This is a genomic window from Pelomonas caseinilytica (assembly GCF_021353235.1).
In the GTDB taxonomy this organism is placed as follows: domain Bacteria; phylum Pseudomonadota; class Gammaproteobacteria; order Burkholderiales; family Burkholderiaceae_C; genus Pelomonas; species Pelomonas caseinilytica.
In genome coordinates this window covers 1-110,834 of sequence record NZ_JAJTWT010000005.1, presented here as the reverse complement: position 1 = coordinate 110,834, position 110,834 = coordinate 1, and the positions used below count along the sequence as shown (strand labels likewise).

Sequence of the window (110,834 nt, the reverse complement as noted above, 5' to 3'; positions counted from 1 at the left end):
GGCCAGCTCGCGCTCGTGCCGCGTGAAGCCGCTCATGTGGGGCTGGTTCACCGGCCGCCATTCCACGCGCTCGCCGTCCGCGCGCTCCAGCGTCACCACCCCGGCGCGGCCGTCCACCACGGTGGCCAGCTCGCCGCGCTGCAGACCCAGGGCCTTGTAGTCGCGATCCGCCCGCACCACGTCGCCTGCCTCGTAACTCACCGTGCGCAGCGCCTGCGCCTCGGTGAGGTTCTTGCCGCTGAGGGTGGCCAGCACCTGGCCCTGGCCGGTCCGGCCCAGCGCCTCGCGCACCTCGCGGTTGATGGCCTCGCGGTTCTGGTTGGTCCCGGCCACGATCAGCGTGGCGGCACGCTCGTCTCGGGTCAGCGCGGCATAGTCCTGCGCGATGCTCTGGTGCCGTTCGCGGTGGTCCACGATCTCGACCACGCTGGCGCGCAGCCGAGCCAGCGAGCCGGCCGCATCGCCGGTCGCCGCCAGCTCGACGGCGCGCTTGAGCTCGGGCTCCTGCTGGCGCTGGATCTCCTGCAACTGCGCGCAGGCCATGCCCGCCTGCTGCAACTGCGCGAAGGGCCGGCCCGCCTGCACGGCCTTGAGCTGTTGGGTGTCGCCGACCAGCAGCACGCGTGCGCCGGCCTGGTCCGCCGCCTTGAGCAAGGCATGCATGTCGCGGGCGCTGACCATGCCGGCTTCGTCGAGCACGATGAGGGTTTTGTCATTGAGGCCGGGGTATTGGCGTGTGGCCAGCGCTGCCAGGGTCTGGCTGTCCATGCCGCTGCGGCCCAGCTCGCGGGCGGCACTGGCGGATGGTGCGACGCCGACGAGCTGCAGGCCACGGTCCTCGGCCAGTTCGCGCACCGCCCGCAGCGCCGTGGTCTTGCCGGTGCCAGCGCCGCCCTGCACGCCGCTCACGCGGTCCTGCCCGGTCAGCACATGCGCGACCACGCCGCGCTGGTCCTCGTTGAGCTTGTGGAACTCGCCCTGGGCCAGCGCCTGCTGCACGGCCTCCCGGCTCATCAGCGGCGCCACCTGGCCCCGGCCGGCGGCCTCCATGCCCAGGATCTCGCGCTCGCGCTGCTGGGCCTGCGGGGTCGTGTAGCGCTCACCATCCCGGATGAACTCGCCACGCTGCACCGCCTGCCCGATGGCCGTACGGATCGCCGCCAGGTCGGTCTGGCCGGTGCCGCGCTCCAGCGCCGCGCGCTCGATGTCCACGCGCTGCACCACGGCCTCGCGCTCCATCAGGTGCGCGGCGGCATAGCCCACGGCCTGGTCGGCCGTCTGCGCACGAGTCTGGGCCAGGGCCATTTCGTCCCGCGCCACCGGGGCCGTGGAGCGGTCCAGGTGCAGGCCGGCCGCCGCCGCGCGCTCGCGCCATTCGGCCAGCAGCGCGCCACGGTCGTGGCCTTCCTTGCCCTGGCGGGTCTGCAGCGCCGCCACCTGCAGTTGGCGAGCGCTGGCGTCTTCGCGGCTCAGGCCCTGGCTCTGCAAGGCCTGCTCGATCATCTGCGAGCGGTTGCTGAAGGCCTTGACCTGCTCGGTGCCAACGTGGGCCAGCTCGAAGCGGCCATCGGCATGGGTCACGCGCAGCTCGTAGCCCAGGGCTTGCACCTCCTTGGCCAGCTCGCTGCGGTAGTAGGCGCCGAGCCACATCTTGTTGCGGTACAGCGGCTCGTTGTCGAGCGCGCGCCACTGGCCATCGGCGCGCTGGGTGACGTTCAAGACCACGGCGTGGGTGTGCAGTTGCGGATCGGCCGCGCGGCTCAAGTCGTGGCGGAACTGGGCCACGGCGAGCACACCGGTGGTCTGCCGGCTGGTCACCCCGTCGACCGTCACGCGGCAAGCCGCCAGCGCCTCGGCCTGTTCGAGCGCACGGCCCACAGCGGTTTCGTGCGCCTGCAGCAGCCGGGTGTCGCCGTCGATCAAGGCCTGCAGCGACACGCTCTTGGGGGCGCTGAAGGTCATGTCGGTGCCGCCCCGGCGGCCGCTGCCTTCGCCGGCATGGTGCAGTTGCACGCCGTTGGGCAGGCGGCCGTCGAGCATGGCGCGGAAGTCTTCGCCCTTGACCTCGCCGGCAAGCCCCAGCTCGGCGGCAGCCTGGCCGCTCCACTGGCTGGGGCTGCGGTCGCGGGAGTAATAGTCGTCGGCCTGTTCGTAGTACTGGCCGGCATGGGCGCTGTTGGCCACGTTGGACATGGAGAGCATGGGGAGTCCTTTCCTTGTTCGGTGTCACTCGACGATGGCGGCCAGGCGTGCCGGCCGCGCCCTCGGGGTCAGTGCGATGCGCCGCGCGGGCTGCGCGCCGGCCAGACACAGGAAGGCCGTGAGGTCGGGCAGCTCGGCCAGCTCCGCCGGCAGCACGAGGCGCTCGCGCACGCGCTGGATGGCCACGCTCTGGCTCGATCCGCTGGCGCCCCGGCTGCGGCTTTGCTGGGCACGGTCCACCTCGCGCTCGCCCAGCGCCCGGCTGAAGGTTTCGCAGGTGTCGGGGTCGGCCTTGGCCAGGCCGAAGACGGCCAGGTTGCGGAAGCAGCTGCGCAGCACGATGGCGCTTTCTCGACCGTACAGGCGCTCCAGTTGGGCGGTGCTCTGCACGCCGGCAACGCAACAGAGCCCGTGCTTGCGGCCCTTGGTGAGGGCGGCCTCAAGGCTGCCGATCTTGCCGATGCTCGGCAGCTCGTCGAGCAGCAGCCACAACCGCCGCTGCGGGTCCGGCGCCAGGCTCAGCGTGGCCGTGCAGACGATGTCCACCCAGGCCGCGATCAGCGGGGCCAGCGAGGCGGTCATGTCCTCGCGCCAGGTGATGAAGAGGCGCTTGGCCGCGTTGCCGTCGGACTCGACCCACTGGCGCACGCTGAACGCGCCCGGCTGCAAGCTGTCGTAGGGCTTCAGGTGGCTGGAGAGCACGAAGCGTGTGGACGCCAACGCACGTGCCGCCTCCTTGTCGAAGAGGCCCGCCGCGGCGGTGCCGGCCACGAGCTGGTGCAGCTTCTCCGCCGGCCAGATGGTCAGGGCCTCCAGCAGCGCAGCGGTGTCGCCGCGGCCGTCGCGAAGCAGCGCGCGCATGACCTCGGCGATCAGCACCTGGCTGTAGAAGTGCCAGGCCGCGTCAGGCCCGTGGCCATCGGGGACGATGCTGCGCGCGATCTTGTCGAAGTCGTAGGGCTTGCGAACTTCGTTGAACGGGCTCCAGCCGGGGCTGCGCTTGTCGAAGATGTTCAGCACCACGTCGCCGGGCTCGCCGAACTGCGCCAGGTACGCGCCGTTGGGATCCACGATCACGGCACGGTCGTCGCGCGCGGTGATGCCGTCCAGCAGCTCGGCCACGGCCGTGGTCTTGCCCGTGCCCGTGCTGCCCGCCAGCAGCAGGTGCAGGGGCTCTTGCTCCCAGGCCAGGGGCACGCCCCCGACCACGAGTGGCGCGCGCGTGGTCGCCGGCGCGGCGCCGGCGAGGTGTTTGATGAGGTTCATCATCGCCGGCTCCTGTCAGTCCTGGGCGTCGATGACGCGCGCGCCACGATGGTGGCGCTCACCCCGGCGCAGCCGCGAGCGGCCCAGCAGCCAGGTGAAGAGCCAGCCGCTCAGCAGCACGCCAATGGCCAGCGACTGGCCCAGGATCACGCGCCAGCGCGGGTCGGTGATGCTCGTCATGGCCCAGGTGGACGTGGCCACCGCGCGCCAGTCGGCCTCGAAGACCCAGTGCAGCAGGCCGCACCAGACGGCCAGGCCGAGCAGCAGGGACAGCAGCAGGAACTGAACAAGGCGGCTGAAGAAGAGGTGAATGGCGTGCGCCCAGGGGTCGTAGTAGTTGCTCATGGGCTTCTCCTTAGCTGCGGTTTTGCGGGACCTGCGCGGCGAGCTGGTGGGCCACGCGGCTGACGATCTGGGCATTGCTCTGCATGCACAGCTCGCGCAGCAGCAGGCGAACTTCAGCGAGCTGGCGCGCGCTGTCGTGGTCCAGCGCGCCGGGCTGCGGCGCGGCCTGGCGGGCGCTGATCGAGGCTTCGATGCGGGCCAGGGCCTCGGCGGTGCTGACGGCTTGTGCGTGCTGTTGGAGCAGCTCGCGCACGTGCGTGTTGAGGCGCTTGCCGGCGGTGCCGGCCTCGGCCAGGAGGGTGGAGTACAGCGCCTCGGGGACGCGGGTCTTGAGGAATTTGTCGGTCATAGCTTTGTCCTTGTCGGTCAATGGGTTGCAGCGCTTGTGGTCGTGCGGTGGTCCGCCGCGATCAGGGCCGTGGTCAGCGCGAAGCCGCGCCAGTGCTGGGTTTGCGGCCGGCAGGCCGCGCAATCGGCGATTGCGTCAGGTGTGGGTACCTGTTTTGGGCCGCCGATGAGCGGGCCAGCTTTTCGAAGACGCGCAGGGCGAAGCCGCTGGCGGATGCGCAGCGGGTGGTGGATCGGATCGGTGTGGGTCATGGGTCAGTCGGTGCAATGGGTCTGTCGGCCGGTGTCGATCCGCAGGCGGATCGATGCCGGAACGCTTGAGCGGCATGGCGCTCCCGGTCGCTTGAGCGACCGGTGGTGGTCTTGGGTGGGAGTCGCGCGGCGAGGCCTGGCGCGGCGCGAGCTGACGCTCGGCCGACCACGGCGCAAGGGCGATGGGGCGCGCATGCGCGTGCTGGGGCAGCACGCGCAGGGGCACGCGTTTTGAGAGTGCGCAGGCCAGCGGCCCGGGCAATCGAAGGCCGAGGGGATCGGCCGTTGGGAGCGAACTCGTGCCGCGGCTGCCGAAGCGCCGGGCGGTGGTTCGCTGTGGAGGTCCGGCGCCGTGGGCGACCTGTGGCCGGCAGGGTCAGCGGTCCTAAGCGGACGCACCTCTCCTGTCGGTCACCGAGTGCGGCTATGCACACCCAGTCGCCCCCGGCGGGGGACTTGTTGAACGCCAGGGCTGGGCCTGGCGGCAGCCCCGAAGGGCGTTTTGAGAGGCCGCGACTAGCGCGGCGAGCTTTGCCTCGAAGGGCTCAGCGTTGGGGCTGAGTCACCACGGCCCGAGGGCCACGGTGGTCAGGTTGCTGCTTGACGGCAGCTCGTTGTCTTTGCCGAGCCAGTGTGCCACAGCGGTGAACGGTTCGAAGGCCGGTCACGCTGTGGAAGCAGGCATTGGGGGAAGTATTTGCAGAGGTGGCTGACCACGAGCGTGGTCCTTGGAAGGGCTAGATTCCTCTAACCGTTACTTTGAGATCACACCGCGAGCACTCGATGGAGTGCGCCGAGACCCGGTCAATAAATTTCAACTCTCCACCGCACCAAGGGCATGACTTTTCAGTCTTGCCATGATCGCGGAACTCGACGTAGGCATCCTCAACCAAGAAGAACTCGTCCTCTGTGATTTGCCTTGGCGCGTCAGTAGCCATATAGCGTCTCCCGCATGAATTTGTTCATTTTGATCGGCACCCCAGCCTCGCGAGCGCGCAGAACTGCATCATTCAGCAAATCAACGCGCTCCATTTCCGACAGCCCCGGAGCATTCCGGGCCGCCCAGTAGCTCGCTCGGAACTCATCATTCCACGCGCCCACTTCAACGCCAGTTCCTCGATGGGCAGCGTGCCCTAGCTCATGAGCCAATACGGCCCTCGAACTCATTGATGAGCGGGGGTGCAGCGCATCCTCAATGGGCAACACATCACCGCGGACGTTCACGATGTTCAATTCGTCCACAAACGATGTCTGACTGCCTCGATTAAATCGAAGCATGGCGGGGTCTCCTCCAACTTCAACGAACTCCTGGGAGAGCCGCTGCATCTGCCGCTCATCCAGACGGAGGTTTGCCGGGTTGCGTAGACCGCCCGTCATGCGTTCTGCGCTCGGTCCAACCGGCGGCATGCCAATTTCCAAGCTAGGCCGCAGGGCTGTGACCGCACCACCCAGCCCAGTAAACGCAAACGCGCCATCCCGAACAGCCGCAAGCCCTGCCTCAACTCGATCAGACGTTGACAACCGGCTGTCCATCGCTCTGGCGGCATTCGTCCCCGCCTGAGCAGCCAGGGGAATGGCCTCAGCCGCGGCACTGGGGATGTTGAGCGCCCCGCGCACCAGCTCTTCGGCTGCGGCCAGCGGCAGCGTCGCCGTAGCAAGCACGGTATGCACCGCGCGCTCGCTCCAACTGTTCTGCCGGTTCATCATGCCCGCCACGGCTTGGTCGTAGCTGTTCTTGACGAAACCTTGACCCACATGCAGGAAGCTGTTGCCGTCGGCGTCGGTGGCGCTGAGCAGCCGCCCTGTGCTGTTGGCGTAGACCTCCACGGTGCGGCTCGTGCCGTCGACGAATGTCCAGTTGCCGCTGCCGGCATCAAAGCTGAGGCTGTCGTAGGCGCCGGCACCGTTGGTGCTGACGTAGCGGCCGCTGGCTCCGTCCCAATTGAAGACGGCTTCGCTGCCGTCTTCATCGCGTCGCATGGCGACGGAGCCAGCCGCGTTGGCGGTGCCGCTGCTCAACCAGACCTTACGCACGAGCCCGGGCAACCAGTTGTCGCCGTTGTCGTCGATGAAGCTTCCGAGGCTGTTGTAGGTGCGCAACCCCGCCGCGTCGCCTCCGCGTCCGACCAGCAGTTCGTCGCGCACCTGCACGACAAGGTTGCCGCTGGCCGCGTTGACGTAGATGCGGTCGCTCTGGCGGCCGAAGCTGGCAGCTCCTGCGATCCCCGCTCCCCCCAAAACCGACGCTGAACCCAGATTCAGACCCAGCCCACCGCCCGTCACGACTGCAACCATCGACTCTCTCCCTGATCTTGATGGCGAAACCCGATCGCCAGAGGCCCTGGCAGCGAGTCACGCCCGCCCCATGCGCCTTGTCAGTGGGAGTTATCCGGGCAATCCGGCTGCGGTTTAGGGAGGGCGGAGCTTGTTACACATTTGGAGAGGATTGGGCTCCCTTCGTCGAACATCCGGATCAACGGATGGGCGCCATCTCCTTGAGCGCCCTCACCGCGCCGGCGCCGATGGAGGCGCCGAAGCGCTTGGCCAGGCGCTCGGCCACATTGTCCTTGGGCGTGTAGTCGATGATGTCCTCGGCCTTGACGACCTCGCGGGCGACGAAATCGAGATTGCCGTAGCGGTCCGCCAGGCCGAGCTGCACGGCCTGCTCGCCGTTCCAGAAGAGGCCGGAGAAGGTGTCGGGCGTTTCTTTCAGGCGCTTGCCGCGGCCCTCGCGCACGACGGCGATGAACTGCTGGTGGATCTGGTCGAGCATGGCCTGAGCGTAGGCGCGCTGCTTGGGCGGTAGCGGGCTGAAGGGGTCGAGCATGCCCTTGTTCTCGCCGGCCGTCAGCAGCCGACGCTCGATGCCGAGTTTGTCCATCAGCCCGGTGAAGCCGAAGCCGTCCATCAGCACGCCGATGGAGCCGACGACCGAGGCCTTGTCGACGAAGATCTCGTCGGCCGCCGCAGCGATGTAGTAGGCGCCCGAGGCGCAGACTTCCTCGACGACGGCGTAGACCGGCTTGTCATGCAGCTTCTTGAGCCGCTTGATCTCGTCGTAGACGATGCCGGCCTGCACCGGGCTGCCGCCGGGCGAATTGATGCGCAGCACGATGGCCTGTGCGGCATCGTCGTTGAAGGCGTCCTTGAGCGCCGCCAGCAGCAGCTCGGCGCTGGCCTCGGTGTCGGCGGCGATCTCGCCGCGCACTTCGATGAGGGCGGTGTGCGGCGTGGCCGACGGGGTGACGTGGCGCCCCTGCATCCAGAGGCTGTAGACGAGCAGGGCCGCGAGCGTCAGCCAGAACAGCCGGAAGAGGTTGCGCCAGCGCCGCTCGGCCCGGCGCTCGCGCAGGAAGTCGCGGGCCAGTTCGGCGAGCACGGGCTCGTGCTCTGGCGACACGCGGGGTGGCGGCACGCCAACAGGCTCGGCCATGGGTGGGGGCAGGTCGTCGTTGGGGGTGCTCATATCAGTCCGGAAACGCCGGTTGGGTATCGCGTGTGGGATGCCAGTAGACCTCGCCGTCACGCTCGGTCAGTTCGATCTTGGTCAGCCGCCCGCGGTTGCAGGGGCCCATGACGCAGCGGCCCGTCAGCGGCTCGTAGACGGCGCCGTGGATGCTGCACATGATGAAGCGCTTGTCGCCGTCCAGGAACTCGCCTTCCTGCCAGTCCATCTCGGCGGGCACGTGCGCGCAACGGTTGAGGTAGGCGACGGCCTGGCCGTCGAAGCGCAGCGCGAAGGCGCGGGCCGGCTGGCGCCACTGCAGCACGTCGAAGGCGACGGCCTTGCCGCGCTCCGCCAGCTCGGCCGATGCGCATAGGCGCTGAGGCGGGGCAACATCGGTCTCAGGCATGCCGGATCAGCCAGTCGTGCAGCTCGCGCGTGGAGTGGGCGACGAAGAGGGGCTCGTGCTCGGCGAAGGTCTCATGGTCGTGCGCGCCGAAGCTGACGCCGACGCTGGCCACGCCGGCGTTTCTCGCCAGCAGCAGATCGTGCGTGGTGTCGCCGATCATCAGCGTGCGCTCCGGCTCGACGCCGAACTCGCGCATCAGCTCCAGCAGCATCTGCGGGTGGGGCTTGGAACGCGTCTCGTCGGCGGTGCGGGTGGCGTCGAACATCTTCGTCAGCTCGGCATGGGCGAGTACGCGGTCCAGGCCCGCGCGGTTCTTGCCCGTGGCGACGGCCAGCCAGTGGTGCCGGCCCTTCAAGGCGTGCAGCATCTCCAGGCTGCCCTCGAACAGCGCCACCTCGTGTTCCGAGGCCAGGTAGTGGTGGCGGTAGCGCAGCCCGAGTTCGCCGTAGCGCTCGGGGGCCAGGCCGGGAACCACGTGCTCCAGCGCGTCCCGCAGGCCCAGGCCGATCACGTACTTGGCCCGCTCGAACTCGGGCTCGGGCAGCCCGATGTCGACGGCGGCGCGCTGGATGCAGCGGGCGATCAGGGCGGTGGAATCGAACAGGGTGCCGTCCCAGTCGAAGGCGATCAGGTCAAAACGTTGCGGTCTCATGGAGTCATCAGCTTCGCACACTCGGGCGGCAGCGGTGCCTCCAGGGTGAGCTCGGCCCCGGTGGCCGGGTGGGTGAAGCGCAGCCGTCGGGCGTGAAGGAACATGCGGTCGAACTTCAGCGGCCCGCGGGCGAGTTCGCGGTTGCGCTCGAAGTCGCCGTACTTGGGGTCGCCGACGATGGCATGGCCGGCCTGCTGCAGGTGCACGCGGATCTGGTGGGTTCGGCCGGTCTTGATCGTGACGTCGAGCAGCGAAAACCGCGGCGTGCGCTGCACGACCTTGACGAGGCTGATCGAGCGCTTGGCCTCCGGCTCTTCGGCCTTGCCGGGACGCACCCAGCGCTCGCCGTCGCTTCCGGTGAACTTCACCAGGGGCACGTCGATGACCTTGAGTTTCTCCGGCCACTCGCCCCAGACGAGGGCGGCATAGGTCTTGCCGGTCTCGCGGTCGCGGAGCTGGTCCTGCAGGTCCGTCAGCGCGCTGCGCTTCTTGGCAATCATCAGCAGGCCCGAGGTTTCCTTGTCGAGCCGGTGCACCAGCTCCAGAAACTTGGCGTCGGGCCGCGAGCGGCGCAGGGCCTCGATCACGCCGTAGCTCACGCCGGAGCCGCCATGCACCGCCACGCCCGCCGGCTTGTCGATGACGAGCAGGTGCTCGTCCTCGAAGACGACGGGGAATTCACGCGCCGGGGCGGCCGGCGCCTCGGCTTTCTCGGGCACGCGCACCGGCGGGATGCGCACTTCGTCGCCCAGCTCGACGCGGCTGTCGGCCTGGGCGCGGCCCTTGTTGAGCCGTACCTCGCCCGAGCGGATGAGCCGGTAGACGTGGGTCTTGGGTACACCCTTGAGTTCGCGGAGCAGGAAGTTGTCCAGGCGCTGGCCCGCCGATCCCTCGTCGACAAGGACGCGCCGAACCGCGGGTTTATCCGTACTCACGGCGGTGGCTGACCCCGTGGCAGGGGCCGCCATGCCTGCCCCTATAATCCTTTTCACCACGTTGCTGCCGTAAGTGTTTGATTCTCTTGATTTTAGCGGCGGCGGCGCGGCGCCCGGGGCTGACATCCCACGGGCACAACAGGCGATGCAACGCATCCCAGCGGCCGGCAGGCGGTTTCCCCAAGTGAAACAGCGGTTGGCGGTTCGGTGCGGCAGAGCGATGACACCCGGAACCCACCGGCCCTCTTCAAGTGCCCAGCAGCCCGAAGAGATCCGGTTGCAGAACAAGGTTTTCACGGCGCGAGGGCGCGCGGTCTGGTTTCAGTCCCGGCCCGCAAGCACTCGAGCCAGCGTCCAGCAGTCCTTCGCGGATGAGCCCTTCCCTCCCCCACCCGATGCGCCCGCCGCAGCGACCCCAGCCAGAAGCTGAGGTGGTCGTGCGGCCCGGCGCGCTCGCGTCGTTTACGCGCGGCTGGGTCGAGACGGGGCTTCCCCGCGCCATGACGGCACGGTCGCATGCGCCAACGCCGCTCGGCGTCTGACCTCCGTCAGAAACTCGAGCGGTCCAGGGCACTCCTTCCACGGTTCCTCCTTCGTCGCTCGTGCGTCTTGAACGCCGCCTTCGGGCGGCATGACGTGGCGCGTTCCCGCACGGGACGCGCGAAGGAGTGATGACATGAAACGCATGCTGATCAATGCGACGCAGCCGGAAGAGCGGCGCCTCGCGATCGTCGATGGACAGAAGCTGCTCGACTTCGAGACCGAGATCGAAGGCCGCGAGCAGCGCAAGGGCAACATCTACAAGGCCGTCGTGACGCGGGTCGAGCCCTCGCTCGAAGCCTGCTTCGTGGACTACGGCGAGGACCGCCACGGCTTCCTGCCCTTCAAGGAAATCTCGCGCCAGTTCTTCCGCGAAGGGGTGGACGTCAAGAACGCCACCATCAAGGACGCCATCAAGGAAGGCCAGGAACTGCTGGTCCAGGTCGAGAAGGAAGAGCGCGGCAACAAGGGCGCGGCCCTGACCACCTTCGTCTCGCTGGCCGGCCGCTACCTCGTGCTGATGCCCAACAACCCGCGCGGCGGTGGCGTGAGCCGCCGCATCGAGGGCGAGGACCGCGAGGAGCTGAAGGAAAACCTCGACCAGCTCGAATACCCCAAGGGCATGAGCCTGATCGCCCGCACCGCCGGCATCGGCCGTTCCGCCGCCGAGCTGCAGTGGGACCTGAACTACATGCTCAAGCTGTGGAGCGCCATCGACGACGCCTCCAAGGGCGGCAAGGGCGCCTTCCTGATCTACCAGGAAAGCAGCCTCGTCATCCGCGCCATCCGCGACTACTTCACGTCCGACATCGGCGAAATCCTGATCGACACGGACGACCTGTTCGATCAGGCCCACCAGTTCATGAACCACGTGATGCCCGACCAGGCGCATCGCGTGAAGCGCTACCGTGACGACGCGCCGCTGTTCAGCCGCTTCCAGATCGAGCACCAGATCGAGACGGCCTTCAGCCGCACGGTCAACCTGCCCTCGGGCGGCGCCATCGTCATCGACCACACCGAGGCCCTGGTGTCGGTGGACGTCAACTCCGCCCGCGCCACCCGCGGCGGCGACATCGAGGAGACGGCCACCCGCACCAACCTCGAGGCGGCCGACGAGATCGCCCGCCAGATGCGGCTGCGCGACCTGGGCGGCCTGATCGTCGTCGACTTCATCGACATGGAGGAGAGCAAGAACCGCCGCGACGTCGAGCAGCGCCTGCGCGACGCCCTGCGCCAGGACCGCGCCCGCGTGCAGTTCGCCTCCATCAGCAAGTTCGGCCTGCTGGAGATGAGCCGCCAGCGCCTGCGCCCGGCCCTCTCCGAAGGCAACCACATCACCTGCCCGCGCTGCAACGGCACCGGCCACATCCGCGACACCGAGAGCAGCGCCCTGCAGATCCTGCGCATGGTCCAGGAAGAGGCCATGAAGGACAACACCGCCGCCGTGCACGTGCAGGTGCCGGTGGAGGTCACCTCGTTCCTGCTCAACGAGAAGCGCACCGAGATCACCAAGATCGAGCTCAAGCAGCGCGTCACCGTGCTGCTCGTGCCCAACAAGCACCTCGAGACGCCCAACTACAAGCTCGAGCGCCTGCGCCACGACGACCCGCGCCTGGAGAACCTGCAGGCCAGCTACACGATGATCGAGGAGCCGGACGACGAAGTCGGCATCACCCGTCGTCGCGATGCCGACGAGAAGAAGAACAAGCAGGAGCCGGTCATCAAGGGCATCCTGCCCGAGCAGCCCGCCCCGCTGCCAGCGCCCGCTCCGGTCGTGGCGCCGCCCCCGCCGGCGCCCATCGTCGCGCCGCCCCCGCCCGCACCCGAGGCGAAGAAGGGCTTCTTCAGCCGCCTGATGAGCTTCTTCGGCGGCGAGCCGGCCCCGGCTCCCGTGCCGGCCGTCGAAGCCCCCGCACCTGCGCCGGCCGCGACCGACAAGCCCAAGCGCGAAGGCGGCCGTGACGGCCGTCGCGACGGCGGCCGACGCGGCGAGCGCGGTGACCGTGGCGAGCGCAACGAACAGCGCGGCCAGGGTGGCCGCCGTGACGGCAAGCCGCAGGAAGGCCGTGGCGAACGTGGCGAGCGCAACAAGGCCCGCGGCGAAGGCGCCGACAAGCCGGAACAGCAGCAGCGCCCGGAACGCGCCGAGCGCCCCGAACGCGGTGACCGCGCGGAGCGTGGTGAGCGCGCCGAACGAGGTGAGCGTGGTGAACGCGGTGAGCGAGGCGAACGCGGCGAACGCCGTCCGCGTGGCGAGCGCCAGGAACGCGCGCCGCAGGCCGAGGCCGTCGAGGCCCAGGCCCTGGCCGCCCCGTTGACCGAGGCCCAGGCCGCCGTCCATGATGCGCCGCCGGCCTTCGTCGACAGCGAGGCCGATGCCGCCCTGCCGGCCGGCACCGCCGGCGACACTGCCGCTTCGGAAGAGCGCCAGGGCGGTCGCCGCCGTCGCCGCCGCGGCGGCCGTGACCGCGACGCCCAGGGCGCCGAGGCCACCGGCAGCGAAGCCACCGAGACGACCGAACTCGCCGCCGAGGCTGCGACGACCGAAGGTGCGGACGCCGCACCGGTGGAAAGCGACGACGTCGGCGAAGGCCATGACCGCGAACCGCGCCGCCGCCGCCGTGGCGGCCGAGGCCGCCGCGAGGAGGCCGCCGTCGACGGCCAGGACCTGGGCGCCGAAGCCCCGGCCGAAGCCGCTGCCAGCCAGCCCGTGCAGGGCTCGCTGATCGAAGAGGCCATGAGCCTGTCCCCGACGGCCGCCCCGGCAGCCGTCGCCGCGCCGGTGGCCGCGCCCGCGGCCAAGCCGGTCGTGCCGCCCTTCACGCTGCCGATGGACGAGCTCAATGCCATCGCCGCCGCGGCGGGCCTGGCCTGGGTCAATTCCGACGCCGACAAGATCGCCGCCGCCCAGGCTGCCATCGCGGCCGAGCCGGCACCCGCCCCGCTGGGCCGCGAGCCGGCGCCTGTCGTCGTCATCGACGAGGGCCCGCTGGTGCTCGTGGAAACCCGCAAGGACTTGAGCCAGGTGAAGCTGCCTTTCGAGGCATGATCCCGCACGGCTGAACCGCCCTCCCCCGAACGCCGCCGGCCACAAGCCGAGCGGCGTTTTCCTTTGAGCTTCACCGAGGCTGACGAATGACCACGACCACCGCGACCGCGCAGTCCGCTGCGCCGGCGGCCAGGATGCCGCCGCAGATCCCCTACATCATCGGCAACGAAGGATGCGAGCGCTTCAGCTTTTACGGCATGCGCAACATCCTGACGGTCTTCCTGATGACCAGCCTGCTGCTGGCCGTGCCGGAGGACCTACGCAAGGCCGAGGCCAAGGAGGTCTTCCACACCTTCGTGATCGGCGTCTACTTCTTCCCGCTGCTGGGCGGCTGGCTGGCCGACCGCTTCTTCGGCAAGTACCCGACCATCTTCTGGTTCAGCATCGTCTACTGTGCCGGCCACGCCTGCCTGGCCCTCTTCGACGACAGCATCCCCGGCTTCTACACGGGCCTGTTCCTGATCTCGCTGGGCTCGGGCGGCATCAAGCCGCTGGTGAGCGCCTTCGTCGGCGACCAGTTCGACAAGAGCAACCGCTCGCTCGCGCAGAAGGTCTACGACGCCTTCTACTGGATCATCAATTTCGGGTCCTTCTTCGCCTCCCTCTTCATGCCCATCCTGCTGAAGGCCTTCGGCCCACGCGTGGCCTTCGGCGTGCCGGGGCTGCTGATGCTGGTGGCCACGCTGGTGCTGTGGGCGGGGCGCCAGAAGTACGTGCACCAACCGGCGCGCGGTGCCAACCCGCACAGCTTCCTGAAGGTGGTGTGGACGGCGCTGAAGGCCGGCGGCGCCGGGGCCGCCGTGGCGGCGCTGGGCGCCGTCGGCGCGCTCTACAGCCTGAGCCGCATCGACGGGCTCGGCCTCGTCCCGGCCGTCTGCCTGGCGCTGGTGCTGGTCATGGGCTTCGGCGGCGCTGGCGCGGCCCTGCAGCTCGACCGCGCCCGCGGCACCCACCCCGACGAGGCCGTCGATGGCGTGCGCGCCGTGCTGCGCCTGCTGGTGCTGTTCGCCCTGGTCACGCCCTTCTGGTCTCTCTTCGACCAGAAGGCCTCGACCTGGGTCCTGCAGGCCGACCAGATGGCCAAGCCCGCCTGGTTCCAGTCCTCCATGATGCAGGCGCTGAACCCGGCGCTGGTGATGATCCTCATCCCCTTCAACAACGTCGTGCTCTACCCCCTGCTCGGCCGCGCAGGCGTGAAGGTGACGGCCCTGCGCCGCATGGGCTGCGGCATCGCCCTGGCCGGGGTGGCCTGGATCTTCGCCGGCATGCTGCAGCTCTGGCTGGACGCCGGCCAGGCGGTCAGCATCGTCTGGCAGATGCTGCCCTACGCGGCCCTCACCCTCGGCGAGGTGCTGGTGTCGGCCACCGGGCTGGAGTTCGCCTACAGCCAGGCGCCACTGGCGATGAAGGGCACCATCACCAGCTTCTGGAACCTCTCGGTGACCATCGGCAACCTCTGGGTGCTGCTGTCCAACGTCAGCATCAAGAGCCCGTCGGCCCTGCAGGCCATCCACGCCACCGGCTACAGCGAGACGGCCTGCCTGATGTTCTTCTTCGCCGGCTTCGCCCTGGTGGCCGCGGCGGCCTTCGGCCTGGTCGCACGGCGCTACCCGATGCAGGACAACTACCGAGGTTGACGCCCGGCGGTGAATACCAACCTTCGTTCGGGCCGGTTCCTCGGTAAGCTGGCGCGGCCATGACCGACGACCGTCCCGCCCCCGCCCCTCGTCCTTACGTCGACCCCACGCTGGTCGACCATGACGCGCCGCGCCCGCCGCCGCCCGAGCCGGAGCCGGCCGCCTGGCAGCAAGCCTCGACACGCGTCCGCCCCGCGGCCCGTGCCAAGCCTCGCCCGCGCGCCTCCCCGGACACCGGGCGTGGTTATTTCGCGCGGCACTGGCATGGCGAAATGAGCCTGGTGCGCAGCTACTGGGTCAACAACATCGTCGTCGCGACGCCTTTGGCCTTCGGCCTGACCGGGCTGATGAGCTGGATCAGCGTCAAGGGCGACTCCCTGCAAGTCAGCGCCATCGTGCTGCTGCTGGGCCTGCCGCTGCTGATGTCGCTGGACGTCTGGTGCCTGGTCGGCGCCTGGCGGTCGGCAGCGCACTATTTGCGCGAGGGCGGCTCGGCCCTGTGGGGCTGGCTGGCCCGCATCACCCTGGCGCTCGGCGCCCTGCAGCTGGTGGCCTCGGTGCTGTTCGGCTTCCTGCCGAACCTCGGCGAATACTGGCAGATGGCCCGCGGCATCGACCCGCTGGGCCACGCCACGCTGAGCCTCTCGCCGGACGGCCGCAGCCTGCGCCTGGACGGCGTCATCGGCATGGGCGACGCCGCCCGGCTGCAGGCCGTGCTGGCCGGCGAGGCGGCCCGCGGCCTCAAGCGGGTGGAGCTGACCTCGCCCGGCGGACGCGTGCACGAGGCCGAGAAGATGGCCGCCGCGCTCAAGCAGCGCGGCTACGAGAGCCGCGCCGTCGGCACCTGCGCCAGCGCCTGCACCCTTGTCTTCCTGGGCGGCCATCCGCGCCAGCTGACGCCCGGCGCTCGCCTGGGCTTCCACCGCGCCTCGACCGGCACCTACAACCCCGTCTTCGAGGAGTTGGCCAACCAACAGCTCGCCGTCACTTACCGCGACCTCGGGCTGCCCGACAGCATGATCGACACGACGCTGCGCACGCCGTCGCGCAGCATGTGGTTTGCGCCACGCGAGGAGCTGCTGTCGCACGCCCTCATCGCGCCGCTGCCCCAGACCCTGGCCATCCCGCTGCCGGCCCCGGGCGCCGCCGTCGCCGACTTCGACGACGCCTTGCGCATCCATCCTGTCTGGAGCGCGCTGGAGCAGCGCAAAGGCGGCACCATCGCCGCAGTGGCCCAGCGCATGTGGGAGGCGCACAAGGCCGGCGCCGCCGAGGAGGAGGTGCAGACCGCCGCCCTGGCGCCGCTGGCCCGGCAGATGCCCGAGCTCATCAACGGCACCGACGCCGTGCTGCGCCGGCGTTATGTCCAGCTCGTCGCCGAGCAGCTCAAGGCGCTGCGCTCGCCCGCGCACGCCAGCGCGCGGCCCACCTGCCGCGACCTGCTGGACGGCCGGCTGAACGCCCGCCAGCAATTGCCCGTGGCCTTGCAGGCGCGCGAGAGCGAGTGGTTGATTGACGCCGCCACCGGCGCGCCACCACGCTGGCTGCCGCGACCTCCCACCGCCATCGAAGTGGAGGTGCTGGACCGCTCCGTCGGGCCTTCGGCGCTGGGCATGCTGGCGCGGCTGTGGGCCGATGCGCCGGATGCGGCGCCGGGCGCCGCCGGTGCAGGCTGCGATCCCGTCATCGCCCTGCTGGACCGGCTGCCCGCCCAACCGCCGGCGCGCCGGGAGCTGGCCGAGCGGCTGCTGTTCCAAGCCCGGGCCAACTAGGCCTGCTATTGGGCAGGCATCGAACGTCGCCTGGTCGCTGTGGTTCGAGCCCGGCCTTCAGTCGACCGACGAAGCGCTTGACGGAGTTGTACCGCCTCGCGAACCCGTGCTCATCGACCAGCTCTTGGTAGATGGCCATCGCATTGCGACCCAGACGCAGCTGGGCCTCATGAACGAACGATGGGGACTGCACAGCGAGGCCCCCGAGGCGGATGGCTTGCGCGGTACTCCCGCCAATAGTCAGGGTGCCGCTGCAACCAAGCCGTTTGAGCGCGGGACTGGTTGTCCTTGTAGTCCGGGTCGGCAACACGGCGCTCCTGCTGCCAAAGGCGCTTGCGCTCCCGCTGGCAGGCGGGTTCTGCGCAATAGCTCTGATCCGGGATCTGTGGTCGAACATTGAACAACTTGCCGCAAGCAACACATCTTCGGCGTGAGGACATGACAAACCATCTGGTCGAGTGGCAAATTCCGCCTCCTCAAGCACTTGGCCAGCTAGCAGGCCGCGCCTAGCGATCTGCGCCAGCTCACGCTGAACCGCCGGAAGGTGTGCAATCAAGAGTAGTCAATGGACTTGCTAGAATGCGTCCTTAGGACGCATTCTAGCAAGATGACCAACATTTTGGAAGACTTTTCGCCATGACGGCAGCAGTTGTGCGGGCAACGTTTGACTCGTTGTCTTTTATGGGATACCCTACGTCCTTAGGACGTAGGGTATCCCAACGCGCGCGATTTTTTGCTTCGCGGATTAGGCATGTCGTTTGCCTCATCTAGGCTATGGTCAATCAAAGCTTGACAGATGGTTATACGGCGGCCTACGCTTCGTCCTAAGGACGAAGCGTAGGCCGCCTTCCAACTTCTCAGGCTCCACAGCAGGTCCCGCCATGAGCACAGAAGAACACAAGCGCATCACCATCCCCGCTGCTTTGGCGCAAGTTCTGGGTGAGCGTGGCCTACCTACCGTTTCATACTACGAACTTGCAGTAGCGACTTGGCGGCTTTGCAAACGCACCGAGCTAAACGGCGTACCGCTTCGTGCGCATAAGGCGCACCTCGACTGGGCTGCCTTCAACCGCTACCACCAGTTGATGCTGCGGAATGGCATCCTCCGCCCCATTTCGGGCATCACAGGCCCACCGGTCTACCTGCTGATTGGGGCTGCCGTAACTGATGCGAAGGTACTTGCATGTGCGGCAGATCCCTTCTGCTACATCTCCCATCTCAGCGCTATGGAATTCCACGGTCTTACGGATCGAATGCCTGAGCAGTTATATATCTCATCGCCTGCTCACGGCCCGTGGAAAGAGTTCGCCGATGAGCAAATGCAAAAAGATTTGGGCGCAGAATTTGACGACTATATAAATGCGCGGCTACCGCAGCTGCAGCGATCAAGACCGGAGAAGCTACTTGGGAAGCCTGTACATCAAGTCACCAGTATTCACCTAGGCGCCTTTCGCCATCTGAAAGATCAGCACATACGCGTCGCGACTCGCGGACGCACCTTCCTTGACATGCTACGCGAGCCCCAGTTGTGCGGTGGCATTAACCATGTCCTAGATGTGTTTAGGGAACACGCGCAGTCTTCACTGCGCTTAATATTGGATGAGTTGGACCAACACGGTAAACCTATCGAGAAGGTTCGGGCTGGTTGGATTCTTGAAGCCCTATGCCACATTCGTGATGTCAGAATCGACGCTTGGACAGCTTTCGCCCAGCGTGGCGGTTCGCGTAAGCTGGATGCGTCGGCAGACTACAGCGCAGACTTCTCTGAACGTTGGGCGCTTTCCCTCAACGTACCCATCCTCATAAATGAGCAAACTTAACTTGGTCGCTTGGGTCGAAGCGGAAGCCGATGCCGGTCGTCGCGAATTTCGACAAGCTGTCCATCTGATTCTTCGAGCCATTGCTCAGTCTGAGAAGCTGGCACCCATCATGGTCATGAAGGGTGGGATTTTGTTAGCGATCCGGTATCAAAGTACTCGGTTCACTAAGGACGTGGACTTCTCGACACAGCGGAAGCTCCAAGAGGTCGATGTGCCAGGCTTCATCGATCAAATGCAGAAGGCCTTGGAGCAGGTTAGTCTTGAGAACGACTACGGCTTGGCAATTGCGCTGCAATCTCAAGTCCTGAATCCGAAGCGAGCAGATAGCCTTTTTGCCACGCTGCAGATGAAGATTGGTTACGCAAATCGCGCCGTACCCAACGAGCTCAAAAAACTGGCCGCAGGCCAATCCGCCAAAGCAGTTCAAATTGACTACAGCTTCAACGAATGGGCCTCAGACGTTGAGACTGGCGAGATTGATGGCGGCCTGCTCGCGATGTATGCCTATCACGACCTAATTGCCGAGAAAATCCGCTCAGTATTGCAGCAGCCAATTCGCAATCGCTCTCGATTTCAGGATATCTACGACCTCTGTCTCTTGTTGGATTGCATTGAATTCAACGATGAAGACCGGGCTTCCGTATTGGCTAAATTGATGTCAGCCTCTGAAGATCGCAAAGTGCCGATGGATCCCATGGCACTGCGTAGCGAGCAGCTGCGGGAACTGTCGCAGCGAGACTATCCGCAAGTAGTCACGCTGATCGCGACTAAGCCCCCCCAGTTCGACGATGCATACGCTCGCGTCCAGGCCTTCTACGAAAGTCTTCCTTGGCCAGAACAGTCGACAACGCACTGAAGCGCAATTCCTAGACTCAGTCACTGCCTGTATTTGAACGAGTGCAGCAGACCATCGCGGCACTGGCCAGCATGAAGCGCCTTCTGGTATTACAACTGCCCACGATAGTTGCTTGTGCTGCTTTCAGCACCGCGGCGCATGCATGGGGCGCTAACGTTCACCGCCTCGTCGCCCAACTTGCTCAGGGCATATTCCACGCGACCGCGGATACCGTTCCGCTCCGATGGCGGACAGCATTCCCCCGACATGGCGGACATCGAGGCCGCCCCCAAGGCCGGCGTGATCAGCCACACAGCAGCCTGCAGACGGCGGTGCTGGACACCACCGTGCAACCCAAGGCGTTCGCGCACCCGACCGACAGCCGCTTGCTCAACCGCACCAGCGAGCAACTGGTGGCCGCTGCCCAGAAGGCGGGCGTCGCGCTGCGCCAGAGCTACGCGCGAGTGGGCAAGTCGAGTTGAGGGCCAGTAAGCATGCGCCTTGGCCGCCCGAATCGACAGGGGTTGCGCACCGGCAGCTTGGATGCGGATTGTCGACGTAGCACGTTTGCTATACATTTGAGCGATGCGCTCCGCCACCTTTCCGCCCATCCGCGTCAAGCCCGAGGTTCGGGCCGAAGTCGAAGCCGTCTTGCGGGACGGCGAGTCGCTGACCCAGTTCATCGAGGAAGCAGTCGTTGCGGCCGCAGCTTGGCGTCGCGTGCAGGCCGAGTTCGTCAACCGCGGCGAGGCGGCGATTGAGCGTTGGAAGCAAGAAGGCGGCGGCCGTACGGTCGACGAGGTCATGGCCGGCTTACAGGGGCGCCTTGACGACGCGAAACGTCGAGCAGCTGAACGCACTGGCCGGTGAAGCCCGTCTACAGCGTCACGCTGCTCGAAGAGGCAGTTGCCGACCTTCAGCGCCTGGAGGACTTCGCCATCGAACGTGAACTGGCGAGTGAAACGCCGGATTGGACGACGCCGCAGTGCGCGCTCGACGCGATCATCGAGGGGATGCGTCTACTGTCCTGGTCGCCTTTCACGTGCCGGAAGGCGGAACTGGGGAATGGCCGCTCGCGTGAATTGATCGTGCCATTTGGCGGCGCGGGCTATGTTGTGCTGTTCGAAGTTGTCGGCAACGACGTGGTCGTGGGTGCTGTTCGACACCAGCGCGAAGAAGACTACCGCCACTGAAATCGGGCGCCAGGCCAGGCGGTGACGCTGCGACGCGACGACTCCTGTCGGCCACGCTTATCGCCTTCTGAGTCACCGGGCAGCTTCGTGCCCAAAGCAGAGCTCGCCAAATCAGCAGCAGGCTGGAAGCTGTCAGCAGCCCAACTTGCCGGCATCGGCCCCGTGACCGCCTCGGCGCTCGTCGCCACGATCGGCGACTTCACACAGTCCAAGAACGGCGCGCAGTTCGGCTCGTGGCTGGGGCTGGTGCCCAGGCAGAACTCCAGCGGCGGCAAGACGGTGCTGGGCCGTATCACCAAACGCGGTGACGACTACCTGCGCACGCAGCTGATCCAGGGCGCCAAGCCGGCCCTCATGACAGCCCACAAACGCAACGACAAGATCTCGCAATGGCCCCTCGCAAATACCTTCGCCCGCGGTCCAATCCGGACCTGCCGCCACTGGGCGCGACGCGGGTGCTGAATTCAGTTGCGAGGACGCCTGCGGCTGATGCACTTACAGGGAGCGTAGCGCGATGCGCGTAAAGGAGTCTGAAGACGCCGCATCAGCGCCCGCTGGTGAAATTACCGGGCGATCCTGACGGGCGCGCTGATGCGCCGCCCCTAGGATGCCGACCTGCTGCCAGCCTGGCGGCCTTCCTCTGGAGTTTGACGTGACCCTCGCCTCCCCGCTTCGCCCGCTGTTCGCCGCCGGCCTGATGGCCCTTCACCTTGGCGCCGGTGCGGCGCCGGCCGCCCCGGCCGCCACCGCCACTTTCGACACCACGCCGCGGCCGGGCCAGCACCAGCGCCTGCAGATCGACATGCAGGCCACCGTGAAGATGCGTGCCGAGGCCGGCCCGGATGCAACCGAAGCCCAGCGGGCCCAGGCCGCCCAGGCGGCCGAGAAGATGGCCCAGATGGGGCCGATGAAGATGACGATGCACATGCAGCAGACGCTGAAGGTCGGCAATCCCGATGCCGACGGCTGGCTGCCGCTGACGGTGGACGTCGGCGCCAAGAGCGGGCAGATGGAAGTGGGCGGCAAGGTCATGCCCATGCCCAACCAGAAGGTCTCGGACCTGAGCGTCACCGCCCGCTTCAACCCGCGCGACTTCAGCGTCGAGGTGCAGAATGTGGAAGGCGCGCCCCAGCTCGGCGAGATGATGCGCACCCAGGGCAATGCCATGGTGAACGAGGCGCTGCAGCTGTCCAAGGCCCTGAGCCAGAAGCCGATGAAGGTCGGCGAGAGCGTTGACCTGCCCTTGAACCTGGCTCTGCCGATGCCCCTGCCCGGCGGCGCGGGCAACATGGGTGGCCAGGTGCGCTACACCCTCGTCCGCCTGGAACGCGGCATCGCCTACTTCGACCTCGGCATGGACCTCAAGGTGGACGCCGACGTGCCGGTTCCGACGCCGAGGGCTCCCCAGGCCGCCTCGGCACCCGAGGGTGGCGCCGCGGCCTCCGCGCCCGAGGGTGGTGCCGCCTCCGCGCCGACGGCGGCGCCCAAGGCCATGCACATGCGCATCAGCGGCCATGGCCAGGGCACGAGCCAGTTGCGCCTGGCCGACCGCCTGCCGCTGGCCAACAAGCTGTCCATGGACATGCAGATGACCATGGAGATGCCCGACAACGGCATCATGCACATGGACATGGACATGCTGATGACTGCCAAGGGCGAGTCGCTGGCCCGGCCGGCCTCGCCCAAGGCCGGCGCCAAGGCGGACAAGAAGAAGTCCTAACCCGCTTGCTCGACGACGACGAAGCTGACCGCGTAGTCGCTCTCGTCGCTGAGCGTGACCTGCCCGCTCAAGGCCCGCTCGGAGAACCATTCCGCCAGCGGGCCGCCCAGCTTGAGCACGGGCTTGCCGCTGGGCTGGTTGAGGATCTGGCAATCGGGCATGCGCATGGGCAGGTGCAGGCCCAGGCCGATGGCCTTGCTGAAGGCCTCCTTGGCCGAGAAGCGGGTGGCCAGGTAACGCAGGCCGCGCGCTTCGGATCGCGCCCGGCGGGCGCGGAAGACCTGCAGTTCATCCGGGCCCAGCACCTTCTCGGCGAAGCGCTCGCCACGCCGGGCCAGCGTCGCCTCGATGCGGCGGATGTCGCAGATGTCGGTGCCGATGCCGAAGACCGCCACGGCGTCAGACGTAGGCGGTGGCGATGACGCGCAGATAGCTGCGCACCGTCTCGGCATAGCCCAGTTCCAGCGCGTCGGCGATGAGGGCATGGCCGATGGAGGCCTCCTGGACGCCCGGCACATGGCGCAGGAAGACGCTGAGGTTGTCGCGGTTCAGGTCGTGGCCGGCGTTCAGGCCGAGGCCGGCCTTCAGCGCCGCGACGGCGGCGGCCGTGAAACCGGCGAGCACCGCGTCCTGGCGCTCGGTGCCGAAGGCGCTGGCGAAGGTCTCGGTGTAGAGCTCGACACGGTCGGCGCCCGCCTCGGCCGCAGCGGCCATCGCCTCCGGATGGGGGTCCATGAAGAGGCTGACGCGCACGCCCAAGTCACGAGCTTCGCGGATCAGCGGCCTCAGCCGTTCGGCGTCGGCCGGGAAGGTCCAGCCGTGGTCCGAGGTGAACTGGTCCTCGGCGTCGGGCACGAAAGTGACCTGGTGCGGCCGGTGCCGCCGCACGAAATCCATCAGGTTCTGCGTCGGGTTGCCCTCGATGTTGAACTCGGCCTGGGGCCAATCCTTGAGGAAGGCGGCGAGATCGTCGACATCGCCAGACCGGATGTGGCGGGCATCGGGCCGGGGGTGCACGGTGATGCCATGGGCCCCCGCGAGCAGGCATTGCTCGGCCGCGCGCAGCACGCTGGGGATGCCGAGGTGGCGGGTGTTGCGCAGCAGGGCCACCTTGTTGACGTTGACCGACAGGGCGCAATGCGCGGCGGCAGGGGCGAGCGGATTCATGTGTCGAGCAGTTGTTGCACGTCCACCATCAGCGCGCGGGTGCGCAGCGGCTGGTGGCCGAGATGGTAGTGGAGCAGGCCGCGCAGCGTCGTCTTGAGGGCCTGCGGCGCCGTGGCGCAGGCCTGGCGCAGGGCCGCCGGGCTGCCGTGCAGCAGGGCGGCCTGCAGCTGGATCAGCAGGGTGCCGGGCAGGCTGGCGTCGCCGGTGGGCGGGATGAGGCCGGACTCGGGCGAGAGCTGGTAGCGGCGGTCGGGGTCGACGTGGGCCTGGGTCGTCGTGACGACGCTGAGGTCGGGCAGCAGGCCGAGTTCGGCGAGCAGCTTGAGTTCGAAGGCGCGCAGGGCCGCATCGCCCTCGCCCAGGTGGGCCAGGGCGTCGGCGTAGGCGTCGAAGAGCTGGGGATGCGGGTCGTGGCGGGCCAGCAGCTTGAGCAGCAGCTCGTTGAGGTAGTAACCGGAAAACAGCGCGGCACCGCTGGGCAGCGTCGCGCCGCCGCCCCACTCCGCGCTGCGCAGGGTCTGCACCTCGCCGCCGTCGGCCTTGGCGGGCTTGCTCAGGGAGACGGTGATGCGCTGCAAGGGCAGCAGCACGGCACGCAGCTGCGAATAAGGCCGCTTGGCGCCCTTGGCCGCCACGGCGATACGGCCCGACTCGCGCGTGAACAGGTCGAGGATGAGGCTGGACTCGCTCCAGTCGTGCTGGTGCAGCACGTAGGCGGGCTGCTGCGACGGGCTGCGGGCGCTCATTGACGGCCCTTGGGATCGAGCCGGGTCACTCGTAGCCGTAGCTGCGCAGATGCTCTTCGCTGTCCGCCCAGCCCGAGCGCACCTTGACCCACAGCTCCAGGAAGACGCGGCCGTCCATCAGGTGCTCGAGCTCCTGGCGCGACTCCGAGCCAATGCGCTTCAGGCGCTCGCCCCCCTGGCCGATGATCATCCCCTTGTGGGCATCGCGCTCGACGATGATGCTGGCGCTGATGCGGCGCAGTTCTCCCTCGTCCTCCCACTTGTCGATGACGACGGTGGAGGTGTAGGGCAGCTCGTCGCCAGTCAGCCGGAAGAGCTTCTCGCGGATGATTTCGCTGGCGAGGAACTTCTCGCTGCGGTCGGTCAGCGCGTCTTCCTCGTAAAACCAGCCCTGCTCGGGCAGGTAGGGCTTGAGGATCTTGAACAGCCGGGTGACGTCGGCTTCCTTCTTGGCCGACAGCGGCACGAACTCCGCGAAGTTGCGGCGTTCGGCCATGCCCTTGAGCCAGGGCGCCAGCTCGGCGCGGCGGTGCACGGCGTCCAGCTTGTTGGCCACCAGAACGACCGGCTTGTCCTCGGGCAGCAGGGCCAGCACCTTGGCGTCGTCCAGGCCGAAACGACCCGCCTCGACGACGAAGAGGACGAGGTCCACGTCGGCCAGCACACCGTGCACGGTGCGGTTGAGGTTGCGGTTGAGCGCGGCGTTGTGCTTGGTCTGGAACCCGGGCGTGTCGACGAAGACGAACTGGGCCTCGTCGACCGTGCGCACGCCGGTGATGCGGTGGCGGGTCGTCTGCGCCTTGTCGGAGGTGATGCTGACCTTCTGGCCGACGAGGGCGTTGAGCAGCGTGGACTTGCCCACGTTGGGGCGGCCGACGATGGCGATCAGGCCACAGCGTTGAGGCGCCGGCGGCGCGGCTTCGGTGGCGGGCGGGGGCACGGTCATGATCGGCTGCCTCGTTCGGCGGTGAGTCGGTCCAGCAGGCGGCGGGCCGCCTCCTGCTCGGCGGCGCGGCGGGAGCGGCCCTCGCCGAGCGCGGCCACATCCAGGGCCGGCACAGCGCATTCGACCTCGAAGGTCTGGGCGTGAGCCTGGCCGCGGGTGGCGACGATGCGGTAGCTCGGCACGGCGATGCGGCGCGCCTGCAGCCATTCCTGCAGGGCGGTCTTGGCGTCCTTGGCGAAATCCCCGGCGTCGCTCGCGGTCGCGATGGTCTCGCCGAGCAGCCGGCGCACGATGCCCAGGGCCGCCTCGTAGCCGGCGTCGATGTAGGCGGCACCGAGCAGGGCTTCGACCGCGTCCGCCAGGATAGACGGGCGCTGGGCGCCGCCGCCGCGGGCCTCGCCCTCGGACATGCGCAGCACCTCGGGCAGGCCCAGGGCCAGGGCCAGGCGATGCAGGCTGTCCTCGCGCACGAGGTGGGCCCGCACGCGGGTCAGGTCGCCTTCGTCGGAACCGGCATAGCGCTCGTAGAGCAGGCTGGAAACCGCCAGGCTGAGCACCGCATCGCCGAGGAACTCGAGGCGTTCGTTGTGGTCGGCGCCGTAGCTGCGGTGGGTCAGGGCCCTGGCCAGCAACTCGGGCCGCTGGAAGCGGTGGCCGAGGCGGCGCTGGAGGGCATCGAGCGCGGCGCTCATCGTCGAAGGGTCATGGTCAGTGGGACCGGCCGCGGTACTTGATCAGCAGGTAGACGGGACCGAAGAGGTCGACTTCCTTGTCCCAGGCGAACTCGATGACGACCTTGTCGTTGCCGTCCTTGGTGACGACGAGGTCGCTGCTCTTGAGGCTCTGGATGGAGTATTCGACCTGGGTGGCCTTGTCGAACTCCTGGCGCACCTGGGGCACGGTGGCGGGGTTGCTCGCGGCGATGCGGTCGACGACGCGCTGGACGGTGTAGTACTCCAGCACGGTCGGGAAGACCTTCATCGCCACCACGGCGAGCACCGCGATGACGCCGCCCCAGAACAGCAGGCCGATCAGCGTGAGGCCACGTTGGCGGTGGCAGGTGGACGGCGAGGTTAGGCGGCGGTGGCTCATCTGATGCGTCAATCGAAGAAAGTGCCGATGCGCTTGAGGTTACCGAAATTCATCCAGACCATGAAGGCTTTGCCGACGATGTTCTCGTCGGGCACGAAACCCCAGAAGCGCGAATCGCGCGAGTTGTCACGGTTGTCGCCCAGCATGAAGTAGTGCCCGGCCGGCACCTTGCAGGTCACGCCCTCGAGGCTGTAACGACAGTTCTCGCTGAAGGGGAAGGGGCCGTCGGCCCGGTCGGCGCGGAAATAGCGCTGGGCGTTGGGCTCGACGAGGATCTGGTGTTCCTTGGCGCCCAGCTTCTCGAGGAAGCGCTGCCGGTAGACGCGCGCATCTTCGTCGTAGAAGTTGCCCTGGGGCTGGGTGGGCGCCAGCTGACCGTTGATGTAGAGCTTCTGGTTGACGTAGGACACCTCGTCGCCGGGGATGCCGGCCACGCGCTTGATGAAGTCGGTCGACGGGTCCTCGGGGTAGCGGAAGACCATCACGTCGCCGCGCTGCACGTCGTGGTTGGAGACGATCTTCTTGTTGATCACCGGCAGCCGGATGCCGTAGTGGAACTTGTTGACCAGGATGAGGTCGCCCACGAGCAGCGTCGGCACCATGGAGCCCGACGGGATCTTGAAGGGCTCGAACAGGAAGCTGCGCAGCAGGAAGACGACGAGGATCACCGGGAAGAGGCCGGCGGTCCAGTCCAGCCACCACGGCTGCTGCAGGATCTGCTGGCGGGCCGGCTCGATGTCGCCGTCGACGCGGGAAATGCCCTGGGCGGCCAGGTTCTCGCGCCGCTTGGCGTCGTTGTCGACCAGGTTCTGGGCGGCGGCGCGGCGGGCCGGCGCGAAGTGGAAGCGCTCGGCCAGCCAATACAGCATGGTCACGGCGGTGAGGATGAAGAGCAGCAACGCGAAGTTGCCGCTCCAGCGACCGACGTACCAGCCGCCCAGGTAGGCCACCAGGGCTGCGTACAAAACACCGGTCAGTGCGCTCATCAGGGAGGTTTTCAAGGCAGGGGAATCCGGGCGGGTGTGGGGTTAGTCGTCGACCTGCAGGATGGCGAGGAAGGCTTCCTGCGGCACCTCGACCGAGCCGATCTGCTTCATGCGCTTCTTGCCGGCCTTCTGCTTTTCCAGCAGCTTGCGCTTGCGGGTGATGTCGCCGCCGTAGCATTTTGCCAGCACGTTCTTGCGCAGCGCCTTGATGTTCTCGCGGGCGATGATGTTGGCGCCGATCGCGGCCTGGATGGCCACGTCGTACATCTGCCGCGGGATCTGCTCGCGCATCTTGGCCGCCACCGCCCGGCCGCGGTACTGGCTCTGGCTGCGGTGGACGATCATGGCCAGCGGGTCGACCTTGTCACCGTTGATCAGGATGTCGACCTTGACGACGTCGGCGGCGCGGTACTCCTTGAACTCGTAGTCCATGGAGGCGTAGCCGCGCGAGGCCGACTTCAGCTTGTCGAAGAAGTCCAGCACGATCTCGGCCAGCGGGATCTCGTAGGTCAGCATGACCTGCTTGCCGTGGTAGGCCATGTTGAGCTGGATGCCGCGCTTCTGGTTGGCCAGGGTCATGACGACGCCGACGTAGTCCTGCGGCATGTAGAGGTGAACCGTCACGATGGGCTCGCGGATCTCGCGGATGCGGCCGGGGTCGGGCATCTTGGACGGGTTCTCGACCTGCAGCACGGTGCCGTCGTTCAGCTCCACCTCGTAGATGACGCTGGGCGCCGTCGTGACGAGGTCCTGGTCGAACTCGCGCTCCAGGCGCTCCTGGACGATCTCCATGTGCAGCAGGCCCAGGAAGCCGCAGCGGAAGCCGAAGCCCAGGGCCTGGCTGACTTCGGGCTCGAAGCGCAGCGAGGAGTCGTTGAGGCTGAGCTTTTCCAGTGCGTCGCGCAGCTGGTCGTACTCGCTGGCCTCGGTCGGGTACAGGCCCGCGAACACCTGGGGCTGGATCTCCTTGAAGCCCGGCAGCGGCTCCGTCGCGGGGCCGGCGTTGTTCGGGAGCTTCTTTTCCAGGGTGATGGTGTCGCCCACCTTGGCGGCGGCCAGTTCCTTGATGCCGCAGATGACGAAGCCCACCTCGCCGGCCTTGAGCGAGTCGCGGTTCTCGCTCTTGGGGGTGAAGACGCCCAGGTGCTCGATGCCGTAGATGGCGTTGGTGGCCATCAGCCGGATGCGCTCGTTCTTGCGCAGTTCGCCGTCCACGACACGCACCAGCATGACGACGCCAACGTAGTTGTCGAACCAGGCATCGATGATCATGGCCCGCGGCGGGCCGTCGGCGTTGCCTTGGGGCGGCGGCATGCGGGCGATGACGGCCTCGAGGATTTCGTCGATGCCCATGCCCGTCTTGGCCGAGCAGGGGATGGCGTCCGTCGCGTCGATGCCGATGACGTCCTCGATCTCCGCCTTGGCGTTGTCGGGGTCGGCCGACGGCAGGTCCATCTTGTTGAGCACCGGCACGACCTCGACGCCGAGATCCAGCGCGGTGTAGCAGTTGGCCACCGTCTGCGCTTCCACGCCCTGGGAGGCGTCCACCACCAGCAGCGCACCCTCGCAGGCCGACAGCGAGCGACTGACCTCATACGAGAAGTCGACGTGGCCGGGCGTGTCGATGAGGTTGAGGTTGTAGACCTGGCCGTCCTTGGCCGTGTACTGCAGCGCCGCCGTCTGCGCCTTGATGGTGATGCCGCGCTCGCGCTCCAGGTCCATGGAGTCCAGCACCTGCGCTTCCATCTCGCGATCGCTCAAGCCTCCGCAGCGCTGGATGATGCGGTCGGCCAGCGTGCTCTTGCCGTGGTCGATGTGGGCAATGATGGAGAAGTTGCGGATGTGGTTCATGCTCGTCGGCTGCACGGATCGCTGGGGCTACAACGGCGAACGCCGTTGCGTTGGAGGCTCATATCGCGCAGCGATGTGAAGGCCCGCCAGGGCCGTGCCGTAAACAAAAAAAAGGCACGTCGAAGAGGTGACGCGCCTTCCAACAAAAGGTATGGCAACTGCTTGTTGGGCTTCCATTGTAGCCAAAAGGGTCGGCCGGGAAACCGCACCAGCATTGGTTTCCCGCCCGTTGCAGGCTGCCAACAAGGATTTTAACCACAGCTTATCCACAAGTTCTTGTGGATCGCCTGTGGATCAAATCGGGGTCCCGCCAGCGGCCGGCTATTCCGTCGCGGGACACCGCCTTCCAGGTCTCTTCGGGCAGTGATTTTAGCTGCCGGAGCGAACAATCCCGGCGTCTTCAAAAAAGTTAGCCGGCGCCAACTTCCAGAAACGGTGGACAACCTCGCCGGCTTGCTTGCCGCATGGCGGAAAGACCGAGCCGGCGAATGAGGTTTGAGCGTCAACGCCCGGGTTTGAGCAGCACGAAGCTGGTGACGTCGTCCCGCCGCACCACCAGGTTGATGACCTTGCTCTTCTCCGCCTTGGCGATCTGCGCCTGGAAGGCCTTGACCGACGCCACCTCGACGTTGTCCACCGACAGGATGAGGTCGCCCTCGCGCAGGCCCGCCCGGGCGGCGGCGCCGGTGGCGCTGTCGACCTTCACGCCGGCCTTGAGCTTGAGTTCCTTGCGCTGGGCCTCGGCGATCTCGGACACCTTCAGGCCGAGTGCGGCGCTCGGGCCGGTCGGGGCTGCCGGCTCGGCGCTACTGCCGTCGTTGCCGCTGCCGGGCTTCTTGCTGCGCTCGTCTTCGCCAATGGTCACGACGATGTCCTTGGTGGCGCCGCGGCGGAAGACGGTCAGCGTGGTCTTGGCGCCAGGTTTGACGGCGGCGACCAGGCGACGCAGGTCGGCGGCGCGGTCCACGGTCTTGCCGTCGACCTTGGTGACGACGTCGCCCCCCTCGATGCCGGCCTTCTCGGCCGGGCTGCCGGCGACGACGGAGCGGATCACGGCGCCCTGCGGCTTGCCCAGACCGATGGCTTCGGCGATCTCCTTGGTGATGTCGTCCGGCAGCACGCCGAGGTAGCCGCGCACGACACGGCCGCCCGCACGCAGCTCGTCGGCCACGCGCACGGCCTCGGCGATGGGAATCGCGAAGGAGATGCCCATGTAGCCGCCGTTCTGGCTGTAGATCTGGGAGTTGATGCCGATGACCTCGCCGCGCATGTTGACCAGCGGGCCGCCGGAGTTGCCCGGGTTGATGGCCACGTCGGTCTGGATCAGCGGCAGCAGGTCGCCGGTGTCGCGCTGCTTGGCGCTGATGATGCCGGCGGTGACGGTGTTCTCCAGGCCGAAGGGCGAGCCGATGGCCATGACCCATTCCCCGACCTTGGCCTTGTTGCTGTCGCCGACCTTGACCACGGGCAGGCCGCTCGCTTCCACCTTGACGACGGCCACGTCGGAGCGCTGGTCGGCACCGATGAGCTTGGCCTTGAGCTCGCGCTTGTCGGTCAGCGTGACGATGACCTCGTCGGCCCCCTGGACGACGTGGGCATTGGTCATCACGTAGCCGTCGGCGCTCAGGATGAAACCCGAGCCGACGCCGCGGCGCATGGGGCCGTCGTCGTCGGGCGTGCCGCCGCCGCGCGGGGCACCGCGGCGTTGGTTGGGCACGGGGATGCCGAAGCGGCGGAAGAACTCCTGCATCTGCTCGTTCATCTCCGCCTGGCCTTCGCTCATCTTGACCTTCTCGGCCGTGCGGATGTTGACGACGGCAGGGCCGACGCGCTCGACCAGTTCACTGAAGTCGGGCAGTTCGCGGGACTGGGCGGTGGCGGGCGTCTGGCCGAAGACGATGGCCAGGGCCAGCGCCGTGCCGGACAGCAAGCGGCGCGCGCGGACGGACTCGGGACGGTTCTCAGCGTGCATGGGAAGGTTCCAGTTTTGGACGAGGCAACGGCGGATGAAACGGTGGAAATGGGGCAGCGGGCCGGCGCTTCAAGGTTGAGGCTGCGAAGCCGCCGGCTCGGGCAGGGCCAGGCCCCAGTCGATGATCTCCGGCACGGCCTGCGCCGGCAAGCCGGACTCCTGCGGCGCGCCCAGGCCCGGCAGGGTACGGCCGGCGGCCGTTTGCGCAAAGCTCATGCCGCTAAGCACCTGGGCATGCGGCGTGACAAACGGCGCCTCGGCCAGGCTCGGTTCCGGCGCCGTCGGCGGGCGCAAGGCGCCGAACCCCACGGCCACCGCCACGAAGCTGGCCGCGACGGCCAGAGGGGCGAACCAGTCGCGCCGCGGCGTGCGTTCGGCCGGCGATGCCGGCATCCGCGCATGCAGGGCATCGAGCAGCGACTGCGGGTCCCGATGCAAGGCCGGCAGTTCGGCTGAGCGCAGGCCGTCGCCCGCGGCATGCCAGAGCGCCCAGCGTTCGCGCAGCGACGGGTCCTGATCCCAGGCCGCATTCACGCGGGCCCAGTCGGCGGCCGTGGCCCGGCCGTCCATCACGGCGGACAGCGCCGCGTGCAGCTCGAGCTGCGAGCCGGTGTTCACCATGGCCGCCCTCCCCCGCCCAGCAGCGCACGCAGCCGCGAGGCGACCGCCTCGCGGGCGCGGAAGATGCGCGAACGCACCGTGCCCGGCGGGCAGTCCATCAGATCGGCGATCTCGTCGTAGCTCAAACCATCCACCTCTCGCAGCAACAGCGCACGGCGCTGGTCCTCGGCCAGGGCTGCGACCGCTTCGTCCAGGCCGCGAGCCAGCTGGCGGCTGGCGAGCAGGGCCTCGGGGGTCGCATGGTCGCTTGGAGCCGGGTCGGTGCCGAAAGTTCCCTCGCCTTCGTCCAGGGATTCGACCGGCCGCTGGCGGGCGCGATGCCCGTGATGGCGCTTGGCGGCGTTGATGGCGATGCGGTAGACCCAGGTGTAGAACGCGCTCTCGCCGCGGAAGGCGGGCAAGGCGCGATAGGCCGCCAGGAAGGTTTCCTGGCAAAGGTCGGCCACGTCGGCGGGATCGCGCACGCTGCGCGAGAGCAGGCGCTCGACGCGGCGCTGGTACTTGAGCACCAGCATGTCGAAGGCGGCGCGGCTGCCGGCCTGGGCTTCGCGGACCAGGAAGGCGTCGGCCTCGGCGTCATTGCCGGCGCTCATGGGGCGGCCTGCCCCGCTGGCGCAGCGAAAAGGGCGACGATGGCCTGGACCGCCGGCAGGGGCTCGATCTGGACGACGACCGGCGGCGTGCGGCGCATCGCCGGCCGGCTCTAGACGCGCTTGAAGATCAGCGTGCCGTTGGTGCCGCCGAAGCCGAAATTGTTCTTCGCGGCGATCTCGATCTTCATCGGCCGCGCCTCGTTGGCGCAGTAGTCCAGGTCGCACTCGGGATCCTGGTTGAAGATGTTGATCGTCGGCGGCGCGACCTGGTCGCGCACGGCCAGGGCCGTGAACACCGATTCGATGCCGCCCGCGCCGCCGAGCAGGTGGCCGGTCATGGACTTGGTCGAGCTGACGACCATCTTCCTGGCATGGTCGCCGAAGGCCAGCTTGATGGCGTTGGTCTCGTTCACGTCGCCCAGCGGCGTGGACGTGCCGTGGGCGTTCATGTACTGGACCTGATCAGCATTGAGGCCGGCATTGCGCAGCGCCGCGCGCATGGAGCGCTTGGGGCCGTCCACGTTCGGTGCCGTCATGTGATAGGCATCCGCGCCCATGCCGAAGCCCGCCAGCTCGCAATAGATCTTGGCGCCGCGCTTGCGGGCGTGCTCGTACTCCTCGAGCACCAGCACGCCGGCGCCCTCGCCCAGCACGAAACCGTCGCGGTCCTTGTCCCAGGGGCGGGAGGCGGTGGCGGGGTCGTCGTTGCGGGTGGACAGGGCCCGCGCGGCCGCGAAGCCGCCGATGCCCAGCGGCGAGACCGCGCCCTCGGCGCCGCCCGCCACCATCACGTCGGCGTCACCGTACTCGATGAGCCGGCCGGCCTCGCCGATGGCGTGCAGGCCGGTGGTGCAGGCCGTCACGATCGCCAGGTTGGGGCCCTGGAAGCCGAACTGGATGGACACGTGGCCCGAGATCATGTTGATGATCGAGGCCGGGATGAAGAAGGGGGAGATCCGCCGCGGACCGCGGTTGATCAGCTCCGTCTTGGTTTCTTCGATCAGCGGCAGGCCGCCGATCCCCGAGCCGACGAGCACGCCGATGCGCTCGGCCTGCTCCTCGGTGAGTTGGTCGCCGGTCGGGAGACCGGCATCACGTACCGCCTGGATGGACGCCGCCAGCCCGTAATGGATGAAGTTATCCATGTGCCGGGCTTCCTTGGCGGGGATGTAGTCCTCGATCTTGAAGCCCTTGACCTCACCCGCGAACTGGCACGCCAGGTTGCTGGCGTCGAATCGGGTGACGGTGGCGATGCCGGAACGGCCGGCGAGGATGTTGGCCCAGCCTTCGGCAACGGTATTGCCGACGGGGCTGATCAGGCCAAGACCGGTGACGACGACGCGGCGACGAGTCATGCGGTACGGATCACGGAAGTTGCGAGAGAGGAGAAGGCGCTCAGGCCTTCTGGTGCTTGACGGCGTAGTCGATCGCCAGCTGCACGGTGGTGATCTTCTCGGCCTCTTCGTCGGGGATCTCGATGCCGAACTCGTCCTCGAGGGCCATCACCAGTTCCACGGTGTCCAGAGAATCGGCGCCCAGATCGGCGACGAAAGCCTTTTCGTTGGTGACGTCGGCTTCCGCCACGCCGAGTTGCTCGGCAATGATCTTCTTGACTCGTGCTTCGATATCGCTCATGAACTCCTCCAGGAGAGGTTTGCAGAAAACAGCCCGGCATTCTACGGGCTCTAGAGTTGTGCCCCTAAGACGGGGCTCAAGCAGGGATGAAAGGGGTCGCCGGCCGGCCCTCAGGCCATGTACATGCCGCCGTTGACATGCAGCTCGGTGCCGGTGATGTAGGCCGCGCCGGGCGAGGCCAGGAAGACCACCGCGGCGGCGATCTCGTCGGCCGAGCCCAGGCGCCCGAGCGGAATCTGGGCCAGCAGCGCGGCCTTCTGGGCTTCGGGCAGGACCTCGGTCATGTCGGTGGCGATGAAGCCGGGCGCGATGCAGTTGACCGTGATGCCGCGGCTGCCGAGTTCGCGGGCCAGCGAGCGGGTCAGGCCCGCGACGCCGGCCTTGGCGGCGGCGTAGTTGGCCTGGCCGGCATTGCCGGAGGCGCCGACGACCGAGGTGATGTTGACGATGCGGCCGGCGCGCTGCTTCATCATCGGCTTGGTGGCGGCCCGGGCCAGCCGGAAGACCGCCTTAAGGTTGGTGTCCAGCACCGCGTCCCAGTCGTCGTCCTTCATGCGCATGGACAGGCCGTCACGGGTGATGCCGGCGTTGTTGACGAGCAGGTGCAGGCCGCCCTCCTTGGCGACGATGTCGTCGACGGCGGCCTGGCTGGCGGCGGCGTCGGTCACGTTCAACACGATGCCGCGGCCGCCATGGGGCGCCAGGGCCTCGGTGATGCCGGCGGCGCCGGACTCGGACGTGGCGGTGCCGATGACACGCCAGCCGGCTTCGGCCAGGCGCTGGGCGATGGCACGGCCGATGCCGCGGCTGGCGCCGGTGACGAGGGCGACGCCCAGGGATGCGGATTCGGTCATGGCTTCAGGCTCCCAGGAGGGCACGGGCCTCGGCCAGCGAGGCGGGATCGAAGATGCAGGCGGCCTGCAGCTCAGCGTCGATGCGCTTGGCCATGCCGGTCAGCACCTTGCCGGGACCAGCCTCGATGAGATGGTGGACGCCACGCGCCTTGAGGGCCTGCACGACCTCGACCCAGCGCACGGGGCCGAAGGCCTGGCGGTAGAGGGCGTCGCGCAGCGCGTCGGCGCCGTCGGTCACGGCCACGTCGATGTTGTTGACGACCGGGAAGGCGGCCGGCTGGAACTGCACGCCGGCGAGCTTGTCCTTCAGCCGCTCTGCGGCGGGCTTCATCAGGCTGGAATGGAAAGGTGCGGACACCGGCAGCGGCAGGGCACGCTTGGCGCCCATGGCCTTGAGGATCTCGGCCGCCTTCTCGGCGCCGGCCTTGCTGCCGGCGATCACGGTCTGCTTGGGATCGTTGAAGTTGACGGCCTCGATGGCCTCGCCGGTCTCGGCCGCGGCCTTGGCGCAGCCTTCGCGGACGGCCTCGCCGTCGAGCCCGAGGATGGCGTACATGGCGCCGGCGCCGACGGGCACCGCCTCCTGCATGGCCTGGGCGCGGAAGCGCACCAGCGGCAGCGCGTCGGCCAGGCTCAGGGCGCCCGCGGCGACGAGGGCGGTGTACTCGCCCAGGGAGTGGCCGGCCGCGGCCACCGGCTTGGCGCCGGTCTCGGCCACGAAGGCGCGCCAGCAGGCGATGCCGGCGGTCAGCATCACGGGCTGGGTGTTGGTCGTCAGGTCGAGTTGTTCCTTGGGACCGGCGTGGATCAGGGCGCCGATGTCCTCGCCGAGGGCGGCCGAGGCCTCTTCCAGGGTGCGGCGGACTTCAGGATGGTCGGCAAAGGCGTCGAGCATGCCGACGGCCTGCGAGCCCTGGCCGGGGAAAACTACGGCGAACGGTGCAGTCATGGGATCGGAGAGAGACAGGGATCAGTAGTTGAGCAGCGCGGCGCCCCAGGTGAAGCCGCCGCCGACGCCTTCGAGCATCACGGTGTCGCCACGCTGGACGCGGCCGCTGCGCACGGCGGCATCCAGCGCCAGCGGCACGGAGGCCGCCGAGGTGTTGCCGTGCTCGTCGACGGTGACGATGAGCTTGTCCAGCGGCATGCGCAGCTTCTTGGCCGTGCCCTGCATGATGCGGATGTTGGCCTGGTGGGGGATGAGCCAGTCGATGTCGGCGTCGGTCATGCCGGCCTTGTCGAGCACCGAGCGGGCCACCTTGTCGAGCACGCCGACAGCGAGCTTGAAGACGGCCTGGCCGTCCATGCGCAGCAGCGGCGAGCCGATCACCTGGCCGCCGGAGACGGTGCCGGGGGTGCAGAGGATGTCGACGTGGCGCGCGTCGGCATGCAGCTCGGTGGCCAGGATGCCGGGCGTCTCGCTGGCGCCGAGGACGACGGCACCGGCGCCGTCGCCGAAGAGCACGCAGGTCGTGCGGTCCTTGAAGTCCAGGATGCGCGAGAAGACTTCCGCGCCGATGACCAGGGCCTTGGTCGCCGTGCCGCCCCGGATCATGGAATCGGCCACGCTGAGGGCGTAGACGAAGCCCGCGCAGACGGCCTGCACGTCGAAGGCCGCGCAGCCGAAGGCACCGAGCTTGCGCTGCAGCAGGCAGGCCGTCGAGGGGAAGACCATGTCGGGCGTGGAGGTCGCGACGATGATGAGGTCGAGTTCCTCGGCCTTCACGCCGGCCGCCTCCAGCGCGGCCTGGGCCGCCGGGAAGGCCAGGTCGCTGGAGGCCTGGTCGGGCGCCGCGAAATGGCGGGCGCGGATGCCGGTCCGCTCGACGATCCAGTCGTCGGAGGTCTCGATGCCGTCGGCGGCGAGGCGGTCGGCCAGGGCCTGGTTGGTCACGCGGTCCGGCGGCAGGAAGCTGCCGGTGCCGAGGATGCGGGAGTAGCGGGGAGAGGTGTGTGCGGAAGGGCTCATGCAGCCTGCGCGACGGAATCCGCCGCGTTGTCTCCGGCATCGGTCGCCCTGGCTTGCAGCGTGGCGACGATGCGGTCGTGGACCCGGTCAAGCAGCCGGTTGCGGGCGGCATCATAAGCGCGGGCCAGCGCCATCTCGAAAGCGAAGGCGTCGGCCGAGCCGTGGCTCTTGAACACGAGGCCCCGCAGTCCCAGCAGGGCCGCGCCGTTGAAGCGCCGGTGGTCGACGCGGTTCTTGAAGGCGTTGAGCACCGGCATCGCGACCAGGGCCGCCGCCTTGGTCAGCAGGTTGCGGCTGAACTCCTCCTTGATGAAGGCGCCCATCATGGTGGCCAGGCCCTCGGAGGTCTTGAGCATGACGTTGCCGACGAAGCCGTCGCAGACGACGATGTCCGTCGTGCCCTTGTAGATGTCGTTGCCTTCGACGTTGCCGAAGAAGTTGATCCGGCCCGACGACCCTTCCGCGCGCAGCAGCTCGCCCGCCTGCTTGATGGTCTCGCTGCCCTTGATGGCTTCCTCGCCGATGTTGAGCAGGCCGACGCTGGGCTCCTCGTTGCCCTCGACGGCCGCCACCAGGGCACTGCCCATGACGGCGAACTGCAGCAGGTGCTCGGCCGTGCAATCGACGTTGGCGCCCAGGTCCAGCACCGTCGTGAAGCGCCCCCGCTGGTTGGGCATGACGGTGGCGATGGCCGGGCGATCGATGCCGTCCAGGGTCTTGAGCAGCACCTTGGCCACGGCCATCAGGGCGCCGGTGTTGCCGGCCGAGACGCAGGCGTGGGCCGAGGCCGGATTGCCGTCGCGGTCGGCCCTGAGCTGCTGGATGGCGACGCGCATCGAGGAGTCGCGCTTGCGGCGCAAGGCCACCTCGATGGGGTCGTCCATGGTGACGACCTCGCTGGCGGCGACGACGCGGCAGCGCGGCCAGGCCGCCGCGGCCGTCAGCGCCTCGGGCTTGCCGACGAGCAGGAGCTCGGCGCCGGGGTGCTTGTCGAGGAAGGCGCGGCAGGCCGGCAGCGTGACCGAGGGGCCGTGGTCGCCACCCATGCAGTCGACGGCCAGGCGGATCGGTTCGGACGAGGGACTACTGGTCATTGCAGTGGTTTGGGTGAGCCACAAAGACCAAACCCGGCGCTGCGCGGTGCGCAGGCCGGGTCGGCAGATTCTTCAGCGGTGCGGCGGCGCGCCTGGCGACGCCGGGCGTCATCAGGCCGCGTCGGCCTTGCTCTTCAGCACCTTGCGGCCACGGTAGAAGCCGTTGGGGCTGATGTGGTGACGCAGGTGCACTTCGCCCGTCGTCGGCTCGATGGCCGTGCCCGGGTTGACCAGGGCGTTGTGGGAACGGTGCATGCCGCGCTTGGAAGGCGACTTCTTGTTTTGCTGGACGGCCATGAAATTCTCCGAATGCGGGTGCGGTGCTGGGGGTTGCGACCCCAGGAAGCGAGAACGAGGCTCGAGCTCCAGGCCGCAGAAAAGCCCGCGAGTGTAGCACCGAATGCCCGCTCCGCCAAACCACGCCGTTCGACCGGCCCGCCTCGGCGTGCGACGACATGGCCTCAGGCGCTGCCGCCACGCTTGAGCGCCGCGAGCTTGGCGAAGGGGTTGGGGCGCTCTTCCTCCACCTCGGCGGCGCCGGCCTCGTCCTGGTGAACCAGGGGCTCGGGGCAGGCCTCGTGGCGCGGCACCAGCGGCAGGGCCAGCAGCAGCTCGTCCTCGATGAGCTCGCGGGCATCGAGGTGGCGCGGCAGGGCGAGCACGTCGTCATCGCTATCGGCGTCGAGCGCCGCGGCCTCGGCCTCGGTGTCGACGAAGCGGATCCAGCGGTCCACCTCGAGCGCCTCCTCGACGGGCTGCAGGCAACGCTGGCAGGTCAGGGCGACATGGGCCTGCGCTGCCAGGTGCAGCCAGACCTGGGCCGCGCCGCCCTTGGGTTGGCGGATTTCGCCATGCAGGCTCCAGCGGACCGCCGGCCAAGCCTCCGCCGGGGACTCCGGCGCGCCGAAGTCGGCCAGCCGCTCCAGGGTGGCCGCGGGCCATTCGCCGTCCAGGCTGGCGCCGTCGCGGGCGAAGGCGGCGAGGTCAAGCTTCTCGGGGACGAAGGCGCGCGGTTTCATGGAACGGAGTTTAGGCGGGGGACAATGCCCTGATGCCTGCTCTGATCCTCGCCTCCACGTCTCCCTACCGGCGCGAGCTGCTGGCCCGCCTGCGCCTGCCCTTCGAGGCGGCGGCATCCCAGGTCGACGAAACCGCCCTGCCCGGCGAGGCGCCGGCGGCACTGGCCGAGCGGCTCGCCCTGGCCAAGGCGCGGGCCGTCGCCGCCCAGCGGCCCGGCGCCGTCGTCATCGGCTCCGACCAGGTGGCGGACCTGGACGGCGAGACCATCGGCAAGCCCGGCACGCATGAGGTGGCCACCGCCCAGTTGCGCCGCATGAGCGGGCGGGAAGTGATCTTCCAGACGGCGGTGGCCGTCGTCGCGCCGGGCTTGGCGGCCATCGAGCGCGCCGAGGTGCGGGTGCGCTTCCGCGAACTGAGCGACGCCGCGATCGAGGCCTATCTGAAAGCCGACCGGCCCTACGACTGCGCCGGCAGCGCCAAGGTCGAGAGCCTAGGGATCGCGCTGCTGGACGCCGTCGTATCCGACGACCCCACGGCCCTGATCGGCCTGCCGCTGATCCGCACCTGCGCCCTGCTCCGGCGCGCCGGCCTGGAGCCGCTGGCGTGAAGAAGGGTCGCCTCATCCTCATGCCCAACACGCTGGACTTCGGCGTGGACGACAGCCTCGACCTGCGCACGGTGCTGCCGCAGCGGGTGATCGAGACCGCCGCACGGCTCACGCACTGGGCGGCCGAGAACGCGAAAACGACGCGAGCCCTGCTCAAGCGCGTGGACGCGCTCACGCCGCTGGCCCAGCCGCTGCAGGCCCTGCACATTGCCGAACTGCCGCGGCCAGCCAAAGGTGGCAAGCCGGCGGGCGATGACGCAGTAGCCTGGCGCGCCCTGCTACAGCCGGCACTGGACGGGCATGACCTCGGCCTGATCTCGGAGGCCGGCCTGCCGGCGGTGGCCGACCCGGGCGCGCGCCTGGTGGCATTGGCGCACCAGGCGGGTGTCGAGGTGCTGCCGCTGTCGGGTCCGAGCTCGCTGCTGCTGGCCCTGGCCGCCAGCGGGCTGAATGGGCAGAGCTTCGCCTTCGTCGGCTATCTGCCGGTGGACGGCGCGGCAAAGACGGCACGGATCCGCGAGCTGGAAGCCCTGTCGGCCAAAGCTCAGCAGACCCAGTTGCTGATCGAAACGCCCTACCGCAACGAGGCTTTACGCCAGGCCCTGCTGAACACGCTGAAGCCGGGCACGCGGCTGTCGATCAGCGTTGGATTGACGCTGCCCGGTGGCTGGACGCACACCGCGACGGTGGCCGACTGGAAGCGGGGCGGTTCGGCCGCCCTGCCCGACCGCATCCCGGCGGTGTTCGCGATCCTCGGCTAAGCGCTTCGTGCCGTTGGGGAGCTATGCACTAGCCCTGGCATCGCATGTAAGCGCACCGTGACCCGTGATGCCGGCACCTCGGCCGCCAGCGCAGACCCGGCACCGGAGCCGCCTTTTGCAGAGGGGGCACGTCTGAGATCAAAGTAGGCGCACAGCCCCAAGGCAGCAGCACTACTACGCGTTGGGCGCACGACGGACAGCCACCAGCTCGCGCTCAATCGCCGCCATCAACGCCGCGCCAGACTCCGCGAACGCGGTGGCGCACTTGAGCAGGACTGCGATCGAAGGCTGACGCTCGCCTCGCTCGAGCTTGCCGTAATACGAGCGGTCAATGCCCGCCAACAGGGCAAAGGCGTCTTGGGCCACACCACGTTCGAGGCGCATGGCCCGCAGAACCGTCCCACAGGCTTTTGCCACTGAAGGGTCAAACGAGTCAGACCGTGGCGTCGCACGGACCGTCGTGCGTTTGAGAGGAACTTTTGCCGGAGCCACCCAACGAGGTTCGCAGGCGTTGCATGATCAGGCCACGGCATATATGCTGTCATCTATCTAGCCCTCAGTTGAGGTGGCGATGAGCAAGATCCCTGTTCAGCAAAACACGTCCTGGCTCGACAGGCCGCTCTGCCGACGTTACGTCTTCGCCAAGTTCAAAACCCTGCGTCTGCCCATCCGGGATGGCGATGCGGTCAAACACCTCGCGTGGCGCTGGGCGCTCAGACTCTTCAAGCAGAGCGAGTACGAGATCCTGGGCGCCTGGCCGGCGCGCGCCGCGCTTGCTCACGCGGCCCGGGACCTATGCGCACGGGGCATTGAGCACATCAGGGAGATTGCCATAAAGAGCGGGGCGGCTCGACCGCCCTGCCCGACCGCATCCCTGCGGCCTTCGCGATCCTTGCGTAGCACTGAACGACAGAGCGATTGGTGGGAAATCGCCTTCGGCAGCCCTTTCAATCTGGCCTATGGATTACGGCGTTCGGCGGAGGATCGCGGCGACGTATCAACGAGCGAGGTGGTCGCAGAAGGCCTTGAGCATGCGCCTCGCAAAAGCGGCGTCCTTCGCACTCAAGGCGGCAAGCCACGTTTCAATCATGAGCGCGTCGGATGACGGCTGCGGAGGCACCTCTTCGAGCAATGCGCCGCAGGTGGAGCCTAAAACCGCCGCCAACCGCTCAAGCGTCAGCAGCGATGGCACATGCTTGCCCCGCTCGAACCTTGACAGCGTTTCCGTATCGACTCCGAGCCGCTCTGCTACACCGGCTTGCGTCAGTCCGAGCGCCTTGCGACGCGCTGCCAGGTTGCGTCCCAGTCGAACCGGCAGCTCACCTTGAGCTGCCTCATCGAGCTTTTGCCGGGGACGTCGTTGATCGGCCATTTTTGTTGAGTTGCGAATCAACACTTATGGTTGCCCCAGACGTCGCCCTGCGCCAGAATCTGAATCGTTGGCTCGTCAGTCAACAGATTGCACCGACATCCCCGCAGATGTCGGAGCTGATGGGAGATCTTCCATGGCCATTCAACTGCCGACGGTCCTGTCGCACGCTCGATTCGCGCCAGTCTCAGACTGGCTCAGCAGACCACTCTGTTGCCGCTACGCGTTCGCCGAGTTCAAGGTCCTGAACCTGCCCATTCGCCATAGCGACACTGTGGAACAGGCTCGCTGGCTTTGGGCGGTCGGACTGTTCGAGCAGGACCAATACGAAATCCTTGGCGCCTGGTCGGATCAGACCCCCCTCGCCGAGGTTGCGCACGACCTGCATAAGCGGGGAATCGAGCAAATCACGGCGATCGCCGCCGAACGCGTCGCCGACTTCGCGTCTCTGCACCCCACGGTCCAATGGTCCGCGGCCGCGGACGGTGTCAACGCCCTGCGCCTACGCACCGGAGCCGACAGCGGCCGTCAGCGACGGGTGGTGCTTCAGTCGGCCGCCACAACGGCAGAGCGCCTGCACAAGAGCATCACACGTGCGATCCGGCGTCGGGCGCCCTTCGAGGACGAGGTCGCTGCCGCCGCCTTCCTCGCGCAGGCGCTTGAAAAAGCTGATCGGCGCTTGTACGCGACATGACCGAGCACCTCGCCAAGCACTGGCGCGAGATCCTCGCGCGCGTGCGCGGCGCGCTGATGCGCCGGGGGCGCAGCGAGCAGGATGCCGATGATCTCGTGCAGGAGGCGTGGGTCCGGCTCGCCGGCTATGAGCAGGAGCAGGCTGTCGAGCGGCCCGAGGCCTTCCTGATGCGCACGGCGCTCAACCTGTCAATCGACGCCCACCGGGCGCAGGTGACGCGGGGAGACGAGGTTCTCGCAGAGGAAATCGTGCTCATCGACCTGGCGCCCACAGCCGAGGCGATCGTGCTGGCAAAGGAACGCCTTGCGCGGCTGAGCGTTGGCCTCAGCCGCCTGAGCGAGACCACGCGCAGCGTCTTCCTGTCGCACCGGGTCGACGGCCTGCCCTACAGCGAGATCGCCCGAGCTCACGGCATCAGCGTCAGCGCCGTCCACAAGCGAATCGCCAAGGCCACGCTCGAGCTCACGGCGTGGATGGAGGAGTGGTAGCTACCCTCCGACGGAGCATGTCACTGCCGCCCCAGGCACTCCCTCCGAACGGAGCATGAAAGGCGCCGCCCTGCCCGACCGCGTCCCCGCGGTCTTCGCCGCGGGCTTAGCTCTCGGCGGGCGCCGGCTTCTTGCCGCCGCCGAACAGCGCCGCGACCTGCTTCTTGGGCTTGATGTAGCTGGACAGGCCCTTGGCGGCGGGAGCTGCGGCCTTGGCCTTTTCCCAGGCGGGCGGCTCGTCGCGCGAGCTGGCTTCGTAGGGCTTGTCGAAGAAGGGGTCGGCGGAGGCGACGGGCGCGCGCAGCGCCGGGCTGGTCGCACGCTGCGGCCGGTCCTCGCGTTCGGGCGACTCCTCGCGACGGCGGCGCTCGAAGCGGGGGCGGTCGTTGTCCAGCTCGAAGCTGTCCAGCTCGATCTTGCGCTTGATGAGCTTCTCGATGTCGGCCACGAGGCGGGCGTCGGACTTGGTCACCAGCGTCACCGCGAGGCCCGAGGCGCCGGCGCGGCCGGTGCGACCGATGCGGTGGACGTAATCCTCGGCGTTGAAGGGCACGTCGAAATTGAAGACGGCCGGCAGGTCGGCGATGTCCAGGCCCCGGGCGGCCACGTCGGTGGCGACGAGCAAGTCCACCTCGCCCCGCTTGAACGCGTCGAGTGACTTGAGGCGTTCGTCCTGGGACTTGTCACCGTGCAGGGCCGCCGTGCGCAGGCCGTCGCGCTCGAAGGAACGCGCCAGACGGGCAACGCCCAGCTTGGAGTTGCCGAAGACGATGGCCTGGCGGATGGCGCGGTCCTTGAGGATCTGGCGGATGACGGCGCGCTTGTCGTCGTCGTCCACGCCGTAGAAGCGCTGCTCGACGGTGGAGGCCGTCTGGTTGGGACGGGCCGTCTCGACGAGGATGGGGTCCTGCAGATAGCTCTGGGCCAGGCGCTTGATCTCAGGCGAGAAGGTGGCCGAGAACAGCAGGGTCTGGCGCGCCTTGGGCAGGAAGCTCAGGATGCGCTGCAGGTCTGGCAGGAAGCCGATGTCCAGCATGCGGTCGGCCTCGTCGAGCACGACGTACTCGACCTGGTTGAGCACGCAGTTCTTGGCCTCGATGTGGTCCAGCAGCCGGCCCGGCGTGGCGATCAGCACCTCGACGCCGGCCTTGAGGGCGGCGGTCTGGGGCTTCATGTCGACGCCGCCGAACACGACGACCGAGCGCAGCTGGGTGTGCTTGGCGTACTTCTTGACGTTGTCGGCCACCTGGTCGGCCAGCTCGCGCGTCGGCGCCAGCACGAGGGCCCTCACCGGATGGCGGGCCGGTGAGACGCTCGGGTTCTCGTGCTTGAGCATGCGCTGCAGCAGCGGGATGGAAAAGGCAGCCGTCTTGCCCGTGCCGGTCTGGGCGGCGCCCATGACGTCGCGCCCTTGAAGCACGATGGGGATGGCCTTGGCCTGGATGGGCGTCATCGTGAGGTAGCCGGAATCGGCGACCGCACGGAGCAGCTTGGCATCGAGAGGAAGGGTGTCGAAACGGGCCGGCGGCGCCGGTTCGATGTCCGCCATAACCGGCGGAACGGACGGGGAAGCGTTTTCGCTCATAGCCGGCGATTATCGCCGGGTGGGCATTTCCAGGCGTTTCAGCGCGTCACGACCAGCCATTTAGGCGTCTTGAAGCGCACGATGCGGCGGTACAGCGCCACATAGGTCAGCCCGAAGAGCAGCATGCAGGCGGCGATCATCGGGGTGGAGTCCCAGAAGGCCAGGGCCGGCAACAGGGAGGTGATGCACAGCATCCACAGATAGGGTGCAGTCATCGAATTGCGCCGCGTCATCTGCCGCGCGTCGCGCGCACCGATGGCCCAGCGCATGAGGCGGCGGTAGATCAGCGAATGCAGGTGGATGCCGTCCGGCAGCCCGGGCGGCACGGACCGCACGACCTTGCGCCGGTAGATGGAGAACACCGTCTCGAACACCGGGTAGATGCAGACCATCAGCGGGAAGAGCGGCGACACGTCGGGGTTTCGGGCGATCAGCAGGATGCCGATCTCGGCGAGGTAGAAGCCGAGGAAGTAGGCCCCTCCGTCGCCCAGGAAGATGAGGCCCGCCGGGAAGTTCCAGACGAAGAAGCCGAGCGCCGCACCGACGCCCGCCAACGCCCACAGCGTCAGCGGCAGGTCGCCGACCTGGTAGGCCACATAGGCGAAGACGAGCAGCATCAGGCTCACGCACATCGACGACAGGCCGTTGAACCCGTCGATGATGTTGACGGAGTTGGCGACGCCGGCGACGGTGAAAACGGTGGCGATCCACGCACCGACGGCGGTGGAGACGAGGAGATCCAGGCCCGGGACGTCGGTCTTGGTGATGGTCGCGCCGAGCAGCCAGATGCCCAGGCCCGCCGAGATCGCGGTGGCCAGCAGACGCTTACCCGGCGAAACGCGCTTGGTGAAGTCTTCGACCAGACCAGCGCCGAAGGCCGGCAGGCCGCACACCAGCAGAAGCGCCCCCAGCTTCCAATCCGGGCGGTGTGTCAGGGCCGCGACGCCGACACAACAGACCAGGCCGGTGAACATTCCCGTTCCGCCGATGCGCGGGACCGGGGTGGCGTGGAACTTCTGCGGGCCGGAAAGGTCGGCATCGGCCGAAAGATGCGCATGGCTGCGAGAGGAGTGGATGACCATCAGGGTCACCACGGCCGCCACGAAGAAGGACACGAGCAAATACAACATCGGCTCCAGTTTACCGAGGCACCCGTCGGCCTTCGCCAACGGCGAGGCCTCTAGAATCGCCCACCATTTCACATGGCGCGCCTGTTTGGCAGGCGCACCGTCATGCCGATCAACCGACTGGTAATCCCCTTGCGCTGGCATCCTCTCACCGCTCTCCTGGCGGCCGCCTTGTTCGCAGGCGCCGCACCCGCTTCGGCCGCCGCCATTGATCCCGCGACGGATACCGACAACCAGACGACGGGTCCTGTGCGTCTGGGCGCCAATCCGGCGCGTGGGCCGTCCACGACCGATGAGTCGAGCCGCTCCACCGCGGGCGAAGACAGCCTGCTCGACGGCCGGCAGCGCGGTGGGTTGCCCAAGCCGCCGGCTCCGAGCGAATTCGAGGCCTACGCCAGCGAACTGGCCGGCATGCCCATCCAGCGCCTGGGCAGCGACCTGATGCTGCCCAGCCGCAGCATCGCCTCCATCGAGGCCAACCGCCAGGTGCCGCCCGACTACGTCGTCGGCCTGGGCGACGAGATCCAGCTGACCATCTGGGGCTCGGTGGACGCCGATTTGCGGCTGACCGTAGACCGCGCCGGCCGCATCGTCATTCCCCGCGTGGGCCCGGTCGTCGTCGCCGGCGTGCGTCACGCGGACCTGAACGACCTGCTGACGCGCCGCGTCGGCCAGGTCTTCAAGAACTTCCAGCTGAGCGCCACGCTCGGCCGCCTGCGCAGCATCCGTTACTACGTGACCGGTTTCGTGGCTCGCCCCGGCGCCTACAGCGTCAGCAGCCTGGCCACCGTCATGACGGGCCTGGTGCAGGCGGGTGGACCTTCCGCAGCCGGGAGCTTCCGCAACATCGAACTGCGTCGCAGCGGCAAGGCCGTTGGTCAGTTCGATCTCTACGACCTGCTGGTGAAGGGCGACAAGAAGGGCGACCTGCCGCTGCAGGCCGACGATGTCCTCTACATCGGTCCCATCGGCGCCCAGGTCGCTTTGATCGGCAGCGTGAACCGGCCGGCCATCGTGGAACTCAAGGGCAATGAGACGGTGAACGACGCGATCAGCTTCGTCGGCGGCTTGTCGACTGTGGCGGACATGAGCCGCGTCGCCGTCGAACGTCTGAGCGAGCGCAACGACCGTCGCGTCGTCGAGTTGGCCTTGCCCCGGGACGGCGGCCAGCGCATGAACAACGGCGACGTCGTTCGCGCCTTCAACAGTGTGGCCGCGGTGCTGCCGCAAGCCAAGCAGTACAAGCGGATCCGCATCGAGGGTGAAGTAGTGCGGCCGGGTGACTATGTGGTGCCACCGACGAGTACGCTGGTGGATGCCGTGCAGGCCGCCGGTGGACTCACCGCTCAGGCCTATTTGTTCGGTACTGATCTGTCTCGCGAAAGCGTGCGCAAGGTGCAGGAAGTGCAGTACGACCGAGCACTGCGGGATCTGGAGACGGACTTCACCCGCAACACCTCGACCCAGAGAGTCAGCAACGCAGAGGACGCCGCCGCCATAGTGCAGAAACAGGCTGGGACGACCCGACTGATCGAGCGCCTACGGGCGGTGCGTCCGACGGGACGCGTCGTGCTGGACGTGACCGACTCTTCCCGCGAAGTGCCCGCGCTCGCGGTCGAAGACGGGGACAGGCTCTATATCCCGGCTCGCCCCAATACCGTCGGCGTGTTCGGCAGCGTCTTCAACGGTGGCAGCTACCTGCTCAAGTCAGGCGACTCGATCGAGGACATCGTCAAGCTGGCTGGCGGCCCCACCCGTGGCGCCGATACGGCCAGCATGTTCGTGCTTCGGGCCAACGGCAGCGTCGTCAGCGCCCGGCAATCCAGCAGCGGCTGGTTGGGCGGGAATACGTTGTCCAACTTGGCCGCGTTGCCGGGTGATACCGTGTTTGTGCCAGAAGAACTGAACAAGACCACCTTCATGCAGGAAGCTAAGGACTGGACGCAGATCCTTTATCAGTTTGGTCTGGGTGCGGCTGCTTTGAAGACGCTTAAGAATTAAGCCAGCTGCGAATCAACGTGAATCAACGATCCAACTCAATCCAGATGAATGAGGATGCCTCAGAAAAGACGAACGCTATCGATTTCATCGAAGTATTGATGATATGGCTCTCGCGCAAAGGGCTGATTGCGATCGTCACGATCCTGGCAGGTGCCGCCGCGCTCGGCGCAAGCTATCTAATACCCCTTACGTTCACGGCGCGAACCACGTTCATTCCGCCCCAGCAGCAAAGCGCAACCAGCTCGTTGGCAGCCTCACTGGGCGCACTCTCGAGTCTCACGGGCGGTGCGGTTGCAAAGTCCCCAGCGGAACAATACGTTTCATTGCTGCAGAGCGACAATATCGCCGATCGGATCGTCGACAAATTCGATCTCATGAAAGTTTATGAAGCGCGCTACCGCTTCGGTGCAAGGGCCACTTTAGCGAAAAACACTCGGGTGTCGTTGGGCAAGAAAGACGGGCTGATCACGATTGAGGTCGACGCTCAATCGCCGCAACTCGCCGCTGACATTGCCAACTATTACGTCGCGGAACTCCGCAGGCTGAGTTCGGAACTGGTACTCAGCGAAGCTCAAGAACGCCGTGCCTTCTATGAAGGCAAACTGAAGCAAACGCGCGCCGCCTTGCAATCGGCTCAAGAAGCGTTGCAGCGTAGCGGCTTCGATGCCGGCGCGCTAAAGGCCGAGCCGCGCTCTGCGGCTGAAGCCTATGCCCGCATACGGGCAGAAATCACATCTGCCGAGATCCGGTTGCAGACCTTGCGCCGGGCATTCGCGGAAAACTCCCCAGAGGTCCAGCAACAGCTGACGATGCTCTCGGCCTTGCGCATCCAGGCTGGAAAGCTCGAGAGCACGTCCGATGGCGGTCGCAGCGACACGGGCTACGTGGCGGCCTATCGAGAGTACAAGTACCAGGAGGGTCTTTTCGAGGCGTTTTCGAAGCAGTTCGAGATGGCAAGACTGGACGAGAGCCGTGAGGGCTCCTCGATTCAGGTCGTCGATCCCGCAGGAGTACCTGAGTACAAGAGCAAGCCCAAGCGAGGCGCGCTTGCGATTTCGGTGGCCCTGGCCGCTTTGGTCATCATGCTCACTGGCGTTGTGGTCGCCCACTGGTGGCGCGCGGGCCTGCGCGATCCGCACATCGGCCCGCGGCTGCAACGCCTGCGCCAAGCTGCTGGAATGCGCCGAAGAGTGGGGTGATGAACTGGGAGTGACGCTTTCGCGTACACTTCGTTCAATGCCTGAACGCACCCCCGACGAGAACCAGCACCTAGCTGCAAGTTCCAGCGACGCCGCGCAACTCGCGGCGTTGCGGCTTCTAGCATCTGATCCGGAGAGTTCCCAGCGACAGGTTGCGTCAGCACTGGGGATCAGCGTCGGGCGCACGAATTACCTGCTTAAGGCCTTGCTCGAAAAGGGATTCGTCAAGGTACGAAACTTTCGACGCAGCGACAACAAGTTGGCCTATGCGTACGTACTCACGCCCAGCGGCCTATCAGAGAAAGTGCGCCTCACTCGCGCTTTCATCCAGCGCAAGGAACTTGAATTCGAGCGTCTTCAACAGGTGATCGCAGAGTTGAAACACGAACTCGATATCCCGCCTGCACCAGAGAGAGAAGAACAAAAGTGAAAGTAACCGTCATCGGGTCGGGCTATGTCGGCCTTGTCACCGGCGCCTGCTTGGCAGACGTCGGCAACGACGTGGTTTGCCTGGACATCGACACGCGCAAGATCGAGTTGCTCGAATCGGGTGGCGTGCCCATCTACGAACCAGGGCTCAAGGAACTGATCCAACGCAATGCTCGTGCCGGGCGGCTGCGGTTCACGGCCGACACCGCATCGGCGGTCGCGCATGGCGATTTGCTCTTCATCGCCGTTGGTACACCGCCAGGCGAGGATGGCTCGGCGGACCTGCAGCATGTCCTGTCCGCTGCAGGGGGCATCGGCGGTCACCTGCGGGGCGATCAAGTGATCGTCAATAAGAGCACGGTCCCGGTCGGGACGGCCGACTTGGTGCGAAATGCGGTGAAAGCGGCGCTCGACGCCCGCGGCGCGGGTGATCTTCGCTTCTGCGTGATGTCGAATCCAGAGTTCCTCAAGGAGGGCGCCGCGATCGAAGACTTTATGCGACCCGATCGCATCGTCATAGGCGGCGACGAACGGTGGGGCATGGATCTGCTGCGCGCCCTGTACGCCCCCTTCGAGCGTAACCATCCCAAGGTCATCGAGATGGACACCCGCTCAGCCGAACTGACGAAGTACGCTGCCAACGCCATGCTCGCCACCCGCATCAGTTTCATGAATGAGCTGGCGTTGTTGGCCGATCGCGTGAACGCGGACATCGACCATGTGCGTCGCGGTATCGGATCAGATCCTCGCATCGGCACGCACTTCCTCTACGCTGGCTGTGGATACGGGGGCTCCTGCTTTCCGAAGGACGTGCAAGCCCTGCTGCACACCGGCCAACAACATGGCGAGCCCATGCGCATCCTGGCGGCTGCTGAAGCCGCCAATGAACGCCAGAAGCGCGTACTGGTCGAGAAACTTGCGGAGCAGTGTGGCAACCTGGCTGGCCTGACGATCGCCGTGTGGGGCCTGGCATTCAAGCCGGATACCGACGATATGCGCGCGGCACCCAGCTTGGTGGTGGTCTCGGAGTTGCTGGCGCGCAGCGCTTCCGTCGTGGCGTACGACCCCATCGCGGCAGAGAACGCAGCCCGCATCCTTCCGCCCTCCGAGCGACTGCGCTTCGCCGCATCGGCCGACATGGCCCTTGAGGGAGCCGACGCGCTGCTAATCGTCACCGAGTGGAAAGAGTTCAGGAGCACCAGCCTGGAAAAACTGGTTGCCGCGCTGCGGCTGCGCGTCGTCGTCGACGGCCGGAACATCCTTGACCCTCGGCAGGCACGCGCGGCCGGCCTCACATATCTCTGCATTGGAAGACCATGATCAATTTCGCCATCATCGGCTGCGGCCGCATCGCCAAGCGCCACGCTGAGTTGCTTGGGACCGGCCAGATCGGCGGCGCACGGCTCGCAGCTGTTTGCGATATCGACCCAACTCGCGCGAGGGCGTTCGCCGAGCGGTTCGGCGTGCCGGGCTTCACCAGCATCACCGAAATGCTGGCCGCGCCCGGTATCGACGCCGTTGCCGTGCTGACACCGAGCGGAATGCATGCCGAGCACGCCATCATGGTCGCCAACGCCGGAAAGCATGTCGTCGTCGAAAAGCCCATGGCGCTGCGCCTGGACGACGCCGACGCGATGATCGCAGCCGCCGACCGAAACAATGTTCGGCTGCTTGTCGTCAAGCAGAACCGCTTCAATGTTCCGGTGGTCAAGGCCCGCGAGGCGCTCGACGCCGGCCGCTTCGGCCAGCTGGTGCTGGGCACCGTGCGCGTGCGCTGGTGCCGCGATCAAAGTTACTACGCCCAAGATGCATGGCGTGGCACTTGGGCCCAAGACGGCGGCGTGATCGCCAACCAAGCGAGCCACCACGTCGACATGCTGGGTTGGTTCATGGGTCCGGTGGAGAGCATTCACGCTCGCGGCGTGCGCGCCTTGGTGAACATCGAAGCGGAAGACACCGCAGTCGCCACCGTCAAATTCCGCAGTGGTGCGGTGGGCGTCATCGAAGCCACCAACGCCACGCGCCCCAAAGATCTGGAAGGCTCTCTGTCGGTGCTGGGGTCTGGCGGTACGGTCGAGATTGGCGGCTTCGCCGTCAACAAGATCCGTCATTGGAATTTCGTCGAATCGCGCGCTGAAGACGTTGAGGTGATGGAGCGGTTCTCGGTTAATCCGCCCAACGTCTACGGGTTCGGGCATCAAGCCTATTACGAACACGTGGTCGCAGTACTGGAGGGCCGCGAAGAGGCACTGGTGGACGGCCACGAGGGACGCACCGCCCTGGAATTGGTCGCAGCGCTGTACGAATCGATGGCCAGTGGACTTGAAGTAAAGCTGCCGCTCAAGACTGAGCACAGCCGTCTCGGGCGCGCTTGAGATGAGCATGGCGCCCACGGTCCTGCAGACCTCGATCCGGGAGGTTCGCTGCGGCGAAGGTGTAAAGATCGTTGAGCCAGCGAACGTCTATGAGTGCACGCTCGGCGATAACTGCTTTGTTGGCCCTTTCACCGAAATCCAAAAGGGCGTGACGATCGGCGCGCGTACTCGCATCCAGTCTCACAGCTTCGTCTGCGAACTCGTCTCTATCGGCTCAGACTGCGTCGTCGCTCACGGCGTCATGTTCATCAATGACGTGTTCTCGATCGGCGGTCCGGCGCGAGGTCGGCGGGAGCTTTGGAAATCGACTCAGATCGGAGATCGCGTCTCCATCGGCTCCAACGCAACGATCATGCCCGTCCGGATCTGCGATGACGTCGTCATCGGCGCTGGAGCCGTGGTGACCCGAGATATCACTGAACCCGGTTTCTACGCCGGAAACCCTGCGCGCATGCTGCGCGCCAAGCCCGAGAAGGATTGAGACCGACATGGCCAACACTGTCCAAGTGCCTTTCGCCGATCTGCACGCTCAGTATCTGACGATCAAAGACGATATCGACGCCGCAATCGCCGACGTGATCCGCACGTCGGCTTTCATTCGCGGCCCCTACGTTGAGAAGTTCGAAGCAGCGTTCGCCGACATGATGAATGCCAAGCATTGCGTGTCCTGCGCGAATGGCACGGATTCGCTTTACATCGCGATGCACGCGCTTGGCGTAAAGCCAGGCGATGAGGTAATTGCACCCGCGCACAGCTGGATCTCAACGACTGAGACGATCACGCAGGTAGGTGGCAAGGTGGTGTTCTGCGACACAGACCCCCTAACGCACACAATCGACCCCTCCAAGATCGCCGCATTGATCACTCCGCGCACAGTCGGCATCATTCCAGTCCACCTGTACGGCCAGCCCGCCGACATGGACCCGATCATGGCTCTCGCGCGCCAGCATGGGCTGTGGGTGCTTGAGGACTGCGCTCAGGCGCATCTCGCACGCTACAAAGGCCAACTGGTCGGCACATTCGGCAACGCCGCTTCGTTCTCGTTCTACCCCGGCAAGAACCTCGGCGCGATGGGCGACGCCGGCGCGGTGACGACGAACGATCCCGATCTGGCCAAGCGCATGGCCATGTTTGCCCGCCATGGCGGCCTGACCAAAGGTGACCATCAGATCGAAGGTATCAACAGTCGTCTGGATGGGTTGCAGGCGGCTGTCCTGTCGGTCAAGCTGCCCCACCTCCCGCAGTGGACTGAAGCGCGTCGGAAATGGGCAAGGGTCTACACAGAACGCCTAAGCGGCCTATCGTCCGTCAGCGTTCCTGCAGTCGCCGAAGGACGTGAGCCAGTGTGGCACCTGTACGTCATCCGTCACGAACAGCGCGACGCTCTGGCCGCACACCTGAAGTCCAAGGGAATCCAGACGGTTATCAACTACCCAGTGGCCTTGCCCTTCCTGCCTTGCTACGCGCCAATGGGCCACCAGGCGTCGGACTTCCCGAACGCGCATCACGACCAGAGCCGCATTCTGTCGCTGCCCATCTTTCCCGAAATGACCGAGGCGCACATTGACGCCGTGGTCGATGCCATCCGCAGCTTTGACGGGGCCGGCGCATGAAGCTCGCAGGTAAGAAGGTCCTGGTTACCGGCGCCGATGGCTTCATCGGCTCCCATTTGACAGAGTGTCTGGTCCGCCAGGGTATCGACGTCCGCGCGTTCGTCTACTACAACAGCTTCAACTCCTGGGGTTGGCTGGACGAATCCAGCGAGGATGTTCGCAAATCGCTGGATGTTTTCGCCGGCGACGTGCGCGACCCTAATGGCGTGCGGGCCGCAATGAAGGGCTGCGACGTGGTGTTGCACTTGGCCGCGCTGATCGCAATTCCTTACTCATACCACTCGCCTGACACCTACGTCGATACCAACGTCAAGGGCACGCTGAACATCGTGCAGGCCGCCCGCGACCTGGGTGTCGAGCGGGTCGTCCATACCTCCACGAGTGAGGTGTACGGCACCGCCCGCTTCGTGCCGATCACCGAAGAACATCCGCTGCAGGGTCAATCGCCCTACTCGGCCAGCAAGATCGGCGCGGACCAGATTGCACAGAGCTTCTTCCATTCGTTCGGAACGCCGGTGACAACCATCCGGCCGTTCAACACCTATGGACCGCGCCAGTCCGCTCGCGCTGTGATTCCAACAATCATCACGCAGATCGCCGCTGGCGCACGCCAGCTCAAGCTTGGCGCCCTGCATCCGACACGTGACTTCAATTACGTGCAAGACACGGTGCGCGGCTTCTTGGCCCTGGCTCAGTGTGACGCCGCTGTGGGCCAGGTCGTGAATATCGGAAGCAACTACGAGGTCTCCATCGGGGAGACTGCGGCATTGATCGCTGAACTGATGGGTCAAAAGGTCGAGTTCATCAGCGACGAGCAGCGGATCCGTCCGACGGGCAGCGAGGTAGAACGCTTGTGGGCCGCGAACGCGAAGGCCCGTGAACTGACGGGCTGGACTCCGGAGTATCCGGGTGTCGAGGGCCTCAAGCGCGGCTTGGGAGAGACCATCAACTGGTTCACCCAGCCCGAGAACCTGCGCCGTTACAAGGCCGGCGTCTACAACATCTGAACGTAAGACCGCGCATGTCCATCGCCGCCACCGTCCTTGATCGCATCCAGCGCGTCACCCAATTGCCGAAGGTCTCGCTCCACGAGCCGACCTTCGGAGGCAACGAGTTGAAGTATGTGACGGAGTGCATCGAGACGGGCTGGGTATCGTCCGTCGGTGAGTACGTCAACCGCTTCGAGCGCGAGCTCGCCGCTTACACCGGCGCAGCACATGCCGTGGTTGTCAGTAATGGGACGTCCGGCCTCCAGGTGATGCTGGAGTTGGTCGGCGTCAGACGCGACGACGAGGTGCTGGTGCCCGCACTGTCGTTCGTGGCGACCGCGAACGCGGTGCGTCACTGCGGCGCCTGGCCTCACTTCGTGGATAGCGACATCCGCAGCTTGGGCATGGACGTGAGCAAGCTCGACGCCTACCTGCGAGAGGTGGGAGAGATTCGTGTCGACGGTTGCTATAACCGCCGCACTGGCCGGCGCATCGCTGCCGTCGTGCCGATGCATACCTTCGGTCATCCGGTAGACATGCCTGCGCTGATGTCACTGGCGGAACGTCACCGCCTGGAAGTCGTAGAGGATGCCGCTGAATCGCTCGGTAGCTGGATTGGTGACCGCCACACTGGCACGTTCGGCCGCTGCGCGATGCTCAGCTTCAACGGCAATAAGATCGTCACTACCGGCGGTGGCGGAGCGATCATCACCAACGATGCTGTGCTGGCCAAGCGCGCCAAGCATCTGACGACGACAGCCAAGCAGCCGCATGCCTGGGCGTTCTTCCACGATGAGGTAGCCTACAACTTCCGCATGCCCAATCTGAATGCTGCAATGGGCTGCGCGCAACTCGAACGCATCGGCAGCTTCCTGGAAGCTAAGCGCCTCCTCGCCTTGCGCTATGCCGAAGCTTTCCGAGACGTTCCGGAGGTCTCCCTGTTCCTTGAGCGAACCGGCACGAAGGTGAATTACTGGCTGCAAACGTTGCTCCTCGCGCCCGAGGTGGCGTCGCAGCGCGACGAGATCCTTGCCGTCACCAACGCTGCCGGGCAGATGACACGGCCAGTCTGGGAATTGCTGTATACGCTCCCGATGTACGGCGCATGCGAACGCATGACCACACCCGTCGCGGACGACCTCGCTAGGCGCATCATCAACGTGCCAAGCAGCCCGCAGCTGATTGCGGGGGTGGTGTGAGCGCTCGTCGCAAGATCGCAGTCGTCACAGGCAGCCGCGCGGAGTACGGCCTGCTTTTTTGGGTGCTGAAGGATCTGCAGGCCCATCCTGGCGTAGAGCTGCAGTTGATCGTGACCGGGATGCACTTGGCGCCCGAGTTCGGCCTGACGGTTCGCGAGATCGAACGTGACGGCTTCCCGATTGCGCGCCGAGTGGACATGCTGCTGTCCGGCGACACGCCAAGCAGCACGGCCAAGTCAGTTGCACTGGGCGTCATAGGCATGTCCGATGCACTCGCCCAACTGGCGCCGGACATGATGCTGGTACTCGGCGACCGGTTCGAGATCTTGGCTGCGGCCCAAGCGGCCATGATCCACAACATCCCGATCGCGCACATCGCTGGCGGCGACACGACCGAAGGGGCGTTCGACGAGGCGATTCGCCATGCGATCACCAAAATGTCGCACCTGCACTTAGTGACGACAGAATCCTCAGCGTGCCGTGTACGGCAGATGGGGGAAGCACCGGAACGTGTGCTGGTGGTCGGCAGCCCTGGCTTGGATCATTTGCGCAGGCGTTCACTGCTGGACAGGGCGGCGCTCGAAGCTTCGCTGGGCGCCCCGTTGGCTCGCCGCAACCTGCTGATCACCTTCCATCCTGTCACACTAGAAGCGGGAGAAGGGCTGCGCCAGCAACAGGAACTGTTGTCGGTCCTGGCGGGGTTGGATGGCGACACAGTGTGCTGGTTCACGTTGCCCAACGCAGATACTGGAGGACGCGCGCTGGCGGCCGATCTCCAGGCCTGGGCGGCAGGGAGGGCCAACGTGCACGTCTACACCTCCCTGGGCCAGCTCCGCTATCTGAGCCTGATGTCCATGGTGGACATAGTCGTGGGCAATTCCTCGAGCGGTCTGTACGAAGCTCCGTCGTTCCAGCGCCCCACCGTCAATATCGGTGATCGACAGCGCGGCCGGTTGGCAGCGACCTCAGTGCTGCAATGCGAGCCGCGCGCGGACAGCATCGCCGCAGCGCTGGAAAGCGCGTGGCAGCTCAACTGCGCCGGCGTCGTGAACCCATATGGCGATGGTCGGTCATCCGGACGTATCGTGCAGGCGCTGCTCGATGTGCCATTGGGCCAAGCGCTGCTGAAGAAGCAGTTCCACCTGATTTCCCCGACTTGAGAGGGCGCACCGTGAGCCATTCCGTCTTCTTCATCGCCGAGGCTGGCGTCAATCACAACGGGTCGCTGGACTTGGCACGGCGACTCGTGGACGTCGCCGCCGAGGCGGGCGCGGACGCCGTGAAGTTCCAGACCTTCAAGGCTGAGAACCTCGTCACGGCCTCGGCGCGCAAGGCGCAATACCAGATCGACAATACGCAGGAGGACGGCGGACAGCTCGCGATGCTGCGTCGACTTGAGCTCCCACACGAGGATCACGAGGCCTTATTGGAGCACTGCCGCACACGAGGCATCGCCTTCATGTCCACCGGCTTCGACGCGGAAAGCTTGGCCTTGCTGGGTCAGTTGAACATGCCCGCGATCAAGATCCCATCAGGGGATATCACCTGTGGCCCGCTACTTTTGCAAGCTGCCCAACTGCATCAGAAGCTCATCGTATCTACCGGCATGTCCACGCTCGGGGACATTGAGCAGGCACTGGCCGTAATCGCTTTTGGGTTGATGCATAGTGGCACGCCGGCATCGCGCGCTGAGTTGCAGGCCGCGTACAGCAGTCCAGAGGGTCGTCAAGCACTGCGGGACCATGTCACGTTGCTGCACTGTGTCACCCAGTACCCGGCTCCGCCGAGTTCGGTCCACCTACGAGCCATGGACACGATGCGAGATGCCTTCGGCCTGCCGGTGGGTTATTCAGACCATACGCTGGGCTTGGAGGTCTCCATTGCCGCCGTCGCGCGCGGCGCCACTGTGATTGAAAAGCACTTCACGCTCGACCGCAGCATGCCCGGTCCGGATCACGCTGCATCGCTGGAACCGGAAGAATTGAAGGAGCTAGTGCGCAGCATCCGCGTCGTCGAGCAAGCGCTTGGCACTGCAATCAAGGGGCCTGCTCGCGAAGAGCTAGACAACCGTAGGGTGGCGCGTCGCAGCGTCGTCGCGGCCAGACCGATTGAACGGGGCGAGAAACTCACCTTGGACAAGCTGGCCTACAAACGTCCAGGTGAGGGCATTTCACCGATGGACATCTGGTTCCTGGCTGACCGTCCCGCGCGGGACGACTACCAAGTCGACGAGCTGATTGCGCCATGAGCCTCGCTCTGCCGGTCATCGTCATTGGTGCTGGTGGTCACGCACGCGTGCTAGCCGACACCCTCCTAAGATCCGGCCGTCCCGTGCTCGGATTCACCGACGCAAAGGCGGCTCTGCGCGGCACGGCGCTTCTAGGCTTGCCGATTCTCGGCAGCGACGAGGTTCTCGAAAGCTATTCGCCGCGAGAAGTCGAACTGGTCAATGGGATCGGCAGCATCGACAACCGTAGGCCCTCCGTACGGGAGCAGGTCCAGGAAACGTTGCGGGCACAGGGTTGGCGCTTCGCCCGCGTCATTCATCCCAGCGCCACCCTGTCCTCGTATGCCACTCTGGGCGACGGTGTGCAAATCATGGCGGGCAGTGTCGTCCAATGCGGTGCGGTGCTCGGCGACGGTGTGATCATCAATACCGGCTCAATCGTGGAACACGATGTGTGCGTGGGGGACTGGTCCCACATCGCCCCTGGAGCCGTCGTCTGCGGCGACGTAAGCATTGGACGCTTTTGCCATATCGGTGCTGGCGTCACCGTGCGTCAGGGTCTCTCGATTGGCGATGGCAGCCTTGTCGGCCTAGGGGCTGCCGTCGTGAGAAGCACAGGCACTTCAAGCGTGCTTCTCGGCGTCCCTGCCCGACCTTTTAATTCGTTGTAATGAAAAACTGGAAAGACTCTCTCATTGGCCCCGGCACGACGCTCCGCCAGGCTCTCGAGACGATCAACGCGCTAGGTTGTCACATGACCCTGGTGGTCGACGGGGACGGAAAGCTGCTAGGAACGTTCAGCGACGGTGATGCGCGCCGCGCCCTGCTCCGCGGTCTCACCCTGACTGACTGCGTTGGCGAAGCGATGAACCATCAACCGCGGACAGTCCGAGCGACGGACGACCGCCACTCGCGCCTAGCCGTAATGCAGCGGCTCGGACTGCATCAACTGCCGGTCGTCCAAGACGATGGTGTCGTCGTTGGCCTGGAAATCGTCGACGACTTCTTGCGCGTGCCCGCTCGCGAAGAATGGGTCGTCGTCATGGCCGGAGGTCTCGGCTCCCGACTCAAGGAACTGACGCGGGAAACACCAAAGCCGATGCTCAATGTGGGCTCGCGCCCCCTGCTTGAGACAATATTGCGCTCCTTCTCGGAGCAAGGGTTTCGGCGCTTCTACCTGGCGGTGAACTATCGGGCCGAGCAAATCGAGGCCCACTTCGGCGATGGATCCGCGCTTGACATCGAAGTGCGGTATCTGCGCGAACAGAAGCGGCTTGGCACGGCAGGCGCACTGAGCCTTCTGCCAGAGCCGCCTGATCGGCCGTTCATCGTTACCAATGCCGATCTTCTGACCAAAGAAGACTACGGTGGCATGGTGGATCGGCATGTGGGGGCCGGGGCCGACGCGACGATGGGTGTCCGCAAGTATGAGATGCAGGTGCCGTTCGGCGTTGTGCAGGAGAAGGATGGGCTGATCCATGGCATCGAGGAAAAGCCAGTTCAGCAATTCGTTGTAAGTGCGGGCATGTACGTGTTGTCGCCATCAGTGTTGGAATTGGTGCCGAGTGACACGTTCTATGACATGCCCAGTCTGTTCGACGAGGCGGTGCGCCGCGGCATGCGGGCCCGTTGCCACCACATTGATGGCTATTGGCTAGACATCGGGCGCCCCGCTGACTACGAGCGCGCCAACACCGATTTCCACGAGGTCTTCAAATGATCGACGGACTAAGCGTGTTGGCGCTAGTTCCCGCTCGCGGCGGATCCAAGGGTATCCCGGGCAAGAACATCGTCTCATTAGGTGGCCGTCCAATGATCGCTTGGACCATCGAGGCCGCACGGGATTCGCGTTACGTTGACCGCGTCGTCCTGTCTTCCGACGACGCCACGATCATGAAGGTCGCTGCTGATTACGGATGCGAGGTGCCGTTCGAACGGCCTGACAGACTGGCCACCGATGAAGCATCGACGATGGACGTAGTCTTTGACGCACTAGACCGCTTGCCTGCGTATGACCTCGTCGTGCTGCTCCAACCGACCTCCCCATTGCGCGAGGGTGCCGACATCGACGCCAGCCTTGAGCGCCTGCTAGCTTCCGGTGCACCCTCGTGCGTGTCGCTGCGCCGCGCGCGCGAACATCCGTACCTCACCTACCGCCTGGCCGACGACGGTGCCATGGTTGCGTATGCCCAGCCGAGCCAGGATCAGTCATTGCGTCGCCAGGATCTGCCGGCCGCTTGGTGCCTTAACGGCGCCGTTTACGCCGCGCACACCGATTGGCTGCGCAAGCACCGTAGTTTTGTCTCCCCCGAGACGGTGGGATATCCCATGCCGGAGAGTCGCTCCATCGACATCGACACCCCGGCCGATTTGAACGCCGCGGAATCCGCCATCCTCGCCCGGGATCGGCAAGAACGTTGAACCAAGGAAGCATGATGAAAATCGGACCCAGCCCAAGTACCGACCTCACCCGTTTCGATCGGCCCGAAGAGCAGCTCGAGGTGCTGTACGGAATGCCGCGTTACGTGCAGTTCTGCAAAGTCTGCAACATGTCCAACCAACAGCCGATGTCGAGTAATGAGTACGCGCATGGAAAGGACTCGACCAAGACGACGCTGAGCTTTGACGAAGAGGGTGTCTGCCACGCTTGCCGGTTCAATTTCCTCAAAGAGACGGGCGAGATCGACTGGAATGAGCGCGAGCGCGAACTTGTAGAACTCTGCAACCAGTTCCGCAAGAACGACGGATCCTACGATTGCATCGTCGGCGGCAGCGGCGGCAAGGACAGCGCGATGCAGTCGCATCTGCTCAAGTACAAATATGGAATGCATCCGCTCACGGTAACGTGGTCCCCCCACCTTTATACCGATATCGGTTGGAAGAACTTCCAGAACTGGCTGCATGTGGGCGGCTTCGACAATTTCCTTTACACGCCTAATGGCAAGATTCATCGCCTGCTCACGCGCAACGCGACGATCAACCTTCTACACCCCTTCCAGCCGTTCATTCTCGGACAGAAAACCTTCGTAGCGAAGATGGCGGCGCAGCTGAACATCCCGTTGATCTTCTACGGAGAGATGCCCGGAGAGTATGGCGAGAAGATCTCACACAAGACGACGGGTTATGCGGCCTCGACCGACAAGGCTGAGAGCGAAGGTTTTTCGCTCGACTACATCAGCGGCCGCGATATCCGCGACGTGCTGCTGGGGGGCAAGCCAATCGGCGAATACCTGGACGAGGGCGTAGCCATGGCCGATCTGAAGAGCTATCTGCCGATGGATCTCGAGGTCCTTCAGCGCAAGGGAATCGACTTCAAATATCTTGGCTACTACAAGAAGTGGGTCCCGCAGGAAGCCTACTATTACGCTGTCGAGCACACCGGCTTCGAAGCCAATCCGCTGCGTACCGAAGGTACGTACTCGAAGTACAACAGCCTGGACGACAAAGTCGACGGCTTCTTCTACTTCACGCGCTGGATCAAATTCGGGGTCGGTCGGGCCATGATGGATTCGGCACAAGAGATCCGGAACCATCACATCACGAAGGAAGAGGCACTCGCGCTCATGCGTCGCTACGAGGGCGAATATCCCGCGCGCTACGAAAAGGAATTCCTCGACTACATCAGCATGTCGCGCGAAGAGTTTCTGGAACTTTGTGACCGCTTCCGCTCGCCTCACCTCTGGAAGGTGGAGGACGGTGAATGGAAGCTGCGCCGCACGCCTTGGGACGGCACGGAGTTCGCGTAATGTCTCGCGTGCGCCTGATGCCCCGGCTCGATGTCAAGGGTAAGAACTTGATCAAGGGCATTCACCTGGAAGGCCTTCGCGTTATCGGTGATCCGCAGTCTCACGCGCGTCGATATTACGAAGAAGGTGCGGATGAACTGCTGTACGTCGATGTCGTAGCCAGTCTCTACGGAAGGAACAGCCTACATGACATCGTGCGCGATACGGCCCGCGATGTCTTCGTGCCGCTTACAGTGGCAGGCGGACTGCGTTCGATCGACGATGTACGCGAAGTTCTGCGCGCAGGCGCCGACAAGGTAGGGATCAACACGGCCGCCACAAAGAGGCCCGAGTTGATTCGCGAGGTCGCGCGGCGCTTCGGATCGCAATGCATGGTGCTTTCCATTGAAGCCAAGCGCATTGGGCCCGGACGCTGGGAGGCCTATACCGATAACGGCCGAGAGCCGACCGGCCTTGACGTCATCGCGTGGGCCCAACAGGCCGTTGAACTAGGCGCGGGCGAGATCTTACTGACCTCAATTGACAAGGAGGGGACACGCGAAGGTTTCGACACGGCCCTGGTCGCGGCCGTCACCGACGCAGTGCCAGTGCCAGTCATCGCTAGCGGCGGTATGGGCAATGTGGAAGACCTCATCGACGTGGTGAAGAACGGTCACGCCGACGCGGTCGCAATGGCGGATGTGTTGCATTACAACCGACTCACGTTGGCGCAAATCCGCGAATCCGCCATCGAAGCAAAACTGAATGTGAGGGCATCATGAGTGCGGGTGTCACGATCGTTGACTATGGCAGCGGTAACCTGCTGAGTGTCGCGCGCGCGCTAGAGCATTGTGGCGCGAATGTCCGCTTGTCAGGAGACCCCGCTGAAATCGAACGCGCCGATCGCCTGCTCGTTCCGGGCGTGGGTGCTTTTGCCGAAGGCATGCATGGTCTCGAGCAGCAGCAACTCGTCGAGCCGATCAAAGCCTTTGCACGCGCCGGTCGACCGCTACTCGGTATCTGCCTAGGCATGCAGATGTTGGCAAGCCGAAGCCTCGAATTTGGAGAGACTGAAGGCCTGCGCCTCATAGAAGGTGACGTTGTTGCAATCCCGAACGTGACCGTTGACGGTGCTCGATTGAAGACGCCGCATATTGGTTGGGCTTCGCTGCATCCTGGGCCTCAGTCCTCATGGGGCAATACGGTGATGCGGAGCCTGTCGATAGGGGCCTCGGCATACCTCGTGCATTCCTTTCACATGAAGCCGGCAGACTCGCGCGATATTCTTGCGCTCGCCACCTATGGCGGTCACGAAATCACTGCGGCGATCCAACGCGAAAACATCATCGGCTGTCAATTTCATCCTGAGAAAAGCGGCGAGAACGGTCTGAAATTGCTAGGTCACTTCCTAGAGCTCTGAGCGCTCGGAGCCTATGTCGCAACTGCGGAAGTTTCTTGGCCCAGCGGCGGTCTATGCGCTCACTACGGCGCTCAGTTCAGCGATCCCTTTCGCCATGCTGCCCGTGATGACGCGCCATCTGTCGCCAGATTCCTACGGCCTGGTGACCGCCTTCACGCTCGCCATGTCCATCCTCGGCGCATTGACGGGGCTCAGTGTTAATGGCGCCGTCAGCATCCGCTACTTCCAGCAGGACCGATATGACCTTCCGCGCTACGTCGGCGCCTGCCTGCAGATCCTAGCCGGCACATCACTGGCTTCTGTGTCCTGCGTAACGCTGCTAGGGCCGCTGTTCGTCCAATACACCGGACTTCATGTGGGATGGCTCATTACCGCCGTCCTCGCTTCCGCGGCGCAGTTCATTATCCAGATCCAGCTGACGCTATGGCAATCCGCAGGTCAGCCACTCCGCTTTGGCGCTCTCCGCATCTTACAGACCCTTACGGATGCACTGGTGACCCTTGCCTTGGTGGTCGGACTCGGCTGGGCCTGGGAAGGCCGCCTGGTCGGCATCGTGGTCGGCTGCGGCCTGACGGCGTTGGTAGCGATGCTGCTGATGCTGCAGCGGCACCAAGTTCGGTTCCAAGGTGCGACTGCCTACGTCGGCGACGCATTGCGCTACGGGACGCCACTGGTCGCGCACGTCCTTGGGGGGCTTCTCATCACCGCGGGAGACAAGATCATCGTGGGCAGCACACTGTCGCTCGCGGACTTGGGCCAGTACGCGGTTGCTGGTCAGGTAGCCATGATCCTGACGGTACTGTTCGACGCGGTCTTCAAAGCATTTCACCCGTGGGTCATCGCCAACTCACTAAATCCAGAATTGCGCGTGCAGGTGGTACGCGCCACCTATCGCTTGCTGGCAGGCACAACGCTAGCCGCGGCAGCGTTCTATGCCATCGCGATGGTTGGTTTCGAACTTTTTGTCGGTAGCCACTACGCAGCGGGGCGAGACTTACTGCTACCTCTCACTATTGCCGCGATGTTTCGATGCGGCTATTTTGCGACCGCCATTTTCATCAACATAGCAGATAAGAATAGGTATTTGGCCGCAAATAGCCTATTGTCGGGGGTACTGGGCGTCGCCACCGCCGCCGCGTTGACGTCGGTTATTGGAGTGAAAGGGGCAGCTTACGGCGTTCTCGTCTCTGAGATGCTCAGCTTTGCACTCAATCTGCGCTGCTCGATCAAGGTCTTTCCAATGCCATGGATCGCCGCTTGGAAGGCTGGCCGATGAAACTGCTGATCGCAGGTGATTCGCTATCCATGTCACGACACGCGGACGGGATAAGTTTCGAGCAGATCTATGCCGTCAGGATCCAGCGGGCGCACCCAGCCATGTTGGTAATAAACGGCTCCGAACGCGCCAATTCAAGTCGCCGGATCGCATCCGAAGAGTATCTCGACGAATATTTGCGCCCTCTTGCGCCGGACCATGTCGTTATCCAGGTTGGCGTTGTCGACTGTACGCCTAGGATCTTCACCGAAGGAGAGCGGCGTCTACTCCGCCTCATGCAGCGTGTCCCGCTGCTACGGGCCATTTCCAGGGCCATCATCCGTGCAGCTTCGCGAAATCGAGCGGCTATAACGCGCCAGCGAAACATGCCAATGATCCCGTTGGATGAGTTCCAACGACACCTTCAAGCTTTCATTCTTGAGGCTCGCAAAGCTCGCATCGACTGCAGCATCGCCATTGTCAACATCGCTTGCCCGAGCGCGACCTTCCTCTTACGGAATCACGGCGCCCTGGAGCTGGTGGAGCGCTACAACGCCGCGCTGCAAACAATTGCGTCGGAAGCCGGCAGCCAAGTCATCGATCTATTTGCGTACACCCGCCAACATCCGGAATCACTGCTCGCCGACGGCTATCACATCAACGCCAAGGCTCACCAGTTTCTTTATGAGGCCTTGGCCACTCATTTAATTTCAGCGGAACCGAACTTAAGGAGCACAGCTTGATCGATCCTAAACAACTCACTTGCGCTGTCATCGGCGCGGGGCGAATGGGTGTACGTCACGTCCAGGCCGCAAAGCAACTTGGGATGCAGGTCGTGGGCATCATGGATGTCGTAGCCGAAACCGCCAAGGCAGCCTGCAAGTCCGAGGGGCTACCCGAATCAGCGGCCTTCAACGACGCTAGAGAGATGCTGGCTCGGACACGGCCGCAAGCTGTGGTTGTGGCAACAACCGCACCATCACATTGCGATCTTGTTATTGCGGCAGCTGATGCAGGCACCCGTTACATCCTCTGCGAGAAGCCGCTGGCCAGTTCATTGGAAGAAGCCGACCGCATGCTGGCAGCGTGCGAACGCGCTGGCGCGCAGCTTGCGGTTAACCATCAAATGCGGTTCATGCCGAACTACTTCCGTGTCAAGGCATTGATCGGCACAGAACGAATCGGCCCTCTGGTAGCCGTTCAGGTTGCCGGCTCCAACTTCGGCTTGGCAATGAATGGCAGCCATTATTTCGAAATGTTCCGCTACATGACTGGCCGGGACATCCACGCTGTCCAGGCTTGGTTTGACGACGTGCGCTTGACCAACCCCCGCGGCCCCCAGTTCGACGACCGCGCCGGCCAGGTTCGTGCAACTACCGCAGACGGCTCATCACTGTTCATGGACTTCTCGGCTGGCGCAGGCCACGGCCTGCAGTGCACCTACATCTGCCGCTATGCCCAAATCACCGTGGACGAACTCGCGGGAGAGATTCGGATTACAGCCCGAAAGGATGAGTACCGTGAGCTGCCGACCACCCGTTACGGCATGCCTGCTGACATCGAACGCATCGCGATCGAACCCGTAGAGGTTGTTGCGCCAACGATTTCTCTGTGGAAGGCCATGCTATCGGGTGAAACGTTCCCACAAGGCCGCGACGCCGGCCTTCACGCACTGCGCTGCCTGGTCGCGGCGCATGCCTCGCATGCCCGCCAGGGAAGCGCCGTCGCACTCGCCGATACAGCGCTGTCGCCCTCACAACACTTCGACTGGGCCTGAACGGAGCCGCAGATGAACGACACCATCAAGATCGCTATCGTCGGCGCCGGCTATATGGCGCAGGAGCACGCCAAGGCTTTCGCGGCCCTGCCCGGCGTCGCCATCGTCGGCGTGCATAGCCGCACTCCGGCTCGCGCGGACGATCTGGCCCGCCGCTACGGCGCCCGGCGTTTCGATTCCATCGTCGAAATGTATGAGGCTACTAAAGCGGACGTTGTCATAGGCGCGGTTCCCGAGCTCTCGATGCCAGATGTCGCGCGGCAGTGCTTCAGTCACCCTTGGATCTGTTTGCTCGAGAAGCCGGTGGGACTCAACCTGGCGGAGGCAGAGGCGCTGCTGCAGAGCAGCCGTGAGCAGAACGCAACTGTCTACGTCGCGCTCAACCGCCGTTCACACTCCTCTACCCGGCAGGTCCTTCAAGAGCTGGGAGACGACCCGTCACCACGGATCATTAACGTCCTAGACCAGCAGGACATGAAGGTCGCGCGCGACATTGGCCAACCTGAACCTGTGGTGCTCAATTGGATGTACGCGAACTCCATTCACCTCGTGGATTACCTTACCTTCCTGGGTCGGGGCGAGATCCGCAAGGTAGACGTGGTCAAGCCCTGGACCCCAAACCAGCCAGGGTTGGTGGTTGCAGGGATACATTTCGCTAGCGGCGACTTCGGTCTGTACCAAGCCGTCTGGGATGGGCCTGGCCCATGGGCTGTTACCGTGACGACTGCAAAGTCGCGGCATGAGATGCGACCACTTGAAAAGCTGACGGTCCAACGGCGCGGCGAACGCCGCTTTGCCGAGGTGCCAACGGATACGGTGGACACAGACTTCAAACCGGGGCTGCATTTCCAGGCGCAACGCATCGTTGCCGGCGTGCATGGCGAACCGGTCTGTCTTCCTACCTTGGAAGACGCCACCCGTTCAATGCGTCTAGTCGCCCGCATCTACGGCTTGGACGCCATCTCGGAGCAACATGTCCTCTGAGGCTGGCAAATCGCCGGCGCTTTCGGCCCTCTACGCCGCTGAACGGCGGCATGGGTGGTTCGATTTCCGCCTAGACGGCTGGGCCGTCTGGCGGGTGCTACGCACGCCTGTGTACAACGTCGCCGCCGCCCTACCCCTTTCCTATACACGCGAATCGCGTAAGAGCCAGCTCAAGCGCAGTTTGAAGGCAACGGCCGGGGTGCTCGGCTATCTACTAATCGGCCGGCATTGTGATGTGCTGGTCAAGTCGTTCAGATCCGCACTGAGATCACGGCATGGTGACCGCTTCCGCGACGTGTACTTTGACGGCGTCCTAGACCAGCAGCCTTCACACTTCAAACTGGAGGTCGTCAATACAACGGCGTTCACCCGGCAGGCTGCCCAAGCGTTTCGCCCCGCCAATGCCGACGCCTATGCTTTTACCTTCTGGGGTGCGGTGTTAGGTCGGCTCTTCCCCTGCCGGGAAGCCGAGGTATTTTGCAGAGATCTTGCGGGAAGTCTGCAATCAGAGGTCGGGATTGAGATAGGTGAGCGCTTTCTACTGCAGCGCCTTTCAGCAATGTATTGGGAATCGCGCCTGTATGCGTTACTGCTGGCCCGCCTACGAACCCGCCTAGTTATGGTGGCAGACACGTCCGAATACGCACTGCGGAGAGCCTGCTCGATGCGCGGAATCCCTTTTGTCGAAATGCAACATGGCGTATTCGATGAAGACCATCCGGACGCCGTTCCTGCGTGGGTGAGCGGTTCGGCGGCCGAGTTGCTGCTTCCGGACGCGCTGGCTTGCTACGGTCCGTATTGGGTGGCGCGTCTCGCTGCGTCTCGTCAGTACGGGGTTGCACAACCGGTTGGCAACGAACTGGTCGACTACTACCGAGTTCGGCGTTTGAGCCGGCAAGTCGACGAGGCCAACACGCAAGTGCACTTGCTCTTCACGAGCCAGGGAATCGATACGGAGCGAGCAGTCGCGTGGCTGGACACACTCTTGAAGTCGGCACCACCCAATCTACGGACGACGCTGACCGTCAAGCTGCATCCGGCGTATGACAACGACGCAGCCCCCTACGCGGGGCTGGTCGCCCTGCATGGCGCAGTCCTGGTTGCTGGCTCTCAGGAGCCCAACGTGTGGGAGCTATTAACAGAGGCGGACCTACACCTCAGCATCTCCTCGGCCTGTCATTTCGACGCCGCCGCACTGGGAGTTCCTAGCGTAGTAATGCCGCTACAGGGCCATTACCTAATGGAGGCGGCTATCAACGGAAGGTCCATTTTTTCTGCTCAGACCCCAAAGGCGGTCTGGACCTTGCTCGCGTCCCTAAGAGGCTTTACGGCGGCCGACATGGGGGAATACGCCTCGCCAGGCTTTACGCAGCGGATAGACCAGCTAATCAACCGATTGTGCGCGGCCTCTGAGCAAGCGCAATCCTCATCCGCTGGAGAACTGCAGTGATTACCTTGGTTGACTACGGCGTCGGCAATCTGGGCTCGATCCAGAACATGCTGAAGAAGCTCGGCGCGGAGTCCGCCGTCGCGTCCGATATCGCCACCATCGAGCGCGCCACCAAGCTCATCCTGCCTGGAGTCGGCGCATTCGATGCGGGCATGGGTCAGCTCAACGCATCGGGCCTACGTCCGGCGCTCGACGAAGCGGTGCTCAGTAGAAAGCTTCCAGTCGCGGGCATCTGCCTCGGCATGCAGCTGATGACCGACGGTAGTGAAGAAGGCCAGTTCCCCGGCCTTGGCTGGGTGCCTGCTCGGACCACGCGCTTCGCCCCGGCCGCGGGCGAAACCATGAAGATTCCGCACATGGGCTGGAGCGTCGTCAGCGGCCTCAAGCCGAGCCGGGCACTCGATTTCCTCGAAGGCGAGTCGCGGTTCTATTTCGTGCACTCATATCACGTGCACTGCCGCGACCGGGAAGACGCGCTGCTCGCAGCGCAATACGGCTCCGTCGTCTTCGACGCCGCGTTCGAGCGCGAGAACATCCTCGGTTTCCAGTTCCATCCGGAGAAGAGCCACCGCTTCGGCATGGCACTGCTTAAGGCCTTCCTGGAGCGCTACTGACATGCTGAACCATCGCGTCATTCCGTGCCTCCTGATGAAGGACGGTGGCCTCGTAAAAACTCGTCGCTTCAAGGATCCGGTCTACGTTGGCGATCCGATCAATGCTATTCGCATCTTCAACGAGAAGGAGGTCGACGAACTGGTGCTGCTCGACATTTCCGCGACCGCGCAGGGCCGAGCGCCCAACTTCGAGCTCATCGAGGAGATCGCCAGCGAGTGCTTTATGCCGCTGGCCTACGGCGGCGGCGTGCGTACCGTGGCGCAGGTCAAACAGTTGCTGCGCCTCGGCGTTGAAAAGGTCATCATCAACACCGCCCTGCACACCGATCCCGAATTCGTGCGCGAAGCGGCGCGCACCTTCGGTAGCCAGGCCATCGTTGCATCCATGGATGTCAAGCGCAAGCTGCTTGGCCGACAGGAAGTGTTCATTAAGAATGCCGGAACTGCCACTGGCGTCGATCCCGTCACCTTCGCGCACCAGGTCCAAGAACTGGGTGTGGGCGAGATTCTGCTGACCGCGGTGGACCGTGATGGAACGATGGTCGGCTACGATCTCGACCTCGTCGCCAAAATCGCACAGGCGGTGAACGTGCCCGTCATCGCTTCAGGCGGCGCCGGCTCGCTGGCCGACTTCGGCGCGGCGGTGCGCCAGGGCCACGCCTCGGCGGTTTCCGCCGGCGCAATGTTCGTTTTCTATGGACCCCACCGCGCGGTCCTTATCTCCTACCCAGACTACGACAAGCTGCGTGCAGCCTTGTCTTGAAGCCGCATGAAACAGATCTGCACCCGCTGCCTGATGGACTCGACCATCCCTGACATCAGCTTCGACGCGCAAGGCGTGTGCAACTACTGCACAGACTTGGTTGCGCTGATGGGTAAAAGCTTCTCCCCTGACGCAGCACAGCGTAAAGCGGCCCTCAGCGCGTTTGTAGAGCAGGTCAAACGTGACGGTCAAGGCAAAGAATACGACTGCATCATCGGGTTGTCAGGAGGCGTCGACAGCGCCTGGGTGTTGTATCAGGCCAAGAAGCTAGGGCTGCGCCCGTTGTCCGTGCACATGGACAACGGCTGGAACTCAAATTTGGCGCAGAGCAACATTGAAGGTTTGGTCCGCACACTCGATGTCCACCTCTTTACTCATGTGATCGACTGGCATGAATATCGAGAGCTAATGCAAGCCTTCTTCGACGCGGACGTCGTCGATGTCGAGCTACTTTACGACAACGCGATGTTCGCTGTGAACTACCGGCTTGCAGCAAAGTACGGCATCAAGTGGATTTTGGCTGGCACAAACAAGTCGACCGAAGGCATGCGCATGCCTCCTGGCTGGAACTGGTTCAAATTTGATGCGCGAAACATCCGCTGCATCGGCAAGCGTCGCGGCGTTACTCGCCTGAAGACCTTTCCTGCGATCGGCGTTCTGGAGTATGTATGGCAAGAGTATATCCGAAAAGTTAGGTGGGTATCATTCCTTGACCTCCTCGATTACAAAAAGGAAGAGGCGCTGCAAGTTCTAGAGCGCGAATGTGGCTATCGTCGCTATCCTTACAAGCATTATGAATCCATATTCACGCGCTTTTATCAAGGCTTTATTCTGCCTCGTAAATTCCGCATCGATAAGCGCAAGGTACACTTGGCTACCCTAGTGACCACAGGTCAAATGACTAGGGCTGATGCTCTCCAAAAACTATCGGAGATCCCCTATCCCTCACAGGCTGAACTAGACAGTGATCGCCTGTATTTCCTCAAAAAGATGAACTGGTCCGAGCAGCAGCTGGATGCCTACATTGCGCGTCCTGAGAAGGGGCACGCAGAGTACGGTACCGAGCTGGGTCTTTGGAAACTTTTGGCGAACATCTATAAGCTGGCGTTCGGAAGGCCGAAAGCCTGATGAAGCCGCTTGTCTATTTCGTCGCCAACGAGAGCGTGAGCAGCGGGCTGCTACGTGCGCAATTGCTCCAGCCCCTGGAGGGGGCTGGCTTGAGTGAGAGGGTTGAGGTCGTCAACCTGATGCATCCAATGGCGCGTCCCGCCCAAGGCGTTCGGCGCTTGCGCACACTTCGTTGTGGCATTCCGGCCCGCCTGTACCAATTCAAACTGGGTGGCTTGCTGGATCGGCTGGTTGCCATGTACTACGCGATCGTGCTCGCGTTTGTGATTCCGCGTGGCAGCGTCGTTGTCGCTCGCAGCTACTTCTCCGCGCTGGCCGTGGCAATGTTGAAACGGATCAAGCCGATTGACCTGGTATTCGACACACGCAGCCAGTTCGTGCAGGAAAACGTGAGTGCCGGCCGGCTTCAGGCCGGCAGCGCTGCGCACAAGCGCTGGCTCCAAATCGAATTGTCGCTATTGAACGGTTCGGCCAAGGTGCTGGCTGTCTCGGAAGCACAGGCGAAGTACTACCGCGGGGTGGCACCGCAGGCGCGCGTCCAGGTCATTCCCTGCTTCAGCCAGCCCGACAAGCGACTCCTGGGCCGAAACATGCGTGACGACGGCCGGCGTCAGATGGGGTTTGGCGACGAAGACGTCGTCATCTGCTACTACGGTTCGCTGGACCAGAAGTGGAACAACATCGACATGTACGCCGACTTCTTCGCCGCCTGTCTGAAAGCCGGCTACCGAGTCTGCATCATCACGCCAAGCGCGGACGAGTTACGCTCCGATCCGCGGTTCAAGGATTCCGAAGCCTTCATTGAACGTGTGGACGATCCCGCGCGCGCACGCCAGCTGATTGCTGCCTGCGACTATGGCGTGATCATCATGAAGAAGGCTGACGATTGGGAATCGCGCCTGGGAGTCAAGTTTGTCGAATACCTCGGCGCAGGCCTGCAGGTCATGGTCGGCGAATGGGTCGGCGCTGCGGCCGACACGGTGCGCCGCCACTTTCCCGACGCTGGCACCATTGTTGCCGGCACGACCCCTCGTCCATCATCAAACCTCCAGCAGACGAGCGACGCGCAGCGGCTGGATATTGCGAGCCGGGCGGAGTCGATGTTCGGATATCACAAGATGCGCGATGTCTTTGACCTCGACGCCGCCTGACGTGCCCAGCCAAGCAAGAGGTGCTGCCTTGATCCGTGTTGTCGCAATCGCGCTGTTTTTCGCCACGCCTTCGATGGCATTTGCCTATGTGGACCCTGGCACCGGCGCCTATTTGGTACAGGCGCTGATTGCAATGGTGGTTGCCGTCCTCGCCTACATCCGCCATCCGATCAAGACGCTCAGGACATTGTGGGAGCGTCTTCGCCGCAAGAATCGTCCCTGACCAATGGTTCTTTCCCCGTGGAGGACTGCTGCGGGCTTGGCTTGCCTGGCTGCCGGCACGTACTACTTCAACTTTTTCATCGAGACGGTTGACGGCAGCGGCGTCTACCTCTCGGCGACCTACTCCCGTGCCGACCTGTTGATCGCCACGGCGGTGCTGTGGTTCGTCAGCCTGCTCGCGTGTCGTGGCGCTCTTTCAATTCTTGCAGCGGCGTCAGGGGTATTGCGAACTGTCGGCTTCGCCGTCTACAGCGGAATGATGCTCGCGGTGGCGCTGCGGTGTTATATGAAGGTAGCCGGCTATCTGCTGACCGATGAGGTGCTGCGCTTCGATTGGATAGCGCAAGGCGGCCCACAGCGCTGGCTTCTTGCCACCCCGGCCGTTCTCACGACGCTCTTCTTGCTGAACAGTCCGCTGCGGTCGGCATCGTTGCTTCGGTTTCTCGGAGTATGCGGCGTGGTCGCAGTTCCGCTGGGCGTGTGGCGAATGCTGCAGACGCCGATCGGCTTCACGGGACCGCCGCTGGTGCAAGCCCAGGCGGTCATCACAACGACGACGCCGGCTCCCCGGCGCGTCATCTGGCTGGTGCTAGACGAGTTCGACCCTGAGGTGGCCTTCCATCAAGCGCTGGGTGTCGCTGCGGACATGCCGAACCTACAGAAGGTGCGAGCGTCGGGCGTCGTGATGACGCGGGCTGCTTCGCCTGCCGGCTCGACGGACCTTTCTTTGCCAGCAATGCTGATGGGCAAGACCGTGCGGAGCCTAATCTACGATGGCCCGGGCCGTGCAACGCTGGTCGACACGGATGGTCAGCGAACCCCTTTCGACACCGCTCACAGCGTCTTCGGCCAACTTCCGTCCGGCCCTGCAAGCGCCAGCATGCTCGGGTTCTATCACCCGTACTGTAAGGTCTTTGCGCTCGGAGCGTGCACGAGCATCGGCACAAACATGGGCACCCAATGGTTCGATGGACTCGCGAATCTCGTGCCTAAGCGAATTACCGGCGTGCTGGACCCCATGACGCGCATCTCGGAGAGACAAGTGGCCATCTGGCCAGGCCTCTTGGCAGATGCCAGCAAGACCCTGACAGTACTGCACCTCAACCTGCCGCATCTGCCGTCTCACTATGCCGAGGCGCAAACCGGCGTCAAGGCCACGAGTTCGACGGACGCCTACCGCATCAACCTTATCTACACGGATCGTGTCGTCGGCGAAATCCGGCAAGCGCTTGAAAGCGCACCTAGCTCGCAGCAGCAGCTACTGATCATCAGTTCAGACCATTGGTGGCGCGCGCGAGGGGTGCGCACACCGCACCCGGCATTGCTGATGGTGAAACTGCGCCATGATTCAACACCACTCGTGATCGACAATCCGGTTTCCTCATACCACCTCGCGGGCCTTACGCTCGCGTTCTTGCGCGGCGAATTGGATTCACACGGTGATATCCGACAGTGGTATCTGAAACAGCCCTATGTGCCGACATGGATTCCGAATGCCGACTGAGGTAGTTCCACTGTCGTTCCGCGATCCTATCGCCCGCGTCGTTGCCGTGGACGGAGTGATCCATCGCGCGGTGGCCGCTGAGCATGCAGCACACGTCGAGACACTGCTTCGATCCCGCTGGCTTCAAACGCGCGTGGAGCGCGGCGACATGCCGGCCTCCGACTGGTGCGCCGCCCCGCCAGGCTGCCTATCGTGGGGAGACGACTGGCGCTGGATTCGTCACCAGACACTTGAGATGCCGCTGTATCCACACGAGATCACCTCGCAGCAACTCTATGACGCCGCTTTGCTGACGCTCGACCTTGCCCAAGACGCTCTGTCCACCGGCCACATGCTCAAGGACGCATCCGCATGGAACGTCCTACACGTCAACGGTCGCGCGGTTTTTGTAGACCTGACCTCGTTCGTTCCACACGACGGCAGCCCCCTTTGGCTGGCATACGGACAGTTCGGTCGCCACTTCGTCATCCCGCTGCTGCTCTCGCACCATCTGCGCATGTCTCCGGCCGACACCTTCGTGCGCCACCGCGATGGCTTGACACCCGAGTTCGCACGTCGCCTGCTGGGCCGCTGGCGGAGCTTCTCGTCGCTCGCGGCTGCAGAGTTCATCGGGCTGCCCGCCATGCTCCGAGACGCCAGACGTGTAGCACCTTCCCCTCAAAGCGGAGATATGGAAACTGCCGTGCAGGCCCACCAGGCGCTTCTGGCCCGCTTACGTGGTGTCGTCCAGTCGCTGGAGCCGACCCTGCGTCGGCGCAATACGAACTGGTCCCGCTACACCGCACAGCGGGATCACTACACCCGGGAGGGTCTGGCGCTCAAGCACGCCTTTCTGACGAGGCGGCTAGCCTCAGGCCACGGTCGGCTGCTCGATCTGGGCTGCAACACCGGCGAGTACGCGCTGCATGCCGCTCAAGCCGGTCGAAGCGTGATCGCAGCGGACATTGATGAACAGTCGCTTCAGGAACTGCATCAAGGCAAGGCAGCGCTGCCCATCAGCACACTGTTGCTGGATCTTGCAAATCCCGGCCCGGCACTGGGTTGGCGCAATGCTGAGGTGGCGCCCACACTGAGCCGCGCGCGCGGGCGCTTTGGAACTGTGCTGTGCGTGGGCCTGTTGCATCATCTGCTTGTCACCGTGCGTGTACCGCTCACGGACGTCCTTGAGTTCCTGTCCGATCTCGGTCCGCACGAGCTGCTGATCGAATGGATACCGCCTCACGATCGCAAGTTCCAGGAGATCGCTGGCCCAAACCTGCCGCTGTATGAGCACCTTAATCAGGCGGTATTCGAAGCTGCCATTGCCTCGCACTGGGTGATCGAGGAGCGCCACGCCGTTCCGGGCAACGAGCGTGTCCTGTATGCGCTTCGACGTACTGTCCGGACTGTCTAAGGGCAGAAATACATGCGCACTGCGACCCTATCCGCGACCTCCGTTCCGTCCAGCGGTGTCTATCTAACCGGCCACGCCGGGGCGGTACTGTTTGCGCTTGTGCTGTTTGTCGCGAGTTTGATCCTCTCACCGCTGCACTATTCCGGCGATCAACTCTTTTACTCGGCGCTCTATCGCGAACTGCCGCTCTTGCACACTTGGGAGGATCGCTACCAAGCCTTTTTCTGGCACACGAGCGCAATGGAGCCGGTCTACCTCGGCCTTATCACCCTTGCGGCCCCCTATCTTCCGAAGACCCTGCTTTTCTCACTAGTAAACACTGCGCTAGCCTATGGCGTTGGACTTTGGCTATTTTCCCGCCGTGTAGCTCCATTGGTCATCTTGCTGCTAGCGCTGAACTTCTATCTGATCGTTCTATTTTATTCAGCCGAACGCCTGAAGTTGGCGATGACATTCGTGGTCTGGGGAATGTTGCTCGAATCGCGCGGACGCTACCTTCTCTTTGCCCTCGCGATTGGCTCGCACTTCCAATCCGCGCTGCTGCTCTTTTCCATCCTCACGTGGAACACGTCCAAACCGGGTGCGCGCTATTTGCTGCCACTAGCTGGCGCCAGCGTTGCGGTAGCGGCCTTTTCCTACCTCCAGGAGTCGGCCCCCCTTTTTCTGGCCTATCTAACAAACAAGTTGGACCATTACTCCATCGCAGAATCATTTTCCTTGTTGGTGATGGTGAAGCCGCTTGCACTTATGTTGGGGACCATGTATTACACTGGCCAGCAATGGCGAACCGTACTAACCTTCGTGCCCATTCTGGCGATGACCTATTTCGTCGGTTCTGACCGAATCGTCCTGTTCGGCTACTTCATCTTCATGTATTTCGCGCTTCAGCGGAATAGAGGGATGAATCTTGGGGCGATTTCGAGTGCTGCGTATTTCGCATACGCCGGCATACTCTATATCGTTACCTTCATTCAAACCGGCCACGGCCTGTCTTCCTGATGAGCACAGGCAAGCCGAGAATCAGCGTCTGCATCGCAACCTACAACGGACAGCTTTACGTCGAAGAGCAGCTTCGCAGCATCTTGGCGCAACTCGGATGCGAGGACGAGGTGATCTTGAGCGACGATGGGTCCAAGGACGCGACAGTCCAGACCGTACGCGACATCGGCGATCCGCGCGTGCACGTCCTTCCCTGCGGCCCCAACCTCGGCCACGTGCGCAACTTTGAGCGGGCCTTGAAGGCCGCCAGCGGCGACGTGATCTTTCTTTCCGATCAGGATGACGTGTGGGCACCGGAGAAGGTCCGCGAAGTGATGGCCGCGCTGGCGGCTCACCCACGTGTCCAGATGGTCCATCACGCGCTGACTACGATGGACGAGGCGGGACGCACACTCGATCCGCGCTGGAATTCCGTCGAAGAAGGCGAGTTCCGCGGCGCGGCGTTCCTTGCTGCTCAATGCGTGCGCTGCAGAGTCTTCGGCTGCGCGGTCGCACTGCGCCGTTCGCTGCTGGACATCCTGCTGCCCTTCCCCGCGTCCGTCTATGCCCACGACCATTGGCTCACCGTGGCCGCAGCCGCTGCCGACGGCCTCTATCAGCTTGACAAGCCGTTGGTGCGCTACCGCCAACACCGTCACAACGTCACGCCAAAGAACGGGCTGGGATGGCAGCGCCGGATCGCTGTGCGTATCGACATGCTTCGGATGATCGCCGCCGCTGTGAGCCGCGTGCGAGCCGCGCGCCGTATCCAATCTAAGGACTCTACATGAGCGCCGGACTCCGCAAGTTCGTCCGCTTTATTGCAATCTACGGCCTCGGTCGCAGCCTCTTCAAGGCCGCTGGCCGTCTCCGCATTGGGCTGCCCACGTTCGCATTGCGTCGGCCCGCGCCCGACATCGGGTTGATAGGTTGTGGCCAGTTCGCCTTTGCCACCATCGGCTATTTCATCCACAGCACTTTCGGCTCACGCATCCTCGCGTGCTACGACGTCGATCCCCGCGCACAACAGTCGCTCGCCCGTGCACAGCGCGTGCGATCGACTCCGGCGAGCATCAACGAACTGCTCACGGATCCCCGGCTACGTACGATCTACATCGCATCGAACCACGCGTCGCATGCCGACTACGCCGTACTGGCTTTGCAGGCGGGACTTCAGGTTTACGTCGAGAAGCCGATCGCTGTCACTGAAGAGCAGTTGGTGCGCCTGCTACGCGCCTGCCGCGGCGCGGAGGGCCGGATCTTCGCTGGCTACAATCGCCCGTTTTCCAGTGCCGTAAGGCATCTGCGCTCGGTCATGCCTGTTGACTCGAACGGCGGCTTCACGCTGTCGTGCTTCATCAGTGGCCATCAGCTTGGCGCGGAGCACTGGTATCGGCGCCCGGAAGAAGGCACGCGGATCTGCGGCAATGTCGGCCACTGGCTGGATTTGATGGTGCACGTGCTGTCTTGGCGAGGAATGCCGGACAGGATGGATGTGTCATTGAGTTGGGCTGATGCCGATGAGCCTGACGACAACGTCTCCATCACGATCACCTCGGACCGAGGCGACCTCTTCACGGTCACGCTCACATCGCGCTGCGAGCCATTCGAAGGCATCAACGAAACAATCAACCTGCAACATGGAGAGACGATCGCGAAGATCGACGATTTCCGGCACCTGACCATCTGGCGCGGTTCACACGTACAGCGCAAGCGGTTCTGGCCCAAGGATGTCGGCCATCGACTTGCGATTTTGCAACCCTTCCAGCGGCAGGCAGCACGCGCGTGGGAAGAGGTCGTCCTTTCCACTCTGCTGATGCTGCGCATCACTGACATGGTCCGCGCAAGGGAACGCCTGGCGACCTTCTCCTTCAGCGAGGCTCGCGCCCGCATCCAACGACAAATCGAAGCCGCGAAGTGAAGCAAGTCCTACAGAACCTGAAAACCGGGGCCACCGAGGTCGCCGACATCCCCTGCCCCGCCGTCAAGCGCGGACATCTGCTGATCCGCACAACGCGCAGCCTTGTCTCCGTCGGGACCGAGCGCATGCTGGTCGACTTCGGCAAGGCCGGCTGGATCGAGAAGGCCCGCCAGCAGCCTGACAAGGTGCGCATGGTGCTTGACAAGATCAGGACCGATGGACTCGCACCAACGCTGGAGGCTGTGCGCAATAAGCTTGACCAGCCTCTGCCCATGGGCTATTGCAACATCGGCGAAGTCGTCGAGGTCGGCGCCGGCGTGACCGGCTTTGAGGTGGGTGACCGAGTCGCGTCCAACGGCAAGCACGCGGAAGTCGTGGCGGTGCCGGCCAACCTTTGCGCCAAGGTGCCTGAAGGCGTGGCCGACGAGGAAGCCGCCTTCACTGTCATCAGCGCTATCGCGCTGCAGGGTATCCGGCTGGTGCAGCCGACGCTGGGCGAGACCGTCGTGGTCACTGGCCTGGGCCTGATCGGTCTGATCACCGTGCAGTTGCTGCGCGCGCATGGCTGTCGCGTACTAGGCCTGGACTTCGACGCGACCAAACTGGCGCTGGCGCGAGAGTTCGGCGCCGAGGTGGTCAATCTCGCACAGGGCCAGGACCCGCTCGAAGCGGCGAAGAGCTACTCGCGTGGCCGCGGCGTCGACGCGGTCCTGATAACCGCTTCTACCAAGAGCAACGAGCCTGTCCACCAAGCTGCGTTGATGTGCCGCAAGCGCGGACGCATCGTTCTCGTCGGCGTGACCGGGTTGGAGCTGTCACGCGCTGACTTCTTCGAGAAGGAACTCACCTTCCAGGTGTCGTGCTCCTACGGCCCCGGCCGCTACGACTCCAACTACGAGGAGAAGGGCCAGGACTACCCGTTTGGCTACGTGCGCTGGACAGAGCAGCGCAACTTCGAGGCCGTGCTGGACATGCTGTCCACACGTCAACTGGACGTATCGCGACTAGTTACGCACCGTTTCGACGTTGACATGGCGACCGCGGCCTACGACGTGGTCGGTGGCGCCGAGCAGGCGCTTGGAATCGTGCTGAAATATCCGGTACAAGACGCAGACCGCGCCCTGGCCCGTACCGTAGTGCTGCCGCCTGCCGCCATGACCACGGGCGCGGCGGCCGGAGCTGGCAGTCTTGACATCAGCTTCATCGGCTCGGGCAACTACGCTACGGCCGTGCTGATCCCGGCCTTCAAGTCCTCGGGTGCGCGGCTGCACGCTGTCGCGTCCGCGACTGGCGTCAGCGGCCTTCACGCCGCGCGCAAGTTCGGCTTCGCGAAGACGACGACCGACACCGCCGCGGCGATCGAAGACGCACAGGCTGCCGCCATCGTGATCACAACTCGCCACGACAGCCACGCCGCGCTCACGCTGCAGGCGTTGGCCGCCGGCAAGCACGTCTTCGTTGAGAAGCCCCTGTGCCTGACGCTGGACGAACTCGCACGCATTCACGCGACGGCGCGCGACGCCAACCGACTGCTGATGGTGGGCTTCAACCGGCGCTTCGCGCCGCATGTCGTGCGCATGAAGCAGTTGCTGCTGGGCGTGACCGTGCCCAAGTCGTTCGTCATGACGGTGAACGCCGGGGCGATTCCCGGTGAGCACTGGACGCAGGACCCCGCGGTCGGCGGCGGCCGCATCATCGGCGAGGCGTGCCACTTCATTGATCTGCTGCGCTTCCTCGCGGACGCGCCAATCACCGGCTGGGACCGCCTGGACATGGACAGCAGCACTGGCGACACGGTGACGATCCAGCTGCGCTTCGCGGACGGCTCTATCGGGACCGTCCATTACTTCGCTAACGGCAGCAAGGCCTTCCCCAAGGAACGGCTGGAGATCTTCGCCGCCGGTCGCGTGCTGCAGTTGGACAACTTCCGCAAGTTGATCGGCTTCGGCTGGCCGGGCTTCACCAAGCTGTCGCTGTGGCGCCAGGACAAGGGCCAGAAGGCCTGCGCAAAGGCCTTCGTCGACGCAGTTACACAGGGCGGCGCGTCGCCGATCCCCCTAGAGCAGTTGATCGAGGTGAGCCGCGTCAGCATCGAAATCGCCGCGGGGGGGGTGTGCTCTTGAGCCCACTGGCCAAGGCGAGTCGCTATTGGCACACGCTCAAATACCTCAAGCCAGTCCAGTTCTACGGCCGGTTGTGGTTTCGGATGCACCGTCCGCGCCTAGACCGCTCGGCAGCGCCGGCGCTACGACTTGCGTCTGGAACCTGGCGGCAGCCCGTGCATCGCGCCCCAACGATGAGCGGTGCACGTGCCTTCAGCTTCCTCAACGAAGCGGGCACACTTACGCGCGATGACTGGGAGGAGACAACTCGGTCCAAGCTTTGGCTCTACAACCTGCACTACTTCGACGACCTGAACGCGGCGGACGCGCCCGCGCGCGACGCATGGCACATCGCCCTGATGGACGATTGGATTACCCATCATTCTGTCGGCGGCACCGGCTGGGAGCCGTACCCCTGTTCGTTGCGGATCGTAAACTGGATAAAACGCCACCTGGACGGTCGCCCTTTGAGCGTGTCGCAGCGCGACAGCCTCGCCGCACAGGCGCGCTGGCTGACGCAGCGTCTGGAGTGGCACCTGCTGGGCAACCACCTGTTCGTGAACGCCAAGGCGTTGGTTTTCGCCGGCCTGTTCTTTGACGGTCCCGAGTCCGAACGCTGGCTGGCGAAGGGCCTGGCAATCTTGGCGGAAGAGCTGCACGAACAGGTCCTGCCTGACGGCGGCAATTTCGAACGCAGTCCGATGTACCACGCGATTTTCCTGGAGGATGTGCTCGACATGCTCAACGCCGCGAGCGCATTCCCAGGCCGCGTGCCCGCGGACACCGTGGACGGATGGCGGCGCACGGCGAGCCGCATGACCGCCTGGCTGCGCGCCGTCTGCCATCCCGACGGTGAGATCTCGCTATTCAACGACGCAGCCATTGGCATCGCACCACCGCCGCAGACGTTGCTGGACTATGCCGCCCGAGTCGGCGTAGACGCACCCGTGCTGGCATGGCCGCGGCCCGCGGGTCCGGTTCTGACGGCGCTGCCCGACAGCGGCTACCTGCGCGTTGATCTACCCGTAGCTGTAGCACTGCTCGATGTCGCCCCAATCGGCCCCGACTACCTGCCGGGACACGCACACGCGGACACGCTGTCGTTCGAGCTGTCTGTCTTCGGCGAACGGGCGATCGTCAATGGTGGAACCTCGCGCTACGGCCTCGGTCCAGAGCGGCTGCGCGAGCGTGGCACCGCCGCGCACAGCACGGTGATCATCGACGGCCAGGACTCGTCCGAGGTCTGGGGCGGTTTCCGTGTTGCGCGCCGCGCGCGGCCGGTTGGCCTGTGCATGAGCGTAGGGCGCGACGAGGCCGTCGTCGCCTGTGCCCATGACGGCTACCGCCGCCTTCCGGGCCGGCCTGAACACCACCGCGAATGGCACTGGCGCACCGCCGGCCTGACTGTGTCGGACCGCGTGACGGGCCGTTTCTGCCACGCGCAAGCCCGCTACCACTTCCATCCCGGCGTGCGCGTCGAAGACGACGGCGAGCACGCTTTGCGGCTCACTTTGCCGAGCGGCGGGCAGCTGCGCCTGCGCACGACTCAGGGAGCGCTGCGCCTGGAGAGCTCGTCATACGCCTCCAAGTTCGGCCAAGTAGTGGACACGACCTGCGCCGTCGTGGAATTGCGCGACGCACAGGCTCGCGTGGATTTCGACTGGACTTGACGTGCATCTCCTATTCCTGACCGACAATTTCCCGCCGGAGGTAAACGCGCCGGCCAGCCGCACCTTCGAGCACTGCCGCGAATGGGTGCGCGAGGGTGCCCAAGTCACCGTCATCACCTGCGCGCCAAACTTTCCCAAGGGCGCCGTCTTTGACGGCTACCGCAACTGGCCGTGGCAGAGCGAGACGGTGGACGGCATCCGTGTGATCCGGGTCTGGTCGTACATCACGGCGAACGAGGGCTTCGTCAAGCGCATCCTCGACTATCTGAGCTTCATGGTCACGGCAACCATTGCAGCGCTGTTCGTGCGGCGAGTAGACGTTGTAATAGGCACTTCGCCGCAGTTCTTCACCGCCTGTGCGGCCTATGCAACCGGCCTGCTCAAGCGTCGGCCCTGGGTCTTCGAGCTGCGCGACCTCTGGCCGGAGTCGATCAAGGCGGTAGGCGCCATGAAGGAGTCGGCTGCAATCCGGCTGCTGGAACGCCTCGAGCTATTCCTGTACCGCAAGGCCGACCTCATCGTGGCCGTGACGCACGCCTTCAAGGATGCGTTGACACGCCGCGGCATCGACAGCTCCAAGATCGAAGTCGTCACCAACGGCGTCGATCTCGCCAACTTCCATCCGATGCTAAAGGACGCGACGCTGGTGCGCGATCTCGGCCTAGAGGGCTGCTTCGTGGCGGGCTACATCGGCACCCATGGCATGGCGCACGGTCTGGAAACGCTACTGGAAGCGGCCGCTGCGCTGCAGCGCCGGCCCGACGCGCAGGACGTGCGGCTGATTTTCCTGGGTCACGGTGCCGAGAAGGCCGCGCTGGTCGCACAGAGCGCGCGCCTCGGTCTGGCCAATGTGCGCTTCATCGACTCCGTCCCGAAGTCAGAAGTGGTGCGCTACTGGTCGCTGTTGGATGTGTCCATCATCCACCTGAGAAAGACGGACCTGTTCGACTCTGTCATTCCGTCCAAGCTCTTCGAATGCATGGGAATGGCCATCCCCGTGCTGCATGGCGTGCCCGGCGAATCCGCCGAGATTGTGCGCCGCGAGGGCGTGGGCGAGGTGTTCGAATCGAGCAACGCCATCCAGCTCGAGGAGGCTCTGGTGCGCCTGCGTACCGACCCCGAACGGATGGCCCGTTATCGCGCCAATGGCCCGGCGGCCGGGCGCAAATACAACCGTACCGACTTGGCGCGCCGGATGCTGGACATTCTCAGAAAGCTGCAAGTTCGATGAATCGCAAGAAGAAAGTGATGCTGGTGTTCGGCACCCGGCCCGAAGCCATCAAGATGGCACCGCTGTACCACGCGCTGCGCCGCCACGACGACGATTTCGAGACGCTTGCCTGCGTCACTGCCCAGCACCGGCAGATGCTGGACCAGGTGTTGCAGACCTTCGACATTACGCCCGACATCGACATGAACCTGATGAAGTCGGGTCAAGACCTGTTCGACGTCACCGCCGCCGTGCTGCTAGGCATGCGCGACGTCATCCAACGCGAGCGCCCCGACCTGCTGCTGGTCCATGGCGACACCACGACGACACTGGCCACGGCGATGGCTGGCTTTTACGCCGGCGTGCCGGTGGGGCACGTGGAGGCGGGGCTGCGCACGCACGACGTTTCCGCGCCCTTCCCCGAAGAGTTCAACCGCCAGGTCGCTGGCAAGGTGACGCGCTGGCACTTCGCCCCAACGGCGGTAAGCCGTCAGAACTTGCTGGATGAGCACGTGCCCGACGATCGCATCTCAGTAACCGGCAACACCGTGATCGATGCGCTGATGTGGGTGTTGGCACGCATCGACGGCGACTCCGACCGCCGGGCGCACGTGACCGCGCTGCTTGAAGGGCGACTGCCTTTCAACTGGCGCACCACGCGGTTCGTGCTGATCACCGGCCACCGCCGCGAGAACTTCGGCGGCGGCTTCCTGCAGATCTGCGAGGCGCTGCGTGAGCTGGCCAGCATTTATCCAGACGTGCGCTTCGTCTACCCGGTCCATCTGAACCCCAACGTGCAGCAGCCGGTCAACGAGATTCTCTCCGGCCTAGCCAACGTGCACTTGGTCGCACCGATCGACTACGAGCCTTTTGTCTACCTGCTCAAGCACGCGTACCTGGTGCTTACCGACAGCGGCGGCATTCAGGAAGAGGCGCCCAGCCTGGGCAAGCCCGTCCTGGTGATGCGCGACGTGACGGAACGGCCGGAGGCAGTGGCCGCCGGCACTGTACGGCTCGTGGGCGCCAATCGGCAGCGCATCGTCGACCACGTCCGTGAACTGCTTGACAGCGAGGCGGCCTATCAGTCGATGGCGCACGCGCACAATCCGTATGGCGACGGCCAGGCATGTGGCCGCATCGTCGATTTGTTGAAGAGGATCTGAGGAATGAACAAGAAGATCGTCTGCGTGGTCGGCCTGGGCTACATTGGCCTGCCCACCGCCGCGCTGCTGGCCAGCAACGGCTACCACGTCGTGGGCGTAGACCTGAACGCCCATGCTGTAGATACGATCAATCAGGGACGGATCCACATCGTCGAGCCCGATCTGGACGCCTTCGTCCGCTCGGCGGTCGCGGCGCAGCGACTGACCGCGTTCACAACGCCGCAGGCCGGCGACATCTACATGATCTGCGTCCCGACGCCGTTTCATGAGGGTGGGGCGATCCCGCGCCCAAACATCGATGCCGTGCTGGCGGCCACACGAAGCATCGCCCCCTTCGTCAAGGCGGGCGACCTGGTCATCCTGGAGTCGACCTCCCCGGTCGGTACGACCGAAGCAATGGCTGAGGTTTTGGTGGGAGCAGGCGTGAGCGTCGCCGACATCCACATAGCGTACTGCCCGGAGCGCGTGCTGCCCGGCAAGATCATGACGGAGCTTGTAGAGAACGATCGGGTCGTCGGCGGTCTCACGCCGGGGGCTACGGCGGCGGTCAGCGCGTTCTACCGCTCTTTCGTCCACGGCGAGGTGCTGGAGACGGATGCCCGGACGGCCGAGATGTGCAAACTGACAGAAAACAGCTTTCGCGACGTCAACATCGCCTTCGCCAACGAGCTGTCGATGATCTGCGACAAGGAGCACATCGACGTGTGGAATCTGATCCGGCTGGCCAACCGCCATCCGCGCGTCAACATCCTCCAGCCGGGGGCCGGCGTCGGTGGGCATTGCATCGCAGTGGATCCGTGGTTCATCGTGTCACGCAATCCGGAGACGGCCCGCCTGATCCGCTCGGCTCGCGAAGTCAACAACGGCAAGACCGATTGGGTCATCGACCGCATCAAGATCGCCGTGGCGGACGCGTCGGTCCGCCTGGGCCGCAAGCCGCGCGTCGCCTGCCTGGGGCTGGCCTTCAAGCCGGATATCGACGACTTGCGCGAGTCGCCGGCCATGCACATCGCGCAAACGCTGGCCTCGGCCGGCTACGACGTGGTTGCGGTGGAGCCCAACATCGAGTCGCATGACACCCTGGCGCTGGCCCCGCTAGAGGGCGCGATGGGCACCGCCGATGTGTTCGCCGTGCTGGTGAAGCATCGCCAATTTCTGGAGGCTGGTACCAAACGCGCGCTGGAGGAAGCAGGTGCGTTGGACTTCTGCGGGGCCCTGATCTGAGCGACGTGGGGCGGCGCCGCCGGCGCCGAGCCAGGCGCCTTGCCGACCCATAAGAAGACTGCGGGACCGATTAGCCGTCGGAGGTGTCAGTTCGCCCGGTACTCACCCGCCAGCAGGTGGCGCAAGCCTGCGCGGATCTCGGCATCATCGCGCTGGTTGCGCTCCACATAGGGGGTGAGCCAGTCAAGCACCTCGGCGGCCTTCTGCTGATCGTGCAGGCGCGCCACACGCAGCGAGTCGAACGACGTTGGCAAAGTCGTATCGGCGCCGGCTAGCAGTTCCTCGTAGAGCTTCTCCCCCGGCCTCAGCCCGCAGAATTCGATCCGGATCTCCTGCAGGTTCTTGCCACTCATGCGAATCATCGTCTTAGCCAATTCAGCGATCCTTACTGGCTCCCCCATGTCGAGCACGAACACCTGACCGTGCTCCCCGATCGCCCCTGCCTGCACCACCAGCCTCGCCGCCTCCGGAATCGTCATAAAGTAGCGCGTGATGTCCGGATGCGTCACGGTCACCGGTCCACCCTTGGCGATCTGCTCCTTGAACTTCGGGATCACGCTCCCGCTGGATCCGAGCACGTTGCCGAAACGCACCGCCATGAACTTGGTCGGGTGGCCCTGGCTGGCCATGTGGCTGATCACCAGCTCCGCCGCGCGCTTGGTGGCGCCCATGACGTTGGTCGGGTTGACCGCCTTGTCGGTGCTGATCAGGACGAATCGTTCGGCGTTGTTCTCTGCGGCGGCCAGGCAGGCGTGATACGTCCCCAGGGTGTTGTTCCTCAGGGCGGCCCAGGCGTTCTCTTCCTCCATCAGCGGCACATGCTTGTAGGCCGCGGCGTGGAAGACGATCTGGGGCTTGTACTTTGCGAAGACGTAGCGCAGGTGCTCGAGGTCCTTCACGTCGCCGATGAGGCGCACGAGGGGGATCTGGGGGAATTTCTCGCCGAGTTCCTGCTCGATGGTGTAGAGGGCGAACTCGCTGAGTTCGTAGAGCACGATCTTGGCGGGGCCGTAGCGCGCGACCTGGCGGCAGAGTTCGGAGCCGATGGAGCCGCCGGCGCCGGTGATGAGCACGACCTTGCCGTTCAGGCATTCGGCGATGCCGCCCTCGTCGAGCTCCACCGGTTCACGGCCGAGGAGGTCTTCGGGCTCGATGTCGCGCACCTGGTTGACCGAGCGGCCGGACAGCAGTTCCTCGCTGCTCGGCACCGTCAGCACGGGCAGGCCGACCTTGCCGGCGAGGTCCAGCGCATGGCGGCGCTGCTGGGCGGTGGCGCCCGGCATGGCGACGATCAGGTGGGTGATGCCGTGGAGCGTGGCGAACTCGGCCGCTTGCTCGAGGCGCCCGAGCACGGGCACGCCGGCCACGCGGGCGCCGAGCTTCTCCGGCGCATCGTCGAGGAAGCCGACGATGACCCAGCCTTGCGTGTGCTGCAGGCCCGCCACCAGCAGCCGCCCGGCGTCGCCCGCCCCCATCACCAGGGCCCGCCGCTGTTCGTTGGCGCTGCCGCTGATGCGGCTGCGCATGTGCTCGTAGAGCATGCGGTAGCCCATGCGCATCATGGCCAGCAGCATCAGCGTGAAGAGGGGGTGCAGGGCGAGCACGGCGCGCGGGACGCCGTGCAGGTGGGCCATCAGCACGAGAGTGGCAGCCACGAGGCCGGCGCTGCCGCAGGCCAGGGCCAGGCGCTTGACTTCACCGAAGCCGGAGAAGCGCCACATGCCCTTGGGCACCCGCAGGGCCAGCAGGGATGTCGCGTAGAGGGCGAGGACGCCGAGCAGCACGTAGCCGTCGTAGTCGGGGCGGGCGGAGAACCAGCGCTCGAAGCCCAGCCGGAAAAGGTAGGTGAACTGCCAGGCCAGCGCGACGACGAGGAGGTCGAGCAGCAGGGCGAGCCGCTCCCGGTGCGGGCGCACGCGGGTCAACAGCACATCGAGACGTTGCCAATCCATAGGGGCGTGATTGTCGGGCTCAGCGGTGGACGACCCGGCCGAGGGTGCGCAGGATGAGCCTGAGGTCGGTAGCGAGGTTGGCGCTGGCGGCGTAGTCCGCGGACAGGCGCAGCTTGGCCGGCAGGATGACCTCGCGGTATTCGCGTTCGGGATCGGCCGCCGCGGCGAGCAGTTCGGCTTCGTGGCTGAAGGCGAGCGAGGCAGGGTCGGTGATGCCTGGTCGCACCGCCAGCACGCGTTCGCGCAGGGCCTCTGGGTAGAGCTCGACGTAGCGCGGGAGCTCGGGACGCGGGCCAACGAGGCTCATCGCGCCGCGCAGCACGTCCCACAGCTGGGGCAGTTCGTCGAGCTTGCTGGCACGCAGCAACTGGCCCGAGCGCGTGATGCGCGGGTCGGCGCCCACCGTGATGGCGGCGCCCGGCTCGACGCGCATGGTGCGGAACTTGTGGATGGTGAAGGGCCGGCCGAAGCGGCCGACGCGGGTCTGGCGGAACAAGGCCGGGCCGGGTGAGTCGAGCTTGATCCAGACCGCGATCAGCAGCAGCAGCGGCGCCAGCAGCAGCAGGCCGAGGGCCGCGCACAGCACGTCGAAACAGCGTTTGGCCAAGCCTGCCTCAGGCCAGCAGCGATCGCACTGCGGTGACGACGCGCTCGACGTCGCCATCGCTCATGGCGGTGTACAGCGGCAGGCTGACGGTGCGTTCGTAGGCCTTCTGCGACCGGGGGAACTGCTCGGGCGTGAGGCCGTAGCGGTCGCGCCAGTAGGGGTGCAGGTGCAGCGGCACGTAGTGCACGCTGCAGCCGATGCCGGCGGCGAACATGCCTTCGATGAAGGCGTCGCGGTCGATGGGGGCGTCGTCAGCCAGTCGCACGACGTAGAGGTGCCAGGCGTGGGTGTCGCCTTCGGGGGCCTGGGGCGGCAGGATCAGCGGCAGGTCGGCGAAGGCCTCGTTGAAGCGCTCGGCGATCTGCTCGCGCCGCTGCTGGAAGGCGCGCACGCGCTTGAGCTGGTGCAGGCCCAGCGCCGCGGCGATGTCGGTCAGGTTGTACTTGAAGCCCGGGGCGACGATCTCGTAGTACCAGCTCGGCACCTTGGCGGTGAAGCGGTCGAAGGCGTCGCGGCTCATGCCGTGCAGGCGCATGATGCGGGCCCGCTTGGCCAGTTCGGGGTTGCGCGTCACCAGCATGCCACCCTCGCCCGTCGTCATGGTCTTGTTGGCGTAGAAGCTGAAGACGGCGGCGTCGCTGCCCAGGGTGCCGATCAGTTCCTTCTCCAGCGTGGTGGGCAGTGCGTGCGCGGCGTCCTCGACGACGCGCAGGCCGTGGCGGCGGGCGATGTCGAGGATGGCCAGCATGTCGACGGCCAGGCCCGCGTAGTGCACGGGCAGGATGGCCTTGGTTCTAGGCGTGATCGCGGCCTCGATGGCGGCGATGTCGATGTTCAGCGTCGCCGGATCGATGTCGACCAGCTTCACGTCCGCGCCGAGATAACGCACGACCTCGGCGGTGGCGGTGAAGGTGTGGGTCGTCGTGATGACCTCGTCGCCCGGTCCGAGGCCGATGGCTTCCAGAGCCAGGTGCAGGCCCGCCGTCGCGGAGTTGACGGCGATGCATTCGATCTGGGGATCGCCGAGGAACTCGGCGAAGGCCTGCTCGAAGCGCTTCGCCTTGGGGCCGGTGGTGATCCAGCCGGACTTGAGGGTGTCGACGACTTCGGCAATCTCGTCGTCGCCGATGTCGGGCAGGGCAAAGGGGAGGAAGGGCTGGGCGGTCATGCGGCAAGAGTGACGAGGTGTTCCGCACGCGCGCCGCGCACGGTGGGACGGGCGATCCCGCGGTCGAAGCTGACGAAGCACAGGTCGTTGCGCACGGCCAGGGCAAGCAGATAGGCGTCGGTCACCTGGCGTGAGCCGGTGACGTGGGTCCAGTTCAGCACGCCCTCCTCGAGCAGACTGAAGTCATCGGCGTAGAAGCGGTGGGCTGGGTGGGAGGTGGCTTCGAGCAGGCGCTCGCGCACGGCGTTGGGCGTCTGGGCATTCGGATAGCCGGGCTGGCTGAGGATGCGCAGGCAGCCGTTCTGCGTCAGGGGACAGGATGCCCAGCCGGCATCCCAGTGGGCCAGCATCCATGCCGTCGCCCGCGCATGGTGGATGTGCGACTGATCCTGCAGGGCCAGCAGCATGTTGACGTCGAGCAGGGCACGCATCAGATGCCGGCCTGGTCCCGCAGACGGTTGACGAGTTCATCGGTCACCACCGCCCCTGGCTTGGCGGCAAAGGGCCGAAAGCCCGGCAGGCCGGCGGCTGGCGCCTGGCCCGCTGGCGCGGCGCCTGCCGTCAAGGCCTGGCGCAGCAGTCGCGACACGATGACGCCGGCCGTCGTGCCTTCATGCTGGGCCAGTTCCTTGGAGGCCAGAAGGAGATCGTCGTCGATGTCGATGGTGGTGCGCATGGCTTTGCATCAGATGCGGTGATGCACTGATTCTAGACCTTCTCAATGAGCACCAGGCGGTGGGTCCGCAGCCACGGGACGAGGTTGAAGAGGGCATAGGCGGCGGGCCAGGCGCGGGCCAGTGGCGGCGCCAGCGTGACCCGGCGCGCCTTGAAGCCGCCCTGCGGGAACAACTCGCGCACGCGGCGCATCGGCACGCCGCGAACGTCGCGGTTGCGCGGGTTGTCGACGGTGAAGTCGTACCAGACGACGGCGCCGCCAGGCCGGAGCCAGCGCCACATGGCCTCGGCCAGGCGCTGCTGCAAGCCGTCGTCGAGGATGGAGGAGAAGACGGTGGACTGAAGCACCAGGTCCTGGCTGGCCGGCGCGACGTCGGCGACGGAGGCGTCGCCCGCGAGCAGGCGTACGCCCTCGGGCAGGGCGGCGCGCGCGGCGGCCAGGCGCTCGGGCAGCAGCTCGATGCCGGTCAGATGCGGCGGCAGCAGGCCGATGCGCAGCAGGTCCAGCAGGTTGCCGCCGGCGCCGCAACCCACTTCCGTCGCGCGCCATTCGGCGGGGCGGCCGGGGCGTGCAGCCAGCAGGCGCAGCAGGGCGCGCTGGCGCTCCTGCCACATGCGCCAGACCTCGGGGCGCAGCAGGCTGTAGCGGTCGCCGGCATCCCTGCGGGCATAGCGTTCGACGATGCGCTGCAGCTCGGTCATGGTCACCGCCCGGCCGCCCGAAGATGGCCATGCGCCCCCTTGGGGGGCAGGACGCCAAGCGGCCGTGGGGGCGTCATGCCCGCAAGGCCTCGATGAAGCGCGCCGCCAGCACCGGGTAGGCGTGGTGGGCCATGGCGAAGGCACGGCCGCGCCGGCCCATGTCGGCGCGCTGTCCGGGTGTCAGCGCGGCCAGTTGCAGCAGGCCGTTCGCCACCGCTTGCGCGTCTTCCGGCGCCACGGTCAGCCCGGCGCCGGCTTCGGCCACCGGGTCGTTGCCGGCTTCGACCGAATGCAGCACCGCGCGTCCCGCCATCAGGTAGTCGATGAGCTTGTTGGGCGCGATGCCGAAGCGGTAGATGGGCGTGCGCTGCCAGCCGATGTAGGCGATGTCGAAGTGGGACAGCAGGGTCGGGATCTGGGCCTTGGGGATGGGCGCGAAAAAGCGCACGTGCTGCAGGCCTTCGGCCTGGGCGCGTTGGGCGAGGCGCAGCGCCTCGTGACCGCTGCCGACCAGGACGAAGCTCAAGGGTGCATCGCGCAGCCTGGCGGCCGCGTCGAGCAGCACGTCCAGCGCGTTCGGCAGCCCCATGGAGCCGGCATAACCGACGATGACGCGGCCGGCGGCCCGCTCGGCGTCGAGGTGGGACTGCAGCGTCGCGCCCAGCGGGGCGGAGTCGCCCTGCCATTCCTCCGGTGCGAAGCCGTTGGGCACGATGTGGAGCTTGCGCAGGTCCAGGCCGCGGGAGGCCATGTGCTCGTGCACGCAAGGCAGCATGGAGACCACCACGTCGGCGTCGCGGTAGGCATCGGCCTCGGCCTTGGCGCACAGCAAGGCGAAAGGGTGGTGCGTCGACATGCCGGAAAGCTCGATCAGCGACAGCGGCCAGAGGTCGTGCACCTCGTAGACCAGCCTGGCCTTCGCCAGGCGTGCCAGCCGCCTGGCGACCCAGACGTCCATCGGGTAGGTGCTGGATGCGATGACGGCATCGGGCCGGAACTCGCGCGTCAGCCGCCAGGCGTCCGCCCGCAGCTGGCGCAGGAAGGACAGGATGTTGCGCAGCCGGCCCATGCCGTTGCCCTGGTAGGCAGGGGTGGGCAGCCAGCGGTAGCGGATGCCATCGATGACCTCCTCGACCGGCTGGCCGGGCACCTCGGGCTGCACGGCGCGCACGTGGGAGTAGGAGGCCGCGACGATGGTGACCTCGTGCCCTGCCCTCACCCATTCCCGGGCCAGGTAGTAGGGCCGGAACTCCATGCCGTGGCGGGGTGAGCCGGCGTAGTGGTTGACGAGGAGGATCCTCATGCCGGCGTCAGCTCCTTCAGGCGGGTCAGGAAGCGTTGCACATGCGGCTCGAACAGACCGTTCGCGGCGACCCAGTCGCGGTTGCTGGCGGCGAGCCGTGTCGTGTCGAGGGCGGCCATGCGGGCGGGCAGGTCGTCGAGCGAGGCCGGGGTGCCCGACACGATGAGGCCACGCGCGGAGTCACCGATGAGTTCGCGGTTGGCCGGCAGCTCGGACAGCAGCGGCACGCAGCCGTGAGCCATCGCCTCCAGCACCGAGACCGAGACCGAATCGCTTTCGGGGAGGCTCAGGAACCAGGTGGAGCGCGCGTAGTGAGCCGCCTGGGCGGCGGCGTCGAGCCGGCCGACGAAGCTGACCCGATCGGCCAGGCCGCGCGCGTTGACGTCGGCTTCGAGCGCAGGCCGCAGCGAGCCGTCGTTGGCGACGACGAGCCGCGCCTCGGGCTGTGCGGCGGCGATGCGGGCGAAGGCGTCGATGACGAGCTGCGGCCGGTAGATGGGCTCCAGGCCCCGGTTGGCGAAGCACAGCCAAGGCTGCTTCCTGGCGTTCTGCCTGGGCATGGCCTCCAGGCCGAAGGGGAAGACCATGACCTCCCTGGCACCGAGTTCGCGCATGCGCTCGGCCATGTGCACGGAGTCCGAAGTCGTGACGGCGCAGCTGCGCAGCACCTTCTTCGTCATCCAGCGCCAGGCGCCGCCGCGTTGGGGCGTCACGAGGATGTCGCTGCCCCAGGCCGAGCCGGCGATCTGGGCCCGCAGCCGCCAGCCGAACTTGGCCGCCCAGGCCAGGGTGCCATGGGACGTCAGGTAATGGGCATGCAGCCAGTCGGCGTCGGTCTCCGCCAGCCAGGCGCCCACCTTGGGCAGCTGCTTGATGAGGGCGACGTTGCCGCCGCCATGGTCGGGCGCGGTGTTCAGGGCCAGGCGCTGGGCGTCGGGCAGGAGCTGGTGGAACTCGGGCAGGAAGCCGCGCGAGGAGATGGCGTAAAGCTGCACCCGGGGTTTCAGGGCGCGGGCCCACTTCAGCAGGTGGGGGCTTTCGCCGTCGCCGATGAGGACGAGCTTGAGGCCGCCGCCGAGGCTCACGGGCGTACCCCCGACCAGGCGGCATAGGCCTCGCGCAGCTCGGGATGGCGCTCCAGCAGGGCGGCATCGCGCTCGCGGGTGTCACCGACCTGCCGGGCCGGCTGGCCGGCCATGATGGCGAAGTCGGGCGCCTGGCCGCGCAGTTGCGAATAGGCGCAGAGGATGGCGCCCTTGCCCAGGCTGGCACCGGGCTCGATCAGGCTGTGGGGTCCGACGAAGCTGTAGGCGCCCAGGCGCACGGCGCCCTTGCGGTAGCCGGGCGGCTCGCCGCCCACGGTGGCGAAGCGTCGGCCGTTGACGCGCAGGGCGTCGTGGGTGCTGTGGGTCACGATGGAGCAGAAGTTGGTGATCTGCACGCCTTCCTCGATCACGAGGCCGGCGCCGGCGTCGATGAAATTGAACTGCCCGATGAAGACGTGGTCGGCCAGCTGCAGGCCGGCCTCGCCTTCGATGCAGGTGCTGGGCGCGATGCGGCTGTGCGGCGCGCCGGGCTCGCCGAAGAGCATGCGAAAGCCGAGCAGCCGCGCGAGGCGGCGGCGCAGGCGGTTGATGAAGGGGCGGATTATTCCCACGTCCAGAGGGCCCAGAAGAAGTAGCCGAAGTAGAGCAGCATCGCGCCCGACACGCCCCAGCCCGCGCCGGCGAGGCCGCCGAACTTCAGGCCCGCGGCCAGTCCGGCGACGAACAGCACCTGGCCGACCAGCGCCAGCCGCAGGCCCCAGCCCTGGGCGCCCCAGGCCATCAGCACGACCGACAGCGGCGAGGCGATGAAGTGCAGGGCGACGTAGGGCGCGAGCGAACGGGCCAGTTCGCCGGCGCCACGCCATTGCGCGCCGAAGACGGTGGCGAAGAGCCAGGGCCCTGCCGCCAGCAGGGCGAGCATCAGCGGCAGGGCGATGGCCGCGAGCAGCAGCAGGTTGCGGCGCACCAGGGCGCGGGCCTCGGCCAGGCTCGCCGCCTGCGCGAGGCGCGGGTAGAGCACCTGCGACAGTGAGCCCCCGACGAGCGATGCCGGCGCCTTCAGGTAGCGCAGGGCCAGGGCCCAGGCGCCGGCTTCGGGGGCGCCCAGCCAGGCCGTCAGCAGCGCGATGGCGACGGTGTCCTGCAGCGCGCCGGCGAAGGCGTGGGGCGTGTTCAGCAGGGGGAAGTCGCGGTGCTTGGCCGCCATCTCTCGCAGGGCTTGGGCCGCCAGCAGGCCGCGCCAGCCCCCGGCCGGCGCGGGCCTGGCCTGCACGGCCGCGGCCGCCGCCGTGGCCAGCGCCGCACCGCCGACCAGGCCCCAGGGGCCAGCCTGAAGCAGGCCGAAGAGGACCTGGGCGACGGCGGCGCCGCCCCACTGCACGAGGCGTCCCCAGGCCAGGAGGGCAAAGCGCCCCGCCCGGGCGGCCCACTGGGCCAGGGCCTGGCTGGCGGACGCGGCCAGCACGATCGGCGGCAGGGCGGCGGCAACGGACAGGTCGGCCCAGAGCATCCAGGCGGCGCCCACCACGATGGCCAGTGAGGTGACCGCGAGGAGCACGCGCAGACACAGGGCCAGCAGCGTCGCGGCGCCGGCATCGCCGGTCTCCAGGGCCAGTGCGAACTCGTAGCGCGCGCAGCCGACGACGGCCAGGTTGGCGGCCACCGTCCAGACCAGCGAGAACTGACCGTACTCGGCCGGCGTGTACAGCCGCGAGATCCACGGCCCCAGCAGGAGCGGCAGCGCCTGGGCCAGCGCGCTGCCGGCAAGCAAGGTGAGGGTGGCGCGCGTCAGGCTCATAAGGGCGCAGGATTCTAGAATCGCGGGTTCACCAAGGCCCGCAATGACTCAAGCCCCCACCTCCTCCGCCCTCCCCGCTCAGTCTGACGACAACCAACTGATCGCCGAGCGCCGCGAAAAACTGGCCACGCTGCGGGCCGCCACGGCGGTGCCCTTCCCCAACGATTTCAAGCCTCAGCACCGCGCCCAGCCGCTGCAGGACCAGTACGGCGAACTGCCCAACGAAGAGCTCGAGCCCCAGGCCATCCGGGTCAGCGTGGCCGGCCGGATGATGCTCAAGCGCGTGATGGGCAAGGCCAGCTTCTGCACGCTGCAGGACGCCACCGGCCGCATCCAGCTGCGCGTGACGGTCGACAACGTCGGCGCCGAGGTCTACGACGCCTTCAAGCACTGGGACCTGGGCGACATCCTCGGTGGCGAGGGTGTGCTGATGAAGACCAAGACCGGCGAGCTGACCGTCACCGTCACGACGCTGCGCCTGCTGACCAAGAGCCTGCGCCCGCTGCCGGACAAGTTCCACGGCATGACGGACCAGGAGCAGAAGTACCGCCAGCGCTATGTCGACCTGATCACCGACGAGGACGCCCGCAAGCGCTTCGTCGCGCGCAGCAAGGCGGTGTCGTCCATCCGTGGCTTCATGGTGGAGCACGGCTTCCTGGAGGTGGAGACGCCCATGCTCCACCCCATCCCCGGCGGCGCCAACGCCAAGCCCTTCATCACCCACCACAACGCGCTGGACCAGGAGATGTTCCTGCGCATCGCGCCTGAGCTCTACCTCAAGCGCCTGGTGGTGGGCGGCTTCGAGCGGGTGTTCGAGATCAACCGCAACTTCCGCAACGAAGGCATCTCGGTCCGCCACAACCCCGAGTTCACGATGATGGAGTTCTATGCGGCCTACTGGACGCATCACGACATCATGGACTTCACCGAGGCCGTGCTGCGGCACGCGGCCATCGCCGCCACGGGCAGCGCCGCCCTCACCTATGCCGGCAAGCCGGTGGCCCTGGACCAGCCCTTCGCCCGCGTGTCGGTGCGCGACTCGCTGGTGCAGTACGCGGGCCTGAGCGAGGCCGAGGCGGACGATGCCGAGGTGCTGCGCGCCCGGCTCAAGGCCGCCGGCGAGGAGGCGCCCGCGCGCTGGAGCCTGGCCGAGCTGCAGTTCGGCCTGTTCGAGGCGGCCGTCGAGGAAAAGCTCTGGGAGCCGACCTTCATCATCGACTACCCCGTCGAGGTCTCGCCGCTGGCGCGCGCCTCGGACAGCAACCCCAAGATCACCGAGCGCTTCGAGCTCTTCATCACCGGCCGCGAGTATGCGAACGGCTTCTCCGAGCTGAACGACGCCGAGGACCAGGCCGCGCGCTTCCAGGCCCAGGTGGCCAACAAGGACGCCGGCGACGAGGAGGCGATGTTCTTTGATGCCGACTTCATCCGCGCCCTCGAATACGGCATGCCGCCGACGGGTGGCTGCGGCATCGGCATCGACCGCCTCATCATGCTGCTGACCGACTCGCCGTCGATCCGCGATGTGATCCTGTTCCCGGCGCTCAGGCGCGAGGGCTGAGCTCAGCCCTTCTCCAGCGCCTTGATCCGGGCCCATAGCTGGGCCTTGGACACGGTCGTCATGCCCATCGCGCCCATGCAGGCCTCGAGCCGATGGGGCCGGTCACGCAAATCTTGCACGGCCTTGATCAGGCTGGCCTGGACGCTGTCGCCATAAGCGCCGGCTGCCTTGGCGAGGGCGGCTTTGAGCAGGACCTTCGGAGGCTGCATCATCGCCAGGTCGATCGGCTCGCGGCTGAAGACGCTGCGTCGCGCCAGCGATCCGCCAACGCCAGCAGCTTGCGCGCGGCCAGATCCAGTGGCGTCAAGGCGCGCACCCCGGCGGCGACGTCCTCGCTCCCCGGAACATCGAATTCGATGCGGGCCTCCAGCACGATCTCGAACTTGATGGTCCAGCCGGCCTCACGCACCAGCGTGCGCAGGCCGTACTGGTCCGCGCGCAGGTCGCTCGCCTACACCAGCGTCGCGCCGGGACAAGCGAGCGCGCCCAACTCTGCGGGCCCCGTCAGGCGTTGCCGCAATGCGCGGTAGCCGGCCAAGTCTGACACCATGAAGTCGATGTCCACGGACTCTCGGTACTCACCATAGCGCAGCGCGACGGCGGTGCCGCCGCCGAACCAGCAGGCGTGGGCCGCGAGTACGTCGGCATCCAGCGCGGCGAGCACGGCTGATACGCCGGTGGTGCTCGCGCTCAAACAAGGAGCCGCCCTCCTCCGAGTTCGTCGACCAGCGCCTGGATCAGCCGGCGCTCCGCAAGCGTCAAGTGCTCGCGGTCGAGATGGCGCCAGTTGCGTTCGCAGAGATCCAGCGCCTGCGCGGGCGTGAGCTCGGTGACGCCCGGCATCTGCCAGACCAACTGCTGAAGTGCGGGGTAATCGGCCAGCCGGATGACAGGGGGGATCGCCGAGGGCACGGGCGTCGCCGGATCTTTGACGTCCAGGCTCAATCCGACAGCAGCCAGGGCGCCGAGATAGGCCCCCATCGTCACCGAAGGCTCGCCACGCTCGATGCGATGCAAGGTGACGCGCGACATGCCCGCGGCTTTGGCGGTGTCGGTCGCCGTGACTTGCTGCCCTTCACGCTGCTTTCGGATGCGTTGGCCCAGCGCTCGCAGTTGGGCTGCGACAGCGGGAGAAACGAGAGGCGCCTTCGCTGGCATGTTTCTCATTCCAGACAAACTAGGCGGAATGTACAGAATGAGAAACTTTGACTAGAGCCAGTGGCGAGGTTCTTTGATGGCGACTTCATACGCGCCCTCGAATACGGCATGCCGCCGACGGGTGGCTGCGGCATCGGCATCGACCGGCTGATCATGCGGCTGACCGCCTCGCCGTCGATCCGGGCGCTGGAGAGGCACTGAGGTCGGCCCTTGCGGCCGGCCACCCATCGCTTCGACCTGGCCGGATTGGCTCCCGACCTCGAAGACCCGCCGACGCGCGCGTCGAGATCCGGGCCTACACCTTGCGGCCATCCCGCACCTGCGTGCGCTGCGGCACCAGTTCATCCAAGGAGGCGTTCAGCCGAGCCCCGCATGCCGCTGAAGATGGCATCAGCGACATTTCGGTCGAAGCCGCGAGGCAACATTTCATTGACCGCAGCGATGACAGCCGGCGTTCGCTCCGCGATCTGGGTTATCAAATGCTCGGCCTCATGGCCTTGGTCCGTAAGGACGCCGTGGCGCGCGCCCAATGCCACCCAGTGTCGGCGCAGGATGTCGCGCCACTTCCCGTGCGCGTTCTTTGAACGTACGGCCATCGCCATCCTGGCTTTGGACGGCGAGATTTTCGATGGGCCCTCTCCCAACACCGGATAGGCCGAGAGCACGTCATAGAGCGGCGTCAACTGGTAGCGTCCGCCGGGGCGCAGGAACAGGCTGAAGTTCTTGGCATGGCCATCCGTCGCGCAGAGCATCCAGAAGAGCAGTTGCGCCTTGAAAAAGGCGCGTCGGTCGTGCTCGCGGGTCATGGATCCGTCCAGTACATCGAAGATCCGGTCCATGCCCGGCCCGCCGTCGGCTTCGTACTTTGCTTCGGGCGGTACACCGGTGGCTTGACACATATCCTCCTGCGGCAGCCTGATCAAGCGGCTGTCCCCGGATGGATGGGTCCACCAGGCCCGATCGAAGCGCTCGACCACCAGCGCCTTGACGTCCTCGAACTGCACCGGGTGGCAGGTGGCAACGGGGAGCCCGAATTCACGCAGGATCAGCGAGCACAGCCATTCGTTCTCGACCGAGTCACGCATGTCGAGCTTCATTCCGCCGATCAGGCCCAGTGGCAGCTTGAAGATGTGGGTCGTGGGTGTGTTGCCGTGCGGCAGGCACCATTGGCCGTCGTGTAGCAAAAGAGCCGTCTTCTCCTGAGCGCCGGCGATCGAGATGCGGAAGTCGTGGTCCTCGGCACCCCAGCCCATGGCGCTCAGAGCTGTCGTGCCGCGCAGGATCTGGGCGACCTGTGCTTCGCTCAAGGGCTGCGCCTGAAGCGGCAAGCTACCCTCGGAAGTTGCGCCCTCCGGGAGAATCTCGAGTGCGCCGACGCAGTCCCGACCAATCTCGGCAAGCAGCTCAAACGCGTTGGTCGATCCGGCGTTGAACCGGCGCGCCAGGCGTTCCCGGATGTCCTTGCTGTCCGGCAGCAGGTTCTCAAAGTAGGCGCGGACCTTGTCGCCCCGGTGCGGCGCGTTGCCGGGCGTGAAAGGCAGGGACAACGACAGTGGGCGTCCTTGCTCCGACCGCGTCCAGCCTTGGTCGTACTGGAGGATGTCGGGGGCGTGGGGCGCCAGGCTCCAGGTACCGACGAAAGCCCCGTTCATCCAGAGACCGAGCCGTCGGGTATGGGAGCGCCGACCCACGGTTTACCAAGCCGGCTTGTCGGTCGGGGAGCGCTGATGGGTCGAATCAGGCGCGGATGTAGGCGATGGCTTGCCGAGGATCAACTCGACACCGAGGATGTTGAACAGCTTCAGCAGCCTGGCGGCGCCCACCTTGTCGGCATTGCGCTCCATCGCAGAGTAGGTTTGCTGCGAAACGCCCAAGCGAAGGGCGACCTCACCTTGCGTGAAGCCGGCCTCCTTTCGGAAGGCCTGGAGCAGCGACGGCAGCTGCTCGGCAGTGCGGACGGTGAACTGAGGCATACAGACTTGGAGCTGTGAATCTGATTCACGTATTATGATTTGTTTTTGCAGTTTACGCCTCAAGAGCTGTATTTTCAATCTACTGCTTATGATCTGTTCCCCATCGCGTCCGTGCTGGTGCCCGAGCGCATCAGCAGGCCTGGTGTCGGTTTGCGCTGAGTTTGGAATTGTTTGCGCTGAGTTTTGAACTCAAACCCTTCCTACACTCGATGCAGCCGCCGAGGGGTACGTGGCGTCTCAACGGTTCGACGCGACCTCGCCGCGCCAGCACGCGATTCGTAGAACTTCGCTGGCGCCCCCTCACGATGCTGATAGCCAGCCTGGGAGCCAGCCGTGCCCTACCCTGACCCGCCTCGCATCGTCCAGATCACCGAAGTGATCCGTGAAGCCGACCAGGGCATGACCAAGCCCATCCTTTGCACAGGGGAGGACGGTCATCGCTACTACGTCAAAGGGCAACAGACCAATCGGTCCAGCTTGTGGCGGGAGTGGATTGCCGGGCACCTTGCCCAGGCTCTGGGTTTGCCCATCGCGCCTTTCAGCCTGGTGCAGGTCGATGAGATGCTGCTGCGCGAACTGCCTTTCGAGCTACGGGCGATAGGCCCAACTCCCGCGTTCGGCTCTCAGGAGCTGCCCGGCCTGACCTGGTACGAAAACTCGCTCACGCCCCGCGTGGACATCCGGGTCCAAGAGGGATTGCTGATCTTCGACTGGTGGACCCGCAACGCCGACCGGCAAGTCGGGAACACCAACCTGCTTTGGGAAGCCGTTGAGCGGCGGCTCGTGGTGATTGACCACAACCAGGCCTTCGACGCGGATTTTGACCCTCACGGCTTCTTGCAGCATCACGTCTTCGCGTCGGAGTGGGGCAGGCTGCAGCAGGACTGGATTCTTCGTGACGAATGGGTACAACGAATGACCCAGGCGCTGGCCGTGGCTCGATGGGCTTGCGATAATGGTGCTCCCGAGTGGCAGTGGGAAAACGCCGAGCAGGATGTACCGGCGAACTACGATCCCGAGGACGCGATCCGCGTGCTGTCACGGTGTTTGCAACAAGATTTCTGGAGGGCGGAATGAACAAGCAGGCTTGTCGCTATGCCGTCGTCCAGTTCATGCCCCATGCCGAGACCGAAGAGTTCGTGAACGTCGGCATGGTCGTAGCCTGCCCTCAGACCGGCTACTTCGACTTCAAGCTGGAGACGCGCAAGCACAAGCGCGTGACGGACTTCTTTGAAGAGCTGGCTCCTGCGACTTATCGCGCGGCCATGGCTGTGATGCGCGACGAGTTGGAACGGACGAAGCAGGTGCTAACCAACCTGCGCGGCGACGACCTTGTGGCCATGACGCGCATGATCTTCGACCGGGCAACCCACCCACGCGAAGCGTTGGTACGGTTCAGCAAGCCGCGCGTTGTGCTGGCCGAGGCGCCTGCGAAGGAGCTTGAGCGCCTCTTCAAGCACTACGTAGACCGAGCATTCGCCACGCCGGAGCACGTTGAAGCGAAGATGGCACGGCGGATCGGCAAGCTGCTCAAGACGCTGAACTTGACCGCGCCCTTCAAGGTAGACCGGGTGGGTGATGACGTGGTGCATGCCACATTCCCGTTGGTTCAGCGGCGTGGTGAGCAGGTCTTCAAGGTCATCAAGCCTCTTGACCTGAACAAGCGGGATGCCAACAGCATCTACGAGCGGGGCGACGACTGGATTCAGAAGGTCAGGCGCTTGCGCAGCCGTGGACTTCTTCCCGTCAACACCTTGTTCCCGCTGGCCCGCCCCACGCCAGGCGATGCGAAGCGCAACCATGCTTTTGAAGACATCCGTACAGAGTTGATCGGGCTCGACGTGGAAGTGGTCGATCAGGCCGCCCAAGATTCGATCATCCGGTTTGCGACACACTGAGTGCCGCCGCTGACCCAGGGTCAATTTCCATGGAAATGACCCAGGCAGAGGCGAGCGGTCAGGATGGCACGCGAGCGAAATTTCACCAGGCCTGCATGGTCCGCCGGCAGCCTCAGGTACGAAAGGCAGAACAGGCTAGAGATGTTCTCTAGCGAGTGCCGAGACTCGCTCGGCATCACCCTGTTCGATCGCCTGACGTGGCGTGAGGCCGTTCAAGGCGCCTAGCGGAGTTAAAGACTCTTTGGTTCGAGGGGCGCCAAGTTGCTGACTCAAGCCATTCTTCAGTTTTGCATTCAGCGCAAGCCGACACCTGGCTCGGCCAGGAGGGCGTTGATCTCGTCGAACAGGGCCTTGGTCAGATCGTTGGTTGGTCAGCAGCAGACGCCAAAACGCCCCGGATGAATCAGCGTTTCCCTAGGCGAACAGTTTCGCGATCTGGCCCATCGGCAGGAACAGTCGCAACGGGGTCTGCTGGAACGGCCGGAAGTCGAAATGCCGATAGAAGCTCTCGGCCCGCTTATCCTTCGCGTCCACGATCACCGCCATAGCCGCGATCTGCTGCGCTGCCTCCAAGCTGCGGCGCAGGGCGTCCACGAGCAGGAACTCCCCGACTCCCTGACCGCCGACAGAGCGGTCCACGGCCAGCCTGCCGAGCAGCGTGACCGGCAGTTGCCCGTAACGCGGAAGCCGCTTCATCAGGTCCGGCGGCAGTTCATCAACGGGAATGATGGATGCCGACAGTGTGTAGAAGCCGAGCACCGCTGGACTGCCCGGCTGCGTGAGCACGAAAGGCGCGGCGACACGCCTTTCGGCGTCCTGCCGCGCCTGCTCGCGCAGATACCGATTCAGATCGTCGTTGCCGCAGTCGAAAGACTTGCGGTCATGCGCTTTCTCAAGCGTATGGACGTGCTCCGCGGCAAGGGCGAGGGCCAATCACAGCCCCGCCTTCTGACGGTAGCTTTGGACCGCCTTCTTGAGGCGAGCGCCCGGTTCGGACGGTGCCAGCAAGGCGCTGACGAAAGCGACCTGTTCCTCGCGCGACAGGCGGATGACCTCATGCTCCCGCACGATCTTCGCCGCCGCTTCCTGAGTGCTGTCGATGACGAGTTCACTCAACGTGCGCCCGGTCAGCGTGGCGGCCCGCTGGAAGTAATCCTTCTGGTCGCTGGAGACACGCGCTTCCAGGCGCGCGTTGCGCGTCTTGTCGTGGGTTTCAGGCGTGTTCGGCATGGGCGCTCTCGCTGGGGTGGATCGGCAGCTACAGTTTCATTGTACGCCATTTGTCCGTACAGATCGAGATAAACGTCCACACCGGGCCACCAGCCGGTCAGTCGCAGGATGCAGCCTTTGCCGCCGTTTCTGAGGCAGGCCCGTAGCGGCCGCAAGCCACGGCAAAAGCCCCCGGTTGCTCTACGGGCGTTTCAGCCCTCCGGGTGCGTGCCCGCTCGCCCTGCTTGGCAGCGCCTTCTATCTGGTTCTTGTTCATCGGCTCGCAGCTTCGCTCCACGCTTCCTCCCCACACTCGGTCGCCCTCATGCAGTTGCGCTTCGCTTCGTTCGCTGTGATGAACTTACGGCGGGACTTGCTCCCGCAAGAGTGCGCCCATGCTGGGCGCACGCAACAATAAGGCGACCCGTACGGGTCGCCTTGCATCGCTCGAAACCGCTTCTGTTTCAGCGGCTGGCCATCGCCGGCGTGCGGCGCACGATGGGAGCCGGGAAATCGCCCAGCTCGCGCGCGGCGTTCTCGCCATGGTCGGCGGCCAGGGCGGCGGCGGTCTTTTCGTCGGCGCGGACTTCGGTGGGCTTGAGGGTCAGCACGGCCTGGCGGGGCAGCTTGGTGGTGGCGACGGCGGCAGCCTTGGCACTGGCCGGAGTCGTCACTTCGACGCCCTTTTCGCCTTGGATGGCGGCCAGTTCACCGCTGTTGCGGGCGGCGACGAGGTCGGCAATGACGGCTTCGCGGCTCAGGGGCGCAGCGGCTTCGGTGGCCTGGGCGGAGGCGGCACCGGCGGCAACGAGGGCGACGGCGGCGATGACGGTGGACAGCTTGTTCATGACGGGCTCCTTCAGTGACTGGCAGGAAGGTCCTGCTTCTGGGTCATTCGGACATCGCGACCGCGGTGTCCATGGCCTGAACTGTAGGCAGCCCGTCTCAGTAGAAACACTAGGCTCTTGGGAACTGACTATTCACGATTCCAAAATAGTCATCCCTAGCTTGTCATCGCCGCACCACAAACGACATGAATCAACGGTGCTCGAACTGGGGGGCCCGCTTGGCGAGGAAAGCCTCCATGCCCTCGCGCTGGTCATGCGTGCCGAAGAGCGCATGGAAGTACCGGCGCTCGACCGCCACGCCGTCGGTCAGCGGCGCCTGGTAGGCCAGGTTGACCAGTTCCTTGATGAGGGCCACGGATGGCGCGCTGAAGCCGTTGATGGTCTCGGCCGCGGCGAGGGCTTCCTCCAGCAGCTTGTCGGCGGGCACCACCCGCGACACCAGGCCGGCGCTCTCGGCCTCGGCGGCGCCCATCATGCGGGCGGTGAGCAGCAGGTCCATGGCCTTGCTCTTGCCCACCGCACGCGGCAGGCGCTGGGTGCCGCCGGCACCCGGCACGATGCCCAGCTTGATCTCGGGCTGGCCGAACTTGGCGGTGTCGGCCGCGATGATGAAGTCGCACATCATGGCCAGCTCGCAGCCGCCGCCGAGGGCGAAGCCCGCGACCGCCGCGATGACGGGCTTGCGCACCTGCAGGATGGTTTCCCAGTTCTTGGAGATCAGCCCGCTCTTGAAGGCCGACACGAAGGTGTGCGGCGCCATGGTGGGGATGTCGGCACCGGCCGCGAAGGCGCGCTCCGAGCCCGTCAGCACGATGCAGCCGATGACGTCGTCAGCGTCGAAACCGAGCAGGGCCTGACCCAGCTCGTCCATCAGTTGGTCGTTCAGCGCGTTCAGGGCCTTGGGCCGGTTCAGCGTGATCAACGCGGTCTTGCGCGGGCCTTCGCCGTGGACTTGGGTGAGGATGCATTCGTAGGTCATTGCGAGAGTCTCCTGGGAATGTCGTTGGCGGATTCTGGCGCGGCTTGCAGCGGCGGATTCCTGAGCATGAGGTCGACGTAGGTCTCGGCGTCCTGGCGGATGACCAGGCGCACCGGCAGGTACTGCAGGCCCGGCGCCAGCCAGACCTCGGCGGAGAGGTCGCCCGACTTGGCGGGCCGGCTGGGCCGCAGATGCCAGGCCGGCATCCAGCCGAGCTGCGTCTGCACCGGCTCCTCGCCAATGACCTCGTATTGCCAGTCCTCGTACTGCCGACGCGGCAGGACGAGCGGGAAGCGGATGACATGGCCCGCCTTCAGCGGCTCCCGCCCCGTCAGGAACAGCCAGGTGAGCTGCACGAACTGGCTGGCCGAGTCCTGGCCGCCGCGCAGCGCCGGCACGCGCGGGCCGCTGGCCAGTTGGACCTCGTTGGGCAGGAAGAAGACCGTGGCCCGGCGCGAGTCGCCGACGATGAACCGCGTCTCCTCGTCATAACGCTGCGGTGTGATGCCATCGGCCGTGAGCTGGCCCTGGCTGACCATGCGCCGCGTGATCAGCGGCGCGAAGCTCGGCCCGACGGCGACATCCAGGCGCACCTGGTAGTCCCGGCCCTTGCGCAGCCACTCGACTTCGGCCTGCCCGTAGATGGGGCCGCGGTAGTTGCCGGTGAGCACATAGGTCAGGCGGGTGGACAGCGGCCATTCGGGTCCCGGCTCGCCGTCGGCCGGTGCCGAAGCGGCCTGGGCCATGGCGTCCGGCGGTGCGGAGGCCGCCTCGGCGACTGGTTCGGGCGCGGAGGCCGCCGGCGCCGAGGCTTGCGCATCGGGCTCCGGCTCCGGCGGGACGACGGGCTGCGAGGCCGCCCCCTCGTTCGACACGGCAGACACCGGCGCCGCAGCGGGAGCACGGGCTCGCACGGGCGCTGGGGGAGGCGAAGGCGGCCGGTGGGCGGCGGCGGGTGGAGGCTGGACCTGCATCTCCCGCACCAGCGCCACGTGCAGCCGCTCGGGCAGGGGCGGGGGACCGTCGCTGAGCCAGCCCTCATGGATGCGCTGCACCTCGTGGCCCAGCAAAAGGTGGGCGGCCAGCACGGCCAGTACCAGCAGCCAGGGCGGCCGCGGCGTCTTCATGGCCCGGTCAGGCGCCCAGCCAGTCCCGCCGCCCGGCAGGAGCGGCTTCGGCCAGGCCGAGGGCGACGGCGGCCGGTCCGGCAGGGGGCAGCTCGACGTCCAGCTCCAGCAGGCGCTGGTCGCGGGCGACGAGCAGGCGCAGCCGCGCGTGCGCCGACGGCAGCAGGCCCGGAGCGTCGTCCAGACGGCGCAGGCGCCAGCCGTTGCAGCCCAGGATCTCGTCGCGTGCATTCACGCCGCCGGCCTCGGCCGTGCCGCCGGCCAGTACGTGGCTGACCGAGATACCGGTCAATGCGCCCTCGCGCACGCGCAGGCCGAGGCGCTGGGCTACCGTCTGCCGGCCTTCGTCACGCCAGCTGACGCCATGGGTTTCGAGCAGGGCGCGCAGCGGCAGCTCCTCGGTGCCGTGCACCCAGGCCTGGAGCTGCGCCGCGGTGTCGTCGCCTCCCAAGGCGCCCACGGCGGCGAGGATGTCGGCCTCACTGACCGGGCCGCCGCTGCTGGCGTCCCACAGCCGCTTCATCAGCGCATCCAGGCTGGACTGGCGCGCCCGCAGGCTGAGGTCCAGGCACAACGCGACGAGAGCCCCCTGGGCGTAGTAGTTGCTGGTCGCGTTGGGGCTGTTCTCGTCGGGGCGGTAGTACTTGGTCCAGGCTTCGAAGCTGGACTGTGCGAGAGACTGCACCCGACGGCCGGGCGCGGCCAGCACGCCGTTGACGGAGGCGGCGAGCAATTTGAGGTAGCGCGGCGCGTCCACGAGGCCGGCCCGGCACAGCATCAACTCATCGTAGTAGCTCGTGAACCCCTCGAAGAACCACAGCAGCTCGGTGTAGTTCTCGCGCTGGTAGTCGAGTTGCGCGAACTCGGCCGGCCGCAGGCGCTTGACGTTCCAGGCGTGGAAGTATTCGTGGCTGAAGAGGCCCAGCAGTCGCGCATAGCCGTCGCCGGGCGCGGCCGGCTCGGTAGCCGTCGGCAGCTCGCGCCGGGCGCAGATCAGGGCCGTGCTCGCGCGGTGCTCCAGGCCGCCATGCCCGTCCTCGACGGCCCAGAGCAGGAAGCTGTAGCGCTCGAAGGGCGAGCCGCCCCAGAACGCGATCTGGGCCTCGCAGATGCGCCGCACGTCGGCGAGGAGCCGCCCGCCGTCGAAGCTGGGCCAGGCGCCCGCCACGACGATGCGGTGCGGCACGCCGGCCGCGACGAATTCGCCCTGCCAGTGCGGGCCGATCTCGAAGGGATGGTCGAGCAGTTCGTCGTAGTCGGCGGCCTCGTAGCGCGAGCCGACCTGCCGCATCTCCGTGGCGATGCGCCAGCCCTCGGGCACGCTCGCCAGCTCGAGGCTGTGCGGCATCGCCTCGCGGCCATGGGCCCGCAGGCACAGGCTGCTGGGATTGAAGAAGGCCCGGTCGGCGTCCAGCCAGGCGGTGCGGACGGAGGCGTCGAAGGCGTAGACCTCATAGCTCAAGGTCAAGGCGGCATCACCGGAGCAATCCACGCGCCAGTGGGCCTTGTCGAGCTGTTGCAAGGGCAGGTCGCGGCCGGCTTGCCGGGCGGTGAGTCGGCTCAGATGCTTGGCGAACTCGCGCACCAGGTAGCTGCCCGGAATCCAGACCGGCAGGCTGAACTCCTGCCAGTGAGCCGGTTCGTCGAGCGTCAGCGTGACGCGATAGCGGTGGGCGGCCGGGTCGGCCAGCTCGATGCGGTAGTGCGGGCCTCGCATCAGCTGCCCGCGGCGGCGAGGAAGCAGCTGAGCGAGGCCACGGCGGTCAAGCGGAAGCGCAAGGTGAGCCAGTCGCCCGCACCGAGCTGCGGGTAGACGCGGCGGTCGACCGCATAGCAGGCGATCAGCACGCCGCCGTGCAGGGCCAGCCCCGCGTACGGCGACATCAACACGCCCAGCCAGCCCAGCAGCACCGCGCTGATGCCCCAGACCAGGGGCTGACGGCCGGGCAGGCCACGCGCAAAGGACAGGCCCCAATGGATGCCGCCGAGAAAGGCGACGATGAGCCCGGCCCAGGCCGACAAGGCGAGGCTGACGAAGGCATGCTGGTCGAGGTTGCGGTCGCCGATCAGCCAGATCAGCGCACAGCCGAGGACGAAGGGCACCAGGCCGGCATAGCCCAGGCGATGCGTGAGCCGGCGGAAATCTTCGCTCATGGCGTCAGGACTTGCTCGACGCGCCGCTCAGGCTCTGCAGGCGCTTCTCCAGCTCGACGGCGCCGACGGCGCCCGGGATGCGGTTGCCGTCTTCCAGCACGATGGCCGGCGTGCCGTTGACGTGGATCTTGCGCGACAACGCCAGGTTGCGCTCGAGGGCGCTGTCGTCGCATCCAGCCGGCGCCTTGGGCGGCTGCTCACCGCGCAGCATCCAGCCGAGCCAGGCATTGGCGCCGTCCTTGGAACACCAGATGGCCCGGCTCTTCTCCGGGGAGTCGCCGCCGAGGATGGGGATGAGGAAGGTGTAGACGGTCACATCCTTCATCTCCTGCAGGGCCTTCTCGAAGCGCTTGCAGTAGCCGCAGTTGGGATCGGCGAAGACCGCGATGCGGCGCTTGCCCGTGCCGTTCTTCCACATCAGCGCGTCCTTGAACGGCAGAGCGGCAAAGTCGACGCGGTTGAGCTGGGTCACGCGCTCTTCGGTAAGGTTCTTGCGGGCCTTGAGGTCGAAGAGCTCGCCTTCGATCAGGTAGCTGCCGGTGGCGTCGGTGTAGCGCAGTTCATTGCCGATGCGCACCTCCCACAGGCCGGGCATGGGCGACTGGCGGACTTCGTCGATCTTGGGGGCGTTGGGCATGCGCTCGGCGAAGGCCTTGCGGATGACGGCCTCGTTGGCCAGGGCGGGCAGGCTGGCGGCGATGAGCAGGCCAGTCGAGAGGCGGGCGGCAAGGGACAGCACGATAGTGTGAGGCGGTTGGGGTTCAGAGCCCGAGCGCGCGCTGGGTCAGCCAGCGTTTGACGGGAGCAAGTTGGTTCAGTGCATCGAGGCCGCGGTTGCGCAAGCCCTGGGCGGCCGGCGAGGCGTGAGCGAAGAGGCGCTGCAGGGCATCGGTCAGCTCGCCCATGGCGAGCGTGGGAGCCAGTCGCTCACGGGCATAGCGACGCAGCAGCCGCTCGTCCCCAAGGGGCCGCCAGGACGCGCGCCCTGCGAGCACACGGGACAAGGCAGCGACGTCACCGAGGCCGAGGTTCAGGCCCTGGCCGGCGAGGGGGTGGACGATGTGCGCGGCGTCGCCGAGCAAGACCCAGCCCGGCCCGCTGACCGCGTCGGCCCGTGCGAGGGCCAGTGGCCAGCTCGAACGCTCGCTGCCGAGCGAGAGCTCGCCGGCCGCCCCGGCGGTGACGGCATTGAGTTCCTGCTCGAACTCCGCAGCCGGCATGGCCTGCAGCTGTTGGGCCCGGGCTTCGTCGCACGACCAGACCAGGCCATAGGAGGCACCAGCCGCGGGCCGCTCGAAGGGCAGCAGCGCCAGCACTTCGCCCCCCGGTTGGAACCACTGTCGGGCCGTACCTTGGTGGGGCCGGTCCGACACCAGCCGCGCAGCGAGCGCCCTGTGGCCATAGGGACGCGGTTCGAATCCGACGCCAAGGGCCGTGCGCGCCGATGATTCGCGGCCCTCGCAGAGCGCGGTGAGGGCCGCCGGTGTGTTGTCGGCGACATCGTGGACGTGAGGCGAGAAGCGCAGGGCCACGGCGAGTTGGGCTTCGAGTTCGGCGGCGTCCACGATGACGGCGAGTTCGCGCAGGCCCTGCTGCCAGGCAGAAAAGCTCAGCCGCCCCGCCGGCTGCCCGACGGCCGCATCGCCGCAGACGACCATGTCATAGACGGGGCAGAAGGCGTCGGCCGGCAGGCTGCCCCAGATCTTCAGTTCGGACAGCAGGGCCACCGAGGCGGCATTGAGCGCATAGGCGCGGACGTCACTCGGCCGGCGCTGTTCCGGCGCACCCGTCATGCCCACGCTCAGGCCTTGGGCTGCCAGGCTGAGGGCAAGGCTGCTGCCGACCGCGCCCCGGCCCCTGACCAATACATCCACGCTTTGCATCCGGTGATTGTAGGCAGGGGGTGCGCGTCCGCCGACGCCCGGGCCGGAGCCCCTGGGGTGCGAGTGCGTCGGCCGACTAAAATCATGCGCTTGTGCGCCGGCGCTCGGCCGGCCGCCTCCCCAACGGAAAGCCCCCGCCATGAGCCTCAAATGCGGCATCGTGGGCCTGCCCAATGTCGGCAAGTCCACGCTCTTCAATGCCCTGACCAAAGCCGGCATCGCCGCCGAGAACTATCCCTTCTGCACCATCGAGCCCAACGTCGGCATCGTCGAACTGCCCGACCCGCGTCTGGCGGCGCTGGCCGAGATCGTGAAGCCCGAGCGGGTTCTGCCGGCCGTGGTGGAGTTCGTGGACATTGCCGGCCTGGTAGCCGGCGCCAGCAAGGGCGAGGGCCTTGGCAACCAGTTCCTCTCCCACATCCGCGAGACGGATGCCATCGTCAACGTGGTGCGCTGCTTCGAGGACCCGAACGTCATCCATGTGAACGGCCGCGTCGACCCCATCGCCGACATCGAGGTCATCCAGACCGAACTCTGCCTGGCCGACCTCGCCACGGTCGAGAAGAGCCTGCAGCGCTACAGCAAGGTCGCCAAGGCCGGTGGCGACAAGGAAGCGGCAAGGCTGGTAGACGTGCTCAAGAAGTGCCAGGAAGCGCTCAACGAAGCCAAGCCCGTGCGCTCTATCGAGTTCAGCAAGGAAGAACTGGCGGTGCTCAAGCCGCTATGCCTGATCACCGCCAAGCCGGCCATGTTCGTGGGCAACGTGGCGGAGGATGGCTTCCAGGACAACCCCTTCCTGGACCGTCTGCGCGACTACGCCGCCGGCCAGAACGCCCCGGTCGTCGCCATCTGCGCAAAGACGGAGGCCGAACTCGCGGAGATGAGCGACGAGGACCGTGCGCTGTTCTTGGCCGAAATGGGCCAGGACGAACCTGGCTTGAATCGCCTGATCCGCGCCGCGTTCAAGCTGCTGGGCCTGCAAACCTATTTCACGGCTGGCGTGAAGGAAGTCCGCGCCTGGACCATCCACATCGGCGATACCGGCCCCCAAGCTGCCGGCGTGATCCACACCGATTTCGAACGCGGCTATATCCGCGCTCAGACCATCGCCTATGAGGATTTCATCCAGTACCGCGGCGAACAAGGGGCCAAGGACGCGGGCAAGATGCGGGCGGAAGGCAAGGACTACGTCGTGAAGGACGGCGACGTGTTGCACTTCCTGTTCAACGTTTAACCGCTGAACGGATCAATAGCTTAAAACCCGCCGAGGCGGGTTTTTGTTTGGCTGGCGAACAAGAGATAAAGCGGTGCAACATATCCTGGGATTCGGACCCGATAGCCACCACCGAATATTCCAGCACCGCAAAAGCAAAACCCCCACCGTGCTGGACACGATGGGGGTTGGCTGGGGTAAATAGCCTGACGATGACCTACTTTCACACGGGAATCCGCACTATCATCGGCGCTGACTCGTTTCACTGTCCTGTTCGGGATGGGAAGGAGTGGGACC

Annotated in this window: 112 protein-coding genes, 1 rRNA gene and 2 pseudogenes (1 of these 115 running past the window's edge); 56 read left to right on the top strand and 59 right to left on the bottom strand. The window is 65.7% G+C overall.

The window, feature by feature from the left end:
• The 10 genes from mobF to LXT12_RS13280 form a co-directional block, all read right to left on the bottom strand.
• Positions 1 to 2,202 carry the 5' portion of a MobF family relaxase gene (mobF, locus tag LXT12_RS13325; RefSeq protein WP_233392676.1) on the bottom strand. 423 nt of this gene lie to the left of the window's left edge, so 2,202 of the gene's 2,625 nt are visible here — the first part of the coding sequence; its start codon is at positions 2,200 to 2,202; its stop codon lies beyond the left edge, outside the window.
• Positions 2,203 to 2,226: 24 nt separating this feature from the next.
• Positions 2,227 to 3,468 carry a type IV secretion system DNA-binding domain-containing protein gene (locus LXT12_RS13320; protein WP_233392675.1) on the bottom strand — a complete coding sequence of 414 codons (1,242 nt, stop codon included), beginning with the start codon at positions 3,466 to 3,468 and terminating at the stop codon, positions 2,227 to 2,229.
• Positions 3,469 to 3,483: 15 nt separating this feature from the next.
• Positions 3,484 to 3,813: a hypothetical protein gene (locus tag LXT12_RS13315; RefSeq protein ID WP_233392674.1), complete on the bottom strand. Its 330-nt coding sequence runs from the start codon at positions 3,811 to 3,813 to the stop codon at positions 3,484 to 3,486.
• 10 nt (positions 3,814 to 3,823) lie between these two features.
• The gene (locus tag LXT12_RS13310; protein ID WP_233392673.1) at positions 3,824 to 4,162 is read right to left on the bottom strand and encodes a hypothetical protein; all 339 of its coding nucleotides are present in this window, start codon (positions 4,160 to 4,162) and stop codon (positions 3,824 to 3,826) included.
• A 17-nt stretch (positions 4,163 to 4,179) separates the two neighbouring features.
• Positions 4,180 to 4,413, bottom strand: coding sequence for a hypothetical protein (locus LXT12_RS13305; RefSeq protein WP_233392672.1), 234 nt, complete (start codon positions 4,411 to 4,413; stop codon positions 4,180 to 4,182).
• Between the two features lie 927 nt (positions 4,414 to 5,340).
• Positions 5,341 to 6,708, bottom strand: coding sequence for a M48 family metalloprotease (locus tag LXT12_RS13300; protein ID WP_233392671.1), 1,368 nt, complete (start codon positions 6,706 to 6,708; stop codon positions 5,341 to 5,343).
• 178 nt (positions 6,709 to 6,886) lie between these two features.
• Positions 6,887 to 7,879, bottom strand: a complete 993-nt coding sequence (locus tag LXT12_RS13295) for a S49 family peptidase (RefSeq protein ID WP_419964774.1) — start codon at positions 7,877 to 7,879, stop codon at positions 6,887 to 6,889.
• A gap of 1 nt (position 7,880) precedes the next feature.
• Complete coding sequence (locus LXT12_RS13290) at positions 7,881 to 8,267, bottom strand: Rieske (2Fe-2S) protein (protein WP_233392670.1); 387 nt, start codon at positions 8,265 to 8,267, stop codon at positions 7,881 to 7,883.
• Complete coding sequence (locus tag LXT12_RS13285; RefSeq protein ID WP_233392669.1) at positions 8,260 to 8,919, bottom strand: HAD family hydrolase; 660 nt, start codon at positions 8,917 to 8,919, stop codon at positions 8,260 to 8,262. Before LXT12_RS13285 ends, LXT12_RS13290 begins: the two co-directional genes overlap by 8 nt.
• Positions 8,916 to 9,911 (bottom strand): RluA family pseudouridine synthase, encoded by a 996-nt coding sequence (locus LXT12_RS13280; RefSeq protein ID WP_419964773.1) that lies wholly within the window; start codon positions 9,909 to 9,911, stop codon positions 8,916 to 8,918. The genes LXT12_RS13285 and LXT12_RS13280 overlap by 4 nt, the downstream gene beginning before the upstream one ends.
• Positions 9,912 to 10,530: 619 nt before the next feature.
• Between LXT12_RS13280 and LXT12_RS13275 the strand changes: the two genes are divergently transcribed.
• The 10 genes and pseudogenes from LXT12_RS13275 (at position 10,531) to LXT12_RS13230 (ending at position 22,420) form a co-directional block, all read left to right on the top strand.
• Positions 10,531 to 13,443 carry an Rne/Rng family ribonuclease gene (locus LXT12_RS13275; protein ID WP_233392667.1) on the top strand — a complete coding sequence of 971 codons (2,913 nt, stop codon included), beginning with the start codon at positions 10,531 to 10,533 and terminating at the stop codon, positions 13,441 to 13,443.
• Between the two features lie 86 nt (positions 13,444 to 13,529).
• Positions 13,530 to 15,080, top strand: coding sequence for a POT-type proton-dependent oligopeptide transporter (locus LXT12_RS13270; RefSeq protein WP_233392666.1), 1,551 nt, complete (start codon positions 13,530 to 13,532; stop codon positions 15,078 to 15,080).
• Between the two features lie 59 nt (positions 15,081 to 15,139).
• A complete protein-coding gene (locus LXT12_RS13265; protein ID WP_233392665.1) occupies positions 15,140 to 16,852 on the top strand; it encodes a COG3904 family protein in 1,713 nt (570 codons plus the stop codon).
• A gap of 881 nt (positions 16,853 to 17,733) precedes the next feature.
• Positions 17,734 to 18,672 carry a type IV toxin-antitoxin system AbiEi family antitoxin domain-containing protein gene (locus LXT12_RS13260; protein WP_233392664.1) on the top strand — a complete coding sequence of 313 codons (939 nt, stop codon included), beginning with the start codon at positions 17,734 to 17,736 and terminating at the stop codon, positions 18,670 to 18,672.
• Complete coding sequence (locus tag LXT12_RS13255; RefSeq protein ID WP_233392663.1) at positions 18,659 to 19,528, top strand: nucleotidyl transferase AbiEii/AbiGii toxin family protein; 870 nt, start codon at positions 18,659 to 18,661, stop codon at positions 19,526 to 19,528. The genes LXT12_RS13260 and LXT12_RS13255 overlap by 14 nt, the downstream gene beginning before the upstream one ends.
• Before the next feature lie 311 nt (positions 19,529 to 19,839).
• Positions 19,840 to 19,989 carry a hypothetical protein gene (locus tag LXT12_RS13250; protein ID WP_233392988.1) on the top strand — a complete coding sequence of 50 codons (150 nt, stop codon included), beginning with the start codon at positions 19,840 to 19,842 and terminating at the stop codon, positions 19,987 to 19,989.
• Between the two features lie 103 nt (positions 19,990 to 20,092).
• Complete coding sequence (locus LXT12_RS13245) at positions 20,093 to 20,377, top strand: YlcI/YnfO family protein (protein WP_233392662.1); 285 nt, start codon at positions 20,093 to 20,095, stop codon at positions 20,375 to 20,377.
• A complete protein-coding gene (locus LXT12_RS13240) occupies positions 20,374 to 20,700 on the top strand; it encodes a type II toxin-antitoxin system RelE/ParE family toxin (protein WP_233392661.1) in 327 nt (108 codons plus the stop codon). Before LXT12_RS13245 ends, LXT12_RS13240 begins: the two co-directional genes overlap by 4 nt.
• A 135-nt stretch (positions 20,701 to 20,835) precedes the next feature.
• Positions 20,836 to 21,093 (top strand): annotated as a pseudogene (locus LXT12_RS13235) (transposase); the annotation flags it as partial.
• 259 nt (positions 21,094 to 21,352) lie between these two features.
• Positions 21,353 to 22,420 (top strand): hypothetical protein, encoded by a 1,068-nt coding sequence (locus LXT12_RS13230; protein WP_233392660.1) that lies wholly within the window; start codon positions 21,353 to 21,355, stop codon positions 22,418 to 22,420.
• On the opposite strand, the gene acpS is transcribed toward LXT12_RS13230, so the two are convergent.
• From acpS to LXT12_RS13135, 19 genes are all read right to left on the bottom strand, one after another.
• Positions 22,417 to 22,815 (bottom strand): holo-ACP synthase, encoded by a 399-nt coding sequence (acpS, locus tag LXT12_RS13225; RefSeq protein ID WP_233392659.1) that lies wholly within the window; start codon positions 22,813 to 22,815, stop codon positions 22,417 to 22,419. The two genes, LXT12_RS13230 and acpS, sit on opposite strands and share 4 nt — an antisense overlap.
• Positions 22,816 to 22,819: 4 nt before the next feature.
• A complete protein-coding gene (locus LXT12_RS13220) occupies positions 22,820 to 23,587 on the bottom strand; it encodes a pyridoxine 5'-phosphate synthase (protein ID WP_233392658.1) in 768 nt (255 codons plus the stop codon).
• Positions 23,584 to 24,333: a DNA repair protein RecO gene (gene recO, locus LXT12_RS13215; RefSeq protein ID WP_233392657.1), complete on the bottom strand. Its 750-nt coding sequence runs from the start codon at positions 24,331 to 24,333 to the stop codon at positions 23,584 to 23,586. The genes LXT12_RS13220 and recO overlap by 4 nt, the downstream gene beginning before the upstream one ends.
• A 25-nt stretch (positions 24,334 to 24,358) precedes the next feature.
• Positions 24,359 to 25,279: a GTPase Era gene (gene era / locus LXT12_RS13210; RefSeq protein WP_233392656.1), complete on the bottom strand. Its 921-nt coding sequence runs from the start codon at positions 25,277 to 25,279 to the stop codon at positions 24,359 to 24,361.
• Positions 25,276 to 25,971 carry a ribonuclease III gene (rnc, locus tag LXT12_RS13205; RefSeq protein WP_233392655.1) on the bottom strand — a complete coding sequence of 232 codons (696 nt, stop codon included), beginning with the start codon at positions 25,969 to 25,971 and terminating at the stop codon, positions 25,276 to 25,278. Before rnc ends, era begins: the two co-directional genes overlap by 4 nt.
• Before the next feature lie 16 nt (positions 25,972 to 25,987).
• Complete coding sequence (locus LXT12_RS13200) at positions 25,988 to 26,371, bottom strand: DUF4845 domain-containing protein (protein WP_233392654.1); 384 nt, start codon at positions 26,369 to 26,371, stop codon at positions 25,988 to 25,990.
• A gap of 8 nt (positions 26,372 to 26,379) precedes the next feature.
• Positions 26,380 to 27,357, bottom strand: coding sequence for a signal peptidase I (gene lepB, locus LXT12_RS13195; protein ID WP_233392653.1), 978 nt, complete (start codon positions 27,355 to 27,357; stop codon positions 26,380 to 26,382).
• 42 nt (positions 27,358 to 27,399) lie between these two features.
• The gene (gene lepA / locus LXT12_RS13190) at positions 27,400 to 29,208 is read right to left on the bottom strand and encodes a translation elongation factor 4 (protein ID WP_233392652.1); all 1,809 of its coding nucleotides are present in this window, start codon (positions 29,206 to 29,208) and stop codon (positions 27,400 to 27,402) included.
• 502 nt (positions 29,209 to 29,710) lie between these two features.
• Complete coding sequence (locus LXT12_RS13185; protein ID WP_233392651.1) at positions 29,711 to 31,180, bottom strand: DegQ family serine endoprotease; 1,470 nt, start codon at positions 31,178 to 31,180, stop codon at positions 29,711 to 29,713.
• A 69-nt stretch (positions 31,181 to 31,249) separates the two neighbouring features.
• Positions 31,250 to 31,801 (bottom strand): sigma-E factor negative regulatory protein, encoded by a 552-nt coding sequence (locus LXT12_RS13180; protein WP_233392650.1) that lies wholly within the window; start codon positions 31,799 to 31,801, stop codon positions 31,250 to 31,252.
• Positions 31,795 to 32,394, bottom strand: a complete 600-nt coding sequence (locus LXT12_RS13175; RefSeq protein WP_233392649.1) for a sigma-70 family RNA polymerase sigma factor — start codon at positions 32,392 to 32,394, stop codon at positions 31,795 to 31,797. Before LXT12_RS13175 ends, LXT12_RS13180 begins: the two co-directional genes overlap by 7 nt.
• Positions 32,395 to 32,504: 110 nt before the next feature.
• The gene (gene fabF, locus LXT12_RS13170; protein WP_233392648.1) at positions 32,505 to 33,749 is read right to left on the bottom strand and encodes a beta-ketoacyl-ACP synthase II; all 1,245 of its coding nucleotides are present in this window, start codon (positions 33,747 to 33,749) and stop codon (positions 32,505 to 32,507) included.
• 40 nt (positions 33,750 to 33,789) lie between these two features.
• Positions 33,790 to 34,029 carry an acyl carrier protein gene (acpP, locus tag LXT12_RS13165; protein WP_056204266.1) on the bottom strand — a complete coding sequence of 80 codons (240 nt, stop codon included), beginning with the start codon at positions 34,027 to 34,029 and terminating at the stop codon, positions 33,790 to 33,792.
• 110 nt (positions 34,030 to 34,139) lie between these two features.
• Positions 34,140 to 34,883, bottom strand: a complete 744-nt coding sequence (gene fabG, locus LXT12_RS13160; protein ID WP_233392647.1) for a 3-oxoacyl-ACP reductase FabG — start codon at positions 34,881 to 34,883, stop codon at positions 34,140 to 34,142.
• A gap of 4 nt (positions 34,884 to 34,887) precedes the next feature.
• The gene (fabD, locus tag LXT12_RS13155) at positions 34,888 to 35,832 is read right to left on the bottom strand and encodes an ACP S-malonyltransferase (RefSeq protein ID WP_233392646.1); all 945 of its coding nucleotides are present in this window, start codon (positions 35,830 to 35,832) and stop codon (positions 34,888 to 34,890) included.
• A gap of 21 nt (positions 35,833 to 35,853) precedes the next feature.
• Entirely contained in the window at positions 35,854 to 36,852 is a 999-nt protein-coding gene (locus LXT12_RS13150; RefSeq protein WP_233392645.1) for a beta-ketoacyl-ACP synthase III, read from the bottom strand.
• Positions 36,849 to 37,946 (bottom strand): phosphate acyltransferase PlsX, encoded by a 1,098-nt coding sequence (gene plsX, locus LXT12_RS13145; protein WP_233392644.1) that lies wholly within the window; start codon positions 37,944 to 37,946, stop codon positions 36,849 to 36,851. Before plsX ends, LXT12_RS13150 begins: the two co-directional genes overlap by 4 nt.
• Before the next feature lie 111 nt (positions 37,947 to 38,057).
• Positions 38,058 to 38,243: a 50S ribosomal protein L32 gene (rpmF, locus tag LXT12_RS13140; protein WP_233375308.1), complete on the bottom strand. Its 186-nt coding sequence runs from the start codon at positions 38,241 to 38,243 to the stop codon at positions 38,058 to 38,060.
• Positions 38,244 to 38,407: 164 nt separating this feature from the next.
• Positions 38,408 to 38,965 carry a YceD family protein gene (locus LXT12_RS13135; protein ID WP_233392643.1) on the bottom strand — a complete coding sequence of 186 codons (558 nt, stop codon included), beginning with the start codon at positions 38,963 to 38,965 and terminating at the stop codon, positions 38,408 to 38,410.
• Positions 38,966 to 38,997: 32 nt separating this feature from the next.
• Here LXT12_RS13135 and LXT12_RS13130 point away from each other — a divergent pair, with 32 nt between their 5' ends.
• Positions 38,998 to 39,573, top strand: coding sequence for a Maf family nucleotide pyrophosphatase (locus LXT12_RS13130; protein ID WP_233392642.1), 576 nt, complete (start codon positions 38,998 to 39,000; stop codon positions 39,571 to 39,573).
• A 20-nt stretch (positions 39,574 to 39,593) separates the two neighbouring features.
• Complete coding sequence (locus LXT12_RS13125; protein WP_233392974.1) at positions 39,594 to 40,334, top strand: SAM-dependent methyltransferase; 741 nt, start codon at positions 39,594 to 39,596, stop codon at positions 40,332 to 40,334.
• A 174-nt stretch (positions 40,335 to 40,508) separates the two neighbouring features.
• Here the strand turns inward: LXT12_RS13125 and LXT12_RS13120 are convergent, their stop codons facing one another.
• Positions 40,509 to 40,751 (bottom strand): helix-turn-helix domain-containing protein, encoded by a 243-nt coding sequence (locus LXT12_RS13120; protein WP_349255025.1) that lies wholly within the window; start codon positions 40,749 to 40,751, stop codon positions 40,509 to 40,511.
• 580 nt (positions 40,752 to 41,331) lie between these two features.
• Positions 41,332 to 41,730 (bottom strand): helix-turn-helix domain-containing protein, encoded by a 399-nt coding sequence (locus LXT12_RS13115; RefSeq protein WP_233392640.1) that lies wholly within the window; start codon positions 41,728 to 41,730, stop codon positions 41,332 to 41,334.
• Between the two features lie 109 nt (positions 41,731 to 41,839).
• Here LXT12_RS13115 and LXT12_RS13110 point away from each other — a divergent pair, with 109 nt between their 5' ends.
• Positions 41,840 to 42,397: a hypothetical protein gene (locus LXT12_RS13110; RefSeq protein ID WP_233392639.1), complete on the top strand. Its 558-nt coding sequence runs from the start codon at positions 41,840 to 41,842 to the stop codon at positions 42,395 to 42,397.
• Positions 42,394 to 42,885, top strand: a complete 492-nt coding sequence (locus tag LXT12_RS13105; protein ID WP_233392638.1) for an RNA polymerase sigma factor — start codon at positions 42,394 to 42,396, stop codon at positions 42,883 to 42,885. The genes LXT12_RS13110 and LXT12_RS13105 overlap by 4 nt, the downstream gene beginning before the upstream one ends.
• A 106-nt stretch (positions 42,886 to 42,991) precedes the next feature.
• Here LXT12_RS13105 and LXT12_RS13100 read toward each other — a convergent pair whose 3' ends face one another.
• Both LXT12_RS13100 and LXT12_RS13095 read right to left on the bottom strand, forming a co-directional pair.
• The gene (locus LXT12_RS13100; RefSeq protein WP_233392637.1) at positions 42,992 to 44,434 is read right to left on the bottom strand and encodes a DEAD/DEAH box helicase; all 1,443 of its coding nucleotides are present in this window, start codon (positions 44,432 to 44,434) and stop codon (positions 42,992 to 42,994) included.
• A gap of 74 nt (positions 44,435 to 44,508) precedes the next feature.
• Positions 44,509 to 45,639 carry an MraY family glycosyltransferase gene (locus tag LXT12_RS13095; RefSeq protein WP_349255024.1) on the bottom strand — a complete coding sequence of 377 codons (1,131 nt, stop codon included), beginning with the start codon at positions 45,637 to 45,639 and terminating at the stop codon, positions 44,509 to 44,511.
• 33 nt (positions 45,640 to 45,672) lie between these two features.
• On the opposite strand from LXT12_RS13095, the gene LXT12_RS13090 reads away from it, so the two are divergent.
• From LXT12_RS13090 to wecC, 37 genes are all read left to right on the top strand, one after another.
• A complete protein-coding gene (locus tag LXT12_RS13090) occupies positions 45,673 to 47,598 on the top strand; it encodes an SLBB domain-containing protein (protein WP_233392636.1) in 1,926 nt (641 codons plus the stop codon).
• 44 nt (positions 47,599 to 47,642) lie between these two features.
• A complete protein-coding gene (locus tag LXT12_RS13085) occupies positions 47,643 to 48,797 on the top strand; it encodes a Wzz/FepE/Etk N-terminal domain-containing protein (protein WP_233392635.1) in 1,155 nt (384 codons plus the stop codon).
• Between the two features lie 37 nt (positions 48,798 to 48,834).
• Positions 48,835 to 49,227: a MarR family EPS-associated transcriptional regulator gene (locus LXT12_RS13080; RefSeq protein ID WP_233392634.1), complete on the top strand. Its 393-nt coding sequence runs from the start codon at positions 48,835 to 48,837 to the stop codon at positions 49,225 to 49,227.
• On the top strand, positions 49,224 to 50,546 hold the full coding sequence (locus tag LXT12_RS13075) for a UDP-glucose dehydrogenase family protein (protein WP_233392633.1): 1,323 nt from the start codon (positions 49,224 to 49,226) through the stop codon (positions 50,544 to 50,546). The genes LXT12_RS13080 and LXT12_RS13075 overlap by 4 nt, the downstream gene beginning before the upstream one ends.
• On the top strand, positions 50,543 to 51,601 hold the full coding sequence (locus LXT12_RS13070) for a Gfo/Idh/MocA family protein (protein ID WP_233392632.1): 1,059 nt from the start codon (positions 50,543 to 50,545) through the stop codon (positions 51,599 to 51,601). The genes LXT12_RS13075 and LXT12_RS13070 overlap by 4 nt, the downstream gene beginning before the upstream one ends.
• Positions 51,602 to 51,608: 7 nt before the next feature.
• Positions 51,609 to 52,082, top strand: a complete 474-nt coding sequence (locus tag LXT12_RS13065) for an acyltransferase (RefSeq protein ID WP_233392631.1) — start codon at positions 51,609 to 51,611, stop codon at positions 52,080 to 52,082.
• A 7-nt stretch (positions 52,083 to 52,089) separates the two neighbouring features.
• Entirely contained in the window at positions 52,090 to 53,214 is a 1,125-nt protein-coding gene (locus LXT12_RS13060) for a DegT/DnrJ/EryC1/StrS family aminotransferase (RefSeq protein WP_233392630.1), read from the top strand.
• Complete coding sequence (locus tag LXT12_RS13055; RefSeq protein ID WP_233392629.1) at positions 53,211 to 54,221, top strand: NAD-dependent 4,6-dehydratase LegB; 1,011 nt, start codon at positions 53,211 to 53,213, stop codon at positions 54,219 to 54,221. The genes LXT12_RS13060 and LXT12_RS13055 overlap by 4 nt, the downstream gene beginning before the upstream one ends.
• Positions 54,222 to 54,235: 14 nt before the next feature.
• Positions 54,236 to 55,402, top strand: coding sequence for a LegC family aminotransferase (locus LXT12_RS13050; RefSeq protein ID WP_233392628.1), 1,167 nt, complete (start codon positions 54,236 to 54,238; stop codon positions 55,400 to 55,402).
• Complete coding sequence (gene neuC / locus LXT12_RS13045) at positions 55,399 to 56,562, top strand: UDP-N-acetylglucosamine 2-epimerase (RefSeq protein WP_233392627.1); 1,164 nt, start codon at positions 55,399 to 55,401, stop codon at positions 56,560 to 56,562. Before LXT12_RS13050 ends, neuC begins: the two co-directional genes overlap by 4 nt.
• A gap of 11 nt (positions 56,563 to 56,573) precedes the next feature.
• Positions 56,574 to 57,650, top strand: coding sequence for an N-acetylneuraminate synthase (gene neuB, locus LXT12_RS13040; protein WP_233392626.1), 1,077 nt, complete (start codon positions 56,574 to 56,576; stop codon positions 57,648 to 57,650).
• Positions 57,647 to 58,300, top strand: a complete 654-nt coding sequence (locus LXT12_RS13035; RefSeq protein WP_233392625.1) for an acetyltransferase — start codon at positions 57,647 to 57,649, stop codon at positions 58,298 to 58,300. Before neuB ends, LXT12_RS13035 begins: the two co-directional genes overlap by 4 nt.
• Positions 58,300 to 59,349, top strand: a complete 1,050-nt coding sequence (locus LXT12_RS13030; RefSeq protein ID WP_233392624.1) for a nucleotidyltransferase family protein — start codon at positions 58,300 to 58,302, stop codon at positions 59,347 to 59,349. The genes LXT12_RS13035 and LXT12_RS13030 overlap by 1 nt, the downstream gene beginning before the upstream one ends.
• Positions 59,346 to 60,050, top strand: coding sequence for an acylneuraminate cytidylyltransferase family protein (locus LXT12_RS13025; protein WP_233392623.1), 705 nt, complete (start codon positions 59,346 to 59,348; stop codon positions 60,048 to 60,050). Before LXT12_RS13030 ends, LXT12_RS13025 begins: the two co-directional genes overlap by 4 nt.
• 11 nt (positions 60,051 to 60,061) lie before the next feature.
• Positions 60,062 to 61,375, top strand: coding sequence for an N-acetyl sugar amidotransferase (locus LXT12_RS13020; protein WP_233392622.1), 1,314 nt, complete (start codon positions 60,062 to 60,064; stop codon positions 61,373 to 61,375).
• Positions 61,375 to 62,136 carry an imidazole glycerol phosphate synthase subunit HisF gene (hisF, locus tag LXT12_RS13015; protein ID WP_233392621.1) on the top strand — a complete coding sequence of 254 codons (762 nt, stop codon included), beginning with the start codon at positions 61,375 to 61,377 and terminating at the stop codon, positions 62,134 to 62,136. Before LXT12_RS13020 ends, hisF begins: the two co-directional genes overlap by 1 nt.
• Positions 62,133 to 62,774: an imidazole glycerol phosphate synthase subunit HisH gene (gene hisH / locus LXT12_RS13010; protein ID WP_233392620.1), complete on the top strand. Its 642-nt coding sequence runs from the start codon at positions 62,133 to 62,135 to the stop codon at positions 62,772 to 62,774. The genes hisF and hisH (LXT12_RS13010) overlap by 4 nt, the downstream gene beginning before the upstream one ends.
• Positions 62,775 to 62,787: 13 nt before the next feature.
• Positions 62,788 to 64,050 carry a lipopolysaccharide biosynthesis protein gene (locus LXT12_RS13005; protein ID WP_255763607.1) on the top strand — a complete coding sequence of 421 codons (1,263 nt, stop codon included), beginning with the start codon at positions 62,788 to 62,790 and terminating at the stop codon, positions 64,048 to 64,050.
• Positions 64,047 to 64,772 carry an SGNH/GDSL hydrolase family protein gene (locus LXT12_RS13000; RefSeq protein ID WP_233392618.1) on the top strand — a complete coding sequence of 242 codons (726 nt, stop codon included), beginning with the start codon at positions 64,047 to 64,049 and terminating at the stop codon, positions 64,770 to 64,772. Before LXT12_RS13005 ends, LXT12_RS13000 begins: the two co-directional genes overlap by 4 nt.
• Positions 64,769 to 65,806, top strand: a complete 1,038-nt coding sequence (locus LXT12_RS12995) for a Gfo/Idh/MocA family protein (RefSeq protein WP_233392617.1) — start codon at positions 64,769 to 64,771, stop codon at positions 65,804 to 65,806. Before LXT12_RS13000 ends, LXT12_RS12995 begins: the two co-directional genes overlap by 4 nt.
• A 12-nt stretch (positions 65,807 to 65,818) precedes the next feature.
• Complete coding sequence (locus LXT12_RS12990) at positions 65,819 to 66,790, top strand: Gfo/Idh/MocA family protein (protein ID WP_233392616.1); 972 nt, start codon at positions 65,819 to 65,821, stop codon at positions 66,788 to 66,790.
• Positions 66,780 to 68,240 (top strand): hypothetical protein, encoded by a 1,461-nt coding sequence (locus LXT12_RS12985; RefSeq protein WP_233392615.1) that lies wholly within the window; start codon positions 66,780 to 66,782, stop codon positions 68,238 to 68,240. The genes LXT12_RS12990 and LXT12_RS12985 overlap by 11 nt, the downstream gene beginning before the upstream one ends.
• Positions 68,237 to 68,854 carry an imidazole glycerol phosphate synthase subunit HisH gene (gene hisH, locus LXT12_RS12980; protein ID WP_233392614.1) on the top strand — a complete coding sequence of 206 codons (618 nt, stop codon included), beginning with the start codon at positions 68,237 to 68,239 and terminating at the stop codon, positions 68,852 to 68,854. Before LXT12_RS12985 ends, hisH (LXT12_RS12980) begins: the two co-directional genes overlap by 4 nt.
• Position 68,855: 1 nt before the next feature.
• Positions 68,856 to 69,617: an AglZ/HisF2 family acetamidino modification protein gene (locus LXT12_RS12975; protein ID WP_233392613.1), complete on the top strand. Its 762-nt coding sequence runs from the start codon at positions 68,856 to 68,858 to the stop codon at positions 69,615 to 69,617.
• Between the two features lie 6 nt (positions 69,618 to 69,623).
• Positions 69,624 to 70,745, top strand: coding sequence for an N-acetyl sugar amidotransferase (locus LXT12_RS12970; RefSeq protein WP_233392612.1), 1,122 nt, complete (start codon positions 69,624 to 69,626; stop codon positions 70,743 to 70,745).
• Positions 70,745 to 71,896, top strand: coding sequence for a glycosyltransferase family protein (locus LXT12_RS12965; RefSeq protein WP_233392611.1), 1,152 nt, complete (start codon positions 70,745 to 70,747; stop codon positions 71,894 to 71,896). The genes LXT12_RS12970 and LXT12_RS12965 overlap by 1 nt, the downstream gene beginning before the upstream one ends.
• A gap of 28 nt (positions 71,897 to 71,924) precedes the next feature.
• On the top strand, positions 71,925 to 72,119 hold the full coding sequence (locus tag LXT12_RS12960; protein WP_233392610.1) for a hypothetical protein: 195 nt from the start codon (positions 71,925 to 71,927) through the stop codon (positions 72,117 to 72,119).
• A gap of 3 nt (positions 72,120 to 72,122) precedes the next feature.
• On the top strand, positions 72,123 to 73,622 hold the full coding sequence (locus tag LXT12_RS12955) for an LTA synthase family protein (RefSeq protein WP_233392609.1): 1,500 nt from the start codon (positions 72,123 to 72,125) through the stop codon (positions 73,620 to 73,622).
• Positions 73,612 to 75,015 (top strand): class I SAM-dependent methyltransferase, encoded by a 1,404-nt coding sequence (locus LXT12_RS12950; protein ID WP_233392608.1) that lies wholly within the window; start codon positions 73,612 to 73,614, stop codon positions 75,013 to 75,015. The genes LXT12_RS12955 and LXT12_RS12950 overlap by 11 nt, the downstream gene beginning before the upstream one ends.
• A 12-nt stretch (positions 75,016 to 75,027) precedes the next feature.
• Entirely contained in the window at positions 75,028 to 76,014 is a 987-nt protein-coding gene (locus tag LXT12_RS12945; protein ID WP_233392607.1) for a hypothetical protein, read from the top strand.
• Positions 76,014 to 76,784 (top strand): glycosyltransferase family 2 protein, encoded by a 771-nt coding sequence (locus LXT12_RS12940; protein WP_233392606.1) that lies wholly within the window; start codon positions 76,014 to 76,016, stop codon positions 76,782 to 76,784. Before LXT12_RS12945 ends, LXT12_RS12940 begins: the two co-directional genes overlap by 1 nt.
• Positions 76,781 to 77,914 carry a Gfo/Idh/MocA family protein gene (locus LXT12_RS12935; protein WP_233392605.1) on the top strand — a complete coding sequence of 378 codons (1,134 nt, stop codon included), beginning with the start codon at positions 76,781 to 76,783 and terminating at the stop codon, positions 77,912 to 77,914. Before LXT12_RS12940 ends, LXT12_RS12935 begins: the two co-directional genes overlap by 4 nt.
• Positions 77,911 to 80,037 (top strand): bi-domain-containing oxidoreductase, encoded by a 2,127-nt coding sequence (locus tag LXT12_RS12930; RefSeq protein ID WP_233392604.1) that lies wholly within the window; start codon positions 77,911 to 77,913, stop codon positions 80,035 to 80,037. Before LXT12_RS12935 ends, LXT12_RS12930 begins: the two co-directional genes overlap by 4 nt.
• Before the next feature lie 173 nt (positions 80,038 to 80,210).
• Positions 80,211 to 81,686: a heparinase II/III family protein gene (locus LXT12_RS12925; RefSeq protein WP_233392603.1), complete on the top strand. Its 1,476-nt coding sequence runs from the start codon at positions 80,211 to 80,213 to the stop codon at positions 81,684 to 81,686.
• Position 81,687: 1 nt separating this feature from the next.
• A complete protein-coding gene (locus LXT12_RS12920; RefSeq protein WP_233392602.1) occupies positions 81,688 to 82,917 on the top strand; it encodes a glycosyltransferase family 4 protein in 1,230 nt (409 codons plus the stop codon).
• Complete coding sequence (wecB, locus tag LXT12_RS12915) at positions 82,914 to 84,059, top strand: non-hydrolyzing UDP-N-acetylglucosamine 2-epimerase (protein ID WP_233392601.1); 1,146 nt, start codon at positions 82,914 to 82,916, stop codon at positions 84,057 to 84,059. Before LXT12_RS12920 ends, wecB begins: the two co-directional genes overlap by 4 nt.
• A 3-nt stretch (positions 84,060 to 84,062) precedes the next feature.
• On the top strand, positions 84,063 to 85,283 hold the full coding sequence (gene wecC / locus LXT12_RS12910) for a UDP-N-acetyl-D-mannosamine dehydrogenase (protein WP_233392600.1): 1,221 nt from the start codon (positions 84,063 to 84,065) through the stop codon (positions 85,281 to 85,283).
• 86 nt (positions 85,284 to 85,369) lie between these two features.
• Here wecC and LXT12_RS12905 read toward each other — a convergent pair whose 3' ends face one another.
• The 10 genes from LXT12_RS12905 to LXT12_RS12860 form a co-directional block, all read right to left on the bottom strand.
• On the bottom strand, positions 85,370 to 87,235 hold the full coding sequence (locus LXT12_RS12905) for a polysaccharide biosynthesis protein (protein WP_233392599.1): 1,866 nt from the start codon (positions 87,233 to 87,235) through the stop codon (positions 85,370 to 85,372).
• A 19-nt stretch (positions 87,236 to 87,254) separates the two neighbouring features.
• Positions 87,255 to 87,842, bottom strand: coding sequence for a sugar transferase (locus LXT12_RS12900; RefSeq protein WP_233392598.1), 588 nt, complete (start codon positions 87,840 to 87,842; stop codon positions 87,255 to 87,257).
• A gap of 7 nt (positions 87,843 to 87,849) precedes the next feature.
• Positions 87,850 to 89,010 (bottom strand): DegT/DnrJ/EryC1/StrS family aminotransferase, encoded by a 1,161-nt coding sequence (locus LXT12_RS12895; RefSeq protein ID WP_233392597.1) that lies wholly within the window; start codon positions 89,008 to 89,010, stop codon positions 87,850 to 87,852.
• Positions 89,007 to 89,441 carry a TA system VapC family ribonuclease toxin gene (locus tag LXT12_RS12890; protein ID WP_233392596.1) on the bottom strand — a complete coding sequence of 145 codons (435 nt, stop codon included), beginning with the start codon at positions 89,439 to 89,441 and terminating at the stop codon, positions 89,007 to 89,009. Before LXT12_RS12890 ends, LXT12_RS12895 begins: the two co-directional genes overlap by 4 nt.
• On the bottom strand, positions 89,441 to 89,686 hold the full coding sequence (locus tag LXT12_RS12885) for a hypothetical protein (protein WP_233392595.1): 246 nt from the start codon (positions 89,684 to 89,686) through the stop codon (positions 89,441 to 89,443). The genes LXT12_RS12890 and LXT12_RS12885 overlap by 1 nt, the downstream gene beginning before the upstream one ends.
• Before the next feature lie 32 nt (positions 89,687 to 89,718).
• On the bottom strand, positions 89,719 to 90,387 hold the full coding sequence (locus tag LXT12_RS12880; RefSeq protein ID WP_233392594.1) for a class I SAM-dependent methyltransferase: 669 nt from the start codon (positions 90,385 to 90,387) through the stop codon (positions 89,719 to 89,721).
• 73 nt (positions 90,388 to 90,460) lie between these two features.
• On the bottom strand, positions 90,461 to 91,690 hold the full coding sequence (locus LXT12_RS12875) for a glycosyltransferase family 4 protein (protein WP_233392593.1): 1,230 nt from the start codon (positions 91,688 to 91,690) through the stop codon (positions 90,461 to 90,463).
• The gene (locus tag LXT12_RS12870; protein WP_233392592.1) at positions 91,687 to 92,775 is read right to left on the bottom strand and encodes a glycosyltransferase; all 1,089 of its coding nucleotides are present in this window, start codon (positions 92,773 to 92,775) and stop codon (positions 91,687 to 91,689) included. Before LXT12_RS12870 ends, LXT12_RS12875 begins: the two co-directional genes overlap by 4 nt.
• A complete protein-coding gene (locus LXT12_RS12865) occupies positions 92,772 to 93,347 on the bottom strand; it encodes an acyltransferase (protein ID WP_349255023.1) in 576 nt (191 codons plus the stop codon). Before LXT12_RS12865 ends, LXT12_RS12870 begins: the two co-directional genes overlap by 4 nt.
• Positions 93,338 to 94,534 (bottom strand): lipopolysaccharide biosynthesis protein, encoded by a 1,197-nt coding sequence (locus tag LXT12_RS12860; RefSeq protein WP_233392591.1) that lies wholly within the window; start codon positions 94,532 to 94,534, stop codon positions 93,338 to 93,340. The genes LXT12_RS12865 and LXT12_RS12860 overlap by 10 nt, the downstream gene beginning before the upstream one ends.
• Before the next feature lie 43 nt (positions 94,535 to 94,577).
• Here LXT12_RS12860 and lysS point away from each other — a divergent pair, with 43 nt between their 5' ends.
• Complete coding sequence (gene lysS / locus LXT12_RS12855; protein WP_233392590.1) at positions 94,578 to 96,095, top strand: lysine--tRNA ligase; 1,518 nt, start codon at positions 94,578 to 94,580, stop codon at positions 96,093 to 96,095.
• 2 nt (positions 96,096 to 96,097) lie between these two features.
• Here lysS and LXT12_RS12850 read toward each other — a convergent pair whose 3' ends face one another.
• From LXT12_RS12850 to LXT12_RS12835, 4 genes are read right to left on the bottom strand one after another with little or no spacing between them, the layout of a single operon-like run.
• On the bottom strand, positions 96,098 to 96,307 hold the full coding sequence (locus tag LXT12_RS12850) for a hypothetical protein (RefSeq protein WP_233392589.1): 210 nt from the start codon (positions 96,305 to 96,307) through the stop codon (positions 96,098 to 96,100).
• Entirely contained in the window at positions 96,304 to 96,504 is a 201-nt protein-coding gene (locus LXT12_RS12845; protein WP_233392588.1) for a hypothetical protein, read from the bottom strand. The genes LXT12_RS12850 and LXT12_RS12845 overlap by 4 nt, the downstream gene beginning before the upstream one ends.
• A gap of 42 nt (positions 96,505 to 96,546) precedes the next feature.
• A complete protein-coding gene (locus LXT12_RS12840) occupies positions 96,547 to 96,789 on the bottom strand; it encodes a nucleotidyl transferase AbiEii/AbiGii toxin family protein (RefSeq protein WP_233392587.1) in 243 nt (80 codons plus the stop codon).
• Positions 96,786 to 97,253, bottom strand: coding sequence for a helix-turn-helix domain-containing protein (locus LXT12_RS12835; protein WP_233392586.1), 468 nt, complete (start codon positions 97,251 to 97,253; stop codon positions 96,786 to 96,788). The genes LXT12_RS12840 and LXT12_RS12835 overlap by 4 nt, the downstream gene beginning before the upstream one ends.
• Before the next feature lie 63 nt (positions 97,254 to 97,316).
• Between LXT12_RS12835 and LXT12_RS12830 the strand changes: the two are divergent.
• Positions 97,317 to 97,454 (top strand): annotated as a pseudogene (locus LXT12_RS12830) (amino acid--tRNA ligase-related protein); the annotation flags it as partial.
• A gap of 140 nt (positions 97,455 to 97,594) precedes the next feature.
• On the opposite strand, the gene LXT12_RS12825 reads toward LXT12_RS12830, so the two are convergent.
• Both LXT12_RS12825 and LXT12_RS12820 read right to left on the bottom strand, forming a co-directional pair.
• Positions 97,595 to 98,905, bottom strand: a complete 1,311-nt coding sequence (locus LXT12_RS12825) for a type II toxin-antitoxin system HipA family toxin (RefSeq protein WP_233392585.1) — start codon at positions 98,903 to 98,905, stop codon at positions 97,595 to 97,597.
• Between the two features lie 42 nt (positions 98,906 to 98,947).
• Positions 98,948 to 99,226 (bottom strand): helix-turn-helix domain-containing protein, encoded by a 279-nt coding sequence (locus tag LXT12_RS12820; RefSeq protein ID WP_233392584.1) that lies wholly within the window; start codon positions 99,224 to 99,226, stop codon positions 98,948 to 98,950.
• Positions 99,227 to 99,559: 333 nt separating this feature from the next.
• Between LXT12_RS12820 and LXT12_RS12815 the strand changes: the two genes are divergently transcribed.
• On the top strand, positions 99,560 to 100,303 hold the full coding sequence (locus LXT12_RS12815; protein WP_233392583.1) for a HipA family kinase: 744 nt from the start codon (positions 99,560 to 99,562) through the stop codon (positions 100,301 to 100,303).
• Entirely contained in the window at positions 100,300 to 101,124 is an 825-nt protein-coding gene (locus LXT12_RS12810; protein WP_233392582.1) for a DUF3037 domain-containing protein, read from the top strand. Before LXT12_RS12815 ends, LXT12_RS12810 begins: the two co-directional genes overlap by 4 nt.
• A gap of 414 nt (positions 101,125 to 101,538) precedes the next feature.
• On the opposite strand, the gene LXT12_RS12805 is transcribed toward LXT12_RS12810, so the two are convergent.
• The 9 genes from LXT12_RS12805 to LXT12_RS12765 all read right to left on the bottom strand — a co-directional run bounded on the left by LXT12_RS12805 (position 101,539) and on the right by LXT12_RS12765 (position 109,324).
• Positions 101,539 to 102,057 carry a GNAT family protein gene (locus LXT12_RS12805; RefSeq protein ID WP_233392581.1) on the bottom strand — a complete coding sequence of 173 codons (519 nt, stop codon included), beginning with the start codon at positions 102,055 to 102,057 and terminating at the stop codon, positions 101,539 to 101,541.
• Entirely contained in the window at positions 102,058 to 102,354 is a 297-nt protein-coding gene (locus LXT12_RS12800; RefSeq protein WP_233392580.1) for a type II toxin-antitoxin system TacA family antitoxin, read from the bottom strand.
• Between the two features lie 443 nt (positions 102,355 to 102,797).
• On the bottom strand, positions 102,798 to 103,181 hold the full coding sequence (locus LXT12_RS12795; RefSeq protein WP_233392579.1) for a DUF4148 domain-containing protein: 384 nt from the start codon (positions 103,179 to 103,181) through the stop codon (positions 102,798 to 102,800).
• A gap of 190 nt (positions 103,182 to 103,371) precedes the next feature.
• Positions 103,372 to 104,160 (bottom strand): enoyl-CoA hydratase, encoded by a 789-nt coding sequence (locus LXT12_RS12790; protein ID WP_233392578.1) that lies wholly within the window; start codon positions 104,158 to 104,160, stop codon positions 103,372 to 103,374.
• Positions 104,157 to 105,287: a DUF3108 domain-containing protein gene (locus LXT12_RS12785; RefSeq protein ID WP_233392577.1), complete on the bottom strand. Its 1,131-nt coding sequence runs from the start codon at positions 105,285 to 105,287 to the stop codon at positions 104,157 to 104,159. The genes LXT12_RS12790 and LXT12_RS12785 overlap by 4 nt, the downstream gene beginning before the upstream one ends.
• 7 nt (positions 105,288 to 105,294) lie before the next feature.
• On the bottom strand, positions 105,295 to 107,004 hold the full coding sequence (locus tag LXT12_RS12780; RefSeq protein ID WP_233392576.1) for a M61 family metallopeptidase: 1,710 nt from the start codon (positions 107,002 to 107,004) through the stop codon (positions 105,295 to 105,297).
• Positions 107,004 to 107,441, bottom strand: a complete 438-nt coding sequence (locus LXT12_RS12775; protein ID WP_233392575.1) for a DUF3429 domain-containing protein — start codon at positions 107,439 to 107,441, stop codon at positions 107,004 to 107,006. Before LXT12_RS12775 ends, LXT12_RS12780 begins: the two co-directional genes overlap by 1 nt.
• Before the next feature lie 4 nt (positions 107,442 to 107,445).
• Complete coding sequence (locus LXT12_RS12770; RefSeq protein ID WP_233392971.1) at positions 107,446 to 108,177, bottom strand: DsbC family protein; 732 nt, start codon at positions 108,175 to 108,177, stop codon at positions 107,446 to 107,448.
• Between the two features lie 25 nt (positions 108,178 to 108,202).
• Positions 108,203 to 109,324 carry an FAD-dependent monooxygenase gene (locus LXT12_RS12765; protein ID WP_233392574.1) on the bottom strand — a complete coding sequence of 374 codons (1,122 nt, stop codon included), beginning with the start codon at positions 109,322 to 109,324 and terminating at the stop codon, positions 108,203 to 108,205.
• A gap of 139 nt (positions 109,325 to 109,463) precedes the next feature.
• Between LXT12_RS12765 and ychF the strand changes: the two genes are divergently transcribed.
• Complete coding sequence (gene ychF, locus LXT12_RS12760) at positions 109,464 to 110,558, top strand: redox-regulated ATPase YchF (RefSeq protein ID WP_233392573.1); 1,095 nt, start codon at positions 109,464 to 109,466, stop codon at positions 110,556 to 110,558.
• Between the two features lie 183 nt (positions 110,559 to 110,741).
• Here the strand turns inward: ychF and rrf are convergent.
• Positions 110,742 to 110,834 (bottom strand): 5S ribosomal RNA (gene rrf, locus LXT12_RS12755); the annotation flags it as partial.

What these genes read in the sequence shown, in the direction of transcription:
- LXT12_RS13025 (WP_233392623.1), top strand. Translation starts at nt 59,346, where the DNA reads ATGATCGACGGACTAAGCGTGTTGGCGCTAGTTCCCGCTCGCGGCGGA.
- LXT12_RS12825 (WP_233392585.1), bottom strand. Translation starts at nt 98,905, where the DNA reads ATGAACGGGGCTTTCGTCGGTACCTGGAGCCTGGCGCCCCACGCCCCC.
- LXT12_RS12890 (WP_233392596.1), bottom strand. Translation starts at nt 89,441, where the DNA reads ATGCGTGCCCTGCTCGACGTCAACATGCTGCTGGCCCTGCAGGATCAG.
- LXT12_RS12950 (WP_233392608.1), top strand. Translation starts at nt 73,612, where the DNA reads ATGCCGACTGAGGTAGTTCCACTGTCGTTCCGCGATCCTATCGCCCGC.
- LXT12_RS12880 (WP_233392594.1), bottom strand. Translation starts at nt 90,387, where the DNA reads ATGACCGAGCTGCAGCGCATCGTCGAACGCTATGCCCGCAGGGATGCC.
- LXT12_RS12795 (WP_233392579.1), bottom strand. Translation starts at nt 103,181, where the DNA reads ATGAACAAGCTGTCCACCGTCATCGCCGCCGTCGCCCTCGTTGCCGCC.
- plsX (WP_233392644.1), bottom strand. Translation starts at nt 37,946, where the DNA reads ATGACCAGTAGTCCCTCGTCCGAACCGATCCGCCTGGCCGTCGACTGC.
- LXT12_RS13035 (WP_233392625.1), top strand. Translation starts at nt 57,647, where the DNA reads ATGAGCCTCGCTCTGCCGGTCATCGTCATTGGTGCTGGTGGTCACGCA.
- LXT12_RS12800 (WP_233392580.1), bottom strand. Translation starts at nt 102,354, where the DNA reads ATGCCGAACACGCCTGAAACCCACGACAAGACGCGCAACGCGCGCCTG.
- LXT12_RS13275 (WP_233392667.1), top strand. Translation starts at nt 10,531, where the DNA reads ATGAAACGCATGCTGATCAATGCGACGCAGCCGGAAGAGCGGCGCCTC.
- LXT12_RS12990 (WP_233392616.1), top strand. Translation starts at nt 65,819, where the DNA reads ATGAACGACACCATCAAGATCGCTATCGTCGGCGCCGGCTATATGGCG.
- era (WP_233392656.1), bottom strand. Translation starts at nt 25,279, where the DNA reads ATGACCGTGCCCCCGCCCGCCACCGAAGCCGCGCCGCCGGCGCCTCAA.
- LXT12_RS12885 (WP_233392595.1), bottom strand. Translation starts at nt 89,686, where the DNA reads ATGCGCACCACCATCGACATCGACGACGATCTCCTTCTGGCCTCCAAG.
- LXT12_RS12965 (WP_233392611.1), top strand. Translation starts at nt 70,745, where the DNA reads ATGAAGCCGCTTGTCTATTTCGTCGCCAACGAGAGCGTGAGCAGCGGG.
- LXT12_RS12780 (WP_233392576.1), bottom strand. Translation starts at nt 107,004, where the DNA reads ATGCGAGGCCCGCACTACCGCATCGAGCTGGCCGACCCGGCCGCCCAC.
- LXT12_RS13185 (WP_233392651.1), bottom strand. Translation starts at nt 31,180, where the DNA reads ATGCACGCTGAGAACCGTCCCGAGTCCGTCCGCGCGCGCCGCTTGCTG.
- recO (WP_233392657.1), bottom strand. Translation starts at nt 24,333, where the DNA reads ATGAGCGCCCGCAGCCCGTCGCAGCAGCCCGCCTACGTGCTGCACCAG.
- LXT12_RS12775 (WP_233392575.1), bottom strand. Translation starts at nt 107,441, where the DNA reads ATGAGCGAAGATTTCCGCCGGCTCACGCATCGCCTGGGCTATGCCGGC.
- lepB (WP_233392653.1), bottom strand. Translation starts at nt 27,357, where the DNA reads ATGAGCGCACTGACCGGTGTTTTGTACGCAGCCCTGGTGGCCTACCTG.
- lysS (WP_233392590.1), top strand. Translation starts at nt 94,578, where the DNA reads ATGACTCAAGCCCCCACCTCCTCCGCCCTCCCCGCTCAGTCTGACGAC.
- LXT12_RS13320 (WP_233392675.1), bottom strand. Translation starts at nt 3,468, where the DNA reads ATGAACCTCATCAAACACCTCGCCGGCGCCGCGCCGGCGACCACGCGC.
- LXT12_RS13150 (WP_233392645.1), bottom strand. Translation starts at nt 36,852, where the DNA reads ATGAGCCCTTCCGCACACACCTCTCCCCGCTACTCCCGCATCCTCGGC.
- LXT12_RS13055 (WP_233392629.1), top strand. Translation starts at nt 53,211, where the DNA reads ATGAAGCTCGCAGGTAAGAAGGTCCTGGTTACCGGCGCCGATGGCTTC.
- LXT12_RS13090 (WP_233392636.1), top strand. Translation starts at nt 45,673, where the DNA reads ATGGCGCGCCTGTTTGGCAGGCGCACCGTCATGCCGATCAACCGACTG.
- LXT12_RS13270 (WP_233392666.1), top strand. Translation starts at nt 13,530, where the DNA reads ATGACCACGACCACCGCGACCGCGCAGTCCGCTGCGCCGGCGGCCAGG.
- LXT12_RS13285 (WP_233392669.1), bottom strand. Translation starts at nt 8,919, where the DNA reads ATGAGACCGCAACGTTTTGACCTGATCGCCTTCGACTGGGACGGCACC.
- LXT12_RS13130 (WP_233392642.1), top strand. Translation starts at nt 38,998, where the DNA reads ATGCCTGCTCTGATCCTCGCCTCCACGTCTCCCTACCGGCGCGAGCTG.
- LXT12_RS13295 (WP_419964774.1), bottom strand. Translation starts at nt 7,879, where the DNA reads ATGAGCACCCCCAACGACGACCTGCCCCCACCCATGGCCGAGCCTGTT.
- LXT12_RS12985 (WP_233392615.1), top strand. Translation starts at nt 66,780, where the DNA reads ATGTCCTCTGAGGCTGGCAAATCGCCGGCGCTTTCGGCCCTCTACGCC.
- LXT12_RS13200 (WP_233392654.1), bottom strand. Translation starts at nt 26,371, where the DNA reads ATGAGCCACCGCCGCCTAACCTCGCCGTCCACCTGCCACCGCCAACGT.
- LXT12_RS13260 (WP_233392664.1), top strand. Translation starts at nt 17,734, where the DNA reads ATGAGCACAGAAGAACACAAGCGCATCACCATCCCCGCTGCTTTGGCG.
- LXT12_RS13175 (WP_233392649.1), bottom strand. Translation starts at nt 32,394, where the DNA reads ATGAGCGCCGGCAATGACGCCGAGGCCGACGCCTTCCTGGTCCGCGAA.
- lepA (WP_233392652.1), bottom strand. Translation starts at nt 29,208, where the DNA reads ATGAACCACATCCGCAACTTCTCCATCATTGCCCACATCGACCACGGC.
- LXT12_RS13000 (WP_233392618.1), top strand. Translation starts at nt 64,047, where the DNA reads ATGAAACTGCTGATCGCAGGTGATTCGCTATCCATGTCACGACACGCG.
- LXT12_RS13180 (WP_233392650.1), bottom strand. Translation starts at nt 31,801, where the DNA reads ATGGTGAACACCGGCTCGCAGCTCGAGCTGCACGCGGCGCTGTCCGCC.
- hisH (WP_233392620.1), top strand. Translation starts at nt 62,133, where the DNA reads ATGAGTGCGGGTGTCACGATCGTTGACTATGGCAGCGGTAACCTGCTG.
- LXT12_RS12785 (WP_233392577.1), bottom strand. Translation starts at nt 105,287, where the DNA reads ATGAAGACGCCGCGGCCGCCCTGGCTGCTGGTACTGGCCGTGCTGGCC.
- hisF (WP_233392621.1), top strand. Translation starts at nt 61,375, where the DNA reads ATGTCTCGCGTGCGCCTGATGCCCCGGCTCGATGTCAAGGGTAAGAAC.
- LXT12_RS12860 (WP_233392591.1), bottom strand. Translation starts at nt 94,534, where the DNA reads ATGAGCCTGACGCGCGCCACCCTCACCTTGCTTGCCGGCAGCGCGCTG.
- LXT12_RS13290 (WP_233392670.1), bottom strand. Translation starts at nt 8,267, where the DNA reads ATGCCTGAGACCGATGTTGCCCCGCCTCAGCGCCTATGCGCATCGGCC.
- wecB (WP_233392601.1), top strand. Translation starts at nt 82,914, where the DNA reads ATGAATCGCAAGAAGAAAGTGATGCTGGTGTTCGGCACCCGGCCCGAA.
- LXT12_RS13085 (WP_233392635.1), top strand. Translation starts at nt 47,643, where the DNA reads ATGAATGAGGATGCCTCAGAAAAGACGAACGCTATCGATTTCATCGAA.
- LXT12_RS12905 (WP_233392599.1), bottom strand. Translation starts at nt 87,235, where the DNA reads ATGGATTGGCAACGTCTCGATGTGCTGTTGACCCGCGTGCGCCCGCAC.
- LXT12_RS13305 (WP_233392672.1), bottom strand. Translation starts at nt 4,413, where the DNA reads ATGACCCACACCGATCCGATCCACCACCCGCTGCGCATCCGCCAGCGG.
- LXT12_RS13050 (WP_233392628.1), top strand. Translation starts at nt 54,236, where the DNA reads ATGTCCATCGCCGCCACCGTCCTTGATCGCATCCAGCGCGTCACCCAA.
- LXT12_RS12935 (WP_233392605.1), top strand. Translation starts at nt 76,781, where the DNA reads ATGAGCGCCGGACTCCGCAAGTTCGTCCGCTTTATTGCAATCTACGGC.
- LXT12_RS12850 (WP_233392589.1), bottom strand. Translation starts at nt 96,307, where the DNA reads ATGATGCAGCCTCCGAAGGTCCTGCTCAAAGCCGCCCTCGCCAAGGCA.
- LXT12_RS13060 (WP_233392630.1), top strand. Translation starts at nt 52,090, where the DNA reads ATGGCCAACACTGTCCAAGTGCCTTTCGCCGATCTGCACGCTCAGTAT.
- LXT12_RS13310 (WP_233392673.1), bottom strand. Translation starts at nt 4,162, where the DNA reads ATGACCGACAAATTCCTCAAGACCCGCGTCCCCGAGGCGCTGTACTCC.
- LXT12_RS13245 (WP_233392662.1), top strand. Translation starts at nt 20,093, where the DNA reads ATGCGCTCCGCCACCTTTCCGCCCATCCGCGTCAAGCCCGAGGTTCGG.
- LXT12_RS13300 (WP_233392671.1), bottom strand. Translation starts at nt 6,708, where the DNA reads ATGGTTGCAGTCGTGACGGGCGGTGGGCTGGGTCTGAATCTGGGTTCA.
- LXT12_RS12975 (WP_233392613.1), top strand. Translation starts at nt 68,856, where the DNA reads ATGCTGAACCATCGCGTCATTCCGTGCCTCCTGATGAAGGACGGTGGC.
- fabD (WP_233392646.1), bottom strand. Translation starts at nt 35,832, where the DNA reads ATGACTGCACCGTTCGCCGTAGTTTTCCCCGGCCAGGGCTCGCAGGCC.
- LXT12_RS13105 (WP_233392638.1), top strand. Translation starts at nt 42,394, where the DNA reads ATGACCGAGCACCTCGCCAAGCACTGGCGCGAGATCCTCGCGCGCGTG.
- LXT12_RS12945 (WP_233392607.1), top strand. Translation starts at nt 75,028, where the DNA reads ATGCGCACTGCGACCCTATCCGCGACCTCCGTTCCGTCCAGCGGTGTC.
- LXT12_RS12875 (WP_233392593.1), bottom strand. Translation starts at nt 91,690, where the DNA reads ATGAGGATCCTCCTCGTCAACCACTACGCCGGCTCACCCCGCCACGGC.
- LXT12_RS13110 (WP_233392639.1), top strand. Translation starts at nt 41,840, where the DNA reads ATGGCCATTCAACTGCCGACGGTCCTGTCGCACGCTCGATTCGCGCCA.
- LXT12_RS12970 (WP_233392612.1), top strand. Translation starts at nt 69,624, where the DNA reads ATGAAACAGATCTGCACCCGCTGCCTGATGGACTCGACCATCCCTGAC.
- LXT12_RS13265 (WP_233392665.1), top strand. Translation starts at nt 15,140, where the DNA reads ATGACCGACGACCGTCCCGCCCCCGCCCCTCGTCCTTACGTCGACCCC.
- fabF (WP_233392648.1), bottom strand. Translation starts at nt 33,749, where the DNA reads ATGACTCGTCGCCGCGTCGTCGTCACCGGTCTTGGCCTGATCAGCCCC.
- LXT12_RS12790 (WP_233392578.1), bottom strand. Translation starts at nt 104,160, where the DNA reads ATGACCTACGAATGCATCCTCACCCAAGTCCACGGCGAAGGCCCGCGC.
- LXT12_RS13020 (WP_233392622.1), top strand. Translation starts at nt 60,062, where the DNA reads ATGATGAAAATCGGACCCAGCCCAAGTACCGACCTCACCCGTTTCGAT.
- LXT12_RS13315 (WP_233392674.1), bottom strand. Translation starts at nt 3,813, where the DNA reads ATGAGCAACTACTACGACCCCTGGGCGCACGCCATTCACCTCTTCTTC.
- rnc (WP_233392655.1), bottom strand. Translation starts at nt 25,971, where the DNA reads ATGAGCGCCGCGCTCGATGCCCTCCAGCGCCGCCTCGGCCACCGCTTC.
- LXT12_RS12895 (WP_233392597.1), bottom strand. Translation starts at nt 89,010, where the DNA reads ATGACCGCCCAGCCCTTCCTCCCCTTTGCCCTGCCCGACATCGGCGAC.
- acpP (WP_056204266.1), bottom strand. Translation starts at nt 34,029, where the DNA reads ATGAGCGATATCGAAGCACGAGTCAAGAAGATCATTGCCGAGCAACTC.
- LXT12_RS12765 (WP_233392574.1), bottom strand. Translation starts at nt 109,324, where the DNA reads ATGCAAAGCGTGGATGTATTGGTCAGGGGCCGGGGCGCGGTCGGCAGC.
- LXT12_RS13030 (WP_233392624.1), top strand. Translation starts at nt 58,300, where the DNA reads ATGAAAAACTGGAAAGACTCTCTCATTGGCCCCGGCACGACGCTCCGC.
- LXT12_RS12925 (WP_233392603.1), top strand. Translation starts at nt 80,211, where the DNA reads ATGAGCGGTGCACGTGCCTTCAGCTTCCTCAACGAAGCGGGCACACTT.
- LXT12_RS13005 (WP_255763607.1), top strand. Translation starts at nt 62,788, where the DNA reads ATGTCGCAACTGCGGAAGTTTCTTGGCCCAGCGGCGGTCTATGCGCTC.
- LXT12_RS13125 (WP_233392974.1), top strand. Translation starts at nt 39,594, where the DNA reads ATGCCCAACACGCTGGACTTCGGCGTGGACGACAGCCTCGACCTGCGC.
- LXT12_RS12810 (WP_233392582.1), top strand. Translation starts at nt 100,300, where the DNA reads ATGAACAAGCAGGCTTGTCGCTATGCCGTCGTCCAGTTCATGCCCCAT.
- ychF (WP_233392573.1), top strand. Translation starts at nt 109,464, where the DNA reads ATGAGCCTCAAATGCGGCATCGTGGGCCTGCCCAATGTCGGCAAGTCC.
- LXT12_RS13065 (WP_233392631.1), top strand. Translation starts at nt 51,609, where the DNA reads ATGGCGCCCACGGTCCTGCAGACCTCGATCCGGGAGGTTCGCTGCGGC.
- rpmF (WP_233375308.1), bottom strand. Translation starts at nt 38,243, where the DNA reads ATGGCCGTCCAGCAAAACAAGAAGTCGCCTTCCAAGCGCGGCATGCAC.
- LXT12_RS13220 (WP_233392658.1), bottom strand. Translation starts at nt 23,587, where the DNA reads ATGAATCCGCTCGCCCCTGCCGCCGCGCATTGCGCCCTGTCGGTCAAC.
- LXT12_RS13080 (WP_233392634.1), top strand. Translation starts at nt 48,835, where the DNA reads ATGCCTGAACGCACCCCCGACGAGAACCAGCACCTAGCTGCAAGTTCC.
- LXT12_RS13100 (WP_233392637.1), bottom strand. Translation starts at nt 44,434, where the DNA reads ATGGCGGACATCGAACCGGCGCCGCCGGCCCGTTTCGACACCCTTCCT.
- LXT12_RS13135 (WP_233392643.1), bottom strand. Translation starts at nt 38,965, where the DNA reads ATGAAACCGCGCGCCTTCGTCCCCGAGAAGCTTGACCTCGCCGCCTTC.
- LXT12_RS12835 (WP_233392586.1), bottom strand. Translation starts at nt 97,253, where the DNA reads ATGCCAGCGAAGGCGCCTCTCGTTTCTCCCGCTGTCGCAGCCCAACTG.
- LXT12_RS12940 (WP_233392606.1), top strand. Translation starts at nt 76,014, where the DNA reads ATGAGCACAGGCAAGCCGAGAATCAGCGTCTGCATCGCAACCTACAAC.
- LXT12_RS13255 (WP_233392663.1), top strand. Translation starts at nt 18,659, where the DNA reads ATGAGCAAACTTAACTTGGTCGCTTGGGTCGAAGCGGAAGCCGATGCC.
- fabG (WP_233392647.1), bottom strand. Translation starts at nt 34,883, where the DNA reads ATGACCGAATCCGCATCCCTGGGCGTCGCCCTCGTCACCGGCGCCAGC.
- wecC (WP_233392600.1), top strand. Translation starts at nt 84,063, where the DNA reads ATGAACAAGAAGATCGTCTGCGTGGTCGGCCTGGGCTACATTGGCCTG.
- LXT12_RS12820 (WP_233392584.1), bottom strand. Translation starts at nt 99,226, where the DNA reads ATGCCTCAGTTCACCGTCCGCACTGCCGAGCAGCTGCCGTCGCTGCTC.
- LXT12_RS12955 (WP_233392609.1), top strand. Translation starts at nt 72,123, where the DNA reads ATGGTTCTTTCCCCGTGGAGGACTGCTGCGGGCTTGGCTTGCCTGGCT.
- LXT12_RS13070 (WP_233392632.1), top strand. Translation starts at nt 50,543, where the DNA reads ATGATCAATTTCGCCATCATCGGCTGCGGCCGCATCGCCAAGCGCCAC.